Source organism: Streptomyces polyasparticus (genome assembly GCF_014493765.1).
In the GTDB taxonomy this organism is placed as follows: Bacteria; Actinomycetota; Actinomycetes; order Streptomycetales; family Streptomycetaceae; genus Streptomyces; species Streptomyces polyasparticus.
Map to the genome: position 1 here is coordinate 568,730 of NZ_JACTVJ010000006.1, position 114,619 is coordinate 683,348.

Below are 114,619 nucleotides of genomic sequence, written 5' to 3' on the forward strand. Positions count from 1 at the left end.
GCTCGCCGAGCAGCACGAGCGGGACGTCGTCGGTGCGGGCGCGCAGATCGTCGGCCTCCAGCTCGAGAGGGCTGAGGATGAGGCCGTCGATCACGCGGGCGCGGAAGCCCTGACTGACCAGGATCTCCTGTTCGCGGTCGCCGCGGGTGTGGTCGAGCAGGACCGTGTAGTCGTGCTCGGCGGCCGCGTCGATCACGGCGCCGGCCAGCTCGGCGAAGTAGGGGTTGCCCAGCTCGGGCACCGCGAGCGCGATGATGCCGGTACGGCCTTTGCGCAGGTGGCGTGCGGTCAGATTGGGCCGGTAACCCAGTTCGTCGATGGCGCGCTGCACTCGTTCGCGCATCGCCGGCGTGACGTGCTGGTAGTTGTTCACGACGTTCGAGACGGTCTTGATCGAGACGCCGGCGCGTTCCGCGACGTCCTTGAGGCTCACCCTCACGTGATTCCCCTCCGGGGCGGGCGCCCCTGGCCACTGCCTGCGCCGATGCGCTGCTTGTCCTTGCATCGATGTACAGGCGCGTGTACTGGCCCTTTGTCATGACCCTGGACAGCAGGTCGGTGCCGTGCTGTCATGCCAACTGCCGTTCCTTCCAACGTTGTACAGACTCATCCGACGACCCGCCACCCTTCCTCACGATCCACTCGAGATGGAGGTTCCCGTGCGCGTGAGAAGACGACTGTCCTTACTCCTCGCGGTCCTGCTCGGCCTCGCCGGCCTGACCGCACTGCCCGCGGCGCAGGCCGCGCAGGACCCCGCCGAGCCGCCCGGTCTCAAGGGCGAGTACTACACCCAATCCGCCCCAGGGGCCTTCGACTTCGCGGAGCTCAAGGCCACCGGGTTCGATCCGGACCTCGACGTCGACAACCTCGAACCGCGCCTCGCCGCCGCGACCGGCCGCTCCGACGACGTGAGCGTGCGCTGGACCGGCAAGCTCGTTCCCGAGCGCACCGGAGCCCACACCTTCTCCATGATCGGGGACAACGGCTTCCGGCTCTGGGTCGACGGCAGGCTCACGATCGACCACTGGGTCGACGACTGGGACAGGGAGCAGACCTCCCAGCCCGTCGAGCTGACCGCCGGTACCGCGTACGACCTCAAGGTCGAGTACTTCGAGCACTACGGCGGCTCGAATCTGCACCTCAACTGGATCCAGCCCGGCCAGGCCAAGGAGCCCGTCCCGCAGTCGGCCTTCCGCCTCCCCGACGGCTTCGACTACGACGGTGCGTACGGCGGATCCGTGCTCGCCTCGGGACGCACCCTGCGCCTGGACTTCCTGCAGGAACTCGCCGCCCCGCCGGCGGAGTTCACCGAGCACCTCGACGCAATGATCGGCGGCGCGCCATGGCCGCTCGGCCGGGCGACCCTGGACCCCGAGGACCCGCGCAAGCTGCTGATCGCCCTCGACGAGCCCGTCGTCGGCCAGGGCGGCCAGGTCGACGTCCGCTACGACGGCGAAGGCGGCCTCGCCGCCGCGGACGGCAAGGCCGTCGGCGCCTTCTGGAGCGGCGGCTCCAACGACTCCACGTACCAACTGACCACGAAGTGGGGCGAGGAGGTGCGCCCCTCCAACGCCTGGCGCGAGTACCCGCGCCCGCAGCTCAAGCGCGCCGACTGGCAGAACCTCAACGGGACCTGGGAGTTCGCCGGCGCCACGGCCGGTGAGCAGCCGCCGTTCGGCAAGCGTCTCGCCGAGCGCATTCTCGTCCCGTACCCCGTGGAGTCGAAGCTCTCGGGCGTCGAACGGCACGAGGACCGCATGTGGTACCGCCGCACGTTCACCGTGCCGCAGGACTGGTCCACCGGTGGCCGGCGGATCAAGCTGAACTTCGACGCGGTCGACTGGCAGTCCGTGGTCTACGTCAACGGCAAGAAGGTCACCGAACACAAGGGCGGGTACGACCGGTTCGCCGCCGACATCACCGACGCGCTCGAGCCCGGCCGCACCCAGGAACTGATCGTCGGCGTCTACGACCCGACGGACGCCGCCGGCGCCGAGAACCCGCCGCTCGGCAAGCAGCGCCTCGACCCGTCCGGCATCTGGTACACCTCCTCGTCCGGCATCTGGCAGACGGTCTGGCTGGAGCCGGTGGCGGCTGACCACGCACAGGGGCTCAAGCTGATCCCCGACGTGGCCGGCGAGCGGCTCGCGGTCGACATCCAGGGCGTACGCGACGGAGTCCCGGTCACCGCCGTCGCGTACGACGGGAAGCGCGAGGTCGGACGGGCGGGCGGCACATCGGGCAGCACGCTCCGTGTGCCCGTACCCGACCCGCACCTGTGGTCCCCGGACGACCCGCACCTGTACGACCTCAAGGTCACGGTCGGCCGTGACCGGGTCGCCGGCTACTTCGGCATGCGCTCGATCGAGGTCGCATCGGTCGGCGGAACACCCCGGATGCTGCTCAACGGCAAGCCGGTGTTCTCCATGGCCACCCTCGACCAGGGCTTCTGGCCGGACGGTCTGCACACCGCGCCGAGCGACGAGGCACTCGCGTACGACCTGAAGAAGCACAAGGACCTCGGCTTCAACTCGGTGCGCAAGCACATCAAGGTCGAACCGGACCGCTGGTTCCATCACGCCGACAAAATGGGGCTGTTGGTCTGGCAGGACATGCCGTCGATGACGGCGGGCCGTACACCGGACGCCGCGTCGCGGGCGCAGTACGAGCACGAGATGAAGAAGATGATCGACCAGCATGTCTCCAGCCCGTCGGTGATCATGTGGGTCACCTTCAACGAGGGCTGGGGCCAGTACGACCAGGCACGCATCGCCGACCAGGCCAAGGCCTGGGACCCGAGCCGGCTCGTGAACAACATGAGCGGACTCAACTGCTGCGGTGCGGTGGACGGCGGCAACGGCGACATCGCCGACGCCCACGGCTACCCGAGCCCGCTGCTGCCGGCGCCGGACGGCAAACGGGCCCTGGTCAGCGGCGAGTACGGCGGCCTCGGCCTGGCCGTTCCCGGTCATGCGTGGCCCGTCCGCCACACCTATGTGGGCGTGGACCGGGCGAAGTACACGGACGAGTACCTGGGGCTGCTCGACAAGGTCAGGGCGCTGGCCTGCCAGGGCGGCAACGGGGCCGTCTACACCCAGATCACCGATGTCGAGGGCGAGTTGAACGGCCTGCTCACCTACGACCGCAGAGTGTTGAAGGGGGACGAGCAGCGGATCAAGGCGGCGCACGAGAGCCTGATCAGGGATGCGTCCTCACCAGGAGGTGCCCAGTGCACCTGACGTGAGCCACGGCCCGCCTCCGCGATGAACGCGGGGGCGGGCCATGGCGGGGTTGCTGTGGGGCGTGTGAGCGAGGGTTCGAGAATTGATGTGTTCGTAACGGTCCGTATTCCGAACGTACTTGACCGTAGTCGTCAACAAGCTGTTGACTGCAGGCTTCCCATAGTCGACGCGAGAGCTGGGCATGGCTACCCTCACCGATCCGCTCGCACCCCTCGACCTGGCCTTCTGGAACATCGAATCCCCCGAACACCCCATGCATCTGGGCGCCTTGGGTGTCTTCACCTGCGATTCCGCCTCGGCCGCCCAGCACGCGGCCGACCTGCTCATGGCCCGAGCGCCCCAGGTCCCCGGTCTGCGCATGCGGATCAGGGACGTCTGGTTCGGGGCCGGGGGAGCGGTGCGGGAGCCCGTGCCCGACTTCGACCCCGCCGGACATGTCCGGCTGGCCCCGGAGACGGATGACTTCCATGCGGCGGCCGGGGCGCTCATGGAACGTCCCCTCGACCGGTCGCTGCCGCCGTGGGAGGCGCATGTCCTGCCCGCTGCCGACGGCGGCTCGTTCGCCGTGCTCTTCAAGTTCCACCACGCACTCGCCGACGGGCTGCGCGCGCTGACCCTGGCCGCCGGAGTGATGGACCCGCAGCCCGTGGCGCCGCGCCCGCCGCGGCCCGCGCCGACGGACGAGGGCGGCCGCGGTCTGCTCGGCACGCTCGCCGCGCTGCCGGGCGCGGTCCCGCGTACGCTGCGCCGCCAGGCCGGGGCACTTGGGCAGGCTCTCGACATCGGCGCCTCGGTGGCGCGCGCGACCTGGGACGTACGGTCCACGCAGGCCCTGACCTCCCAGGCCACCGGCACACGGCGGACGGCCGGTGCGGTGCTCGATCTCGACGACATCCACCGCATCCGCAAGAAGGCCGGCGGCACCGTCAACGACGTGCTGATCGCCGTCGTTGCCGGAGCGCTGCGCGAGTGGCTGTCCGCACGCGGCGAACCGGCCGACGAGGTGCGGCCGCGAGCCCTCATACCCGTGTCGCGCCGCCGCCCCCGCGCACACCAGCCGCAGGGCAACCGGCTCTCCGGCTACCTCATCCGCCTGCCCGTCGACGAGGCCGACCCGCTCACCCGCCTCGGCACCGTCCGCGGCGACATGGACCGCAGCAAGGACGACGGGGCGCACCGCGGCGCGGGCGCCGTGGCCCTGCTCGCGGACCACGTCCCGCCTCTCGCGCACCGGCTCGGCGGTCCGCTCGTGGCCCAGTCGGCCCGGCTGCTCTTCGACATCCTCGTCACCAGCGTCCCGCTGCCCAGCCTCGGCCTGCGCCTGGCTGGCTGCCCGCTCGCCGAGGTCTACCCCTTCGCCCCGCTCGCCCAGGGCCAGTCCCTCGCGATCGCCGTCTCGACGTACCGGGGACGGGTCCACTACGGCCTGGTGGCGGACGCCGAGGCCGTACCCGACCTCGACGGTCTGGGCCGCGCGCTGATGGCGGAGGCCGCGGTGCTGAGCGCGGCGGCCGGGGTCTGAGGACGGGTGGCCGGGGAGACCGGGGTCTGAGGACGGGTGGCCGGGGAGGCCAGGGCCTGAGGACGGGCGGCCGAGGTGCCAGGTCCGTGGGCCTCGGCGCCCGAAGGCCTCAACTCGCCGTGGCCATCAGGTGCTCGAACACCGCCTGATGGCCCTCCGCGGTCGGGTGCAGACCGTCCGCGAGCAGGTCGGGGCGCCCCTGCAACGGCTCCCACAGGTCCACGAAATCCACGTGCCGCGCCGAGCACCAGGCGCGCAGCGCCGCACGCAGCGCGAGCGCCTTCGCCTCGGTGAAGCTCAGCCCGTCATAGGCACGGGCGCGCTCCTCCTCCAGCCACGTGGGGCCGAGAACGACCAGACGCGCGCCGCACTCCAGAGCCGTGGCGGCAAGGGAGCCGAGGCTCTGCCCGAGGCCGTCGAGCCACGCCCCGTCGTCCCCGCCGTGCGCCGTGTCATTGATGCCCGCCGCCACCACGAGCGTGTCCGGCAGGCGGGCCCCGAGCAGCGCGGGAGTCTGCTCGCTCACCTCGCGCAGGGTGCTGCCGGGGACGGCCAGGTTGAACACCCGGTGCTCCACCTCGTCCGCCGCGATATGCGTGGCCGCGAGCCGGCCGGCCCAGCCGCCGCCCGCGTCGCAGCGGCCGTACGCGATGCTGTCGCCGACGATCACGATGCGCTCCGCCGGGCGCAGCGGCCGCGCGTCCAGATAGGCCCAGGCGCTCTCGCCGGAGGTGAGCAGGACCCGGCGCCGCGCGTAGTCGTCCACCTCGTAGTCGTCCGCAGCCGTGAGATCGCGGTCGGTCAGGGCGAGCACCGCACCCTCGACCTCGCACCCGATCCGGCGCCCCAGTGCCAGATGCACCTCGAGCCCGCTGGCGGCGATCACCTCCGGGTCGGTGATCCGCAGCGGCCGCGTGGTGTGCCCGGCCAGCGCCGCCGGGGCGTGCGGCACGGTCCTGCCGAAGAGCGCCGCCTGAACCCTCCCGTCCCGCAGCGTGCCGAAAGAGAACAGGGAATGGGGTGGTGCCTCGGTCACGGGGAGCCGCGCCGCCTTTCTGTGCAGTTCGATCATGGTGACCTTATGCAGCGTTCCCGGACCTGCTCCGAGCGGGTGGCCGGGTCGCCCTGGGTGACCCGGCGGGTGCGCTGAGTCGGCGGTGGCCCGCGCGGTTTGGAGAGCGCCGCCTCCACTCCGTAAAATCCCCCTTTTGGAATCTTCATGGCGCCGGTGCGCCCCCACCCGTACGAGGAAGCAGCGGCGATGACCGTGACCAGTGACACCCCGGAAAGCCAGGACTTCGGGCCCGGCATCGATCCGGAGCGGCTCGCCATCTGTCTCGCCGTGCTCGACGAGCTCGACAAGATCGAGGTCGACCACCCCGACGCGATCGCGGTCCGCCGCGCCACCGCCGGGATCTACCGCACCGTGAAGCAGCGCCGCCGCCAGGAGCGCCGCGCCGCGAAGACCGAGCACGACCGCCAGGTCACGCACGCCACGGCCACCGGCTCCGCCGAGCGCATCGACGACGAGACCCAGGGCCTGCTGCCCAGCTCGTCCGTGGCCGGCGAGATCGCCGGGATACTCCAGCGGCCGCGTTCCTGCTACGTCTGCAAGGCGCGTTACGTCGAGGTCGACGCGTTCTACCACCAGTTGTGCCAGAAGTGCGCGGCCGAGAACCGGGCCAAGCGCGACGCCCGCACCGATCTGACCGGCAAGCGTGCACTGCTCACCGGCGGCCGCGCGAAGATCGGCATGTACATCGCGCTGCGGCTGCTGCGCGACGGTGCGCACACCACGATCACCACGCGCTTCCCCAAGGACGCCATCCGCCGCTTCAAGGCGATGGACGACTCCGCGGACTGGATCCACCGCCTCGAGGTCATCGGCATCGACCTGCGCGACCCGGCGCAGGCCGTGTCGCTCGCCGACCAGGTCGCCGAGCAGGGCCCGCTCGACATCCTCATCAACAACGCCACGCAGACCGTGCGCCGGCTGCCCTCCGCGTACGCCGCACTCGTCGACGGCGAGAGCGCGCCGCTGCCCGCGGGCGAGCTGCCCCCGTACCACGTGATCGGCGCCTTCAACTCCGGTGCGGTGGACGGCATCCAGGCCCTGCCCGCCGGTATCTCCGGCATGGACGCACAGCAGGTCGCCGACCTCGCGCTCGTGGGCGGCCACGCCAGCATCGAGAAGCACCGCGACGGCTCCGCCATCGACGCCGGCGGCCTGCTGCCCGATGTCGTGGACACCAACACCTGGGTGCAGTCCATCGAGCAGATCTCCCCGGTGGAGCTGCTCGAGACCCAGCTGTGCAACTACACCGCGCCGTTCATCCTGATCAGCAAGCTCCGCGCCTCGATGGCCGAGGCCGCGGGCAAGGCCAGGTCCGGCCGTGCGTACGTGGTCAACGTGTCGGCGATGGAAGGGGTGTTCAACCGCGGCTACAAGGGCGCGGGCCACCCCAACACCAACGCCGCCAAGGCCGCGATGAACATGGTGACGCGCACCAGCGCCCAGGAGATGTTCCAGACCGACGGCATCCTGATGACCTCCGTCGACACCGGCTGGATCACCGACGAGCGCCCGCACTACGACAAGCTCCGCCTCGCCGAGGAGGGCTTCCACGCTCCCCTCGACCTGGTCGACGGCGCGGCCCGGGTGTACGACCCGGTGGTGCGCGGCGAGGCCGGCGAGGACGTGTACGGGGTCTTCCTGAAGGACTACGCGCCCGGCAAGTGGTAAGCGCCCGCGCCTCGCAAGGAGGCACCCGGGTCTGAATCCTGGCCGAAAGGCCGAGGCCCGCCGCGGGGAAGCCGAGGGAGGCTGGGGCTCTGCTTGCCGGAGCTCCAGAGAGGGAACAGCGTGTCGTTCCCATCCCGGCTGCGCCTCGTGGACTTCGCCCGGCTTCGTCTCGCGCACTTCCCCCGGCTTCGCCTGGCAGGCGCGGCGATGCCGGTGCTCGCGTTCCTGCTCGGGATGTGGGGCAGCACGGGCCCGTCCCCCTGGACCGACGAGATCGTCACCATGGACGTGGCCCGGCGGTCCTGGCCCGAGCTGTTCGGACTGCTCGGCCGGGTCGACGCCGTACACGGTCTGCACTATGCCCTGATGCACATGGTGGGGCAGGTGACTTCGGTGACGGCGTTCACCATGCGCGTCCCCTCGGCGGCCGCGGTCGCCGTCGCCGTGGCGGGGACGGTGTGGCTCGGCCGGTCGCTCGGCGGACCCCGTTCGGGTGTCTGCGCCGGGCTCGCTCTCGCCGTGGCGCCGACGGCCTCCCGGTACGCGCAGGAAGGCCGCTCGTTCGCCTTCGTCATGGCGGCGGCCGTGCTGGCCACCGGAGCCCTGGTCAAGGTACTGAACGAACAAGACGTCCGCCGGCGAAGCCTGTTGGCGTATGCGTCGGCCGTCGCGGTGCTCGGCTGGCTGAACGTACTCGGTCTGCTGCTGCTCGCCGCGCACGCGCTCACCGTGGCGTGGCTCCGTCCCGGGCGGCGCACGGCACTTCGTGTGGCGGGCGCCCAGGTGGCAGGTCTCGTGACCGTCGCACCGCTGCTGATCATCGGGGCGACCCAGCACTCCGCCGTGGGCGAGGCACCGCCTGTCTCCGCGGGAACTCCCCTGGGATTTCTCTCCTGGCTCCTGAGCCCCGGCCAGGACACGCTCCTGCCATGGATGAAGCTCGTGCTCCTGGGTTCGGTCCTGACCGCCTTGACGGCACTGGCCGTTCGCCGGCGCACCGCTCCGCCCCTGCTGCACGCCGTCGCCCTGCCGTGGCTGGTCGTGCCCCCGCTGTGCCTGGCCCTGGCCGCCGTGCTGCAGCCGGTGTTCGCGTACCGCTATCTGCTGTTCTGTCTGCCGGCGCTGGTGCTGCTGCTGGCCGGCGGTCTGTTCGCGCTGCACTGGACGGCCCGCACCGCGCTGGTCCTGGCGATGGCCGTGCCCCTGGCCTTCGCCCACCGGGCGATCCGTCTGGAACCGAGCCGCGCCTGGGACACCGCGGCCGCCGTCAGGATCCTGCACGATCACGGTGCTCCGGGCGACGCCGTCGTCTTCACGGGTGCGCGGTGCGGGCTGATCTCCACCGCGTACGAGGAGGCCTTCGCCGGGCTGCCCGACGCGGGCCGCGCCCGCACCGCGGCCGAGACGGACGCGCTGGACGACGAACCCGTGCCCCCGGCTGTGCTCGCCAGGCGTCTGGAGCGAGCGTCCCGGGTCTGGCATGTGGCGTGCACTCATGTGTCGGAGGCCGCCCGTCCGGCGGCCGAGCGGGCAGATGCGCAGACGGAACAGGAGATACGGGCCGCAGGACTCAAGCCGTCCCGGCACTTCAGGACCAGGGGCATCGAGCTCACCCTCGAGACCCGCTGAACACCGCGGCCGCCCTAAGCGGTGGGCCCGTCGGCCGCCCGCAGCTGCTCGTGCACGGCATACCCGGCGCTCGACCCGGCGGCCGCCCGTACCCGCGTACCGCCGTCCACGAGCAGATCCGCGCCCGTCACCCAGCGCGCGCCGTCCGACACCAGCCAAAGGACCGCGTCCGCGATGTCCTCGGGCTCGCCGATCCTGCCGAGCGGCAGCCCGTCGGCGATGCGCTGCTCGGCGCCTTCCCACACGAAGCGCGCCATCTCGGTGCGCACCAGGCCGGGGGAGACCGCGTTCACCCTGACCCGCGGGGCGAGTTCACCGGCGAGCTGCCGCGTCAGATGCAGCAGCGCGGCTTTGCTGGTGCCGTACGCGCCGACGTTCGGCCCGACGCCGTGGGTGCCCTCCGTGCAGATGTTCACCACCGCGCCGCCGTGCTCGCGCATCCAGGCACGCCACGCCAACTGCACCAGGCGCAGCGGTGCTTCGACGTTGGTGGCGAACGCCGTGGTCCAGCGGTCGGGATCGGCTTCCATCAGGGGGCCGTACGGCTGGTTGGTCGCGGCATTGTTGACGAGGATGTCCAGCCGTCCGCACTCCTCGGTCAACTGCCGGACACAGGCGGCGAGATGGGCTGGATCGGCCACGTCGCCCGCGCAGCCGAACGCCCGCACGCCCGCCTTCTCCAGCTCGCCGACCGCCTGCCGTACGCCTTCGGGATCGCGCCCCGTGATGCCCACGGCCGCGCCCGCCGCACCGAGCCGGTGGGCGACGGCGAGCCCGATGCCCCGGGTTCCGCCGGTCACCAGGGCCGCCCTGCCGTCGAGTCGAGGCTCCGCTGCTCCAGATGTCATCCGCGTACGGTGACATGGCGGACCACGGAACGGGAGACCCGTCACGCATCCGCTGCCTACCGCACCGCCGAGGCCACCAGCTCCAGCACCGGCCTCCAGTCCTCCATCACCCCGGCGTCCAGGCCCACCACCTTCCCCGCGTCATCGGCCTGCCGCAGCGTGATCGCGTCCTGCGCATGGGGACCGTCCGCGAACGTCATGGCCTCCTCGTACGCCATCACCCCGCCTTGCGCGGCCAGCGTCCGCGCGCTCTGCGGGGACAGGGCCCGCCCCGGTTCGGTCGCGGCGAGGTAGCGCTTGGCGGGTACGTGCAGACGGACGAGCGCGGCGACCCGGTGGCCGAGCAGTGCGTGCACCGCGTCGGCGGCAACGTCGGCGTGTGCCGCGTCCTCACCCGGCCGCAGCAGATGGCCGAGGTCGTGCACGAGACCCGCCACCTGCAACTCCTTGTCGGCGGGATGCGAGCGGCGGAGCAGCGCGGCGGTCTGCAGCGCGTGGTCGTGCAGATCGACGGGATCACCGCTGCGGTCCGGGGTGTCCCAGGCGTCGCGGCAGGCGTGCAGCAGGTCCATCAGTTCGTCGACGGTGTGCACCTTCGTCCCCGACAACAGAGGACCGTGCGACTCCATGAGCGGCTCCTTCCGATGGAGAAGGCGAGGCGGTGATGGCACCAAGTGCCACGTAGGAGAAGGACAACAGGCCCGCCTGACCGCGAGGCCAACACCGCCTGAACCGCGTGCAGCGAGCGGCCCGCTTTGTCTCCTCCGTGTTTCCGTCTTGTCTCCGTGCAGGTCGGATTACCCACCCCTACAGTGGTTTTGGGCCGTTTTTCCGGGGGATGCGCAGAGATTTTGCCTCCCCATAGAGCGGGGGTCCGCTCATATGGGTACTCTGGTCCGGAACGGGCCACACCAACGGGTTCCACCAACACCCTTGGCCCGTCCTGGGACAAGCCGGTCACCACGGCTGCGTCCCGCATGAGCAACCGGCGCCACCGCGACCGAACAGTCCAGAGCGATGCCCCCACCGGGCGGCCGCGGCGTCCCCGGAGCGGGCGTCGACGGTGCGACCGGGGGTTACCCGACACATAAGGAGTGCGCGGTGACACCAGACAAGTCAAAGAGTGAGCAAAGGTCTCCCAAGGACCGGCGCGACCGGGCCGGCCGCCGGCAGGGGGACCAGCTGGGCAGCCTGGAGGTGTGGGCGCGGTCGGCGCCGATCCGCCTCGCGGGCTACGAGGACGACCTCGCCGAGCCGCACATCCTGCCGAGCGTGGACTGACCAAGGCCTGCACAGGTCGGACCCCGACCTGTAACTGGTCACAGGACCGACGGCACGTCTCGGGCGCGCACACATGAATCGTGTGCGCGCCCGGACCGCATCACGAGCGCGAGCAGTGCGGGCCGCGTCGCGCACTTCCGGATGCGTCCACAAGTTCCGCGCACCGACAGCCGGTTCGGCCCTGGCGCGGGCCGCGTGCGCGAGCAGCCGCTCCTCGAAGCCGCCCACGAACGGGTGGCGCAGACACACCGCACTCATCCCGTGCCGCCGCGCCATCGTCGCCGCGGTCAGCTCGTCCGTCTGCTGGGCGAGCCCGTAGGGATCGGCACCAGTTGTCCTTCGTACGGGCGAGCACCTGGCACTCACCTCCGGCACGCAGTGCCTTCCTTGAGCAGCGTCGGCAGCATCTCGAGTAGCGTCGGCAGCGCCTCGCCCCATCTGTGCACGGCCGACGGGGCGTTCGCCATCTGGCAGGAGCGCGGTCCGGAGACAGGCCTTCAGGCGCTGGGCGCGTGCCGCACCCACGGACGCAGGGACTCCAGCGTCTCGGCCAGATCGAGGAGGTGGTCCTCCCGGCCCGGGGCCGCCACCAGCTGCACCGCGCAGGGCACGCCCGAGGACAGCACCCCGAACGGGACCGACAGTGCGGGCCAGCCCGTCAGGTTCCACACCGGGGTGAAGGGCGAATAGCGGGTGTTGGCGGTGAGATTGCGCAGCCAGCCCCGCTCGTGCCAGGCCGCCGCGGCGGGACCGCGGCGGGCGAGGGCCGGGGTGAGCAGGATGTCGTGGCGCTCGAAGAACGGCTCGAGCAGCGCACGCAGCCGGGTCCGGCCCTCACCGCGCTCCACGCGGGCCAGCGTCCGGCCGCCGACCGCCGCATGGATGCGGGTACGGCGGGCGAGCCGCGTACGGTCCAGGCTTCGCGCGTCCACATGCGTGCCGGCGGTCCAGTGCGCGAGCGCGGAGGCGCCCAGCCAGAGCGGATACGGGGGATCCGCGTCCTCGACGCGATGACCCGCCTCGACGAGGAGCTTGCCCGCCTCCTGGGTCGCGGTCCGCCAGGCCTTGGTGACCGGTACACCGGCCAGCGGGCTGCGGGTGGAGAGCGCGATCCTGAGCGGGTCGGCGGCGGGGGAGGGCTGGGGCGAGGTGCCGGACGTGGCTCTCGAAGCGGTGGGTGCCGACGTGCCCGACAGGACCGCGAGCATCAGCCGGGCGTCGGCGACCGTCGTCGCCAGCGGACCGTTCTCGGAGAGCCCGAACCAGCCGCCGCCCAGATCGCGCGGCACCACCCCGTCGCCGGGCTTGAAGCCGAGCACCCCGCAGTTCGCGGCCGGAATCCGCAGCGAGCCCATTCCGTCGTTGCCGATCGCGAGCGGCACCATGCCGGCCGCCACCGCGGCCGCGCTGCCGCCGGAGGAGCCGCCGGCCGTACGGGAGGTGTCCCAGGGGTTGCGGGCCGTGCCGTGCACACCGTCCGTCGTGCCGAAGACGCACAGCTCGGGGACGTTGGTCACGCCGACCACCACCGCACCCGCGGCCCGCAGCCGTGCCACCGTCGGATGGTCCTCGGTGGCGGGCGCGTCCGGTGTGGCCGCCGACCCGTTGCGCGTGGACTCGCCGCGTACCGGCAGATTGTCCTTCACCGCCACCGGCACACCGGCGAGCGGGAGTTCGGCTAGATCGGGATGCCCGGCGAGCGCCTCCGCCTCCGCGAGCGCCGCGCGGGCGCGCACCGTGCGGAAGGCGCCCACGCGGGCGTCGAGCAGTTCGATCCGTGCGAGATGCTCCGCCACGACCTCGCGCGGTGTCACGGCCTTCGCCCGCACCGCCGCTGTGATCTGTACGGCGCTCCGCCCTGCCCAGCTGGTCACGGTCGCTCCTCGCCCTGCGCGTACGGCGTCCGCGCCGCCCGCTCCTCGATGATCTCCGCCCTCACAGGAGCACTGTGCCGCGTCCGGCCCCGCACGTCGAGCCTGCCCGGCCTGTACGTCGAGTTCGCCCGGCCCCGCACGTAGCGGTACATCCGACCACCCGGGTCAACTCCCGTGCCTGCGAAGCCCATTGACAGGTCTCCGCCACGCCTCAATCATCAGACCTCCGATGAATGTCCGGCACGAACCATCCCGCACAAGGACACCTCGTCCCCACGACAGGGAGTGCTGCACATGAACGCCTACCCGAGACGCCAGGTCATCGCCACCGCGACCGCCCTGGCCGCAGGAGCCGCGGTCACCGCGGCCGGACCGCTCGCGGCCGGCGCCACGGCCGCGCCGTACGAGCCCGGACCCGAGGCGCAAGACGACTGGGCCACCGTCCCGCCCGCTGTCACCGTGGCCCTTGCCGCCCACTTCGACAACGACGGCATCGACACCGCCGAAGCGCGCGGCGGAGACTTCGACGGCTCCGGCTACACGTTCCCCGGGGAGGAACTGCCCGCAGGGCGTATCGAGTTGGACGGCATTCCGTTCGACTTCCCGTCCGCCGCGGCCGGCGCCGCGAACAACATCGTCGCGCGCGGCGCCCGGATCGAGCTGCCCAAGGGCCGCTACCTCTCGGCCCACTTCCTCGCCGCCTGCAGCTATGGCGCCACGTCCGGCAAGGTCACCGTCCACTACGCCGACGGCGGCACCGGACAGGGGACCGTCGGCGCGCCCGACTGGTACGCGGGCGGCGGACTCCTCGCCGCCCCGTACCGCTACACGCCGGATGGCACCAAGGACGCCCACCGCGTGGTGATCGACGCGACCGAGGTCGCGCTGGATCCGGCCCGCGAAGCCGTCGCCCTCACGCTGCCCGACATCGGACCCGCCGAGCCGAACAGGTCCGCGCTGCACCTCTTCGCGCTGACCCTCCAACCCGCCGCCGAGGGAAGGGCGTTGCTGCTGCGCGGCGCCAAGTCCACGGTGTCGCTCCTGGAGGAGAGCGGGGCGCAGAGTGTCGAGGCGACGGTGGTGAACGCCGGCACCGTCGCGCTCCTCGCCCGCGACGGGCTCGCCGTCGGCGTCGACGTCGCCGGCGCCCGTACGGTCGACCCCGCAGGCATCCGACGTCTCGACCTCGGCGAGCAGGCCCGGGTACGGATCGGCATCCGCAACCGTCCGGGCACCGCGGCGGGCACACAGCAGGACGGCACGGTCTTCGCGGCCAGTGGCGGACGCCGCGTCGCCGCGGCCGGGCGGCGCCTGACGCTCGGCGTCCCCGACTACGAGCCGACGGCCGCCTCCCTGGGCACGCACCAGGCGCCCTACTGGTTCCACCGCGTGAAGTTCGGGATCTTCATCCACTGGGGCGTGTACTCGGTGCCCGCCTGGGCGCCGGTCGGCGAGCAGTACGCCGAGTGGTACTGGAACCACATGCAGCTCCCCGACAACCCGACGTACGCGCACCACAGGGCCGTCTACGGCGAGGACTTCGCGTACGACGACTTCATCCCGATGTTCCGTGCGGAGAAGTACGACCCGCGCGCCTGGGTGGAGCTGTTCCGCGACGCGGGTGCCCAGTACCACGTGCTGACCTCCAAGCACCACGAGGGCTTCGCCCTGTGGGACACCCGGCTCGCGGACCGCAACTCCGTGCGGATGGGCCCGAAGAGGGATCTCGTCAAGGAGCTCTTCGACGCCTCGAAGCAGTACACGCCCGAGCTGCACCGCGGCCTGTACTTCTCCATGCCCGAGTGGTTCAACCCCGACAACCCCTGGCGCGGGCATTCCCCGCGCAATCCGTACACCCTGGAGCCCGTCCCGTACACGGGCTACACCTCCGGCAAGGACTACGTCCTCGGGTATCAGGCGCCGCAGATGCTCGAGCTGATCCACGGCTACGAGCCGCAGGTCCTGTGGTGCGACATCGGCGGGGCCAACGACAGCCACCACGTGCTCGCCGAGTACTTCAACCACGCGAAGAACCGGGACAAGCCCCTGGAGGTCGCGGTCAACAACCGCTCCGGTATCCCCTTCCACGACTTCACCACGCCCGAGTACACGACGTACGAGAACACGGTGGTGGCGAAGTGGGAGTCGAGCCGCGGGCTTGATCCGTTCAGCTACGGGTACAACGCGGCCACGCCCGACGAGCGTTACATGACGACCGAGGAGATCGTGCACAGCCTCGTCGACATCGTGTCCAAGAACGGCAACTTCCTGCTCGACATCGGACCGCGCGCCGACGGGACCATCCCCGAGATCATGGAGCGCCGGCTGCGCGAGACAGGGGACTGGCTCAAGGTCAACGGCGAGGCGGTCTACGACACCACGTACTGGTCGAGGATGGCGCAGCTCGGCGAGGATCTGCGGTTCACGGTCCGGCAGAACCGCGCGTTCTACATCCACTCGCTCGCCGCGCCGGGAGCACAGCTGACCGTCGAGGCGGCCGTACCGATCCGGCAGGGCGACCGCGTGACCATGCTCGGGTACGACCGGCCTCTGACCTGGCGGACGCGGGGCGGCGCGCTGGTCATCGACGTGCCGGAGGCCGCCCGCAGGGCCGGGAAGCACGCCTGGGTGTTCAAGGTCGGGTGGGAGGCCTGAGCCGTACGCCGGGTCGGGGCGCTGAGCGGAGCGCACCGGACGAGGGTGATCCGATCTCTGAGTTGAAGAGGCGCCAGATCTTGGCCGCTGTGGGGTCTTGTGCAGCCATAGACCTCCGATGAATACTCGTCCTGTCTCAGAGGTCCGATGAGTGGGGTCCGTGCCGGCCCCGTCGAACGGACCTCTGAGGCCATGGACGACCCCTGACCAAGAGAGAGAGCCGTGACGTCAACCTCCGCTCGTATCACGGCAGTCGAGACCTTCGACATCCGCTTCCCGACCTCCGCCGAGCTCGACGGCTCCGACGCCATGAACCCCGACCCCGACTACTCCGCCGCGTATGTCGTGCTGCGCACCGACTCCGGCGACGGTCTCGAAGGGCACGGGTTCGCGTTCACGATCGGGCGCGGCAACGACGTGCAGGTCGCCGCCATCGACGCGCTGCGGCCCCATGTCGTCGGACGCGCCGTCGAGGAACTCTGCGCCGATCCCGGCTCGTTGAACCGCGACTTGATCGGGGACAGTCAGCTGCGCTGGCTCGGTCCGGAGAAGGGCGTCATGCATATGGCGATCGGCGCGGTCGTCAACGCGGTCTGGGATCTCGCCGCCAAGCGGGCGGGCCTGCCGCTGTGGCAGCTGCTCTCGCGCGCCGAACCGGCCTGGCTGGTCGCGCAGATCGACTTCCGCTACATCGCCGATGTGCTCGCCCCCGACGAGGCGCTCGCCCTTCTGGAGCGGGGCCGTGTGGACGCCGAACAGCGCGCGGCGCGGCTGCGGGTGCGCGGCTACCCGGCGTACACCACCTCGCCCGGCTGGCTCGGCTACTCCGACGAGAAGCTGACCCGGCTCGCGCGCGAGGCGGTCGCCGAGGGATTCACCCAGATCAAGCTGAAGGTCGGCGCCGACCTGGCGGACGACCTGCGCCGGATGCGGACCGCGCGGGAGGCCGTGGGCGACGACTTCCGCATCGCGGTGGACGCCAACCAGCGCTGGAACGTGGACGAGGCGATCACCTGGACCCGCGCCCTCGCGGCGTACGGGCCGTACTGGATCGAGGAGCCCACCAGCCCCGACGACGTGCTCGGCCATGCGGAGATCCGCCGCTCCGTGGCGCCCGTGAAGGTCGCGACCGGCGAACACGTCCAGAACCGCATCGTCTTCAAACAGCTCCTGCAGGTCGGCGCGATCGACGTCCTGCAGCTGGACGCGGCCCGCGTCGGCGGCGTCAACGAGAACCTGGCGATCCTGCTGCTCGCCGCCAAGTTCGGCGTCCCCGTCTGCCCGCACGCCGGCGGCGTCGGACTGTGCGAACTCGTCCAGCATCTGGCGATGTTCGACTACGTGGCGCTCAGCGGCACCACCGAGGACCGGATGATCGAGTACGTCGACCATCTCCACGAACACTTCGAGCACCCCGTCGTGATCCGCGACGGCCGCTACACGGCCCCGTCCGCCCCCGGATTCTCCGCGGCCATGCACCCCGCGTCCCTGGAGCGCTACCGCTATCCGAACGGCACGTACTGGGCCGGTGCCCTTCCCACGCCGGACGCCGACGACCATGATCTCCTGCAGCGGAAGGGAGCAGTGGCATGACCGACCTTGACGGACTCAAAGCCCTTGTCACCGGCGGGGCTTCGGGCATCGGCCGGGCGACGGCGGAACTCCTCGCGGAACGCGGAGCGCAGGTCACCGTCCTCGACCTCGCCCCGGAGGCGGTGGGCAAACCGCTGCTCGCGCGGCGCGCGGATGTCACGGACGACGCGTCCGTACGGTCGGCCGTGGCCGCGGCCGCCGAGGAGATGGGCGGCCTCGACATCCTGGTGAACAACGCCGGGACCGGCGCCCAGGGCACCGTCGAGGACAACGACGACGCGGCCTGGCACCACGTACTCGACGTCAATCTGCTCGGCATGGTGCGCACCACCCGCGCCGCGCTGCCGCATCTGCGCGCCTCGCGGCATGCCGCGATCGTCAACACCTGCTCGATAGCCGCGACCGCGGGCCTGCCGCAGCGTGCGCTCTACAGCGCCTCCAAGGGAGCGGTGCTCTCCCTCACGCTCGCCATGGCAGCGGACCACGTACGCGAAGGGATCCGAGTGAACTGCGTCAACCCCGGCACCGTGGACACCCCTTGGGTCGGCCGTCTCCTGGACGCCGCCGACGATCCGGCCGCCGAACGCGCCGCGCTCGCGGCCCGCCAGCCCACGGGCCGGCTCGTGAGCGCCGAGGAAGTCGCCGCGGCCATCGCCTACTTGGCGAGCCCGGCCGCCGGCGCGACCACCGGGACGGCGCTCGCGGTCGACGGCGGTATGCAGGGCCTCAGGCTCCGGCCGGTGACCGCATGATCGCCACAGCGCGCCTCGCCGCCACCGACGTCCTCGTCTCCCGGCTTTCCTTCGGCGCCGCACCGATCGCCGGACTCTTCGAGCCGGTCACCGACGAGCAGGCGTACGAGGCGGTCACGGCCGCCTGGGACGCGGGCATCCGCACCTTCGACACCGCACCGCACTACGGGCTCGGCGTCTCCGAGCGCCGCCTCGGCGAAGTCCTCCGCGAGCGGCCCCGGCACAGCTTCACCGTGTCCACCAAGGTCGGCAGGCTCCTCGAACCGTACGACGGCGGCGGCGACGATCTCGCGGCCGGCGGCTTCGCCGTGCCCGCCACGCACCGCAGGGTCTGGGACTTCACCGCCGACGGGGTCCGGCGCAGCATCGAGGGCAGCCTGGAGCGGCTCGGCCTCGACCGCGTCGACATCGTCTATCTGCACGACCCGGACGACCACGAGGAGTGGGCGTTCCGCGAGGGCTATCCGGCGCTCGAACAGCTGCGCTCGGAAGGCGTCGTCGGCGCGATCGGCGCCGGGATGAACCAGGCCGAGATGCTCACCCGGTTCATCACCGACACCGACACGGACGTGGTCCTGGCCGCGGGCCGCTACACCCTGCTCGACCAGATCTCGCTCAAGGCGCTCCTTCCCGAGGCGCAGGCCCGCGGCAAGAGCGTGGTCGCCGCGGCGGTCTACAACTCCGGCATCCTCGCCGAACCGCGCGACGGGGCCACATACAACTACACGACCGCACCCGACGACCTCCTGACCCGGGCCCGGCGCATCAAGGAGCTCGCCCTGCAGCACGGCACGACGCTGCGCGCCGCCGCGCTGACGTTCCCGCTGGCGCATCCGGCGGTCGCGGGTGTCCTGGTGGGGATGCGCTCCGCCGATCAAGTGCGCGATACGGCAACGCAGTTCGCCACCCCGGTGCCCGAGGCGTTCTGGGCCGCGCTCAAGGCGGAGGGGTTGCTCGCGGAGGACGTGCCGGTGCCCGTGGGGAAGGTCCCGTGAGCGTCGTCGACGCTCACCACCACGTCTGGGACCTCGCCGTACGCGACCAGGACTGGATCACGGGTCCCGAACTCGCCCCGATCCGCAGCGACTTCATCCTCGCCGACCTGGAGCCGGAGGCGCGGGCCGCCGGCGTCTCGGCCACCGTCCTGGTGCAGACGGTCACCGTGGCGGAGGAGACGCCGGAGTTCCTGGCCCTCGCCGCGAGCAGCGACCTGGTCGCGGGCGTCGTCGGCTGGACCGACCTCACCGCCCCCGGCGTCGCGGACGAGCTCGCGCGGCTGCGTGAACTCCCGGGCGGCGCGCACCTGGTGGGCATCCGGCACCAGGTGCAGGGCGAGCCCGACCCCGACTGGCTGCTGCGCCCGGACGTCCGCAGAGGCCTCGCCGCCGTCGCCGCCGCGGGGCTCGCGTACGACCTCGTCGTGCAGGCGCACCAGCTGCCGGCCTGCGTGAAGGCGGCCGTCGGACTGCCGGAGCTGACCTTCGTCCTCGACCACCTGGGCAAACCGCCGATCGCGCGCGGCGAGGTGGAGCCATGGGCCGGTGACCTGTGCGCCCTCGCGGCCCTGCCGAACACGGTCGCCAAGCTCTCGGGGCTCGTCACCGAGGCGGACTGGGCACGGTGGACGGTGCGCGATCTGCGCCCGTTCGCGGAGACGGCCCTGGAAGCCTTCGGGCCCTCCCGGCTGATGTTCGGCTCGGACTGGCCGGTGTGCCGCCTTGCGGCCTCGTACGGGGAAGTCCTGGACAGCGCAAGGGAGTTGACTGCCACCCTGGGTGCGGGGGAGCGGGACGAGGTCTTCTCGGGCACGGCCAGGCGGATCTACGGGCTCTCGGCGGGCTGAGGTCACCTTCTTCTCTCGGCGATCCGAGACCGCCTTGCCTCAGCGGTCCGAGATCACCTTGTCTCAACGGTCCGAGATCACCTTGTCTCAGCGGTTCGAAGCCACCTTGTCGAGACGGGCGGGCGGCAGGAACTCACGGACATACGTCCGCTGCCACCACGCCCCGGTCGCCCGCAGCTCCCGCCAGGTCGTATAGCGGTAGCGGTAGACCCGCGCCCGGATGAAACGCGGTGGCGCTTCGGGGAAGGGGTTGTGGCGCAGCAGCCGCAGCGTGTCCCGGTCGCCGTCGAGCAGGCGCTCCACGAAGGGCCCGAACCAGCTGCGGGCGTACGCGGGGGAGAGCGCGGCGAACCACATCATCCAGTCGAGCCGCAGGTGGTACGGGGCGAACTGGCGTGGCAGCCGGGTGAGTTCACCGGGCTTGCCGTGGAATCCGTACTCCTTCCAGCCGCTCCCGTCGGGCAGCGGCACCGCCTCGTCCGTGCCCTCGATCGAGATCTCCTGGCGGACCCGCCCGACGGAGCCGAACGCGCCGTAGGCGTTGACCAGATGGAGCGGGTCGAAGGAGTAGTTCATCACCTGGCGGCGGGAGAACAGATTGCGCGCCGGACGGTAGCTGAGCGCCAGGACGAGCGCCGTGACGGCCAGGACGAGGATCTCGTACCAGAACGGTGGCCCGGCCAGTGCGGGCGGTGCGCCCGTCACCGGGGTGAAGTCGACGGCGGAGAGTGCCAGGGCGATCGTCAGCCAGTTCAGCCAGGCGAAGTTGCCGGAGAGCACCAGCCACAGCTGGGTGACCGCCATCGCGAGCGCCGCGTACGAGGCGACCGGCTGCGGAGTGAACAGGAGGAAGGGGAGCGCGAGTTGGGTGACATGGTTCGCGGCCACCTCGGTCTTGTGCACGGGCCCCGGCAGATGGTGGAAGAACCAGCTCAGCGGACCCGGCATCGGCTGCGTCTCGTGGTGGTAGTGCAGACAGGTCAGCTTCCGCCAGCACTCGTCCCCGCGCATCTTGATGAGACCGGCGCCGAACTCCACGCGGAACAGCACCCAGCGAAGGAGGAAAAGGACCAGGACCGGCGGGGCCAGATCGTGCGGGCCGAGGAAGACGGCGAGGAAGCCGACCTCCAGGAGCAGGGACTCCCAGCCGAATCCGTACCAGGTCTGCCCCACATTGACGATCGAGAGATACAGCAGCCAGGGCAGCGCCCACAGGGCCATCCCCGCCCACAGCGGCAGTTCGGCATCCAGGCCGGCGAGCAGCGCGAGCGAACACAGAACCCCGGTCCAGGCCACGACCGCGAACAGACGGTCCGAATACCGCAGCTGGAACAGGCTCGGCGCCCGCCGGAACGGCACCCGGGCCACGAACCGGGGGACCGGCAGCATCCCGCGTTCACCGATCAGGGCCCGGAACTGCAGGGCCGCGCCGAGGAACGCCAGGAGATACACGGCGGCGAGCACCCGCTGGAAGACGAGGCGGGCGAGCCAGTAGTCGGACGCCGTGAACCACTCCACTTCTTCATTGTGACCCCGGTCCGCGCACGCGGTTGCGGCCCTTAATTCGCGATTCACACAATGAGGGACGTACGGCCAGAAAACAGGCGGGAGAACGGCGTGCACTCACCGACCAGGCGCTATGTCACAGCACTCGCGATATCCGGAGCTCTGCTGGTGGCGGGCTGTTCCAGCAGCGGCGAGAACGACGCGGGCGATACGGGCAGTGACAAGGAACTGTTCCTCCAGCCCGTCGCCGCCGCAGGGCCGGATCCCTTCACGGACTCCACGTCGAAGGTCACCGAGACCCCGCCCCCTGTCACCCGTACGCCGCAACCCTCCCCGACGCAGTCCGCCTCACCCTCGCAGGCGGGCATCCGCACCATTCAGGGCTCGACCCCCGGTCTGTACGGCGGTACGCACTCCCTGAGCAGCTGCGATGTCGAGCAGCAGGTCCGATTCCTCACCGCCGAGCAGGCCAAGGCCCGGGCCTTCGCGCAGGTCGAGGGCATTCAGCAGGGCGAGATCGCGAGCTGGCTGCGCGGGCTCACCCCCGTACAGCTGCGGGCCGACACCCGGGTCACCAACCACGGCTACAGCGCCGGCGCGCCCACCAGCTTCCAGTCCGTGCTCCAGGCCGGCACCGCGGTGCTCGTCGACAACCGGGGGCTGCCCCGGGTGCGCTGCGCGTGCGGCAACCCGCTGACGCCGCCCGCCGAACTGCACAAGGACGCCACCCACCACGGTCAGCCGTGGCAGGGCTACCACCCGGCGAACGTGATCGTGGTGAAGCCGTCCACGACCGTGATCAACAACATCACGATCGTCAACATCACCAACAACACCTGGATCGAGCGACCGATCGGCGACGACGGCGACAAGGACAAGATCGTCCCGCCGCCCACCCCGACGCCCGACCCCACCGGCCCGGATATCGACCCGACCGGCCCCGACGACCCGTCCACGTCGCCGGATGACCAGACGACCGAGCCGGACGACCAGACCACAGACCCGGACGATCCGACCTCCGAGCCGCCCACGGACGAGCCGACGAGCACCGATCCCGACGGGTCCGACAGCGCCACACCCGACGGCGACGAGACCGGCGACTCGCCGAGCCCCACCGACTGCCCCACGGTCTCGCCGACGCCCACCGCCCCCGGTGCGCCCACGCCCACCATCCCCGCGGGCTGCCCGATCCCGCTGCCCGTACCCGTACCGGACACGGACACGACGGCGCCCGACGGCGGCGGCGACGTGACCACGCCGGACGGCGGTCAGGATCAGCAGCAGGAGCCGACGGACCGTACGGACATCCCGAGCCTTCCGCAGGAGGAGACCGTCCCGGAGCAGACCGGTCCCGACACGGTCCCGGAGGTCCCCGACGTCGAACCCGGCCCCGACACCCCGTTCATCCCGGACCCGACCGAACCGGAGTCCTTCAGCGGCTGAGGGCCGCCTCCCCTGGAATTCGTCCTTCCGGCCGGACAGCCCGGCCGGAAGGACGAAGCATGTACGGGCGGCCGCGTGGTGTCCTCGAACCTCCTGCCCGTACGCCGTTTCCAGGGGGAAGCTCCGTGCTGCACGTCCTCTACCTCGTCGGAGTCGCCTCCTTCGCCGCGAGCGGTGTCCTCGCCGCGCACCGCGCCAACATGGACCCCTTCGGCGGCATCGTCCTGGCCTTCGCCGCCTCCATCTCCGGCGGCACCCTGCGCGACCTGATCCTCGACCGGCATCCCCTCTACTGGACGCACGACTGGGTGCTGCTCACCGTGATCAGCTGCACCGCCGTGGCCACGATGCTGTACCTGCGCCGCTGGGAGCTGCCGCACCGCTCCCTGATGACCGTGGACGCCGTCGGCCTCGCCGTGGTGACCGTGATCGGCGCGCGGGCCGCGATCGACGCCGGGGTCACCCCCTTCGCGGTGATCATCCTGGCCGTGCTCACGGGTGTCACCGGTGAGGTCGTCCGCGATGTGCTGTGCGGAGAGTTCCCGCCGCTGCTCCTTCGTGAGGAGGTGTACGCCACCGCCGCCCTGGCCGGAGCCGTGGGGTACCTGCTCCTGCACTGGGCGGGCGCCTCGGACACGCTCGGCACCGTGGTGGCCGCCGGGCTGGTCTTCGCCCTGCGGATGGCGGCCGTCCACCGCGAGCTGCACCTGCCGCGCCTCGCGGACTCGGCCACGCGGGCGGCGGAGCGCCGCACCCGCTGCGAACCGTCCGCCGCCGGGCGCGCCGACCGCACGCGCTGAGAACCGCCACCGACCGCACCCGCTGAGAACCACTCGCCGCCCAGCGCACCACTCCGGGCAAACCATGGCAAAGTGGACGCATGTCCGACCCGGACCGATGGCCCGCGCCGCCCGAATCGATTCTCGCGCTGAACCGCACGGGCAGCTTCGACTGGGATCTCGACAGCGGCGAGATGTACATGGATCCCGCGGCCCATGACGTCTTCGACGTGACCGCCGACGAGTACGCAGGGCGTCCCGAATCCCTCGGGGCCCGTGTGCCGCCGCACGAGGGCCACCGTCTGGACGCCCTGGTCTCCGAAGCCCTCAAGAACGGCAGCCGGACCTACGGCGCCTACTTCCGGCTGCGCCGCCGCGACGGCTCGCTGCGCTGGACGCACACCCAGGGCTACATCTGCCGCGACGAGCAGGGCCGGCCGCGCCGCATCCTCGGCATCATCCGGGACGCCACCCAGGAGCTGCTCGAGACGCGGATGCGCATGGAGCGCGACGCCGAGACCCGTCGCCAGACCAGCATCGTCGAGGGCACCACGGCGGCCCTGGCGCACGCCCGCACCGTCCAGGACGTGATCGACGTCCTGGACGAGACCCAGGGCCTCGCGCACCTGGGCGCCGCGAGCCTGGTCATGGGCCTGGTCGAAGCGGGCCGCATCCACCTCGTGGCCGAGGGCCCGCCGGGCGCCTTCGTCCCCGGCACACGCTTCACCCGCATCGACGAGTCGTATCCGATGAGCGAGGTCGTCCGCACGCTCGCGCCGCGGTTCATCGAGACCCGCGAGGAGTTCGCGGACTCCTACCCGATCCTGTGGCCGCACATCAGCCACCTCAACATCACCGCGGCCGCGTATCTGCCCCTGATCGCGCAGGCCCGTCCGATCGGTGCGCTCGGGCTGCTCTACCAGGACAAGACCGGCTTCACCGCCGACGAGCGCAATCTCCTCATCGCGCTCGGCAGCAGCATCGCGCAGTCGCTGCAGCGCGCCATGTTCTACGAGCAGGAGAAGGACCTGGCCGCGGGGCTGCAGCAGGCGATGCTGCCGCGCAGCATCCCCGCCGTCGACGGCGCGGAGATCGCCGTGCGCTACCGGTCGGCCAAGCTCGGCCGTGACATCGGCGGCGACTGGTACGACGTGATCCCGCTGCCCGGCGGGAAGGTCGGCGCGGTCATCGGCGACGTACAGGGGCACGACACCCATGCGGCCGCCGTCATGGGGCAGTTGCGGATCGTGCTGCGCGCGTACGCGGCGGAGGGGCACACACCCGCCACGGTCATGGCCCGGGCCTCGGTCTTCCTGCACGAACTCGACACGGACCGGTTCGCCACCTGCCTCTACGCACAGGCGGACCTCACCACCGGAGTCGTGCAGCTGGTACGGGCCGGTCATATCGACCCCCTCGTACGCGCCAAGGACGGCACCTGCCGGCGTGCGCCCGTGGCCGGAGGTCTGCCCCTCGGGCTCTCCGCCGAGTTCGGCCGGCTTGAATACCCGGTCACGACCCTCGAACTCGACCCGGGCCAGACGATGCTCCTGTGCACCGACGGCCTTGTCGAGGAGCCGGGCCACGACCTCGACGAGGGAGTGCAGTCCCTGACGGCGCTGGTCGCCTCGGGACCCCCCGACCTCGGCGCGCTGGCCGAGCTGCTCGTCGAGGACGCCGACCGGCGCGGCGGTGACGACGACGCGGCTCTGCTGCTGCTCCGCCGCCGCGGCTCCGACGCCCCGAAGTCCGGCGGCCGGCTGCAGCAGCATGTGGCGCCCAACGATCCCGTGGGGCTGCGCGAGGCCCGCCACATGGTCCGTGCGGCCGTACGGGCCTGGGGCGCCCGCGACCGCTCCGACGAAATCGAGCTGGTCGCCGACGAGTTGGTGACCAACGCCCTGATGCACACCGAAGGCGCCGCGATCATCACGCTGCGCGTCCTGTCCGGCGCCGAACGCCGGCTGCGCGTCGAGGTCGAGGACACCTCCAGTGCCCTGCCCCGCCGCCGCGAGGCCGGCGAGGAAGGGGTCTCGGGCCGCGGTCTCCTCCTGGTCGACCGGCTGGCCGACGTCTGGGGCGTGGAGTCCCGGGGCAGCGGCAAAGCGATCTGGTGCGAGTTCGTGGTCCCGCACCGCGACTGAACAGGCCTTGGGCCCACGCCTACACTCGCCGGGTGCACAGGACCGACCTTCTCCACCCCGACGGCAACTGGCGCGGACTGGCCCTCGACGTACGCGACCGTCCGCGGCCGGAGCTGCGGCTGCACACGGCCGGCGGGGACCGCCTCCTGCTCGAACTGGCCGGTGACGCCCTGCTGTTCGGTGTCGTCGAGCGCGACCTGGGCGGAGTGTCCTTCTGGCGCACGGACACCTGGCGGCCGTCCCTTCCGCCCTGGAGAGCGGATACGGCACGCCTGTACGCGGGCGACCCGGCCCGCTGGGCCCACGCATTCGCCGAGCACCTGGCCGTCTCGGACACGACCCCGCTGCACGACGGCCGGTGGATCCTCACCCCGTACACGGAGCTGCTGCGGCAGTGGAACCGGCATGGCGCACCGGCCGGAGAGTTCTGGGGCGAACGCATCGTCGAGGGCCACCCGGACGGCTACCTCGACTGGTACTTCCACAACGGTGCCTGGACGGTCCTGCCGCTGCGCGCTCTCCCGGAAGCCGACGACGCCCGCGTCAAGGCGTACCGCAAGCAGGTGCGGGACGGCACGCTGCCGCCCGTGCTGCTGTGGTGGGTCAGCGGGCTCGACTGCCATCTGATCCTCGACGGGCACGCGCGCCTGGCCGCGGCCGTGGCCGAGAACGCCGAACCGCCGCTGCTCGTGCTGCACCGGGCGCTCCCAGGGGCCGAGTTGGCGGTGGCCGAGGAAGCCGCGGCCGCCGATTACACGAGGGAAATGGAGCGTTGGCGTGCCCTGCGCGCGGCGCACGGCGAACAGGTGCCGGACGGGACCGAAGCGGCCGGTCCGGCGCTGGCCCGCGCGCTCGACGAGGCGGCCACCGGACACCGTCCGACCTGGGCGTGGCCCTTGCCCGGTGGCCGGGCGGAGTGGGAGCGGCGGGCGCGGGCGGCTGCGCCGGGCTGGGCCGAGGAGAGCTGACCCGACTGCCAAAGGTTCGACCTCTGCACGGCGTAATCAAGCCGACCGCACCTGTTTCCCGTCCCGTTCCCCCGGGCCTCTAGCGCCCTGATGTGAGCACAGCAATGCTGACGCGCGACATCTGCCCCATGGGCAACTCGCCGTCATGCAGGAGTAGTTGTGGGTGCTGGCATAGCCGGGCGCTGGGTGGCGCTCATGGCGACCGTGGCTGCCATGACGGCGGGGGCGATCGCCCCCGCCGTCGCCGATTCCGGGCCGGATCCGAGGCCCGCGAACAGCGCGGAGATACGGCGGCCCGTCGCGCCGCCACCCGCGAGCGGACCGGGTGCGGGGGTGCGCTCGGTCGTCGACGGGGACGGGATCGAGACCGCGCGCAGTGCCCGGCCCCTCGCGCCGGGTGTCGCGCTCACCTCGTACGACCGTCTCGAATCGGACAAGTGGCTGCGCGTCGACGCCCTGAGCGTGGACCTCGGCAAAGGGGTGCGCGCGGACTATCTGCACTCCGGCAAGGTGTCCGAGCGCAGGACCGTCTCCGAACTCGCGGCCGCGCACGATCCGGGCAAGGGCAGACGGACGGTCGCCGCGATCAACGCGGACTTCTTCGACATCAACGAGACCGGCGCCCCGCAAGGCGCCGGGATCAAGGACGGCAAGCTCGTCCAGTCACCCGCGCCCGGCGCGCACCGCGCCGTGGGCATCGGGCCCGAGGACGCCGGACGGGTCCTGGAGCTCTACTTCGAGGGGACGCTGACCGTCCCGAAGGGCGCGCACGCCCTCGCCGCGTACAACGCCGCCAATGTTCCGGCGGGCGGGATCGGCGCGTACACCGAGGCCTGGGGTACGGCCGACCGTGCGCTCACCGTCGACAAGGCGACACCCGTGGCCGAAGCCCTCGTCGAGGACGGCAAGGTCGTGTCGGTCGCCGACCGCGTCGGCAGCGGACCGATCGCCGCCGGTGCCACCGTGCTCGTCGGGCGCGAGGCCGGGGCCGAGGTCCTGAAGGGGCTCGAGCCCGGAGACGCCGTGGGCATCGCGTACCGGCCGAGGACGAACGCCGGTGACGTGCCGCGTACGGCCGTCGGCGGACGGGAGCTGCTCGTCGTCGACGGTGTCGCGCAGAACCACGAGGGCCAGGGCAACAACACCGCCGCCCCGCGCACCGCCGTCGGCTTCTCCGCGGACGGCCGCACGATGCACATCCTCACCGTCGACGGCCGTCAGACGGACAGCGGCGGGGTCACCCTCACCGAACTCGGCGTGATGATGAAGCAGGCCGGTGCGCACAGCGCGCTCAACCTCGACGGCGGCGGCTCCTCCACGCTCCTCGCCCGCGAGCCCGGCAGCGACGCGCTCCAGGTGGAGAACAGCCCCTCCGACGGCAGCGAACGCACCGTGCCCAACGGCCTCGCGCTCACCGCCCCCGACGGCTCCGGCCGCCTCAAGGGCTACTGGGTCGAGACCCGCACCCCCGCACTCGCGGCACCGACCGCCGACCCCGTACGCGGCGGTCACCCCGAGCGCGTCTTCCCCGGACTCACCCGTGCGCTCACCGCCGCCGGATACGACGAGACCTACGGTCCGGCCGAGGGCAGGCCGCATTGGCGGGCCGAGCGCGGCGACATCGGCCGGATCTCGGACGACGGTCTCTTCACCGCGCGCCGCAGCGGCACCACCGAGGTCCGCGCGAGCAGCGGACCGGCGTACGGCAGCACCGAGTTGACGGTGGTCGACGATCTCGCCCGTATCGCACCCACCACCCGACGCGTCGGCCTCGCGGACGCCGCGGCCACCGGCACCTTCGGCATCCTCGGCCAGGACGCGCACGGCACGAGCGCGCCGATCGAGCCCCGTGACGTCCGGCTCGCATACGACCGCGCCCTGTTCGACATACGCGACGACGGCCGCGGAGCCTTCACCGTCAAGGCCCTGAGCGACAAGGGCGCCGGCCAGGTCAAGGCCACCGTCCAGGGCAAGGAGACCCTGCTCGTCATCAGCGTCGGCCTGGACGAGCAGTCCGTGGCCGCCCTCGACGACGCCGCGAACTGGACCTTCAGCCACGCCCGCGCCGCAGGCCGGATCGAGCCGACCCCGGAGGGCCGCAGCGGCACCGGACTCGACCTCACATACGACTTCTCGCTCTCCACCGCCACCCGCGCCGCCTACGTGAACCCGCCCCAGCGCATCCCGGTCGCCGGCACCCCGCAGTCCTTCAAGCTGTGGATCAAGGGCGACGGCAAGGGTGCCTGGCCCAGCCTGCACCTCAAGGACGCCGCCGGATCCGATCTCGTCCTGCGCGGCCCGTATGTGACCTGGACCGGGTGGCAGCAGATCACCTTCACCGTGCCGCAGTCCGCGCCCATGCCGCTCTCCGTCTTCCGCTTCTATCTGGCCGAGACCGCCGCGACCAAGCAGTACACCGGTGAGGTGGTCATCGACGAGCTCACCGCGCAGGTCCCGCCGAGCGTGGACGTACCCCAACAGCCCGTCGTCACCGATGACTTGATCGACTCGGCCGCCGTGGCCGAGGGCAGGGACTGGCAGTTCGCGGTGATGTCCGACGCCCAGTTCGTGGCGCGCGAACCGGACAGTGCGATCGTGCAGCAGGCCCGCCGCACCCTGCGCGAGATCAAGGCGGCGAGGCCCGACTTCCTCGTCATCAACGGCGATCTCGTCGACGAGGGCGCCCCCGCCGATCTCGCCTTCGCCCGCAGGATCCTCACCGAGGAGCTCGGCGACGCCGTGCCCTGGTACTACGTGCCCGGCAACCACGAGGTGATGGGCGGGAAGATCGACAACTTCACCGCCGAATTCGGCCCCGCACAGCGGGTGTTCGACCACAAGGGCACGCGGTTCGTCACCCTCGACACCTCCAGCCTGTCCCTGCGCGGCGGCGGCTTCGCCCAGATCAAGGCGCTGCGCGCCGCACTCGACGCGGCAGCGAAGGATCCGGCGGTCTCCTCGGTCGCGGTGATCCAGCACGTACCGCCGCGCGACCCGACCCCGCAGAAGGGCAGCCGGCTCGGCGACCGCAAGGAGGCCGCCCTGCTCGAACAGTGGCTCGCGGACTTCCGCCGTACGTCGGGCAAGGGCGCCGCGTTCGTCGGGAGCCACGTCGGGGTGTTCGACGCCGCGCACATCGACGCGGTGCCGTATCTGATCAACGGCAACAGCGGCAAGAACCCGGCGGGCCCGGCGGACCGGGGCGGCTTCACCGGCTGGTCCCTGCTGGGCGTCGACCGGATCTCGCCCGGCGAACAGGCCGCGGCGCGGCAGCGGCCCTGGAAGGGCGGCCCCGACTGGGTCTCCGTGCAGACCCGCGCCCACACCGACGCCCTCGCGCTCGGCGCACCGTCGACCCTGCGGCCCGGTGACAGCGGCGACGTGGCCGCGACCGTCACCCAGGGCACCCGTCAGGTCCCGGTCGCGTTCCCCGTGAGCGCGGACTGGACAGGCTCACCGAACCTGTACATCGGTGACCCGGACGACGCCCGGCAGCGGCACGTGGCCGCATACGACCCGGACACGGGACGGCTCACCGCCCTGCGGACGGGGAGCGTGACGCTCGCCGTCACGGTGAACGGTGCGACCCAGCGGGCCGACGTGCTGATCGCGAGCGCAGCGGACCAGCGGATGGCCGCGGCCGACGGGGCCTGACGACGGCCGATTCGGAACAGCAGGCCCTGACGCACCGGTGGCCCCGGTCCGACGTACGGACCGGGGCCACCGCAGGTGAAAGCGGCGTACGGAAGATCAGAGAACGCCGGAGTCGGCGACGGTGATCGAGGCGCGGGTACGGCCGCTGCCCGAGCCGAGGGACTCGATCTTCTTGACGAGCGCCATCGAGTCGTCGTCGGCGACCTCGCCGAAGACCACGTGCTTGCCGTCCAGCCACGGGGTGAGCACCGTGGTGACGAAGAACTGCGAACCGTTGGTGTTCGGGCCGCGGTTGGCCATCGAGAGCAGACCCGGACGGTCGTGCTTCAGCGTGAAGTTCTCGTCGGGGAACTCCTCGCCGTAGATGCTCTTGCCACCGGTGCCGTTGCCGTTGGTGAAGTCACCGCCCTGGAGCATGAACTCGGGGATGACGCGGTGGAACGGGGAGCCCTTGTAGCCGAAGCCCTTCTCGCCGGTGCACAGCGCGCGGAAGTTCTCCGCCGTCTTCGGAACGACGTCATCGAAGAGGTTGAACGTGATCCGCCCGGCGGGGGCGTCGTCGATGCTGATGTCGAAGTAGACCTTGGTTGTCATGCGACCCATCCTGACATCCCGCCGGGGGCGATATGGCCACACCCCCACGATCGTGTCCCCGCGCTTCCCCTCTGACCTGGGCAAACGAGTTCGCGGCCGGGCCTCGGCCTGCGGTACCGTCGGCGGTCGAGGAGGCACGGATGCAGCAGAGTACGACGGCGCGGATACGGCCGGGACACGAGGGTGACCTCGAAGAGCTCACCCGGATCTACAACCACTACATCGTCGGGACGCCGATCACCTTCGACGTCGACCCGGTCACCGCGGAGCAGCGCCGCGACTGGCTGCTCGCCCACCCGGAGCAGGGACCGCACCGGCTGCTCGTCGCCGAGCAGGACGGCCTCGTCGTCGGATACGCCACCAGCAGCGCCTTCCGTCCGAAGCTCGCGTACATCACCTCGGTGGAGACCAGCGTCTACCTCGCACCCGAGTACGGCGGCCGCGGCCTCGGCAGCCGGCTCTACGCCGCCCTGTTCGAGGCGCTCGCCGACGAGGACGTGCACCGCGCGTACGCGGGCATCACCGTCCCCAACGAGGCCTCTTTCAAGCTGCACGAACGGTTCGGCTTCAAGGCCACCGGCGTGCACCACGAAGTGGGGCGCAAGTTCGGGCGGTACTGGGACGTGGCGTGGTTCGAGAAGGAGATGCGCTGAGCCGCAGTCTGCCGGCCGACAAGAAGCACGGTGGGCCGCCGAGGCGCACTCTCCCCCCAGAGGTGACACCACCACTCCCGCTGCCGCCGTCCCCCGACGCGGCAGCCGCAGGCGCTGCGGCGGCGGCCCCCGTGCTCGCCACCACAGTGGCCGACGGACCCTGTACAGACCTTGCAAGGATCTAGAATCCCCTGCGGGTAACGCCCCGCGCAGGGGTGAAACACGGGGGAAGCAGGGTCTGGGCGATGGAGTTCCTACTGCTCGGCGGCATCGAGGCAGTGGCCGACGGCAGGCAGCTCGACCTGGGTCCCGCACGCCAGCGGTCCGTGCTCGCCGCGCTGGTCCTCGACGTGGACCGCGCCGTGCCGGTGGACCAGCTCGTCGAGCGGGTCTGGGCGGACGCCCCGCCGCAGCGCGCCAAGGACACCCTCTACAGCTATCTGTCGCGGTTGCGCCGGCTGCTGCCCTGTGCCATCGACCGGCTCCCCGGCGGCTATGCGCTCACCGCCGACGCCCGGACGAGCGACGTGCACCGCTTCCGGCAGCTGCTCGCCACCGCGCGCGCCGAGACCGACGACTCCGCCGCGCTGGCCACGTACGAGGAAGCCCTCGGCCTGTGGCGCGGCGAACCCTTCGCGGGCGCCGACACCCCGTGGTTCAACGCCGCGCGGGAAGCGCTCGGCAGGGAGCGGCTCGCCGCCGAGCTCGACTGCACCGACATACGGCTGCGGCGCGGCGAACACGCCGAACTGCTCCCCGAGTTGTCGGTGCGCTGCACCGCCCATCCGCTGGACGAGCGGGTGGCCGCGCAGTACATGCTGGCGCTGTTCCGCTGCGGCCGGCAGGCCGACGCCCTCGCCCACCACCGGCGGGTGCGGCGGCTGCTGCGCGAGGAGCTCGGCATCGACCCCGGACCCCGGCTGCGGGAGCTGTACGAGGCGATCCTCGCGGGGGACACGGCGCTCGCGGTGACCGCGCGGCAGCCGCGGACGCCACCGCGGGCGGCCGAGGCGGAGTGGTCCGTGCAGAGTCAACTGCCGCTCGCGGTACCGGGGTTCGTCGGCCGCGCCGCGCTCGTGCGGCGCATCGAGGAACTCCTCGCGGCCCCGGCCGCACAGCCGGTGGTCCTCTCGGGCTCGCCCGGCGTGGGCAAGACGGCCCTGGCCGTCCACCTCGGCCACCGGCTGCGTCCCTCGTTCCCCGACGGCCAGTGGTACGTACGCCTCCTGGGCACCGGCGAGCGGCCGCGCGATCCCTCCGAGGTCCTCGCCGCGCTGCTGCGCGCCAGCGGACAGGACCCCGCCGTCATCCCCGAATCGGCCGAGGACCGCGCCGCGGCCTTCCGCAGCAGGACCGCGGACCGACGCATCCTGATGGTGCTGGACGATGCCGCGGACGCCGAGCAGATCCGGCCGCTGCTGCCCGGCACCGCCGGTGTGGCCGTGCTGATCACCAGCCGATTCGACCTGCGCGGACTGATCGCCAGCCATGCGGCACACCCCGTACCCCTCGACGTACTCGAACCGGCCGAGGCCCATCACCTGCTGGCCGGCGCACTCGGCGAACAGCGCGTCCAGGGCGAGCCCGCGGCGGCCGAGCTGCTCGCCGACCTGTGCGCGCGGCTGCCGCTCGCGCTGCGGATCGCCGCCGCCAACCTGGCGGCGCGGCCGGGCCGTTCCCTCTCGGCGTACGCGGCCGAGCTTGCCGACGACGGACGGCTCGGCAAGCTGTCCATCGCCGGCGACCGCCAGGCCGCCGTCCGCACCGCCTTCGACCACTCGTACGCCACTTTGACCCCCGAGGCGGCCCGGCTCTTCGGGCTGCTCGGTCTGCATCCCGGCGCGGACTTCAGCGCCGAGGCGGCCGCCGCGCTGCTCGGGCCCGGTACGGACAACCCGCCGTGCGAAGAAGCCGAGGAACTGCTCGACCAGCTGGCCACCGCAGGCCTCGTCCAGCGCACGGCCGCCGACCGTTTCCAGTTCCACGATCTGCTGCGGCTCTACGCGGCCGAGCGCGGGGCGGCCGAACCGGACCGTGCGGCGGCCTGGCAGCGGCTGTGCGACTGGTATCTGGCCACCGCCGACGCGGCCACGGCCTTCGACTACGCGGCGATGCTGCAGTTGCCGCGGCAGCGGGCCGCGGCCGGCCGGTTCGCCGACCGGCACGCCGCATCGGCCTGGCTGGACGAGGAACGCGCCAACCTGGTCGCCGTCACCACCCGCGCGGCACGGACCGGACCCGGCGCCACCGCCTGGCTGCTCGCCGACCAGCTCCGGATGTACTTCTACTACCGCCAGCACCACGCCGACTGGCGCACGGCCGCAACGGCCGGTCTGCAAGCGGCGGCCCACGCGGGGGAGGTGCTCGCGGAGGCGGCGATGCGGCTCAGTCTCGGATCGCTGGCCCAGGACGCCGGGGAGTTCGACGCCGCACTCGACCACTTCCACCACGCACGCCGCGGCTACCGTGACGGCGCCTACGCCCCCGGCGAGGCCGCGGTCCTCGCCAACCTCGGCATCCAGTACGGGCTGCGCGGCGACGTGGCCCAGGGGATAGACCATCTGCACCGGTGCATCGACCTGTACCGCGCCCTCGGAGTGCCCACGCGGCTGGGCCCCGTCCTCGACATCGCGGGCCAGGGCCATACGTATCTGGGAGATCTGGAACAGTCCGTCGCCTTGACCACCGAGGCCGTCACGACCGCCCTCGACCACGACCAGGCCGTGGCCGCCATCGGCCCGCTCACCGGCCGCGCCGCGGCACTGCACGGACTGGGCCGGTACGACCAGGCGCTCGCCGACGCCACGGAGGCCGCGCGCCTGTGCCGGGAGCACCACAAGGAGCACAACGAGGCCGCCACCCACGAGATCCTGGCCCGTATCCTTCGCGACCGCGGCGAGCCCGACGAGGCGCGCGCCCATGCCGTGCAGGCGCTGGAGAAGTCCCGCGCGTTCGGCTACACGGCCAAGCAGATCGACAGCCTGGGCACGCTGGCCGCCCTCGACCTGATCGACGGGTACACGGCGCGGGCGAGGCGGCAGATGGAAGAGGCGCTGACACTCTCGCGCCGCCAGAAGTACCGCCACCAGGAGGCCGAGGCGCATATCGGTCTCGCCCGGGTCCGGCTCGCCGAGGGCGACCCCGCTTTCGCGGCCGACCACGCCGAACTCGCCCTGGCCACGGCCGAGGAGCTGCGGATGCGGCCGGCCGAATGCCGCGCCCGCCTCGTCCTCGCGGACCTCGCCCGGCTCGCAGGCGACCGGGCGGCCGCCGCTCACCATCTCGCCCACGCGGATCATCTGCGGGCCCGTACCGGTTACTGCGCACCTCCCTGGGAGGAGGCGGCCCGCGGGAAGGCGGCTCAGCGAGGGGTGGGCATCCGGTAGGAAGGCGGCTCAGCGAGGGGTGGGCATCCCGTAGGAAGGCGTCTTCTCTCAGGAGAGCGTCTTGTAGAAGAACGTGGACGGCATGAGCCGGCCCTGCGGATCCGCGGCATAGTCCGGGACCGTGCCCATCTCGGTCCACCCCGTCGCCCGGTACAGCCGCTCGGCCGGACTTCCCGTCTCCGTGTCCAGGACGAGCAGGGACATCCCCGCCCCGGCCGCGTACTCCTCGACCGTGCGGAGCAGCGTGCGCGCGACCCCACGGCCACGGGCCTGCGGGCCGACCATCAGCTTCACGACCTCGCCACGATGCCGGCCGTTGTCCTTGAACCCCGGCGCACAGCCGACCGTCCCGAGGACCTGGCCGTCCTCGGAGCGGGCCACCCACACGAGCAGCCTGCCGTCCGCGACATCGGCGGCGAGCCCACGCCACCACCGCGCGGCCTCCGCGCTCCCGAACCCGGCGAGAAAGCCGAGCGAGGCACCACCCGCGACGGTCGCCGCGAGCAGCTCGCCGAGCTCGCCGGCACACGCCTCGAGCCCGGCGGCGGACAGGCGCTCCACCGATGTCCCGGAGCTGATCCTTCGCTCCGCTGCAGTCCTGGCCACTGTCGTCATGGCGTGAGTTCCTTTCCTCGGGGCGGCGCGAGCGGCAGCTGCGGCGGCGCGGACGCCGTGCTCATACGGCGGTTCAGTACGGAGACCAGCAGGCCGAGCGTGACGATCGCCGTGCACGCCAGCGACGCGTGCCAGAACGCCCGGCGCATCCCGGCCGGACCAGCGCCCGGCGCCGAGGCGTGCAGATAGAGGCCGGAGACGGCGCTGATGCAGACCGCGGCCGCCATTCGCTGCGACATCTGCAGCAGACCGCCGGCCACTCCCGCCGCCTCCGCGGGCGCGTGCCGCAGGACCTGCGCCTGGGTCGGCGCGACGGTGAACCCGGTCGCGGCGCCCGAGCAGAGCTGGCACACCGCGAGCACCCAGGGCAGCGGCCCTGCCGGGACGTACAGCGTCGCAAGGCCCCCGGACAGGAGGGCGAGCGCCGACAGGGCGAGCCCGGAGGTGATCACGCGGTGCTCGCCGAACCTGCGCACCACACGCCAGGCGAACGTCGAGGTGGCGCCCATGCCGAGCGCCTGCGGCAGCATGACCAGGGCCGCCGTCATCGCGGAGAGGCCGAGCTCTCCCTGCAGGAACACCGCGAGCACCATCCCGCCGGCGAGCGAGGCGCCGAACTGGGCCATCGCCACCGTCGTACCGAGTGCGTACGGCGCGGAGCGGGTGAGTGCGGGATGCACCAGGGGGCGGCGGCCCGAGCGGGCCCGCCCGCGCTGCTGGAGCACCAGCGCGGCGGCGAGTGCGGCCGCACCGGCTCCGTAGGCGAGATAGCCGGTGGACCGGATGAACGGGAGCATGATCAGGACGGTCAGTCCCGCGAACAGCGCCACACCCCCCAGATCAAGTCCAGCCTGCGCGTTGACCGGTCGCGGGCGCGGCAGGAAGCGGGCGCCCGCCGCGAGCGTGGCCAGCGCGAACGGCACGTTGAGCAGCACCGCGAACCGCCAGCCCGGCTCCGCGCCCGCCGCCGCGATCAGCGCACCGCCCACGGGCGGCCCGAGCGCCGTCGCCAGGCCCGCCGTCACCGCGTACATGCCGAGGGCCCGCGCGCGGGCCGCGCCCGTGAAGACGTCCTGGATGGTGCCGATCACCTGGGCGTTGACCAGGCCGGCCCCGAGCCCCTGGATGAGCCGGGCCGCGACCACCAGCCAGGCGTCCTGGGCGCAGCTGGACAGCAGCCCGCCGACGGCGAACAGCGCCATCCCGGCGAGGAAGAACGGCTTGCGTCCGTGGACGTCGCCGAGCCGCCCGCCGGGCACCAGGGCCACGCCGAACGCGAGCGAGTACCCGGCCACGATCCATTGCAGCTGGGAGGCGTCGGCGGACAGGGCGTCGCGGAGCGCGGGCACCGCGATGTTGAGCACGGACTGGTCGAGCAGCGAGGTGAACCCGGCCGCCAGACAGACGGCGAGGATGCGGCGCTCGCGCGCCGGGAAACGCTCGGGCTTCGCTATGCCGCTCACGGCAGCACCACGGCGATCACATAGCGCACGGACTCCTCGGACGTGCAGCGGAAGCGCGTCGGACCCCACAGCCGGAACCGCAGACAGTCCCCGGTGGCCATCGCGTACGCCTCGTTCTGCACGGTCACTTCCAGGGAGCCGTCGAGCACCCAGATGTGCTGTTCCAGACCCGGCACCGGCGGGCCGTCGTAGGAGATGTCCGCGCCCGGGCGCAGCGTCCCCTCGACCAGCTCACCGCGCAGACCCGCGTGCGGCGGCGAGACCGAGCGGCGCACGAATCCCGACTCGGTGTCGTTCCACACGGGCTGCTGCCCGGCCCGCACCAGCTGCGCCTGTTCGCCCTCGACCTCGGTGAGCAGCCGGGACATCGTGCGCTCGTACGCGGCGCACAGCCGGTTGAGCAGCGAGGTCGTCGGGCTGATCTCCCCGCGCTCCAGACGGGACAGCGTGGACCGGCTGACCCCGGAGCGGGTGGCCAACTCGTCCAGGGACCAGCCGCGTTCGGTCCGCAGCGCGGCAAGGCGTTGGGCGAGCCGTGCGTCGATGTCGTCTCCCATATCCGGGATCGTATCCCGGATATGGGAGACGGTGGCAAGGTCCTTGGCCGGACGCGGTTGTCAGTGCCGCGTGCCAACCTGGACGTATGCCTGAACTGCCTGAGGTGGAGGCCCTCAAGGGCTTCCTCACCGAGCATCTCGCCGACGCCCGTATCGCCCGCGTCCTGCCCGTGGCGATCAGCGTGCTCAAGACGTACGACCCACCGCTGAGCGCGCTCGAAGGCCGCCCGTTCACCGGGGTCGGGCGCCACGGCAAGTTCCTCGACCTGGATCTCGACGGGCTGCATCTCGTCACCCATCTCGCCCGCGCGGGCTGGCTGCAGTGGAAGGACCGGCTGCCCGACGGCCCGCCGAAGCCGGGCAAGGGACCCCTCGCGCTGCGCGTCGCGCTCGACGACGGACGGGGTTTCGACCTCACCGAGGCCGGCACACAGAAGCGGCTCGCCGTGTATGTGGTCCGCGACCCGCAGGAGGTCCCGGGCATCGCCCGCCTCGGACCCGACCCGCTCGCCGACGGCTTCGACGAAGCCGCCTTCGCCGTGCTGCTCAAGGGCGAGCGGCGGCGCATCAAGGGCGCCCTGCGCGACCAGAGCCTGATCGCGGGGATCGGCAACGCCTACAGCGACGAGATTCTGCACGTGGCCCGCATGTCCCCGTACAAGATCGCGGAGAAGCTGACCGACGACGAGGTGCACACGCTGTACGAGGCGATGCGCTCCACGCTCACCGAGGCGGTGACGCGCTCGCAGGGTGTGGCCGCCGGGCGGCTCAAGTCCGAGAAGAAGAGCGGTCTGCGCGTGCACGGCCGCACCGGCGAGGCCTGCCCCGTCTGCGGGGACACCATCCGCGAGGTGTCCTTCCACGACTCCTCGCTCCAGTACTGCCCCACCTGCCAGACCGGCGGCAAACCGCTCGCCGACCGCAGGATGTCCCGCCTGCTCAAGTAGCCCCTGGAGACGAGGGGCTCTCATCCGGCGGGAAGCGAGAGCAGGCGCACCCCGTCCAGGGTCCGTACCTCGAACCGCCGGATCTGGTCCGCCCGCATCCCCGTGCCGCCCTCGGCGAGCAGCGGCCGCTCATGCCCGTCACGCCCGGGGAAGCCGTAACCGCCCGGGGGCACCGACCAGGTGAGCACCGTCTGCTCCGTGCCGCCGGGCCCCACGGCGACCAGTTCGCAGCGGAGCGGCCCGTCGAGGCCGTCCATCCGCAGCGCCACCCCCGTACCCCAAGGCTGCTCGTCCAAAGTCACGCTCGCGGTGATCGTCCCCGCGCGCCCGTCGAGGACCGGCGGCCCGTCGTCCCGCAACAGCATCACCCCCGCGGGGACCGCGAAGAGCACGGCCGCGACAGCGGCCACCAGACGCAGCCGGACCGTACGGCGCCTGCGCCGTACCAGGCCGAGCAGCCGGTCGAGCAGTGGCGCGGGCGGCGCCTGCAGATAGGGGAGGGCATCGGGCTCGGTGAGCGGCTCGAGGAGCGTCACCACCCGGGAGAACTCCGCGAGTTCCAGGGCGCAATGCGGGCAGGAGTCCAGATGCTCCTCGACGTGCAGACTGTCCGCAGGTTCCAGGACGCCCAGCGCATAGGCGGCGACGTCCTGATGCTGCGCGCTCATGGGCGTACCTCTTCGTGCGGGATTACGGGGGTATCGCACCGTGGGGGACACGGCGGGAAGTGTGTCCCCCTGCAATACGGGGCGTCGGGTGTGGATGCTCAACACCCCAGCGAATTGTGGGAACCGAGCTCCCCGGCGCCGGCCTGGCCGTGTCCACCGGGCACGCAGACGCATACACTCCGCCGCATGCTGCGTGTACTGGCCGTCGACGACGAGAAACCCGCGCTCGAAGAGCTGCTCTTCCTGCTGCGCGCCGACTCCCGCGTGCGCAGCGCCGAGGGTGCCACCGATGCCACCGAGGCGCTGCGGCGCATCAACCGGGCCCTGGACGCGGGCCCGGACGGCGACGACGCCATCGACGTCGTCTTCCTCGACATCCACATGGCCGGGCTCACCGGGCTCGACGTGGCCCGGCTGCTCGCCGGTTTCGCCCGGCCGCCGCTGATCGTGTTCGTCACCGCCCATGAGGGCTTCGCCGTACAGGCCTTCGACCTCAAGGCCGTGGACTACGTGCTCAAGCCGGTACGCCGTGAACGCCTCGCCGAGGCCGTACGCCGCGTCAGCGACCTCATGGGCCAGGCCGCCGCCCCCGCCCCGCTGCCGGCCACACCCGTCGCCGTCGACTCGGCCCCCGACCAGATCCCGGTCGAACTGGGCGGAGTCACCCGCTTCGTCCCGATCCACTCCATCGCGTACGTCGAGGCCCACGGCGATTACGCGCGCCTGCACACCGACGAGGGCAGCCACTTGGTGCGGATCCCGCTGTCCACGCTGGAGGAGCGCTGGGCGGCGCGCGGTTTCGTACGGATACACCGGCGCCATCTCGTCGCGCTCGGCCGGATCGACGAACTGCGCCTCGACGCCGGCGCAACCACCGTGCGCGTGGGCGGCGCGGAACTCGCGGTGAGCCGCCGGCACGCCCGTGAGCTGCGCGATCTGCTGATGCGGCACGCGCGGCGCTGAGCCGCGAGGGCGTTCGAAAGGCGACCGTCCACCGAGGCAGCGGACCGCTCACCGCAGCCAAGCCGCCGTCCGCCGACGCGCGGCTGGCCCTGCCGCACGACCGCCGCCTAGCCTGACCTCGGTCAACGGGGAGGGAAGTCCGCAATGCCCGGTCCATCCGAAGTCGAGGCGCTGCTCACGGAGTTGCGGGCGCTGCCCGCGCCGCCGACGAGCCAGACCGAGGCGACGCGCTATCTCGCGGGACTCAGGAGCGCCGCGGCCCGCTGGGCCGAGATCCTCGACGAGGCCCATGAGGCCACCGCCCCGTTCACCGGTCCGCGCGCCGAGGCCGCGCTGCATCTGGCCTTCCGGCGGGCCGAGGAGTCCTACGTGGAGCTGGAAGTGGCCCTGCAGGATTGCGCCGCCGAACTCCATCCGCGGCCCTGACGCACGCTCGCCGAATTCCATCCGCGGCCCCTGGCGCGCGCTCGCCGGGCCTCATTCAGTGCGCCGACGCCCGTCCGCCGGGCCCTACCCCAGGTCATCAGGCCTGCGTAGACTCCCGTTCACCCCATCCAGGACCGCGGACGAGAGAGCGCACCGCCCATGCCAGCAGCCCCCGATGGCCCCCGCAGGGAGACCGTGACCGGTGTGCCGCGCCAGGCGCGGCGACCGCTCGGGCACACCGCCGCGCGCTCGGAGATCGACGAGCAGACGACCGTCGGCACGACCTATGTACGGTCCCTGATGCGCAGCCAGTTGAGAGCCGGGCTGACCGCACTCGGCGTACTGATCCTCTTCGTGGGCACCCTGCCGCTGCTCTTCATGCTCCCCGAGTCCGTGACGGGCTCCGAGGTCTCCCCGACCCTGTGGGTCTGGCTGTCCCTGGGCGTCGGCGTGTATCCGGTGATGCTCCTGATAGCCCGCTGGTACGTCCGCAGGGCCGAGCGCAACGAGCGGGACTTCACGGGACTCGTCGAAGGGCGCTGAGCCCGTGAACCACCGAAGGACGCCGAGCCCTTGAACCACCGAAGGACACCGAGCCCGTGAACCAGACCTACGCGGTGACCGCCGTGACGGTCGTGGTGCTCGCCACGGTCCTCATCGGCGCCCTGGGCCTGCGGATCTCCCGTACGACCTCGGACTTCTACGTCGCGTCCCGCACCGTCCAGCCCGGCCTCAACGCGGCGGCCATCAGCGGCGAGTACCTCTCCGCCGCCTCCTTCCTCGGCGTCGCGGGCCTGGTGCTCCTGCAGGGCCCGGACATGCTCTGGTACCCGGTCGGCTACACCGCCGGCTATCTCGTGCTGCTCATCCTGGTCGCGGCCCCGCTGCGCCGCTCCGGTGCGTACACGCTCTCCGACTTCGCCGAGGCCCGCCTCGAATCCCATACGGTGCGCCGCTTCGCGAGCCTCTTCGTCGTGGGCATCGGCTGGCTCTATCTGCTGCCCCAACTCCAGGGCGCCGGGCTCACCCTGGAGATCCTCACCGGCTCGCCCGACTGGGTCGGCAGCCTGGTCGTGGCCCTGGTCGTCACGGGCGCGGTCGCGGCCGGCGGCATGCGCTCGATCACCTTCGTACAGGCCTTCCAGTACTGGCTGAAGCTCACCGCGCTGCTCGTCCCCGCGCTGTTTCTGGTGGTCGCCTGGTTCGGCGACAACACCCCGCGCGCCACGTTCGACGCCCCGGCCGTCTTCCGCGAGCACACGTCGGTGCGCATCGACGACACCGTACGCATCGAGCTCGACGCCCCGATCAAGCTCACCGTCGACGGAACGATCGACGACACCGCGTACGAGAAGCAGCGCGTCGCGCTCGGCGAAGGCACCCACCGCGTCGAGGCCGGCACCCGGCTGGGCTTTCCGGCGGGCACACCCGTGCCGGAGACCAAGGAACACACCGGGACCGGCACCTCCAACTGGTCACGGCCGCTCGCCGGCGACCGTGACGAGTACCGGCTCTACGCCACGTACGGACTGATCCTCGCCACGTTCCTCGGCACCATGGGCCTGCCCCATGTCGCCGTCCGCTTCTACACCAGCCCCAACGGACGCGCGGCCCGCCGCACCACGCTCGTCGTGCTCGGCCTGGTCGGCGCCTTCTATCTCCTTCCGCCCGTCTACGGCGCGCTCGGCCGGATCTACGCCCCCGAACTCTCGCTCACCGGCGACGCCGACGCGGCCGTGCTCGTGCTGCCCGAGCGGCTCATCGGGGGAGTGGGCGGCGATCTGCTCGGCGCGCTGCTCGCGGGCGGCGCGTTCGCGGCGTTCCTGTCCACCGCGTCCGGTCTGACGCTCGCGGTGGCCGGGGTGCTGCACCAGGACGTGCTCCCCGCGCGCGGGGTCGGGCACTTCAGGATCGCGGCCGTGCTCGCGATGGCCGCCCCCTTCGGGGTCTCGCTGATCGCGACCAATGTGCCGGTCGCCGACGCGGTCGGGCTGGCCTTCGCCGTATCGGCCTCGTCGTTCTGTCCGCTCCTCGTGCTCGGCATCTGGTGGCGCAGGCTCACCCCGCCGGGCGCCGTGGCCGGTCTGGTCATCGGGGGAGGGGCGGCGCTCACCGCCGTGCTCGCGACCCGCACCGGACTGCCCTCGGCGGGCTGGGCGCACACGCTGCTCGCCTGGCCCGCGGTGTGGTCGGTGCCGCTCGGCTTCCTCACGATGATCGCCGTATCGCTGCTCACACCGTCCCGTATCCCCACGGGCACGGCGGCGATCCTGGCCCGGCTGCATCTGCCGGAGGACTTCTCCGAACGGCGCCGCGGCGAACAGCCGCTGCGTGAACTGCGGGCCCACGACAAGCGTGCAGTGCAGTACGACAAGCGCGCAGTGCGGGACGGCGGGCGGCGCACGGACGCGCGCGGCGAGCGCCGTGCGCGTCCGCACGGCGAACAGCAGGAGGCGGGCGAGCGATGACCGGTATCGGGATTGCGGCCCTGGTCGTGGCGGGCGTGGTCGTGCTCGCGGCCGGGATCCTGCTCGGCCGCTTCACGGCCCGCCGCGGCGAGGTCGATCTCGACCTCGGCACCCCGGTCGAGCGCGCCACCTTCCACACCCTGCACACCGCCTCGCTCGCCGCGCCCCCGCTGCGCGCCGGCCTCACCGAGGACACCGCCCGCAAGGCCGCCAAACGGCTGCGCTCGCTGCTTGGCACCGAAGCCCTGTGCCTGACCGACCGCGAACGCGTCCTCGCCTGGGACGGGCCCGGGCTCGGCCACCACAACGAACCCGTGATGCGCCGGGTCGGCCAACTCCTCGACTCCGGGCGCAGCTTGAGCGTGCACACCGAGTGCGAGCTGCCCGAATGCCCGCTGCGCTGGGCCGTCGTCGCCCCGCTCACCGGCGAGGACGGCATACTCGGCGCGCTGGTCGCCTACGGCTCACGCGAGTCCGCCGTCCTGGTGCGGGCCGCCACCGAAGTGGCCCGCTGGGTCTCCGTACAGCTGGAACTCGCCGAACTCGACCGCTCCCGTACCCGCCTCATAGAGGCCGAGATCCGCGCCCTGCGCGCCCAGATCTCCCCGCACTTCATCTTCAACTCGCTGGCCGCGATCGCGTCCTTCGTCCGTACCGACCCCGAGCGGGCCCGCGAACTCCTCCTGGAATTCGCCGACTTCACCCGCTACTCCTTCCGCAGGCACGGCGACTTCACCACCCTCGCCGACGAACTGCGCTCCATCGAGCAGTACCTCGCACTCGCCGGAGCCCGCTTCGGCGACCGACTCCAGGTGACCCTCCAGGTCGCGCCCGAGGTGCTGCCGGTCGCGCTGCCTTTCCTGTGTCTGCAGCCGCTGGTCGAGAACGCCGTCAAGCACGGCCTGGAGGACTCGCGGGACAAGTGCCGTATCTCCATCTCCGCGCAGGACGAGGGCGCCGAGGCCCTGGTCGTCATCGAGGACGACGGCGTCGGCATGGATCCGGCGCTCCTGCGCCGGATCCTCGCGGGCGAGCAACTGCCGCAGGGTGCCGGCTCCAACGGCCTCGGCCTGTCCAACGTCGACGACCGGCTGCGGCAGGTGTACGGGGACGACCACGGCCTCGTCATCGAGACGGGGCAGGGCGCGGGCATGAAGATCACCGTACGGGTGCCCAAGTACCGGGCAGGGGTGCACTCGAGCCGGTGACGGGGCGCGGCCGTCGGAACGCAGCGGCGGCCGTCAGAACAGATGGATCGCCAAATGCCCGAGCGGCAGCCCCAGTTCCCAGGCCGGCGTCCACACCTGCTCGTCCTCGTCGACCTCGATGCCCACCCGCTGCCACTGCAGCGAGGAGTCCAGATCGGCCGCGAGCAGCTCGGTGCGCTGCAGCCACTCCCAGGTCTCCGTCGCCAGCGCGAGATCCGGCCCGCCGCCCTCGGCGGTGCGGCGCTCCATCCGCTCGTGCACCCACTCCTGCCAGGGATGGCCGTACGCGGTCAGCGAGAGCCACTCGTCGAGCTGCGACACCACGCGGATACCGGCGAGCTCGTCGGCCTGGTCGGACAGATAGATGGTGAGCGCGAGCGTCTGCCGGCCGGCCCGGAACTCGAGGGTGCTCGACGGGACGAGGTCTCCGGTGCGCAGCAGCTCGTCGGCGATGTACTCCGCGTACAGCCATGCCATCGGCACGGCCAGCTCGCCGGTACCCCTGCCGTTACTCCTGTCGGGCAGCAACCGATCCACCTACTCCCTTTCTCTGCCCCCTCGGGGCTCCTCCGAGCCCCGAGGGGTCAGCCTTCACCGTCGGGCGCGCACGTGGGTCCGGCTTTACTCAACTGGACACAGTGGTTTCGAAATCGACCCCTCCGCGGCAGACGGAAGGGGCGTCACGTGCGCTGTGGTGCGGGCGGTGCACAAGGGGCTTGGCGCACCTGGTCCTCGCCTCACACTAAGGGCGGTGGGGGACCGGAGTTCGCCATGATCTGGAGGTTCAGGGGGTGAGGCTGCTCACGCCCGGGGCGTCAGTGCAGGGGCCCCGCGCCGTATCCGGGCAGCACGGTCCTGAGCCGCCGAAGGGCGTAGTGCGAACGGGACTTGACGGTTCCCGCCGGGATGCCCAGCGCCTGTGCGGCCTCTGTCACCGAGTGCCCGCGGTAGTAGAGCTGTACGAGTACGTCACGGTGTTCGCGGCGCAGCGTCGTGAGCGCCTCGCGGACATCGAGCGCGATCACCGACCGCTCCTCGTGCCCGTCGCCTATCACATGCACGGGCGCGTGCTCCATGCCCTCCGCGCCGACCTCGGTGGGCCGTGCGTTGCGGGCCCTGCGCGCATCGATCGCGAGCCGCCGGCCGACCGTGAACAGCCACGGCCGCATCGAGTCGTGATCGCTGCGCAGCGCCTCGGGGTGCTGCCATGCGCGCACCAAGGTCTCCTGGACCAGGTCCTCCGCGCGCTGCCGGTCGCCGTAGGTCAGGCCGAGCAGAAAGCCGAACAGGGCGCGTCCATGGGCTTCCTGCAGTTCGGCCAGTTCCTGCTCGGGGGTGCGGGTGGGGTGCTCCATGGCGGTGGTCACCGTTGACTCCTCCGGTTGGTCGCCGCGTCGCCGTGAACGTAACCGCGGGGCCGGAGCGTGCGGAGCGCCCGTGCGGCGCCAGTCGAGCGGGCGGCCGAGCCGTGCGCCGAACGGTTCCGGCGCAGGTCGAGCGGTGCGACGAACGGTGCGACGAACGGCCATGCGAACGGCGGGGTGAATTCCCGCGTGCCCCGGCCCGGCGGTCCGGAGAAATCGAAGATCCCGGAATTGGGTGATTAGCTTCCGTTTCCGCCAAGTCGTTCCGTATTCGTGATGAACGCGGCAAAGCTCCTTGACTTCCCGTCAGCCCCCGGATGGATTCGATTGCGGAGATTGCGCTCGCGCTCCGCCGGTTCATTCACCACTCATGGAAAGTCACGGTCGATGACTGAACGCACTGGTTCATTCCGTGCACACACCGCACGTGCGGCACTCGCCGCGCTGCTGACGGCCGCCGTCGTGGGTTGCAGCGCCGGGCAGCCCGACCCCGCACCAGGGCCCGAGTCCTCGAAGAAGCCACCCGCCCCGTCCGCCGCCGGCGGCCCCGCCCCCGCGCCCGCCAAGGGGTTCACCCTCGTGGCGTCCGGCGACGTCCTGCCGCACGCGTCGATCATCCGCCAGGCCAACGCCGACGCGGGCGGCGACGGCTACGACTTCCGCCCGATGCTGCTCGGTGTGAAGCCGGTGATCTCCAAGGCGGATCTGGCCATCTGCCACATGGAGACCGTGTACGGAGCGAACGGCGACTACACCGGCTACCCGGCCTTCAAGTCCCCGCCCCAGGTCGCCGCCGCGCTCGCCGCGACCGGCTACGACTCCTGCTCCACCGCCTCGAACCACACGCTCGACGCGGGCGCCGCGGGCATCCGCCGTACCCTCGACGCGCTGGACAAGGCCGGCGTGCGGCACGCCGGTTCGGCCCGCAGCGCGGCCGAGGCCAAGCGGCCCACGATCCTGCGGGCCGGCGGCGCCAAGGTCGCCCATCTCGCGTACAGCTACGGCACCAACGGCTATCCGCTCCCCAAGGGACAGCCCTGGGCGCTCAACCTGATCAATGAGAAGAAGATCATCGCGGACGCGCGTGCGGCCCGCAGGGCGGGCGCCGACGTGGTCGTGGTGAGCCCGCACTGGGGCACCGAATGGCAGGACGCACCCGACGCGCGCCAACTCCGCCTCGCCAAGCGCCTCACGGCCTCGAAGACCGGCGGCCGCCCCGACATCGACCTCATCATCGGTACGCACGCCCATGTGCCGCAGCCGTACGAGAAGGTCAACGGCACCTGGGTGATCTACGGGATGGGCGACCAGATCGCCGGCGAGATGATCAACTACTCCGGCTCCTCCGACCCGCGCGGCAACCAGGGCACGATCGGCCGCTTCACCTTCGTACCGCCGCAGCAGGCCGGCGGCCGGTGGCAGGTGTCCCGGGCGGAGTTCATCCCGCAGTGGTTCGACACGGGCGACGGCCGCGTGGTGAACCTCAACGCCGCGATCAAGCGCGGCGCCGACTACACCGACCTGCGGGACCGTATCCGGCGGATCACGCTCAGCCGGGGTGGGGTCAAGGATGGGCTGATGATGGGCAGTTGAGAGCAGGTCGCAGAGGGACCACGGGCCGCAGCCGTGCCTCATGGCTGCGGCCCGTGGTCTTGCACGTTGTCACTCGGCGCGCGGCACCGAGGACTTGGCCGGCCTGAGAGGATGAAGGCAAAACGGGGAGGCAGACATGCGTGGGCGACCTGTCCTTGGAGCAGCCGTCGCGCTGCTCGCAGCAGCGGGCTGCGGCTCCAGCAGCTCCGGCGACGCTGGGGGTGCCCCTCGAGCCGGTGATCCACCCCCAGACGCTGCGCAAGCGGTGGAACGCTACGTCGAAGCTCTGAATGATCGAGACATCAACGCGCTGCTGGATGTCGGCGCCGCCCCTGACGAACGGTGGTTCAGGCAGCAGGCCGACGAGCTCATCGAGGCCAACGGTGGCAAGGGGTTCACGATCACCAAAGCGCCCATCGAGTACGAGCAGATGGGGGACTACATGGGAAAGGCGGCTCTGACGGCGTCGGCCAAGGAAGGGCAGCCCCTCCGGCAGTCGGTGGACCTGCTGCACGAGAACAACCGTTGGCACGTGGTGCTGTTCACGTGGCCCGAGGGGGACAAGGCCACTTCGGCGACCTAGGGCTACGGCACCACGGTGACGGGCCAGCGGCCCGCCTTCACGAGACGTACCGCCACGGACCCGACGATCCGGTGTCCTGCCTGCTCGGACGCGCCCACGATCACGGCGTCCGCCTTGAGCTCGTCGGCGGCGGTGACCAGGCCGTTGTACGGGTCGCCGCGGAACGTGTGGAACTCCCAGCGCACCGAGAAGATGTCCTTCACCCGCTCGGTCGCGTCCTTGATCTCCGCGATGAGCCCCTCGGCGATCTCGTCGGTCACCTCGCCGACCGGGGCGCCGAGCGCGGCTCCCGCCGCCATCACGGGCTGTACGTAGACCACGGCGAGCAGCGCGTTCTGCCGTCGTGCGAGGCCTCCCGCGTAGGCGGCCGCGCGCAGCGAGGTGTCGGAGCCGTCGACCCCGACCATGATCACCTTGGGGCCGTCCGTACCGCGTTCGAACTGGGTCGTCTGCTCTTCGCTCACGCTGTGAGGCTAGCCGAGCACGCGCCGGGTGCGACCCTGCGGGCCCCGCTTTGAGGGCGGCAGTGACGTGACGGCCCTGCTCAGAGGGCGGATGTGACCCGGTGGGCCCTGCTCGACGGGCGGGCGGGCGTGGCTGTTCTTAGAGTCGGTCCATGAGCGCCAGCGTGGAAGCCGCGATACCCAAGGGCCAGACGCACGATGCGGACCGGCTCGGACCAGGCACCTCCCGGTTCCTGAGCAAGGTCCCCGATGTCTTCGCGACCTTCTTCGGGCTGCTCGGCCTCTACTGCGGTGTCCTCGCGGTCATCGCCCCCCTGCGCCGCCTCGCCCGCCCGGTCACCCGGGCCCTCGACCTCGCCACGGTGCCGGTCAGCGCCAACCTCGCGTACGCCCTGTTCCTGACGCTGCTCGCCGCCGCCTGCGCCTCGCGCAAGACCATCGCCTGGCGCCTGGTCGTCGCGTACCTGGGACTGCTCCTGATCGCGGACGGCATCCTCATCGCGCAGGGGGAGTGGAAAGAGGTACTCCCCTCGGCAATCGTCTGCGGGATCGCGCTGGTGGTCCTGGTCCTCGCCCACCGGGAGTTCTACGGCCAGACGCGGCGCGGACAGTTCCTGCGCGCGGTCGGGGTGCTCATCGGCGGCCTCGCGCTCGCGATCCTGGCCGGCTGGGGCCTGGTCGAGCTGTTCCCCGGCACCCTGGACCGCGGCCACCGCCTTCCGTGGGCGGCCAACCGCGTGCTCGGCGGTCTGGTCTCCAGCGGCAATTTCAACGGCACACCGCCGCGGCCCCTCTACTTCTTCCTCGGCCTGTTCGGCGCCCTGGCGCTCCTGAACGCCGCGTTCACGCTGTTCCGCTCCCAGCGTCTCGAAGCCGCCCTGCACGGCGACGAGGAAGCGCGCATCAGGGCGCTGCTCGGTGCGTACGGCGAGAACGACTCGCTGGGCTACTTCGCCACCCGCCGCGACAAGGCCGTGGTCTTCGCCCCGAACGGCAAGGCCGCCGTCACCTACCGCGTCGAAGCCGGGGTCTGTCTGGCCAGTGGCGACCCCGTGGGCGACCCGGGCGCGTGGGACCAGGCGATCGAGGCCTGGCTGGAGATCGCCCGGCGCTATGCCTGGGCGCCCGCCGTCATGGGCGCGTCCGAGGAAGGCGCGAAGGCCTTCGCACGCCACGGGATGGGCGCGCTGCAGCTCGGCGACGAGGCGATTCTGTACGTGCAGAAGTTCGACCTCGACGGCCGCGACATGCGGGTCACGCGTCAGGCCGTCAACCGCGTCAAGCGCACCGGCGCCACCTGCCGTATCCGGCGCCACTCCATGCTCACCGACGCGGAGATGAAGCAGATCATCAACCGCGCCGACGCCTGGCGCGACACCGAGACCGAACGCGGCTTCTCCATGGCCCTGGACCGCCTCGGCGATCAGCAGGACGGCGACTGCCTCCTGGTGCAGTGCATGGACGCCGACGGAAAGCTGCTCGCCCTGCTGTCCTTCGTCCCGTGGGGCAAGGACGGCATATCGCTCGACCTGATGCGCCGCGACCGCAGCGCGCCCAACGGCGTCATGGAGTTCATGGTCGCCGAACTCTGCGCCAGTGTCGGCAAGCTGGGCGTGCGCCGTATCTCCCTGAACTTCGCGGTCTTCCGCTCGGTCTTCGAGGAGGGCGCCCGGATCGGCGCGGGTCCCGTCCTGCGCCTGTGGCGCAAGCTGCTGCTGTTCTTCTCCAAGTGGTTCCAGCTCGAAGCGCTCTACCGGTCCAACGCAAAGTACGACCCCGAGTGGTACCCGCGCTTCATCTGCTACGGCGACGCGGGCTCGCTCGCCCGGGTCTCCCTGGCCTCCGGTATCGCCGAGGGCTTCGTCGCCGTACCGAGCCTGGGCGCGCTGTGGGGCAAGGGGCACACACCCGCCAAGTTCGCGCAGCCGACGACCACCGCGGGCCTGCCGCCGATCGAGGAACTCGGCCTGGGCACCGCCGGCTCGGGCACGTCCGATCCGCTCGCCGGCATGCCCGAACAGGTCCGCATCCGCCACCGCAAGCTCGAACGGCTCCAGGACGAGGGCATCGACCCGTACCCCGTCGGCATCGCCCAGCGCACCCACACGCTGGCCGAGCTGCGCAGCACCCACGCAGGCCTCGCGCCCGGCGCACGTACGGGAGAGCAGGTCACGGTTGCCGGCCGCGTCATGCTGATCCGTGACTTCGGCGGTGTCGCCTTCGCGGATCTGCGGGACTGGTCGGGCGACCTCCAGCTGGTGTTCACCAAGGAACACCAGGCGGCTCTCGACTCCTTCACCCGGGCCACGGACATCGGCGACCACCTGACCGCCACCGGCGAGATCGGTGTCACCGACAAGGGCGAGCTCTCCGTCTTCGTCACGAGCTGGCAGCTCACCGGCAAGTGCCTGCGCCCGCTGCCGGACAAGCGCCGGGGTCTCGCCGACCCCGAGGCGAAGGTCCGCCGCCGCTATGTGGACCTGGTCGCCAACCCGGAGGCCCGCGATGTCGTACGGGCCCGCTCGACCGCCGTGCAGGCGCTGCGCCAGGGCCTGCTGGAGCGGGGCTACCTCGAGGTCGAGACCCCGATGCTGCAGCAGATCCACGGCGGCGCCAACGCCCGCCCGTTCACGACGCACATCAACGCCTACGACCTGGACCTGTACCTCCGTATCGCCCCCGAGCTGTACCTCAAGCGGCTGTGCGTGGGCGGTCTGGAGAAGGTCTTCGAGATGGGCCGCACCTTCCGCAACGAAGGCGTCTCCTACAAGCACAACCCCGAGTTCACGATGCTGGAGGCCTACCAGGCCTTCGCCGACTACGACGTGATGCTCAACCTCACGCGCGAGCTGATCCAGGGCGCCGCGACCGCCGCCTTCGGCTCGCCCGTCGCCCGCAAGGCCGACGAGAGCGGCAAGCTCGTCGAGCACGACATCTCCGGGCTCTGGCCGGTCAAGACCGTATACGGGGCGATCTCCGAGGCGCTCGGCGAAGAGGTCACCGCCGACACCGAACCGCCCGCGCTGCACCGGCTCTGCGACAAGAGCGGAGTTCCGTACACGGCCGAGATGGGCCGCGGCGACGTGGTTCTTGAGATGTACGAGCGCCTGGTCGAGGAGAAGACCAAGCTGCCCACCTTCTACAAGGACTTCCCGACCGATGTCTCCCCGCTGACCCGCCAGCATCGCACCGACCCGCGGCTCGCCGAACGCTGGGACCTGGTCGCCTTCGGCACCGAACTCGGCACCGCCTACTCGGAGTTGACCGACCCGGTCGAGCAGCGCCGGCGTCTGACCGCGCAGTCGCTGCTCGCGGCCGGCGGCGACCCCGAGGCGATGGAGCTGGACGAGGACTTCCTCGACGCCCTCGAATACGCGATGCCGCCCACCGGCGGTCTGGGCATCGGCGTGGACCGGCTCGTCATGTTCCTCACGGGCCTGACGATCCGCGAGACGCTGCCGTTCCCCCTTGTACGCCGCCGCTGACCGGCCCGCCACTTCTGACGGTTCCAACAGGTGCTTTCCCGCAGGCCCCCGTGTTGATGTACGGCGCGGGGGCCCGGCCGTGCGACGCATTAGTCATGAAAAAGGAAGAACTGCTTCCGGGGCGCCGGGCGCTGCTGCGCGGCGCCGCCGGACTCTCTCTCGTTCCCCTCGCCTCGACCGCGGGCTGCTTCGGCACCCCGCAGTCCGCACCGGCCGCCCCCGCGGGCGGCGCCCCCGCCCTCAGCCGTCCGCAGAAGCCCGCCACGTACCGGCTCAGGCCCATCGCGGGCTACGGCCCCGCCCGTTCGCTGCCGGCCGCGGCCCCCGTCCGCTCCAAGCCGATCCTGCGCCTGGCCAGCCGCAACCGCACGATGGTCCTCACCTTCGACGACGGCCCCGACCCGCGCTTCACCCCGCACATCCTGCGCACCCTGCGCCGGCACCACGTGCGCGCGATGTTCTTCGTCTGCGGCGAGATGGCCGAGCAGTCGCCCGACCTGCTGCGCGAGATGGTCGACGACGGGCATCTCATCGGCAACCACACCTGGACCCACCCGCAGCTGCTGAGGCTGCGGCGCTCCGGGGTGCAGCGCGAGATCGAGTCCACCAGCGAGGTCGTGCGGCGGACGGTGGGCGAGGCCCCCTTGTGGTTCCGTGCGCCGTACGGGGCGTGGAACCGGCACGCCTTTGAGATCGGCGCGAGCCTCGGCATGGAGCCTCTCGCGTGGACCACGGACTCCCTCGACTGGACGGAGCCCGGCACCCGCAAGGTGGTCGACAACGTGCTGCGCGGGGCCGGTTCAGGGGTGGTGATCCTCAACCACGATGCGGGCGGCAACCGTTGGCAGAGCGTGGAGGCGCTGCGGATCTATCTGCCGCGGCTGCTCGACGACGGATACAGGTTCGGACTTCCGCAGCGCAGGATTACCTGATACGCGACGACGCACTGTCGTCGTCTGCGCGAATGACCGGCAATACGGCGAAAGGCCCGCCCAGTTGGGCGGGCCTTTCGCTATGCCGGCTGCCAGGGAATCAGGTGTCCTCAGCGGGTCTCGACGAGGCGGGCGAAGACCACCACATTCCCGTCGTAGCCGTCCTTCTTGGTGAATCCGCCACCGCAGGTGATGACACGCAGTTCGGGGGCACCCGTCGAGTTGTACACCTTCCCGCCGGGGAAGTTGGCCTTCGAGAACACTTCGACGCCGTACACCTGGAATACGGCCGTCTTGCCGTCCCTGCGGCTCACTTCCACATGGTTTCCCTTTTTGAGGGAGCCGAGCCCGTAGAACACCGCGGGTCCCTGATTGTTGTCGACATGGCCGACGATCACGGAGGTGCCGTTCTCGCCGGGCGAGACGGCGCCGGTGAACCAGCCCGCCAGATTGGGGTCCTCGGGCGGCGGTGCGTCCACCCAGCCCTCCGCGTCCAGGCCCACCGGCTGGATCGGCGCGTTCACCTGGATCTGGTCGATCCTGATCCGCTCGGCGATCGAGAACGGCAGTGCCTGTACGCCAACCACCCGGGGTTCCCCCGCCGTCACCGCCTCGGCGGCCGAAGCCGGCTGCGGAGGCCCCACGGCGAATTCGCCGGACCCGTTACGGATCAGTGCGAGGCCGGTGAGCAGAACAAGCGCTATGACACCCCACGGGGCGCGCTTCTTCTGCGGCTCCTCCTCCTGAGCACCGTGTGCCGAATCCATTCACAGTCCCCTCTCGACGCGGCAGTTGTCCCACGCCGTTCGCGCATGCAGGAAACGCTAAGTGGATTGGGCGCGGGCGGCGATCGGTCGGATGCGAACGGGTGGTGGAACGCGGCCGCCTGCGCCATCCGAGTCGACTTGCCGAGAACATTTCTGACGGTCTGTGACCTGCGGTGATATCCGGCTCGGGGAAAAGCGCTCGGCGTGTCGCTCACCGGTACGGACCAGCCCCGAAATGCGGGTGAGCGCAGGGCGTTCGAGGGTCTGATCTGAAAGGCGCTTCTCGCCGATTGACCGGGGGAACATTCCCCGGGGCGTCTTTCGCGGAGGTCCACATGCGTACTACTCGTGCCCTGGCGGCCCTGGGCGCCGCCGGTGCTCTCCTCGTCGTCACCGCACCGTCGGCCGGCGCCTGGGACGCGTCCACCATCAGCGTGGACCCGACCGTCGCGGGTCGCGGCACCCACGTGGCGGTGAACGTCGTCGCCCCCGAGTGCAGCGGCGGAGGCACCGTGTACTCGAGCGCGTTCGAGCACGGCAGCGCGCCGCTCAGCGGGACCAGCAACGGCGGCCACGCCAACCCGAAGATCAGCCACACCGCTTCGTTCGGCCGCCACGACGTCACCGTCCACTGCAGGGGTTCCCAGGTCACCAAGGCCCAGGCCCTCACGGTGATCGGTCCCGCTCACGGCGGCACCGGCGGCTCCGTCAACGCCGGCGCCACCTCCACCGACATCGCCATCGGCACCGGCCTGGTGGCGGCCGCGGTGGCCGGCGGCGGGATGTTCTGGCTGCGGCGCCGGGGCGAGTCCAAGGCCTGACGGTTTCCCTGCAGACGCACTTCGCCCCCGGATCCGAACGGATCCGGGGGCGAAGTGCTGTGCACTGCTCAGGAGTCGGGGGCTCAGGAGTGTTCGCCGTCGGCCGGCCGGCGGCGCGCGAAGTGCAGCGCCGAGCCCAGGGCGCCGGCGATGAGCACGGCACCGAAGGCGATCTCGCCGAAGTCGAGGTCGGCGAGGCTGCCGCCGATACCTGCCTTCACACCGTGGTGGATCGGCGGGTTGGTGGGCTGATGGGTCCAGCCGCCGCTGCCCGAGGCGATGGTCAGGTTCGTGGTCCCGGTCTCGCCCTTGCAGCTGAACGTCACGGTGTACATCGCGCCGGGCTTGGCGTCCCAGTCCACGGTGGCGGTGGCGCTCTGTCCGGGGGAGATCCGCACGGTGTCGAACACGCCCGAGGAGGCCGTGGCCGTGTCCGAGCAGCCGTCGACCTTCAGCGTCACCTGGCCGCCCGCCGCGATGGTCGAGGGCGTGACGCTGAATCCGTACGAGGTGATGTTGTTGTCGCCCATGACCGCGGACTTCGCCTCGGTCTTCACCTCGGCCTGTGCGGGCGGCATGCCGATCGTGAGGGCGCAGACGGTCGCGGGAGCGAGCAGAGCGAGCGCTGGGAAGCTGCGTATCGCACGCATGATGAGTCCTCCGGGTCCCCGAGGAGCAGCCGCGGACCTTACCGCTGTTGCCGGAAATGCACCTCGATGCCCGAAACGCTAAGGAGGCGCCCGTACGGCCGCGATCGCTGTCGTACGAATGGGGCATACGCATGGGCCGTTGGTGGGACCCGGGCCGTGGCGCTGCCCGGTCGGGCAGCCGTGGTGTGCTGTCGCGCGGGGAACTGACGCCGGATCAGGGGATGAGCCGGGTCTGCTTCGCCAGCCACGGGATGTTCTTCTCCAGGCCGGGGCGCCAGACCTGCCAGGTGTGGCCGCCGGGCAGCTCCATCAGCTGCACCTGCATCCCGGCCTTGCGCGCCGCGTCGTAGACCACCTTGGCCTGGGGGCCGAACGTGGCGTCGCCCGTGCCCGCGACGAAGACGCCGGCGGTGTCGGGGAACTTCTGCCGGGCCATCACGTCCATCGGGTTGACCTTGCGGAAGGCCGCCTCGTCGCCGCCGAAGATGGTGTTGACCGTCTGCTGGTGGCTGCCGATCGAGGGTTCGTCCTCGCCGGAGATGTCGATGAAGGCGCCGTAGCGCCGCGGGGCGTTCACGGCGATCTGCAGCGAGCAGGTGCCGCCGTTGGAGAGGCCGGAAATGGCCCACTGCTTGCGGTCCTTCGCGGCCTGCAGGTGCGTGGCGACCCAGTCGGGGACGTCCTCGGAGAGATACGTCTGCACCTTGCCGAGCTTGCCGTCCACGCACAGCGGGTTGTTGAACGGCGAGCCCAGCGGGTCCGCGACGACCACGATCGGCGCGAGCCCCCCGTGCTGCGCCGCGAACTCGTCCATCATCATCGGCAGCTGCCCCGACGTGACCCAGTTCTCCGGCGCTCCGGGCTGGCCCGGCATCAGCACGAGCACGGGCAGCAGGGGGCGCGGCGATGCGTGGTAGGCGGGCGGCAGATAGACATACGCGGTCTGCGCCTTGAATCCGGACTTCACGCCCGGAATCGGGGTCTGCGACAGGGTGCCCTTCGCGGGCAGGTCCTTCGGCGGCTTCCACACGTCAGCGACCGTCTTGCCCTCGGGCACCTCGAGGACGGGCTGCGTGGTGCCGGTGGCGTCCTTGAGGCTGACCGTGTCCTGCGGGCCGAGCAGCGTGCGTACGGTCGGGTAGTTGTCGAAGTAGATGTTGACCTGGTTCATCGCGTACAGGGACACGAAGAGCGCGGCGAACAGGGCTGCGGGCCGGCTCCGCCAGCGCAGGAAGCGCATCTTGAAGGCGGCAAGCAGCAGGCCGAGCAGCAGGATGCCGATCCAGAAGAGGACCTCGAAGGGCAGCTCGTCGGGGAAGGGCTGCCACCAGTCGTTGACGATGACCTTGACCAGGTACGTCAGGAGCGCGGCGGCCACCAGGGCCGCCGGCAGCCAGCGGGTCCACCAGCGGCGGTCGCGGGTGATGAGCAGGAAGGCGAGCGAGAGCAGGCCGAGCACCCGCAGCACGACCGGGAGCGGACCGTCGACCAGGGACCAGTCGAGCGGCCCCGCCATCACCACGCGTGCGCTCCGGGTCCGCGCCACTCGACCAGATGGGGGTCGTCGAGGGACATGTCGGCATCGCTGAGCCCCGCGCGGCGCAGGAACTCCACGAGGTCCGCGTCGTCGTACGCGGTGCCCAGGGCGACCCCGCGTACCTCGACACGGCGTCCCGGGTGCCCCGCACGGGGCGGGTGGACCACGATCGGCGCTTGCCAGGGCATGCCCTCAGGGTGCGTCAGGCGATGCAATTCGGCCATTTAGCTGCCTCCGGGTTTCCCGGGGTGCGTGGTGCCCGCGGATCGACTGCGGAAACCACAGGTCAGCGGGATGGGGGAGCCGTACGGGAAAAGAAATCTTGAAGTGGGTTGAACGCACCGGCCGTCCGCTTGCGTACCTAGGGCCATGTGCGGCGCATCCGGGCGCCGCAGCACATCAGCGGACCATGGGAGTTCAGGATGAAGACCTGGCGGAGCGCCTCGATCGCGGCGGCAGCAGCGGCCCTGTTGGCGCTGACGACGGCGTGCGGTCAGGAGAAGGGTTCCGACGAGCCGAACGGGCAGTCCGTGGGAAACGCGGCACCGGCCGACGGCGGGTACGGAGACGGATACGGCGGGGGCGAAGATGCTGGGGCGGAGGCTGCCGCGGCGAAGCCCGCAGGTCAGCTCGCTGTCTGGGACAGCAAGGAGCTCGGCGAGGTCGTCACCGACAGCGCGGGATTCACGCTCTACCGCTTCGACGAGGACACGGCGAAACCACCCAAGTCGAATTGTGAGGGGGACTGCGCGACCGCCTGGCCCGTGGTCGCCGCCGAAGGCGCCAAGGCCGCGCCGGGCGTGGACGAGGCCCTGATCGGCTCGGTCGAGCGGGCCGACGGCACTGAGCAGCTGACCATCGCGGGCTGGCCGATGTACCGCTACGCCAAGGACAAGCAGCCCGGCGACGCCAAGGGCCAGGGCGTGGGCGGCACATGGTTCGCCGCGGCGCCCGACGGCAAGAAGGCGTCCCCCGCCGCCGAGGACGCGGGCGGCGAGCAGGCCGACCCCGCGGGTCTGTCCACCCGTAAGGACCCGAAGCTCGGCGAGATCGTCGTCGACAAGAACGGAATGACCGTCTACCGCTTCAAGAAGGACTCCGCTTGGCCGATGAAGTCGGCTTGCACCGGTGACTGCCTCGAGAACTGGCCCGTCGTCGAGCCCGTGGACAAGAACGACACCGAAGGCATCCTCAAGAAGGGATTCGTGACCTTCGACAGGCCTGACGGCCTCCAGCAGCAGACCATCGACTGCTGGCCGCTGTACACCTACGCCGGCGACCAGGCGCCCGGTGACACCAACGGGCAGGGTGTGGGCGGCACTTGGTACGCCGTCTCGCCCCAGGGCAAGCTCGTCGGCGCACCCAAGTAGCGGCGCTCCCGCCGCGTGCGGCGGCACGGGCCGGTTCCTCCACACCCCTGCGGTGGAGGAACCGGCCCGTATTGTTTGCCCGAAGTCCGATGGCCGGAAGTGCAAAATTCCAAAAGGACTTGCGTCACACCCGGAGAAGTCCGTTGTGGAAGTGGGGAGTCGCGTTCCACCGCACCGAACTACCCCAAAAGTGACGAGAATTCGGCTGCACGTGCAGCTGCAGATGCACATGCCGGAGGCAGTGACCGAGAACGGACGAGCAATTTCCGGTTCGACTCGACCCGCCTCCTGCCGATCAGTAGCCTCGCCTCGAACACCGGCTCGGTCACCCGCCCGAGAGATGCCGAACGCAGATACCGAACACAGATGCCGAACAGGGAGAATCTGATGGAGCGACCCGCCTGGGCCCCGCGGGGCATCGATATCTCGGTGCCGAGCGTTTCGCGTATCTATGACTACTACCTAGGTGGTTCGCACAACTTCGAGTCGGATCGCGAAGCGGCCCGCAAGGCCATGGAGTTCATGCCGGGGCTGCCGAAGATCATGCAGGCGAATCGTGCCTTCATGAGACGGGCCGTGGGATACGCCGTCGACCAGGGCATCACCCAGTTCCTCGATATCGGCTCGGGCATCCCGACGTTCGGCAACGTCCACGAGGTCGCCCAGGGCCTGCACCCGGGCGCCCGCGTCGCGTACGTGGACCACGACCCGGTGGCCGTCGCGCACAGCGAGGCCGTGCTCGAGGGCAACCCCGACACCGAGGTGCTCGCCGCCGACCTGAGAAAGCCGCGGGAGATCCTGGACAGCCCGCAGCTGTCCGGGCTGCTCGACCTCGACCGCCCCGTGGCCCTGCTGCTGGTGGCGGTCCTGCATTTCGTGGAGGACTCCGACGACCCCTACGAGGCGGTCGCCACGCTGCGGGACGCGCTCGCGCCCGGCAGCCTGCTGATCCTCACGCACGCCTCGTACGACGGGATACCGCTCCCGCAGGAGCAGGCCGGCGGCACGGTCGGGGTCTACAAGGACATCCGCAATCCGCTGATCATGCGCTCGGGCGACGAGATCGGACGGTTCTTCGAGGGCTACGAGATGGTCGAACCCGGGCTCGTCTCCATGCCGCTGTGGCGCCCGGACACCCCGCCGGAGCAGGAGGACCCGTACGCCTTCTCGGGGTACGCGGGTGTGGGGCTGCTGACGTGAACGAAGCGGAGGGCCGCGGCGAGCCGGCCGCGGCGGACGGGCCGGACTCGCGGCTGCGGCGGTTCGTCACGATATGGAGCCGGGCCGTCTTCCCGGTGACGGCGACATCCCGCACCCGGGTCGAGTTCGAGAAGCAACTCCTGCCGCTGGCGGAGCAGTTGTGCGAGGCGTTGACCGCCCGCACCTTCGACGCGGCGGCCGGCCGCCGCGTCGGTGCCGGGCTGATCGAGGCGCACTGCACCGATCCCGAGGCACTCATCCGGACCCTGGACGTCGTCGACGCCTACCTCGTCCTGTACTGCGGCACCGAGGACGAGACGGAGCGCGAGGCACAGCGGGCGCGGTCGTCGCGTCTGCAGCACGCGATGGCCGGCGGGTTCGCCGAGGCGCTGCGCGAGCGGACCCTCGGCGAACAGGAGGCGATCTCCCGTGCCGCGCTGATGGCCCGGCAGGCGGTGGCGGAGGCGCTGCACACCAGCGAGGCCCGCTTCCGCGCCGTCTTCGAAGGTGCCGCCGTGGGCATCGGGATCGCTGATCTGGACGGCACCATCCTCCAGGTCAACGACACCCTGAAGACGATGTTCGGCGCGGGCGGCATGGACGTGGCCATGCGCGGCCGCAAGGTCTCCGACTGGACGCACCCCGACGATGCGCCTCAGGTGTGGCGCCTGTACGAGGAGTTGGTGCAGGGACGGCGCGAGCACTACCGGGTGGAGAAGCCGTACTACCGCGCGGACGGCACCGTGCTGTGGACGAACCTCACGGTCTCGCTCCTCCGCGACGCCGAGGGACGGCCGCAGTACCAACTGGCCCTGATGGAGGACACCACCGAGCGCCGACTGCTCAACCTGCGGCTGCGCTACGAAGCGACGCATGACGCCCTGACGGGTCTGCCCAACCGCACGCTGTTCTTCGAGCGCCTGGAGAAGGCGCTCGCCGCGGGTGAGGGACGCCGCTTCGGTCTCTGCTACCTCGACCTCGACGGCTTCAAGGCCATCAACGACAGCATGGGCCACGCGGCCGGCGACCGGCTCCTGGTGGAGATCGCCGACCGGCTGCAGTCCTGCGCCACCCGGCCCGGCGAGATGGTGGCCCGGCTCGGCGGCGACGAGTTCGTGGCGCTGACGACCGGACCCGACACCGAGCGCGAGGTCGACGAGCTGGCCTCGCGGATCCTCAGCATGCTGGCCATTCCCGTACGGATCGAAGGCCGTGAGCTGACCGTGCGCGGCTCGATCGGCATCGTCGAGGGACCGGCGGGGGAGCGCAGCCCGGCGGAGGTGCTGCGGAGCGCGGACATCACGATGTACCGGGCGAAGTCGGCCGGCGGCAACCGCTATGAGCTCGCCGACCCGGAGGCCGACGCCCGGACCATCACCCGGTACGGCCTGACCACCGCACTGCCCGCGGCGCTCGCCCGCGAGGAGTTCTTCATCGAGTACCAGCCCCTGGTGAACCTGGCGGACGGCAGTGTGCGCGGGGCCGAGGCCCTGGTGCGCTGGTCGCATCCGCAGCACGGGGTGCTCAGCCCGGACCGTTTCATCCCGCTCGCCGAGCACACCGGGCTGATCGTGCCGCTCGGGCGCTGGGTGCTCGACCAGGCGGTGCGCCAGGCCCGCGAGTGGCAGGAGCGGCACGCGGACGCCGGGCCGCTGCGGATCAACGTCAATCTCTCCCCGCACCAGCTGCACTACCCCGGCCTGGTGGCCGACACCGTGGAGATCCTCGAGCGGGCCGGCCTCGCGCCCGGCTCGCTGTGCCTGGAGGTCACGGAGTCGGCGCTGATCGGCGCGGACGACGATCTGCTCAAGCCGCTGCGCCGTCTCGCCGAGATGGGCGTCGACATCGCCCTGGACGACTTCGGTACGGGGTACTCGAACCTGGCCAATCTGCGGCGTCTGCCCGTCAGCATCCTGAAGCTGGACCGCTCGTTCACGCAGGGCATGCAGCGCTTCCCGGTCGACCCGGTGGATCTGCGGATCGTCGAGGGCATCGTGGGCCTCGCCCACAGCCTGGACCTGTCGGTGACCGTGGAGGGCGTGGAGACCGGCGCCCAGGCGGAGCAGCTGCGGATGCTGGGCTGCGACACGGCCCAGGGCTGGTACTACGCACGGCCGGGCCCGCCGGACCAGCTGCACGAGCTGGCGATGGTGGATGCGGTGGGGTGAGCGGGGGCACTGTGCCACGGTGCTCCGGCATCGATGTCGCTTCGCCGCGGGCGCCTTAGCATCGGCCGCATGATCGACTCATCCCGTACGAGAGCGGCCGTGCTCCTCACCGGCACCGTCGGCGTCGGCAAGACCTCGGTCGCGGACGCGGTCGGTGACCGGCTCGCCGAGGCCGGTGTCCCGCACGGCGTCGTGGACCTGGACCGGCTGTGCCAGGTCTGGCCCGCGCCCGAGGGCGATCCGTTCAACTCGCGGGCGCTGCTGCGGAATCTTCGGGCCGTGGCCGTCACGTATCTGGACGGCGGGGCGCGGCGCCTCGTCCTCGCCGGGGTCGCCGAGGATCAGGGTGAGGTGCGGGAGCTGACGGAGGCGGTCGGCGTACCGCTCACCGTATGCCGGCTCGAAGTCGAACTCGCTGTGGTGCACGACCGGTTGCGTGCCCGGCACGCGGGTGACCCGGCTGGTCTGCGCTGGCATCTGGACCGCTCCGGCGAGCTCGCCGGAATCCTGGATGCGGCGCAGGTGGCGGACTGCTCCGTGGACGCCACGCACCGGCCCGTGGCGGAGGTGGCGGAGGCGGTGCTGCGGGCGGTCGGGTGGGCGTGACGCTCTTCGCGAGCGACACCGGGCGCGGCCGACGCGGTCGCCGCGCCCGGTGGGTGACAGATCCGCCCCACTATGCGCTCACCACCCCCAGCGCCAGCGTCGCCGCCGCCAGGGCCAGGAACGGGTACTGCAGGCCGAAGGTGTAGTCCTTCGCGCGTACGTGGGTGGCGATCGCCAGTGCGTAGAAGACGACCAGGCCCACCGCGGCGGCGATCCCGATGGCCGGGATCCAGAAGCCGACGATCAGGCCGATGACGGCCGCAGCCTTGGGCAGGCCGAGCCAGGGCAGGATCCGGCGCGGTACGCCCACCCGGTCCATCCCCTCGGCGATCCGCTCCCAGCGGGCGAAGTCGGCGCCGGCGGAGAAGAGGTTGTAGGCGATCGTGACGGTGGCGAAGACGGCGTAGGCCACATCCATGACGGGCTCCTTCGGAGTGCGCAGGGTTTCCTTTCCCCCTGCGACGAGCCGGCCCTCCGCGCTGTGACATCAGCGGGCGATGGCGCTCCGCTCCCATGCCCCTCCGTGCAAGCGGGGCTCAACTCAAGTGCCCTGTCAGCATCCGCTGCAGTTCCCGCGCCGCCCGTGGCGGCGCCACGTCGCTGCGGTGGGCCAGGGCGACCGTCCGGTGCAGGCCCGGGCGGGTCAGCGGAGTGACCCGCAGGCCGAGGCCCGCCCGCATCGCCACCATCCGCGGGACCACGGCGACCCCGAGCCCCGCCCGTACGAACCCGAGCACCGCGTCCATCTCCCCGCCCTCGACCGCGAAGTCCGGCTCGAACCCGGCCGCGCGGCAGGCCGCCACCGTCAGCTCCCGCAGGTCGTAGCCGTGCCGGAACATCACGAGCGGTTCGTCCTGCAGATCCGCGATCCGTACCGAACGCCCCGCACGGCCGGGCGCGGGCGCGTCCGGGGCGGAGACGACCACCAGGTCCTCGCGCAGCAGCTCCACCGTGGTCAGAGCGGGGGAGGGCGTGGGAAGGGGCAGCACCACGAGCGCCAAGTCGAGTGCGCCGCGGGCCAGTTCGCGGACGAGGTCGTGCGAGCCGCCTTCCTCGACGATCAGCTGGACCCCGGGGTACTCGTCGCGGAACGCCCGCAGGATGTCCGGCAGCAGGCCCGTGCACAGACTCGGGGTGGCACCGAGTCTGACCCGGCCCCGCCGCAGCTGCGCCAGCTCCTGGACCTCCAGGCGTGCGGTGTCCGCGTCCGCGAGGATGCGGCGCGCGAGGGGGAGCAGCGCCTCGCCCGCGTCCGTGAGCGCGATATTGCCGCGCGCCCGGCTGAACAGCTCCGCACCCAGCTCCCGCTCCAGCGCCTTGATCTGCTGGGAGAGCGAGGGCTGCGCCACATGGAGCGTCTCCGCCGCCCGCGTGAAGTGCAGGGTCTCCGCGACCGCGACGAAGTACTGGAGCTGTTGGAACTGCATAACCGGCAGCGTACCCGCACGATAGGCATCGGCTATGGAAATGAGCTGGATCATGTCTTGGACCGATGAGGTCCTTGGCCCCTACCGTCATCTCCATGGCTCTGGCAACGCGGCCCGTCAAGGGCACCGCCCCGGGTAAACGACCCTCCCCGGCACGCTCTCTGTGGGATTCGACCATCGGCAAGAAGACCGTGATGGCCGTGAGCGGGCTCATCATGCTCGGCTATCTGGTCGCCCACATGCTCGGCAATCTGAAGATCTTCTTCGGCTCGGACGAGTTCAACGGGTACGCGCACTGGCTGCGCACCATCGGCGAGCCCCTGATGCACTACGAGTGGACGCTGTGGGTGATCCGCGTCGTGCTCGTCGCGGCCGTCGTGCTGCACGCCGTCTCCGCGTACCAGCTGAGCCGGCGCGACATCAAGGCGCGCCCGACCAAGTACGTGCACCGGCGCAAGCGCGCGAGCTACGCCACCCGCACCATGCGCTGGGGCGGGATCATCCTCGCCCTGTTCATCGTGTGGCACATCCTCGACCTGACCACCGGCACCGTCCACGCGGACGGCTTCGAGCACGGCCGCCCGTACCAGAACGTGATCGACACCTTCTCGACCTGGTACGGCAACGTCATCTACATCGTCGCCGTGACCGCCGTCGGCCTGCACGTACGGCACGGGTTCTGGAGCGCCGCGCAGACCCTCGGCGTGGGCAACGCCCGCCGGGAACGCCTGCTCAAGACGGGCGCCAACACCCTTGCCCTGGTGCTGACTCTGGGCTTCGTCTCCGTCCCCGTCGCCGTCATGACCGGAGTGGTGAGCTGACATGAACAACTTCGCGGAGTACGCGACCGGCGAACCGGTCGTCGACACCAAGGCGCCCGAAGGCCCGGTGGCCGAGCGCTGGGACAAGCGGCGCTTCGAGGCCAAGCTGGTCAACCCGGCCAACCGCCGCAAGCACACCGTGATCGTCGTCGGCACCGGTCTGGCCGGCGGCTCGGCGGGCGCGACCCTGGCCGAACAGGGCTACCACGTCGTCCAGTTCTGCTTCCAGGACTCCCCGCGCCGCGCCCACTCGATCGCCGCGCAGGGCGGCATCAACGCGGCGAAGAACTACCGCAACGACGGCGACTCGATCCACCGGCTCTTCTACGACACCGTCAAGGGCGGCGACTTCCGCGCCCGCGAGTCCAACGTCCACCGCCTCGCGCAGATCTCCGTCGAGATCATCGACCAGTGCGTGGCGCAGGGCGTGCCCTTCGCCCGCGAATACGGCGGCCTGCTCGACACCCGCTCCTTCGGCGGCGTCCAGGTCTCCCGCACCTTCTACGCCCGCGGCCAGACGGGACAGCAGCTGCTGCTCGGCGCCTACCAGGCGCTGTCGCGCCAAATCGCCGCGGGGAACGTCGAGTTGCATGCCCGTACGGAGATGCTCGACCTGATCGTGGTCGACGGCCGGGCCCGCGGCATCGTCGCCCGCGACCTGATCACCGGGAAGATCGACACGTATTTCGCGGACGCGGTGGTGCTCGCCTCCGGCGGCTACGGCAACGTCTTCTACCTCTCCACCAACGCCATGAACTCCAACGCGACCGCGATCTGGCGGGCCCACCGCCGCGGCGCGTACTTCGCCAACCCCTGCTTCACGCAGATCCATCCGACCTGCATCCCGCGCACCGGCGACCACCAGTCCAAGCTCACGCTGATGAGCGAGTCGCTGCGCAACGACGGCCGGATCTGGGTGCCCAAGGCCAAGGGCGACACCCGCCCCGCGAACGAGATCCCCGAGGACGAGCGCGACTACTACCTGGAGCGCATCTACCCGTCCTTCGGCAACCTCGTGCCCCGCGACATCGCCTCGCGCGCCGCGAAGAACGTGTGCGACGAGGGCAGGGGAGTGGGCCCCGGCGGCCAGGGCGTGTACCTGGACTTCGCCGATGCCATCCGGCGGATGGGCCGCGCCAAGGTCGAGGAGAAGTACGGCAACCTCTTCGACATGTACGAGCGGATCACCGCGGAGAACCCGTACGAGGTCCCCATGCGGATCTATCCCGCCGTGCACTACACGATGGGCGGCCTGTGGGTGGACTACGACCTGCAGACCACGATCCCGGGCCTGTTCGCGATCGGCGAGGCCAACTTCTCCGACCACGGCGCCAACCGCCTCGGTGCCTCCGCTCTGATGCAGGGTCTGGCCGACGGCTACTTCGTGCTGCCGTCCACCATCAACGACTACCTCGCGCGCACCTCGTTCACCGAGGCGGTGGGCCCCGAACACCCCGTGGTCCAGGAGGTCCTGGCCGAGACGGAGGACCGCCTCAACCTCCTCCTCTCCGTCGACGGCGACCGCACACCGGACTCCTTCCACCGCGAACTCGGCGAGCTGATGTGGGAGTTCTGCGGCATGGCACGTACGGAGACGGGCCTGCGCAAGGCCCTGGAGCGCATCCCGCAGATCCGCGAGGAGTTCTGGCGGCGCATCAAGGTCCCGGGCACCGGCGAGGAGTTCAACCAGTCCCTGGAGAAGGCCAACCGCATCGTCGACTACCTCGAACTCGCCGAGCTGATGTGCCTGGACGCCCTGCACCGCAGCGAGTCCTGCGGCGGCCACTTCCGCGAGGAGTCGCAGACCGCGGACGGCGAGGCCGAGCGCAAGGACGAGGAGTTCTCGTACGCGGCCGCCTGGGAGTTCACCGACACGGGCGCTTCCCCCGTACTCCACAAGGAAGAGCTGACCTTCGAATACGTACACCCCACTCAGCGGAGCTACGCATGAAGCTCACCCTGCGCGTCTGGCGGCAGAAGAACGCCGGCGCCGACGGCGCGATGTCCACGTACGAGGTGGACGGCATCTCCCAGGACATGTCGTTCCTGGAAATGCTGGACACCCTCAACGAGGAGCTCATCCTCAAGGGCGAGGACCCGGTCGCCTTCGACCATGACTGCCGCGAGGGCATCTGCGGCGCCTGCTCCCTGGTGATCAACGGCGATGCGCACGGGCCTGAGCGCACCACGACCTGCCAGCTGCACATGCGGTCCTTCGAGGACGGCGACACGATCGACGTCGAGCCGTGGCGGGCCTCCGCGTTCCCCGTGGTCAAGGACCTGGTCGTGGACCGTTCGGCCTTCGACCGGATCATCCAGGCGGGCGGCTACATCACCGCGCCGACGGGCGCCGCCCCCGAGGCGCATGCCACGCCCGTGCCCAAGCCGGACGCGGACTTCGCTTTCGAGCATGCCGAGTGCATCGGCTGCGGCGCCTGCGTGGCGGCCTGTCCCAACGGGTCGGCGATGCTGTTCACGTCGGCCAAGGTCAACCACCTCAACGTGCTGCCGCAGGGCGCGCCCGAGCGCGAGACCCGCGTGCTCGACATGGTCGGGCAGATGGACGCCGAGGGCTTCGGCGGCTGCACCCTTACCGGCGAGTGCGCGACGGCCTGCCCGAAGGGCATCCCGCTGCCGTCGATCGCGGCGATGAACAAGGAGTGGCTGCGGGCGAACCGCAAGGCCGCGAAGCGCTGAGCTGCTGCGGCCGGTCAGCCCCCGACCGCCCGCAGCGAGCCGGGCCGGCGGCCGTCGAGCAGGTCGAGTGCGCGGGCGGTGGCCTCGTCCGCCGGCAGATGCACCAGCATCCGCTGGCCGTCGGCCTCGGGGAGCTCGAGGACCTCGTACGAGAGCCTCAGCTCGCCGGCCTCGGGATGCCGCAGCGTCTCGGTGCCGCTGCGCCGGGCGAGCCGCGTCGGGGTGGCGAGGCGGTCGGTGAACGCCTTGCCGACGGTGATCGTCAGCTCCTGGGCCAGCTCCATCGTCACCGGGTCCTGCCGGGTCAGCGCGAACCGCATGAACTCGACCTGCTCGTCGGCGGCCCGCTCCCAGTCGGGATAGGCCTCCTTGGCGCGCGGGTCGCTGAGGATGTAGCGGGGCAGGCTCGGCACCTCGGCGTCCAGGAGGCCGAGCGGGCCGACCAGCCGCTCGTAGCCGTCCGTGTACGCGGCGATCTCGCCCAGATAGTTCACGACCACGGCCGGTGTGGGTTCGAGCCGGTTCAGGAGCGCCCGTACGGTGGGCCGCACATCACGCTGCGGCAGCGGCCGTACGGCACACAGGAAGTGGTCCTCGTCGCCCTTGAGGAGCTGCCGCAGATGCAGCCGGTCGTCCAGCGGCATCCGCAGCGCGTCGCACAGCGCACCGAGCACCTGGGGTGAGGGGTGGTTGTCGCGGCCCTGCTCCAGTCGGGCCAGATACTCCACGCTGATGCCGGCGAGCAGCGCCAGCTCACTGCGGCGCAGTCCCGGCGTCCGCCTGCGGGGGCCTTCGGGCAGGCCGACCTCGGCCGGGGTGACGGCCTCGCGGCGGGTGCGCAGGAACGCGCCGAGTTTGTTGTCGCTCACCCGGTCGATGCTATGAGGCGGCGCGCCGCGGAGGGTGGCCCTGTCACTACCAGCCTCAGCTCGGCCTTCCTGACTCCCTTGCCCCGGGCCAGGGTTGAGCCATGACGACTTCACCGACCACCACACTCCCTCTGACCGCCGGCACCTGGGCCTTCGACCCGTTCCACTCGGCGGTCGGTTTCACCATTCGCCACCTCGGTATCTCCAAGGTGCGCGGCCGTTTCGACCAGCTCGACGCCTCACTGGTCGTCGGCGAGACCCTCGCCGAGTCCTCGGTGACCGCGACGGTGGCCCTGGAATCCATCAACACCGGCAACGCCGACCGTGATGCCCATGTCCGCGCATCGGATCTGCTCGATGTCGCCAGCCGCCCCACGATGAGCTTCCGCTCGACGAAGCTCGCGGGTGAGGGCGAGGACTGGACGATGGAAGGCGATCTGACCATCGGCGACGTCACCCGGCCGATCACCTTTGCCGTGGAGTTCGGCGGAGTCGTGGACGTGCCGATGGACGGCAGCAAGCACGCGGGCTTCGAGGCGACCGGCGAGATCCGGCGCAGCGAATTCGGCCTGACCTTCGCGCCGGGCCTGCTCGGCGAGGTCGTGAAGATCCACCTGGATGTGCAGTTCGTCGCGCCCAAGTAGGCGCTGGACAGGGCGGGACGGGGCCGGCGGTGATGCCGGTCCCGCCCCGCCCCCGTCGTTGTCGGTGGTGGTGACTACGCTGCGCGGCATGATCTTCAGACGACAGCAGAAGGGGCGGCTGCTCGAAGCTGTAGCGGACTTCGAGACCGCCGTACGCGCACAGGACGCCGACCGTGCGGAGCAGGCGTTCGGCGCCCTGCACGAGCACTTCGGGGAAGCCGGGGAACCGGAGGTCCAGGCCGCCGGGGCCCGTCTGGCCGGCCTGCTCATGGACGTGCCGCCGGGGCCGCGCGGCACGGTCGCCGTGATCGTGGGCGCGTGTGTGGAACGCGGCGCCGATGCCGTGCCCTGCGCACCCGCCGTCTTCGAGGGGCTGCTCGACGCCGTGCGCGGGGCGGGGGAGTTCTGCGAGCGCTGGGCGGCCACCGGCGGCGGCGAGCTGCCCGACCCGGAGAGCTCCGCCGTGGACGACGCCCTGCTCGAACGTGTCGGCCCGCACGCGGCCATGGCCTGGTGGACGCTGCAGCAGTGGGAGATGGCCGCGGTGGCCATGCTCAACCACCCGGCCGTCCGCACCTCGCTCGACCCGGCCCTGCGCAGCGAGGTGCTCGCCCTGCTGCGCCCCGTCGAGGAGGCGTCAGGGCATGACTTCAAGTGCCTCACGTACGCACTGATGGTCCTCGACGAAGAACCGCTCGTCGCCCTGGACCATGCGAGCGGCAGGGGCTATGCGCTGCGCATGAGCGGCATCGGCGACAACTTCCAGCTGCACACACTGCTCGCCCACTTGCTCGCGGGCGGTGGCCATGTGGACGCGTATGTCCCCTCGGCGCAGGAGGCGGCCGTGTGCCGGGACGCGCCCGGGCAGGTGCCGACCACCGGCTCGTTCAACCTGGTCGCCGCGGACGGCAGTTGGATCTGGAACGAGGGCGCGCCGGTGGACATACCCGTCGTCGACGGTGCGCGGCTCCTTGTGCTCGACCCGCCGCCGTATCAGCGCGGCTGGCCGGCCGGACGGTTCTTCCCCGGCATGAAGGGCGATCTCGTCCTGGAGCGTGTCCTCACCGATGAGGAGACGGCCCGCTGGTTCGCTCATGTGGCGCCGGCGAAGTCGCCCGGGGCGGCCGTCTGATCGCCGGGACCCAGCGGCCGGTGCATCAACTCCCCAGCCGGGCCGCCAGATACGAGGCGGTCCGGCTGCCGGCCGTACGGGCGACCTCGGCGGGCGGGCCCGCCGCCACGATGCGGCCGCCGTCGGCGCCGCCGCCCGGACCCAGGTCGATCACCCAGTCCGCGCCCGCGACCACGTCCATGTCGTGCTCGACGACGATGACGGTGTGGCCGGCGTCGACCAGACCGTGCAACTGGCGCATCAGCACCTCGACATCGGCCGGATGCAGCCCGGTGGTCGGCTCGTCGAGCAGATACAGAGTGTGTCCGCGCCGCGTGCGCTGCAGTTCCGTGGCGAGCTTGATCCGCTGGGCCTCGCCGCCCGACAGCTCCGTCGCGGGCTGCCCGAGCCGCAGATGTCCGAGGCCCACGTCCAGGAGCGTCTGCAAGGAGCGGGCGGCGGCGGGGATCCCGGCGAGGAACTCCGCGGCCGCCTCCACGGACAGGTCGAGCACCTCGGCGATGGAACGGCCCCGGTAAGCGACCTGCAGTGTCTCGGAGTTGTAGCGGGCGCCGTGGCAGTCCGGGCAGGGGGAGTACGTGCTGGGCAGGAAGAGCAGCTCCACCGAGACGAAGCCCTCCCCCTGGCAGGTCTCGCACCGGCCCCCGGCCACGTTGAACGAGAACCGCCCGGCCTTGTAACCGCGTGCCCGCGCCTCGTCGGATTCCGCGAAGACCTTCCGTACGACGTCGAAGAGCCCGGTGTACGTGGCGAGATTGGAGCGCGGGGTACGGCCGATGGGCCGCTGGTCGACCTGGACGACGCGGTCGACCGCACCGTCGAGGCGGCCGGGGCCCGGCTCGCCCGCCAGCAGTGGCGCGAGGGCCTGGCCGACCAGGGTGGTCTTGCCCGATCCCGAGACGCCGGTGACGGCTGTGAACACCCCGAGTGGGAACTCGGCGTCGACCCCGCGCAGATTGTGCAGCTCGACGCCTGTGAGCTTCAACCAGCCGTCAGGTGTACGGAGTTCACGTACCGGAGCGCTGTCGCGGGCGAACAGATGGCGGGCCGTGGCCGACTCGGCGACATCCGCGAGCTCCGCGACCGGGCCGCTGTGCAGCACCCGGCCGCCGTGCTCGCCGGCTCCGGGTCCCACATCGACCAGCCAGTCCGCCTCGCGGACGACCTCCAGGTGGTGTTCGACGACGAAGACCGAGTTTCCCGCGGCCTTGAGGCGGCGCAGTACCGCGAGCAGTGCCTCGGTGTCGGCCGGATGCAGACCGGCGGACGGCTCGTCGAGTACGTAGACCACGCCGAACAGGCCCGACCGCAACTGCGTGGCAAGGCGCAGGCGTTGGAGCTCGCCGGCGGACAGGGTGGGCGTCGGGCGGTCGAGGGCCAGATAGCCGAGGCCGAGTTCGGTGACGACCGCGATCCGGGCGAGCAGATCGGCGGTGAGCACCTGGACGGTCTCGTCGCCGTGGGCTTCGGCGAGCAGGGCGGCCAGGCGGTCGAGGGGGAGCGCGGCCAGTTCGGCGATGGTGCGGCCCGCAAAGGTGACGGCGAGTGCCTCGGGTCGCAGCCGGCTGCCGCCGCAGGTCGCGCACGGGGTGCTCTCGAGGAAGCGCTCGGCCTTGCTCCGCAGGGTCTGGCTCTTCGACTCCGCGAAGGTCTTCAGGACGTAGTGCCGAGCGCTCATGTACGTGCCCTGGTAAGGGCGTTGGATCCGCTCGGCGTCGCGCACCGGATGCACGGTGGCGACCGGCTGCTCCTCCGTGAACAGGATCCAGTCGCGGTCCGCCTGCTTCAGCTCCCGCCAGGGCCGGTCCACGTCGTAGCCGAGGGCGTCCAGGATGTCCCGCAGGTTCTTGCCCTGCCACGCGCCGGGCCAGGCGGCGATCGCGCCCTCGCGGATCGAGAGGGAGGGATCGGGGACGAGCAGGTCCTCGGTGGTGCGGTGGACGCGGCCCAGGCCGTGGCAGGCGGGGCAGGCGCCGACGGCGGTGTTCGCAGAGAAGGCGTCCGAGTCGAGGCGCTCGGCGCCGGCCGGGTAGTCGCCCGCGCGGGAGAAGAGCATGCGCAGCGAGTTGGACAGGGTGGTGACCGTGCCGACGCTGGAACGCGAGGTCGGCGTCGTACGGCGCTGCTGGAGCGAGACCGCCGGGGGCAGGCCGGTGATCTCGCCGACCTTCGGGGCGCCGATCTGGTGGATCAGCCGGCGGGCGTACGGGGCGACCGATTCGAAGTAGCGGCGCTGGGCCTCGGCGTAGACGGTGCCGAAGGCGAGGGAGGACTTGCCGGATCCGGAGACGCCGGTGAACACGACGAGGCGGTCGCGGGGGATGTCGACGTCCACGGATCGGAGGTTGTGCTCGCGGGCTCCGCGGATGCGGATTTCTTGGTCGTGCATGTGGGGGTGCTCCGGGGTGGGGTTGGCCCCATTGTCCCAGGTCGGGGCTTGTTGGGCGCGGGTGGGTGGGGGTGCGGGTCGGTGCGCCTGCGGCGGGCTCTTCTCCCCGCCCCGCCCCTTCCCGAAACCGGGGCTGCGCCCCGGACCCCGGCATCCGAACTTCGTTCGGATCTGCTCAAACGCCGCAGGGGCTGGATGGTCTGCTCAAACGCCGCAGGGGCTCAAAGGTTCGCCAGCCGTGCGAACGACGCCAGCAGCTCGTCGCGGTCGTACGTCGAGGTCGTGACCATCACCTCGTCCGCGCCCGTCGCCGTGATCACCTCCGCCAGTGCGGCTGCCACCTCGGTCTCCGTGCCGTACAGCTTGCCCTGGAGTCCCGACTCGAAGAGTTCGCGCTCCTTGGGGGTCATGTCGCGGGCCAGGGTCTCCTCGACGGGCTCCAAGGCCGGGAAGACGCCGTGTGTACGGGAGTACGCCATCGACCACGCCTCGGGGATCAGGAGCCGGCGCGCCGCCTCGGCCGTCTCGCCGATCGCGACCTCGCCCGCGATCATCACGTACGGCTCGTCCGCCCAGACGGAGGGCTTGAATCCGTCGCGGTAGCGGCCGATCGCCGCCACCATCCGCGCGCGGCCGCGCAGATCGCCGATCACCAGCGGCAGCCCGGCGTCCGCCGCGATGTCCGCGCCCTCGCCCATCGCCAGGACGAACGGCGGTATCCGCCGCCCCTCCGCGGGATACGCGTGCACCTGGGGGTGGGCCGTCTGCGTGCCGGTGAGATAGCCGAGCAGCACCTCCAGCTGGCCGGCAAAGTCCTCCGCGTCGTCCTTGTCGTGCCCGAGCGCCTTGCGCACCCCGCCCGTGAAGCCGACGCTGCGACCGAGCCCCATGTCGATCCGGCCGGGATACAGCGCGTCGAGCACCCCGAACTGCTCGGCCACGACCAGGGGTTGGTGGTTCGGCAGCATCACGCCACCCGTGCCCACCCGGATCGTGGAGGTGGCCGCCGCGATACCCGCGGCGAGCACGGTCGGCGCCGAACCCGCGACACCGGGCACGCTGTGGTGCTCGGCCACCCAGAAGCGGTGGAACCTGCCGAGCGCCTCCACCTGCTGCGCGAACCGCACCGTGTCCCGCAGTGAGCGCGCGGGATCCTGCCCGGTGCGCGTACGGGAGCGGTCGAGTACGGAGAGACGGGTCCGTGCGAGGGCTGAGGCGGCTGCGTCGGCGGAAGTCACGTCCCGTACAACGCTCGCGAACGCTCAGGATTCCCTGGTTAGGGTGGGTGCCATGGATGCCGTACGCCGCCCGGTCGCCGTGTTCGACCTGGACAACACCCTCGCCGACACCGCACACCGGCAGCGCTTCCTGGAGCGCAAGCCGCGCGACTGGACCGGATTCTTCGCCGCGGCACCCGAGGACCTGCCGCTCGCGCGCGGCATCGAGCTGGTCCTGCAGAGCGCCGAGGAGTGCGAGATCCAGTACCTCACCGGCCGCCCCGAGCGCTGCCGCGCCGACACCGTGGCGTGGCTCGCGCGGCACGGGCTGCCCGAGGGCCGGATGCACATGCGGCGCGACAGCGACCGCAGGCCCGCCCGCATCACCAAGCTCGAGGTGCTGCGCAGGCTGGCCCGCGGCCGTGAGGTGCGGATGCTCGTGGACGACGACGAGCTGGTGTGCGACGCCGCCGAACGCGCCGGCTTCAAGGTCGTACGGGCCCGCTGGGCCGACTCCTCGCAGGCCCTGAAGGAGGCGCAGGAGACCGAAGGCCGCACCTGAGGGTGAGGGGGCGGCGACGCCGAAGCACGTGAGCGGGCGGTGGCACCGAAGCCGCTGGCCGTTACTCGGTGTCCTCCAGGCGGAAGCCCACCTTCAGACCCACCTGGAAGTGGGCCACCTCACCGTTCTCGATATGGCCGCGCACCTGCGTCACCTCGAACCAGTCAAGACCCCGCAGCGTCTGCGCGGCACGGGCGATCCCGTTGTGTACGGCCTGGTCGATTCCTTCCGTGGAGGTGCCGACGATCTCCGTGACCCGGTACGTGTGGTCCGACATGGCGGTCGCACTCCTTTGGGGTGGTCGATTCGGTCACTCCACGGTGCCTGATACGAAGGTGCCGCGCGAGATGGAGGGGAAGGCTCCGTGAGCACCATGTGTCACGGAGTGAGATGGGACCCCCAGGCCTCTTGACCGACGCATTGGTACATACCAAACTCCAGGGCCACACCCGTCCAAGCGTCACCGCGCTTTCCCCCACGTCGGGCCATCCTCTCTGTCCCTGCGCTGAAGGTGAGCCGCGTGAAGCACCGCACCGTCGCTCTGCCCCTTTCCCTCTTGACGCTGGCTGCGCTGACAGGCTGCGGAAGCTTGTCCATGGGCGGGTCACAGGAGCGTGACAAGGTCACGGTGTGGCTGATGCAGAACAGCGCATCGAAGGGCTTCCTCGCGAAGTTCGAGAAGGAGTACGAGGCCGAGAACGGCGATGTGGACCTCGACATCCGTATCCAGGAGTGGACAGGCATCGGCGAGAAGGTCAACGAGGCCTTGGCGAGCGACGACGCGAGCGCTCCCGATGTGATCGAGATCGGCAACACCCAGGTGGCGCAGTACGTCGACCAGGGCGGAGTGCTCGACCTGTCCCTGGAGTCGATGCGGGACCTCGGCATGGAGGACTGGCTGCCGGGTCTCGCCGAGCCCGGCTCCGTCGACGGCTCCCAGTTCGGCATCCCGTGGTACGCGGCCAACCGTGTCGTGCTCTACAACAAGGACCTGTTCGCCGCCGCGGGCATCAAGAATCCGCCGAAGGACCGTGAGGAGTGGATCGCCCAGACGGAGGAGCTCAACTCCGGCTCGCAGCAGGGCATTTACCTCGCCGGCCAGGACTGGTACACCCTCGCCGGATTCATCTGGGAGGAGGGCGGCGAACTCGCCGTCGACAAGGACGGCACCTGGACCGGCACGCTGGAGAGCCCTCAGGCCCTCGCGGGAATGGACTTCTACGCGCGGTTGCAGGCGCTGGGCAAGGGCCCGAAGGACGCCGACGAACAGACGCCGCCGCAGACCGACGTGTTCGCGAAAGGGAAGGTCGCCCAGATCATCACCGTGCCGGGTGCCGCGAAGCTGATCGAGGAGGCCAACCCCGAACTCGCCGGAAAGATCGGCTACTTCCCCGTACCGGGCAAGCAGGCGGGCCGGCCGGGTGCGGTCTTCACCGGCGGCTCCGACCTCGTCATCCCCGAGCGCACCGACCAGGAGTGGGCGGCGATGAACGTGGTCAAGGCGCTTGCGGGCGAGCGCTGGCAGAAGGAACTGGCCACGACCATGGACTACGTCCCCAACAAGACCACGCTGGCCTCGGTGGTCGACGGGAAGCCGGGCGTGGCCGCGATGGCCGAAGGTGCGGTCCGTGGCCGCGCCACGCCCAACTCCCCGCGCTGGGCGGCCGTCGAGGCCGACAACCCGATCAAGCGCTACATGACGGACGTCCTGACGGGTGCGGACCCGGAGGAGACCGCGCGCGAGGCCTCGCGGCAGATCACGAAGCTCCTCGACACGCACGAATAGCAGGTGGAGAAGGGGCAGAGGCCGGGCGGGCGGGGGCAGACGAGGCCGGGGACAGGCCAGCGGGGGACAGGCCAGGCGGGGCCAGACCAGGCGGGCAGCGGAAGAATTCCGTTGCCCGCGCCGCCCCCTCGCCCGCAGGATGCGTGGTGACGCACTACCGCACCACCACGGGGGATTCACCGATGAGCGCACGCCTGCGCCAGCTCGCCAGGGCGACCGAGACCATCGTCGCAGCGGGGAGCTACACCTCGCCCGCCGGCCGCACTGTCGATCTCAAGGCGGACATCGAGGCCGCACGCGCCGGTACGGAGCTGCACGGCCCCGGCCCGGTTGCCTGCGCCCCCGACGCCGCGTACACCACGGAGTTCGAGGTCACCGGGGAGAGCAGCACCCAGGCGGCCCGCCGCCTCGCGAGCGGGACCGGCCGGCCCGTCGCCGTGCTCAACTTCGCCTCCGCCCGCAATCCCGGCGGCGGCTTCCTGAACGGGGCCCAGGCCCAGGAGGAGGCGCTCTGCCGCGCCTCCGCCCTGTACACGTGTCTGCGGGAGGCGCCCGAGTTCTACGCGTACCACCGCGAGCACCGCGACGCCTTCTACACGGACCGGGTCGTCCACGCGCCGGCGGTGCCGGTGTTCCGCGACGACAGCGGCAAGCTGCTCGAAGAGCCGTACCGCGTGGGCTTTCTGACCTCGCCCGCCCCGAACGCGGGAGTCATCCGCCGCAGCCGCCCGGACGAGGCGCACCGCATCGGGGCGGCGCTCGCCGCGCGCGCCGAACGCGTCCTGGAGACCGCCGTCGCCCACGGCTACCGGCATCTGGTCCTCGGTGCCTGGGGCTGCGGTGTGTTCCAGAACGATCCGGCCCAAGTGGCCGGTGCCTTCCGGGAGTTGCTCACCGGTGGCGGACGCTTCGCCGGGCACTTCGAGCGGGTGGTGTTCGGCGTGCTCGACCGGCAGGGCAGCACCCGCGCCGCGTTCGAGCACGCCTTCCCGAAGCCGTAGCGCTCAGCTCACCGGGACCGCCCGGTTCAGCTCCACCCGTACCGCTCGCGCAGCTTGAGCGCCACCAGCTGGAACCGTCCCCGGTCCAGCGCACACGCCTCACGGCGCATCCCACGCTCGTGGATCCGCAGGACCCGGTCCAGGTCCACCCAGGACTCGCGGCCCGAGCTGTCCCAGGGCCCGCTGCCGAGCGCGACCCACTCTCGGTCGTGGTCATGGCGCTTGCTGGACAGCTGGATGCCGAGCAGGGTGCCGGCGGCCTCGCGGGCCACGATGAGGACAGGACGGTCCTTGCCCCGGCCGTCGTTCTCCTCGTACGGCACCCAGGTCCACACGATCTCGCCGGGATCGGGATCACCGTCGTGCGCGGGCGCGTACTCCATGTGGACGGCGCCCACCTCGTGCGGCTCGGCCTCCGCCGTCGCATGCGGTCCGCCGCGGCCCGGTACGCAGTCCTGCGTGGCCGCCTGCTGTTCCGTCATTCCTGCTCCACCCTCCATACGCTCCGGTGGGGTCACGTTAGGGCCTGTCCGGAGCAGCCCGCAGCGCGGGGAGCGCACAGGGACCACAGGCTCGGCTCATGTCAGCCCGTATCGCACTCGCCGCCGCAGCCCTCGCCCTGACCCTCGCCGCCGCACCTCCGCCCGCACCGGGGCAGCCGTCCGGCAACGACCAGGAGGTGGCCCCCGCGCCGCGTACGGTCTCCGGCTGGCTGCCGTACTGGGAGCAGGAGGCCGCGTACCGCACCGCGCTGCGCCACCGGGACCAGCTGCACACCGTCAGCCCGTTCTGGTACGAGGCGAAGGACGACGGCCGCGTCGCGCCGCACATGGGCGCGGGCGACAAGCGGGTGATCGACGGGCTGCACAAGGCCGGGATCAAGGTGGTGCCCACGGTGCACGAACGCCTCGGGCCCGGCCGGCTCGCCGCCCTCGTCACCGACCCGAAGCGCCGCGCCCGGCATCTCGACGCCCTGATGACGACGGTACGCAGCCGCGCGTACGACGGTCTCGACATCGACTACGAGACCCATGCGACCAGCCCGGACGACCGGTACGAAGAAGTCCGCGCCCGGTACGCCGAGTTCATCACCGAGCTGTGCCGCCGCCTGCACGCCGAGCGCAAGCAGTGCATCACCACCGTGTCGCCGCAGGCGCGCGGCAACGGCCGGATCTGGGACTACCGGCGGCTCGGCGCTGTCAGCGACCGGCTGCGGATCATGGCGTACAACCTGCACTGGGCGGGCGGAAAGCCCGGGCCCGTCTCCTCGCCCGACTGGTACGAGGACATCCTGAAGCACGCCACGCGGCTCGTGCCCAGGGAGAAGATCGAGATGGCGCTGCCCGCGTTCGGCTGGGACTGGGCCGCCAGCGGCAAGCCGACCCGCGCCCGCGGTGTCACCTGGCAGTCCGCGGAGGAGCTGCGCCGCAAGGTCGGGGCCCGCTACCGGTTCGATCCGGTGTCGAAGACGCCCCACTTCTCGTACACGGAGAAGAAGCAGCGGCGCGAGGTCTGGTACCAGGACGCGCGCGGCACCGAGGCCCATCTGCCGGTGCTGCGCAAGCACGGGGTCCGCAACACGGCGCTGTGGGCGCTGAACTTCGAGGACCCCGCACTGTGGCGGACGCTGGCCCGGGGGTGAGACCGGGCCGACGTCCTTGCGGGCCGGGTCAGTCCGCCTTGTGGGGTGCGTCCTCGTCCAGCGGCACGGGTTCCGTCCTCATGGCCTCCACCGGTACGGATTCCGTCCTGGCCGGCCCGCTCCCGTTGACCAGCGCGTCGAGCCGGCCTTCCCCGTTCACCTGCCCGCTGCCGTTCATCGCCGCCATCAGCTGGCGTGCGAGACCGAGCCCGGTTCCGCCCATGGTGAGGGCCTTCGCGAACAGATCGCTCATGCCGTCGGCCCCGTTGAGCACCACCATGTTGTCCACCGACTCGAAGGCGCCGGCGCCCGCGCGGACGATCTCCGGCCAGTTCTCGGCCAGTTGCTGGGCGATCACCGCCTCCTGGTTCCGCGCGAGCGCCTCCGCCCGCGCCTTGATGGCATCCGCCTCGGCCAGACCCTTGGCCCGTACCGCCGCGGCCGCCGCCAGACCCCGCGCCTCGGCCGCGGCGGCGTCCGCCTGACCGGTCACCCGGGTCGCCGCCGCGTCGGCGGCGCCGGCCAGTTCGGTCTCCTTGGCCTGTGCCTCGGCGGCCGAGACGCGGGCGTCGCGTTCGGCCTCGGCGAGGGTGCGGGTCTCGTACGCCTTGGCGTCCGCGGGCTTGCGGACATCGGCCTGCAGCTGCTGCTCCCTGCGCCGCGCCTCCAGCTCCGCGACCCGCGTCTCCTGCACCACGACCTCCTGCCGCGAGGCCGCCTCGGCGAGCGGGCCGGCCTGCGCCGACTCGGCGCTCGCCCGGTCCCGTTCGGCCTTGTAGCCGGCCTGCAGGATCTCGCTGTCCCTGGTGGCCTCCGCCATCCGCGCCTGTGCCTGCTGCTCGGCCTCGGTGGCCCGCCGGTTGGCCTCCGCCTGGGCGATCCGCGCATCGCGCTGGACGGCCGCGGCGTGCGGCATCGCCAGGTTCTGGATGTATCCGGTCGGGTCCTCGATCTCGTGGATCTGCAGCGAGTCCACGATGAGACCCAGCTTCTCCATCTCCGTACCGCACGCGGCCCGGGTCTGCCCCGTCAGCTTGTCCCGGTCACGGATCATGTCCTCGACCGTCAACCCGCCCACGATGGACCGGAGATGACCCGCGAAGACGTTGTGCACGCGCTCGGCCATCAGACGCTGCTGGTCGAGGAAGCGGCGGGCCGCGTTGGCGATCGACACGAAGTCGTCGCCGACCTTGAAGATCACCACACCACGGACCTTGAGCGGAATGCCCTGGTGGGTGACGCAGTCCACGGACAGCTCGGTCTCGTTGAGATCCAGCGAGAGCCGCCGTACGGCCTGTACCCCGGGCATGACGAGCGTGCCGCGCCCGGTCACGATCCGGAACCCCATGCCCTCGCCGAGTCCTTCGGTGCGGTGCTTGGAACCGGAGATGACCAGCGCCTCATTGGGTTCGGCGACCCGCCACATGGCCTTGAACAGGATCACGACGACGACCAGAGCGCCGACCGCGAGCCCCACTACGATGCCGATCCCCATCGGCAACCCCCCTTGTCAACGGCGCCGACCGGCGCCGTGTGGGGAGTGTCCTGCCCGGCCCGGCAGCGGTGAAGACACCGGGGAGGTGTTGTTGCGGTCCTGACGAAATCGGCCGCCGGTACGTCAAGTTCCGTATGCCGCCTGGACATAGACGGTCCGCGGTGGCTGGTACTCGACGATCATCACCACCGTGCCGGTGTCGATCCGGTCCTTCGCCGAGGCGGGATACGCGAGGAAATGCTCCGCGCCGCCCCGGATCCGCACGATCACCTCGCCGACGAGCCCGGGCCCGACCGTGCCGGTCACCCGTCCTGTCAGGCCCACCATCGACGTCTCGTCCACGCGTTCACTGTACGGCTCAACTGACCCTCCGCAGGCGGCGGTTCAGACACTCACGGCCGCGTCGGGCCACTGCTCGTACCACTTGAGCTCGCTCTCCAGCTGCGCCGCCAGCGAGATCAGGAGCGGCTCGCTGCCCTCCGGTCCGAGAAGCTGTGCCCCCAGCGGCAGACCGGCCTCGGTGAATCCGGCGGGCACGTTCACGCCGGGCCAGCCGAGCACGTTCCAGGTCCATGCGTAGGGGCAGGCCGCGATCATCGCCTGGTCCGTGCGCAGCCCGCCCATCCGGGAGATGGTGTCGACCCGCGGCGGGGGAGTGGCGGTGGTGGGCGCCAGGATCACGTCGTACGAGGAGAACAGCGCCCCGACCCGCCGGTGCAGCCGCGCCTCCGCCTTGCGCGCGGCCCGCAGCGGCGCCCCGCCGAGCAGCCGGCCGAGGCGGGCGGCTTCGCGCGTGCGCGGATCGAGCAGCGAGGGGTCCGGCACACGCTCCACCCACTCGGCGATCCCCGCGGTGGCGCGCGGCACGAAGGTGAGCCCGATCCGTCCGTACGAGGGGTCGGCGGACTTGACGGTGTGGCCGAGCGCGGCGAGCTTCTCGGCGAGAGCGGTGACGGCGCCGCGCATCTCGGGGTGCAGCCGCTTGGGCGTGGCCGTGAACGGCATCTTGAAGGAGAGCGCGATCCGCAGCCGCCCCGGCTCGCGCCCGGCGGCCTCGGCCGCGCGGATCGCGGGCGGCCGGTGCAGATCGCCCTCGTGGCTGCCGCTCGCGCAGTCGAGAAGGAGCGCCGCGTCCGCGACCGTGCGGGCGAGCGTCCCGTTGACCGTGATGCCCTGGAAGGCCTCGGCGTCCGGCCAGGACGAGATCCGGCCGCGCTGCGGCTTGATCCCGACGAGATGCGTCCAGGCGGCCGGGATCCGTACCGAACCCGCGCCGTCCGACCCGAGCGCGGCCGGCACAAGACCGGCGGCGACGGCGGCCGACGAGCCGCCGGACGAACCGCCCGGTGTGTGGCCGGTGTTCCAGGGGTTGCGGGTGTTGCCGAAAGCCGGACCCTCGGCGTGCGGCCACTGCCCCAGTTCGGAGGTATTCGTCTTCCCGACGATCACGGCACCGGCCGCCCGCAGCCGCCGTACGGCCTCCGCGTCCCGCTCCTTGACGGGAAAGTCCCCGGCGCAGCCGAACGCCGTCGGCTCCCCGGCGACGTCCATGTCGTCCTTCACCGCGACCGGTACGCCGAGCAGCGGCAGCCGCTCACCGGACGCGAGGCGCCGGTCGGCCTCGCGGGCCTCGGTGAGCGCGGCCTCGGCCCGTATCCGGCGAAACGCGTTGAGCGAGGACTGGGTCGCCTCGATCCGGGCGAGACTCTCCTCGACGAGGGCGACGGAGGACTGCTCACCGGCGGCCAGCGCCCGGGCGGTCTCGGCGAGGCCTGCGGTACGGGCGGGTGTCATGGGCCACCTCGGGGGTCGGCTGCACGGGCAGGACCGCACGTTACCGGCCGGTAAGGGTGTGCGGTAAGGGGTGGCACAAGTCCGTCTGGAAGGATGCGGCACGTCATGGTGCAGATTCCGAAACAGGCGGGACAGCCGCCCATCGAGAGCGAGGAAGCGCAGGGGCCCCGGCCGGTACCGACCAGCGCCGATGTGGCCCGGCTCGCCGGTGTGTCCCGTGCGACGGTCTCGTACGTCCTGAACAACACCTCTTCCGTCCGCATCAGCGAACCCACCCGGCACCGCGTGCGCGCCGCCGCCGAGGAGCTCGGCTATGTGCCGCACGCCGCCGCGCGCAGTCTGCGCGCCGGGCATTCGCGGATGGTCCTGATGCCCGCCTCGCACGTCCCGGTCGGCCCGCTGTTCAGCCACTTCCTCAACGAGCTGCACTGGGCACTGCGCCGTCTCGACTACACCGTCGTCCAGTACGGCAGCGTCGGCATGGGCGGCGACGAGGCCGCCCGGGCGTGGGCGGAGCTGCGGCCGGTGGCCGTGTTCGTGCCCGGCATGCTCGCGCCGGGGCAGGTCGAGGTGCTCAAGCGGGCCGGTGCGAAGGCCGTGGTCACGCTGGGGCCCGAGCGGGTCGCGGGCGCGCATGCGCTGCTCATGGACCACCGCGAGGTCGGACGCTGCGCGGGTGCGCATCTGGTGGAGCGCGGCCGGCGGCGGATCGGGGTCGTGGTGCCCGCGGAGACGGGCCTGCAGGTGTTCTCCGAGCCGCGTCTCCAAGGCGTCCGTGAGGCGGCCGCCGCGGCGGGCGCCGAGGTCGTGCCGCTGCCCCTCGCCTATACGGAGGAGTCGGCGGCCGAACTGGCGGGGCGCTGGCGGGCGTTGGGCCTGGACGGCGTGTTCGCGTACAACGACGAGTACGCGATGCTCCTGATGCGGGCGCTGCAGGACGCGGGCGTCGAGGTGCCCGGCGAGACGGCCGTGATCGGCGCCGACGACCTGCTGCTCGGCAGGCTCGTCCGCCCCCGGCTCAGCACCGTCCATCTGAAGATGCCGTCGGGGCAGGTACTCGCCGAGCTGCTCGACCGGGTTGTGCGCGCGCCGGGCGCCGGGCCCGAGGTGCACGATCTGCTTGCGGCTTCGATGGTGGTGCGGGAGTCCAGCTGAGCCGGTGCCGTGACCTGCTCACGCGGGCGCGGCGGTCGACCCCCGTACCTGCAGCTGGACGGGGACAGCTTCCGGATCCATCGGGGCGGACCCCTGCATCTGCCGGAGCAGCGCCTCGCCCGCGAGCCGGGCGAGGCGCCCGCGCGGCACGCCCACCGTGGTCAGCGCGGGCGAGGAGTAGCGCGCCATCTCGATGTCGTCGAAACCGGTCACGGAGACGTCCTCGGGCACCCGCACCCCGAGGTCCTTGAACCGGGCGAGCGCGCCGAGCGCCACGAAGTCGTTGTACGCGACCACCGCGCGCGTGCCGCCTTCGAGAGCCGAGGGCGCCGCCTCGTATCCGGCCTCCATGGTCGCGCCGCACGGGACGGCGCGGAACGTGAGCCCGAAGTCCTCCGCGGCGGCGAGCGCACGCAGCCGTTCGGCGTTGGCCCAGGAGGCCTCCGGGCCGGCGAGATAGACCACCTCGCGGTGGCCGAGCTGCGCGAGGTGCCCGCAGACCGCGAGCATGCCGCGGAAGAAGTCCGCGGTGATGGTGTGCAGTTCGAGGCCGAGCAGCACCCGGTTGGCGACCACCATCGGGTGGCCGCGCCGGACGAGATCGGCCAGGTCCGAGCGCGGCATCCGCGGTGAGCACAGCAAGATGCCGTCCGAGTGCCGGATCAGATCGTCCGCGAGCTCCCGCTCCTCGTACGGGTCCTCGCCCGAGTCCATCACCAGGACCCGGCGCCCGCTGCCGCGCGCCACGTCGGACAGCGCCTTGAGCATGTCGTGGAAGTACGGGTTGGCGAGATCGGGCACCAGGACGCCGATCGTGCCCGAACGCCCCCGCGCGAGGCCCTGCGCCGCCGCGTTCGGCCGGTAGCCGAGCTCGACGATGACCTGCCGTACGCGCTCCGCGAGCGCCGCGTCCACCGAGTCCACGCCGTTGACCACGCGCGAGACCGTCGAGATCGAGGCGCCCGCCGCGCGCGCCACGTCGCCGATGGTCGTCCGGCGCTGCCGATTGGACGTCGCCACCCCTGTCACCCCCACCGTGCCCCGCCCTGTCGGAGCGGGAAGGTCATTGCGCGCAAAGTAGCAGGTGGGTGGAGTGGGGTCAGCGGGAGGAGAGGGACGGGTTCCCGTTGTGCGGCAGTGCGTTGACAGGGGCCCGGCCGAGATCGAGACTCATAGCGCTCTCGGCTGAAGGGGAGGCGGCGATGACCAGCGACGCGGCACGCCCGGACGGCCGTCGGGGGTGTCCTGCCTGATGCGCACCCGTGTCGGCATCATCGGCGGCGGTCCCGCGGGGCTGCTGCTTGCCCGGCTCCTTCACCTCGAAGGCATCGACTGCGTGGTCCTGGAGGCCCGCACCCGTGCGTACGCGGAACAGCGCCAGCGCGCCGGCATGCTCGAACAGGGCACGGTCGAGGCCCTGCGCGCCTGCGGCGCCGGCGCCCGGCTCGACGCAGAAGGCCTGGTGCACCACGGCATCGAGCTGCGCTTCGACCGCACCCGCCACCACATCGACTTCCCGTCCCTGGCCGGCCGCACGGTCACGATCTATGCGCAGACGGAGATCGTGAAGGATCTGATCGCGCTCCAACTGGCCGACGGGCCACCGCTGTTGTTCGAGGCCGAGGCGTACGAGATCGAGAAGCCGGACAGCGGCTCGCCGCGCATCCTGTTCCGCCACGAGGGACGCGAGCAGACTCTGGAGTGCGACTGGGTGGTCGGCGCGGACGGCTTCCACGGCATCTCCCGGCCCGCGATCCCCGCGCAGCGCACCTACGGCCGCGACTACCCGTACTCCTGGCTCGGGATCCTGGCCGATGTGCCGCCCTCCTGCGAGGAGTTGATCTACGCGCGCGGGCAGGACGGCTTCGCCCTGCACAGCATGCGCTCGCCCGCCGTGTCACGGCTCTACCTCCAGGTACCGAACGGCACGGATCCGGCCGACTGGCCCGACGAGCTGATCTGGGACACGCTCGACGCCCGCTTCGCCACCGACGACGGCTGGCAGCTCGCCCGCGGGCCGATCACTGCCAAGTCCGTGACACCGATGCGCAGTTACCTCACCGAGCCCATGCGGTACGGAAGGCTGCTGCTCGCCGGGGACTCGGCGCACATCGTGCCGCCGACCGGGGCCAAGGGTCTCAATCTGGCCATCTCCGACGTACGGCTCCTCGGGCGTGCCTTCGCGCATCTGGAGCGGACCGGGAGCGAGCAACTCCTCGATTCCTATTCACAGTTGTGCCTCGAACGTGTGTGGCAAGTCACCCGATTCTCGTTCGACATGACTACGATGTTGCACGCTCAACCAGGTGGGGGCGCCTTCGAGGAGCGGCTGCAGCATGCCCGGCTGCGCCGCATCGCGGAATCCCCCCATGCGGCCGCCGAACTGGCCGCGCTCTACACGGGACTTCCCCTGGGGAGCTGACGGTCCACGCTGCGGACCGCGGCTCCTCACCTCGACCGACTGTCGATGCCACGTCGACTGATTGGAGCCATGGCATGCCCCTGCTCGACCCCAAGACCTGGCAGTCCCGGCCGCTCGGCGGCGGCGAGCACGCCGTGACCGAGCCCGCCACCGGCGAGGAACTCGCCAGGGTGATGCTGGCTTCCCCCGAGGACGTGGCGACCGCGACGGCCGCCGCGCGCGCCGCCCAGGCCGCATGGGCGGCCACCCCGCACTTCGTGCGCGCCGCCGTGCTGCGCAAGGCCGGCGACCTGTTCTCCGAGCATGCCGAAGAGCTCAGCGAGTGGCTGGTGCGCGAGTCCGGCTCCATACCCGGCAAGGCCGGCTTCGAACTGCACGTCGCGGCCCAGGAGTGCTACGAAGCGGCGGCGCTCGCCTCCCGGCCCACCGGCGAGGTGCTGCCCACCGAGGCCCCGCGCCTGTCGTACACGCGGTGCGTCCCCGTCGGCGTCACCGGCGTGATCGCCCCGTTCAACGCCCCGCTGATCCTGTCGATACGTTCCGTCGCCCCGGCGCTCGCGCTCGGCAACGCGGTGGTGCTCAAGCCCGATCCCCGTACGGCCGTCTGCGGCGGTCTCTTCCTGTCCGCGGTCTTCGCGGAGGCCGGCCTGCCCGAGCACCTCCTGCATGTGCTGCCGGGCGGCCCCGAGGTCGGCCGGTCGCTGGTCGCCGACCCGCTGGTCCCGGTCATCTCCTTCACCGGCTCCACCGCGGCGGGCCGCGCCGTGGGCGAGGCCGCGGGCCGCCACCTCAAGCGCGCCCACCTGGAACTCGGCGGCAACTCCGCCCTGATCGTCCTGGAGGACGCCGACCTGGACGCGGTGATCTCCACCGCGGCCTGGGGCTCGTTCTTCCACCAGGGCCAGATCTGCATGACCACCGGCCGCCACCTCGTGCACGCCTCGGTCTACGAGGAGTACGTGGAGCGCCTGGCCGCCAAGGCCGACTCGCTCGCCGTCGGCGACCCACACCGCGCCCAGGTCCACCTCGGCCCGCTGATCGACTCCGGCCAGCTCGCCAAGGTGCACGGCCTGGTCACCGCGAGCACCAAGAGCGGTGCGCGGCTCGCGGCGGGCGGCGCCCACGAGGAGCTGTTCTACCGGCCGACCGTCCTCGCCGACGTCGACGAGACCTCGCCCGCGTACGCCCAGGAGGTCTTCGGCCCGGTCGCGCCCATACGGTCCTTCGGCACGCTCGACGAGGCAGCGGCGCTGGCCGCGGACAGCGAATACGGGCTCTCGCTCGGCATCGTCACCCGCGACACCGCCCGCGGCCTGGCCCTCGCGGACCGGATCCCGACCGGCATCGTGCACATCAACGACCAGACCGTGAACGACGAGGCCGTCGCCCCCTTCGGCGGCATCGCGGCCTCCGGCACGGGCGCGCGCTTCGGCGGCGCGGCCAACATCGAGGCGTTCACGGACGTCCGCTGGACGACCGTGCGCGGGGACGTGGCGGGCTACCCGTTCTAGGCCACCTGAAAGCGACGGCTACCCGTTCCGGGCCACGCGAAAGGGGGCGTCGTATCCGCGGATACGACGCCCCCTTTCCACGTAGGGCCGGAAACCTGGCCTATTCCGGCTGACCGTTCTGGCCGGCCTGTTCCGCCTGCTTGGCCTGCTCGACGGCGACCTGCTTGCGGACCTCGTCCATGTCCACCTTGCGGGCCTGCCCGATCACGTCCTCGAGCGCCGACTCCGGCAGCGCTCCGGGCTGGGCGAAGATCGCGACCTTGTCGCGGATGATCGCGAGCGTGGGGATCGACTGGATGCCGAAGGCGGCGGCCAGCTCGGGCTGCGCCTCCGTGTCGACCTTGCCGAAGACCAGGTCGTCGTGGCGCTCCGAGGCACCCTCGTAGACCGGCCCGAACTGCCGGCACGGGCCGCACCACTCGGCCCAGAAGTCGATGAGGACGAACTCGTTCTCGGTGACGATCTCGTCGAAGTTTTCCTTGGTGAGTTCAAGGGTGCTCACGGTGTTCCTACCATTTCGCCGACGGCTGCTGGCTGCCCCGCACAACTGCGGGAGTCTCCGGTCTATTCCGGGACGGATGTCGCTGACGAATCCGTGCCGGGTCGACTGCCCCTGTGGCCACGGACTACACCTGCCACCAGACTGGCGTTCATGGGACAGGCACATGTGGAGACGACCGAATACGACGTGGTGGTCATCGGCGCGGGACCGGTGGGCGAGAACGTCGCCGATCGCGTACGGGCCGCGGGCCTGAGCTGCGCGGTGGTGGAGAGCGAACTGATCGGCGGCGAGTGCTCGTACTGGGCGTGCATGCCCAGCAAGGCGCTCCTGCGCCCGGTGATCGCCCGTTCCGACGCCCGTAAGGTGCCGGGGCTGAGCGCCGCGGTGCAGGGCCCGCTGGACACGGCCGCGGTGCTCGCCAACCGGGACGCGTTCACCAGCCACTGGAAGGACGACGGCCAGGTGGACTGGCTGGAAGGCATCGGCGTCCGGATCTACCGGGGCCACGGCCGCCTCGACGGCGCCCGCCGGGTCAAGGTCAAGGGCCCCGAGGGCGAGCGCCATGTGCTCGCCGCCCGGCACGCCGTCGCCGTCTGCACGGGGACGCGCGCCGCCCTGCCGGACCTGCCGGGCCTGGCCGGCGCCCGCGCCTGGACCAGCCGCGAGGCGACCAGCGCGGCCGCGGCGCCCGGGCGGCTGATCGTGGTCGGCGGGGGAGTGGTGGCCACCGAGATGGCCACCGCATGGCAGGCGCTCGGCTCCCAGGTCACTCTGCTCGTACGGGGAGCAGGGCTGCTGCCGCGTATGGAGCCGTTCTGCGGGGAACTGGTCGCCGACGCGCTGCGCGAGGCCGGCGCGGACGTGCGCACCGAGACCTCCGTGACCTCGGTATCCCGCGCGGGAGAGACCGTCACCGTGACCCTCTCGGACGGTTCCACCGTCGAGGCCGACGAGATCCTGATCGCCACGGGGCGCGCGCCGCGCACCGACGACATCGGCCTGGAGTCGGTGGGGCTCACCCCGGGCGAGTACCTGGAGGTGGACGACAGCTGCCGCGTCGCCGGCAGCGACTGGCTCTACGCGGTCGGCGACGCCAACGGTCGCGCGCTCCTCACCCACCAGGGCAAGTACCAGGCGCGGATCGCCGGCGCGGCGATCGCGGCCCGCGCCCAGGGCGTACCGCTCCTGGAGACGGACCGCTGGGGTGCGCACGCGGCCACGGCCGACCACGACGCGGTGACCCAGGTGGTCTTCACCGACCCGGAGGTCGCCTCCGTCGGCCCCACCCTCGCCGAGGCGGAGCGCGCCGGGCGCCGGGTGCGCGCCGTCGACTACGAGATGGGCTCGGTCGCGGGCGCGTCCCTGTATGCCGACGGCTACCGGGGCCGCGCCCGCATGCTGGTCGACCTCGACCGCGAGGTGGTCATCGGCGTCACGTTCGCGGGCCCGGGCGCGGGCGAACTGATCCAGGCCGGCGCGATCGCGGTGGCGGGCGAGGTCCCGGTCGACCGCCTGTGGCACGCGGTCCCGGCGTATCCGACGATCAGCGAGGTGTGGCTGCGGCTCCTTGAGACGTATCGCGGCTGAGGCCTCTGTGTGCGCGGCCGGCCGCCGGGGGAAACCCTCCGGCGGCCGGCCGTGTCCTGCACCCGGTTCCGTACCTCAGAGCGCTTCGCGCTTCTGCAGCCACGTCGTGGCGATCCAGCCGGGGACGATCGGGAGCCAGAACGTCAGGAGGCGGAAGAGGATCACGGCGGAGAACGCCGTCGAGCCGCTGATGCCCGTCGCCGCCGTGAGACCGCCCGCAAGGAGCGCCTCCACCGCGCCGAGGCCGCCGGGCGTCGGCACGAAGGAACCGGCCGTCTTGCCGATCAGGAAGACGACGGCGACCGTGGCGAACTGCACCTGCTTCTCGTCCTCGAACGCGAGCACCGAAGCCCACAGCGCCGCACTGCCGGCGATCGGCAGCAGGAACGCGCCGCCGATGCCGAACGACAACCGCACCGGATCACGGGCCAGTTCGAGCATCCGCGGGCCGACATCGCTGAAGTACGGCTTCACGCGGTCCAGCGCGAACTTCCGCAGGCGCGGCACCGTCGCGACGAGCACCGCGATCAGCGCCACCGCGAGCAGCACCGTCACGATCACCGACGAGGGCGGCAGCTGCGAGCCCGTGGACGAACCCGACAGCGAACCGAAGAGCATCACCAGGAGCAGGAACGCGCCGAACATCGCGATCTGCGAGGCCGCCATGCATGTCACGGCCAGGCCGGAGGCCACCCCGGCCTTCTGCAGGAAGCGGGTGTTCACGGCGAGCCCGCCGACCGCTGCCGGCGTGACGAGCGTGACGAACGAGGCCGCGAGCTGGGCCAGCAACAGCCGCCAGTAGAGCAGCCGTTGGGGCACGAACCCGGCCAGGTTCATCGCGGCCGCCACATAGGTCACGGCGGCACCGGCGAGCGCGAGGAGCGCCCACGGCCAGTCGATCCCCTTGAACAGATCACCGATCGGCTGCTTGGCGAACTGCCCGATCAGGAAGTACACGGCGACACAGCCGCCGAGCGCCGACAGGATCGTGCGCGGCTGCAGCCGTTCGTACACCACGGCCTTCGCCGGCGGAGTCTCCGGCTGGGTCGCGAGGATCTCCTTGCCCACCTGCTCCAGGACACCCTTGTTCCGGCGCAGGCGTGAACGGGTCGTCAGGCTCAGGCCCGCGGGCCGCAGCAGCGGCAGTACGGCACCGAGCGTGTCGTCGCCCAGCACAGTGCGCGCCGTGCGCACGGCACGCTCGGGGTCGGTCAACAGGCCGAGTGTGACGAGGAGTTCCGCATCGTCGAGCCGGTGCTGCAGCGCGGCGGTGGCGACACCGCCCGCTTCGAGCCGGGTCAGCCACACCTTGCCGTCCTCGCCGACGAGAAACGCGTCGGCGGACATCCGGCGGTGGCTGATCTGATGCCGATGCAGATTCTCCGCGACCTGCCAGACCTCGGTGAGCAGCTCGTCGGTGACCTCCTCGGGTGCGAGGCGGTCGAGGGTGCGGCCCGGCACCTCGTCGTACGCGAGCAGCACCGCGTCGGCGCCGAGCTTGCGTACGGCGGCCAGGCGCGGGGTGCGGATGCCGCTGTGCTGCACGGCGAGCGCGAGCAGGGTGCGCTGCTCGACCAGATGCTGCAGGGACACCAGGCCCTGGCTCTGCGCGGGCCGGCGCAGCCGCAGCCGCTGGTACAGCCGGTACGCCAGACCGGCGGTGATCCGGTCGCGGTCGAGGACGGTCACCGTGAACCGTTCGTCGGTGTCGGTGAAGGCCTCGTAACGCCGTGTGCCGTCCCGCGCGTTGGCGATCCGCCTGCTGGTCACCGGCGGCAGATCCGTCTCGGCGAGCGCCGCCGCGACCTCCGCGTCGGTCGGCGAGGGATCGGTCGTGCCGCGCAGCCAGCGCACCGCGAACGCGACGAGGCGGCCGAGCAGGAACGTCAGGAGTATGCCGGGCAGCGTCGCGGTGTTCCCGACGAGCGCGGCGAGCGCGGTGACGACGAGACCGCCCCAGGCGGCGTTGCGCAGCATGTAGCGGTCGGCGAAGCCGACGACCGTGATGAACGCGACGACGGTGGCGATGTAGAGGTGCAGCGGGGAGGTGTTCCCGCCCGTGCCGTGCGTCTGCGCGAGGGCGCGCTGCAGGACACCGGGCGCGGGCCCGAGGACGTAGATGTTGAGACCGAGCGCCGCGAGATACGCGATGAGCGCGGCGAGCACGCCGTTGGTGACGAGCCGGGCCTCGCCTCTGACCAGCCGCTCGACGGCGACGAACGCGGGCACCGCGGCCATCACCACACCGGCGGCGAAGACGATCGGGGCGAGCAGCAGATCCGGCACGGCCCGCTGGAGGATCGCGAGCCCGGTCACAAGGAGGATCCCGGCCACCGCGAGGATCAGCCGGACCCGGTCCACCGGGCGCCGGGTCGGGCCCCGGCGTGCCGAGACGACCCCGCCGCTCTTCGCGTTGCCGCTCAGCGTCACCAGTGTCAGCCGTCCGCCCGTTGAACTGTGCTCTTCCGAGGATGAACTGCTTTCCCGAGGTCGCGGACCCGGGCTCTCCCGAGGGTCTCCGACCCGATGATCCTGGCATGCGCCGGCCCGGCGGGACCTGTGGTCTTAGCCCGCACGGGGTACGGCCCCGGCCGTACCCCGTGTGGGGACGCTCCAGTGACCCGGCGCGTGTTTCAGTCCAGGCTCGCGCCCAGCGCCTCGGCGAGCCGGAGGTGCCCGGCGGCCTCCGCGTCGCGGCCCTGCCGCTCCAGGGTGCGGCCGAGCATCAGGCGGGCGTAGTGCTCCACCGGGTCGAGCTCGATGACGGCACGCAATTCGGCCTCGGCGCGCGTGAGTTGCGCGGAGTGGTAGTACGAGCGGGCGAGCAGCAGCCGGGGAGCGACCTGCTCCGGAACCTCCTCGACCAGCGAGCCGAGCACCCGGGCCGCGGCCGCGTAGTCCTTGGCCTCGAAGAACAGACCGGCGCGCTCCCAGCGCTCGGTGGGGCTTCCCTGGGTGTAGTACGTGTGCGTCACGGGGTGACCTCCTTCGGGCGGGTCAACCGCGGTCGTTAGTTGAATATTCCACCAGTTGTACGGGGAGTGCCTGGCGAGGGCGTCGGCGGCCGGCCGCCGCCCGCTGGACTAGCCTGAACCGCACGATGAACCGTTTGACCACGTCATGGGGCGCTTACGACCTCACACGCCATCCCGTCGATCCCAGGGACCAGCTCCGCGCCTGGGACGCCTCGGACGAGTACCTGCTCGAGCACCTGGACGGGCTTACGGAGAGCGAGGGCCTCGACGGCCGCAAGGTCGTCGTGCTCGGCGACCGCTGGGGTGCGCTCACCACCGCGCTCGCCGCGTACGGCCCCGTCCAGATCACCGACTCGTGGCTCACACACCGGGCCACCGAGGAGAACCTGGCCCGGGCCGACGCCGCTGCGGGCGCGCTGCTCACCACGCAGGACACGCCCCCGGACCGTATCGACGTGCTGCTCGTCCGCGTGCCCAAGAGCCTTGCGCTCCTGGAGGACCAGCTGCACCGCCTCGCCCCCGCGCTGCACGCGGACTCGCTCGTGATCGGCACGGGCATGGTGAAGGAGATCCACACCTCGACGCTCGAGCTCTTCGAGCGGATCGTCGGCCCGACGAAGACCTCCCTCGCGAAGAAGAAGGCCCGCCTCATCTTCGCGACGCCCGACCCCGGGCTGTCCCGTGCGGCCGACCCCTGGCCGTACCGCTATGAACTGCCCACCGGAATCGGCCCGATGTCCGGCCGGACCGTCACCAACCACGCGGGCGTCTTCTGCGCCGACCGCCTCGACATCGGCACCCGCTTCTTCCTCGGCCACCTCCCGGCCGGTACGGACGCTGCGCGGATCGTGGACCTCGGCTGCGGCAACGGCGTCGTCGGTACATCGGCCGCGCTGGCGAACCCCGGGGCCGAGGTCGTGTTCACCGACGAGTCGTACCAGGCGGTCGCCTCCGCCGAAGCCACGTACCGGGAGAACGCCGCGGGCAAGGCGGAGTTCCTGGTCGGTGACGGTCTTGCCGCGCTGGAAGCCGGGAGCGTCGACCTGGTGCTCAACAACCCGCCGTTCCACAGCCATCAGGCCGTAACCGACTCCACCGCCCGGCGGATGTTCGCGGACGCGCGGCGGGCGCTGCGGCCGGGCGGCGAGCTGTGGGTGGTGGGCAACCGGCACCTCGGGCACCATGTCACGCTGCGGCGGATCTTCGGGAACTGCCGGACGGTGGCGGGGAACCCGAAGTTCGTGGTCCTGCGGGCGACGAAGCGTTGACGCAGGGTCTTGTGTCGGACGGGGACAGCTGACGCAGGGTCTTGTGGCGGACGGGGACCGAGGGGCGTGGGCTTTGAGGCGGAGGTCCGGCAGGCGGGCGGATCCCGCAGGCCGGCGGTCTGCGCCGGTTCGGCCAACCCCCGCCCCCTGAGCGACTTTCCCGCAGCCAGCGACTACCTTGTCCGGCATGAGCAATCTTGACCGTGAGGCAGCCCTGTCCGTGTGCGGCGGACGCGGATTCGTCGTGGCCGAGCCCGTACGCGAGCTCCTCACCCCGCGCAAGGTGCAACTGGGGGAGTCCACCGAAGTACGGCGGCTTCTGCCCAACTTGGGGCGCCGGATGGTCGGCGCGTGGTGCTTCGTGGACCACTACGGGCCCGACGACATCGCCGACGAGCCCGGCATGCAGGTCCCTCCGCACCCCCACATGGGCCTGCAGACCGTCAGTTGGCTGCACGACGGCGAGGTACTGCACCGCGACTCCACGGGGTCGCTCGCCACGATCCGGCCGCGTGAACTGGGCCTGCAGACCACGGGATCGGCGATCAGCCACTCCGAGGAGACCCCGAAGTCCCACTCGCGCTTCCTGCACGGCGCCCAGCTGTGGACCGCGCTCCCGGAGGGGGCCCGCCACGTGGACGCCCACTTCGAACACCACACGGACCTGCCGCGGCTCACCTCCGCCGGCCTGACCGCCACGGTCATCCTCGGCACGCTCGACACGGCGACCTCGCCCGGCGCCACGTACTCACCGATCGTCGGCGCGGACCTCTCCCTGGCGCGCGGCACCGAAACGTCACTGCCCCTGGAGTCGGACTTCGAGTACGCGGTCCTCTCCATGTCCGGCGAGGTCCACGTGGACGGCGTCCCGGTCCTGCCGGGCTCGATGCTCTACCTCGGCTGCGGCCGCACCCAACTCCCGCTGCGCGCCGAGTCGGACGCGTCGATCATGCTCCTGGGCGGCGAGCCGTTCGAGGAGGAGATCATCATGTGGTGGAACTTCATCGGGCGCACCCAGGCCGAGATCGAGCAGGCACGTGCGGACTGGATGACCGGGACGCGCTTCGGTGAGGTGAAGGGGTACGACGGGGATCCGATTCCTGCTCCGGAACTGCCGTCGGTGCCGCTGAAAGCGCGGGGGCGCGTGCGCTGATCTGGGCTGATGTCCGACCGGCACCAATGGCAGCATCGCGAGTCAAGCTGTCAGGCGTGGAGATTCCCAAGGGCACGGTCCTCTATGGTCTTCGGTGCTATTTCGCCTCCAGCTGCCTGAGCCACGGCATCCGGATCACGGACGTGGCCGAATGGATGGGCCACCGCAGCGCGGAGATCACCTTCCGGACGTACCGAAACCTGATGCAGGGATCGAGGAGCAGGGCCGCAAGCGTCCTCAACCTCGACCTCGCCGCGTGACGCCGTTTCCTCGGATGACGCCACAATGTTGCGAGGGGACAGGCAGGCCAGCCCCGGCGCGATCCGGGCACGCATGGTGAGCGGGACATGTCGAAGGCGCTCCGCGGACATCGTCGGCGGCCGGCCTCTTCAGGAGGGATGGGTGGGAGCGCGGAGCTCGATCGTGAAGCCGCCCTGCCGGGTGGGTTCGGCGGTGAGGGTGCCGTCGAGGAGTTCGGCGCGTTCGCGCAGGCCGATGAGGCCGTGGTGGGCGCTGGGCAGGGGAACGGATGGACGCGTGGGGGCGGTGTTGGTGATGGTGACGCCGAAGTGCTGCGTGTCGTGCCACAGCCGGACCTCGGCCCGGGCGCCGGGCGCGTGCTTGCGCACGTTGGTGAGGGCTTCTTGGACCGTGCGGTAGATGGTGCGCTGGGCGGTAGTGCTGATACCGGGCGGGAGTTCACCGGCCAGGGTGGTCTCGATGCCACTGTTCGCGATCAACTGCTGAAGTTCGGCGAGGGTTGGCTGGGGCGTCAGTTCAGTCGCTCTGCCACCTGACGCGCGCAGCAGGGTGACCATGTGGCGCAGCTCGTCGAGGGTGTTCACGCTCAGGGTGCGGATGGCGCGGGCGCCGTCGCGGGTTTGAGGGTCTTTGGCGGCGACCTGCAGGGCTCCGGCCTGCACGGCGATGAGGCTGACCTGGTGGGAGACGACGTCGTGCATCTCGCGGGCCAGTTGGGCGCGTTCGCGGGCGAGGACGGTCTGGGCGTACAGGGCGCTTTCGTGTTCGCGGGCTTCTTCGACCTCGACGAGCTGGCGGGCCACGTCCTGTCTGGCCTGCACGAGCTGACCGAACAGTACCGGGGCGAAGGCCGTGGCCAGGGTGTAGACGAACTGGATGAGCGTCCAGGTGCGGTCCTCGCCGGAGAGCGTGTCGGACATGGGCCAGACGAGGGTGCTGGCCGCTGCGTTCAGGAGCGCGCAGCCGGCAAGCAGCAGACGGTTGCGGGTGTGTGCGGCCACCGTGTAAAGGGCGACCATTGGCGCGACCGCCACGTCCATGAACACGAGCATGGGCAGGGTCAGCAGAAATGCGGCCAAGGGAAGGCGCCGACGCAGGAACAGCCCCGCGCAGCCGAGGGCGGCGCTTGCCCACATGAAAGGGGACGCCTCGCCATAGAGATTGATCCAGGCATCGAGCAGGGAGAGTGCGACGAGGCTCGCGTCGACGCCCCAGAGCGGCACCCGCCGCCACAATGCCTGGCCGGTGCCCGTCATCCTGTGTCCCGTGCGGTGTCGTCACGGTTCTCGCTGAGCAGCCCGGCCCGCTCGGCGAGCAGTGCCGCCTGGACGCGGCTGGAGACACGCAGCTTGGTCAGGATCGAGCTGACGTGGTCCTTGACGGTGCCCGCGCTCAGGTGGATGCGGGTGCCGATGTCGGCGTTGGAGAGCCCTTGGGCGATCAGGACGAGGACCTCGCGTTCCCGCTCGCTGAGCAGACCAACACGTGCCACTTCCGCGTCCTGGGGAGCGCCCGCCCCTGGATGGCTGCGCAGCAGGGCCCGAGAGGCTTTCGGAGACATGACCACGCCGCCCGCGGCCAGAGTGCGCACGAGCTGGGCGAGTTGTTCGGGCTCGGTGTCCTTGAGCAGGAAGCCGCCGGCTCCCGAGCGCAGTGCGGTCAGGATGTACTCGTCGGTGTCGAAGGTGGTGAGCATGGCCACCTGCGGTGGTGCGGGAAGGTCCTGGATCTGGCGCAGAACGGTGAGGCCGTCCACGTCCGGCATGCGGATGTCGAGGAGCACGACGTCCGGCTGCTCGCGCCGGATGACATCGGCGGCCTGTGCGCCTTCTGCGGTCGCCACTACCTCGATGCCGTCCGCGGCGTTCAGGATCAGCTGAAAGCCGGAACGCACCAGCGCTTCGTCGTCCACCACCACTACCCGGATCACCGGCGTTCCGCCTCACATTCGTCTGTTCTGTCCAGCATCTTGGCGATCCTTGTGTTTCGGATCGGTGCGTCCGCTTCTCGTACGGTGATCGCTTGCGTCGACAGTACGTCGAGGACGGTGTGCGACAGCGCGACGGGATGGAGATCCCCGCCAACCGGCAGGCTGGTTCCAGCCGTTCGGGGGGACCGCCCGGTCCACCGGCAGGCGGGGTGCGGAGGGTGGGGGCCTCGCTCAGGCGGCGAGTCCGGGGAAGACCGCCACGACGCGCTCCATGAGGCTGGTGTACAGATCGGGGTGGAGTACGGCCAGGACCAGGGCGGCCGCGAAGAAGAGGATTAGTCCGGTCTCCCGGCGCCGCGGCCGGTCGGCTCGTTTGTCGTTCATGCGTCCAGACTGGCCGGGCTTCGGATCCCCGTGTACCTGGCAGTCGTCCGGTCCCTACCCCCCAGGCAGCTGGTCACGGACCCCCCGAGTGGCCGGGCTTGGTGACGGGGTCCGCGAGCAACCGTGCGATGGGCAGGGAGCCGATGCCGTGTAGCACGACACTGCCGAGCACGGTGAGGGTCATCGCATCCAGCGCGGTGTCCGCGTAAGGCCCCTCGGGGAGGGCGTTGAAGGCGAGCAGGCCGAATACGATCGACGTGGTGCCGCGGGGTCCGAGTGCTCCCACCAGGAGCCGCCGGCGCCAGGTGAATTTCGAGCCGAGGAACCGGCGGCGAGCGCCCATGCGGCGGCCACGGCAGTGATCACGATCAGGACGAGGGTCATGGCGGTTCCGGTCGGGGCAGTGACATCGCGAGGGGCGTAGCCGACCTTAGGGCCGGCCGCCGTGTACGGCGGCCCCACAGGCCCCGACTCCAGCCGTTCGGAGGGCAGGTTCCCGCCGGTCGGCGGGGGCGTTGCCGACGCCTGTCGGATGGTTCGCCGCCTGGCGGCTTTGAAGGATCGTCCTTATGACACAGATACAGCCGCCACAGGGGGCAACGGCTCAGCAGGAACCTGCGCCGCCGCACCCCCGAACCTCGCCGGAGTCCGCCGGCCAGGCACCGCAGAGCCCTTCGACGGCACGTCTGGTCGGGGTGGATCTGGCCCGTGCGCTGGCGGTGTTCGGCATGTTCATCGTGCACATCGGGCCGTCGCTGTCGGACACGAGCGGCGTCGGCAGCGGGGTGCGCTTCCTCGCCGAGGGGCACTCGTCGGTGCTGTTCGCGACCCTCGCCGGGTTCTCGCTGATGCTGATCGCCGGCCGCCGTGAGCCGAAGACGGGCCTGGCCGGCCGGCAGGCGAGGGCGCGGATCGCGATCCGCGCGGTGATCCTGCTGGCGCTGGGCACCGCGCTGGCGATGGAGTTCGGGGGAGTGATCATCCTCGGCTTCTACGGCGTCTACTTCCTCGTCGCCCTCCCCTTGGTGCGACTGAGCGCGAGGACGCTGGCAATCATCGCGGCCGGGCTCGCCCTCGTCACGCCGCAGCTGTTGTTCGCCCTGCCCACGGTGTTGAGCGAGTCGGTACAGGAGAGCATCAACGCGCACGACCCGCTGAAGAAGCTGAGTGACGTGGGTGTGCTCGATCTGCTGTTCAACGGCTTCTACCCGACGATCACGTGGATGTCGTTCGTGGTCGCCGGCATGGCGCTGGCCCGCCTCGACCTGTCGGCCCCTGCGGTCCAGCGGCGCCTGGCCGCCCTCGGCGCCGTCCTCGTCGTAGGCGCCTACGGCCTGTCCCTGCTCCTTGCGGGCAAGGACGCGTTGAAGAGCATGGCGGAGGGCGGGTCGTCGTCCAGCGGCTCTGCGGAGTCGTTCAAGGACAGCGGGTCCGGCGGCGAGATGTTCGACCTGCCGATGTCGCAACTGCTGGCCGCCGGGCCGCACAGCGGTACCACGTTCGACATCGTCGGCAGTGTCGGAGTCGCGATCCTCGTGGTCGTGGGCCTGACGGTACTCATCGACCGCCTGCCGCTCCTGCGCCGCCTGGCGAAGCCGGTCGTCGCGGTGGGCACCATGTCCCTGACGGCGTACGTCGGCCACTTCGTCCTACAGCCCTTGCTGCCCCCGGTCCCCGGCGCCGACACCCCGGGGTCCTGGCTGCCCGTGCTCACGTTCATCCTGGGCACGATCGTCTTCGCCGCCATCTGGTCCCGCTTCTTCCGCCGTGGACCGCTGGAGTACCTGCTCAACGTCGCCACGAAGCCCGCCAAGTACGTCCGCTGAGGTCCGAACCATCCGTCCGGGGGGAGTGCTCCGGCCTACCGGTGGGTGGATGGGCGAGGCTCGGCGGATGGAGTCCGCGGTCCTGGCACGGTGTGATCGATCCGGGGCCCGCCCGAACGGCAGGCCCCGTCCCGTATCCGTAACCGTTCGAGGATCCCCGACCATGCCCCGCTTGTCTCCGCGCCTGCACCGATCCGCCCGCGACCTGCGTCACTGGGCGGCGCGTCCCCACGTCCTGTTCGGTGGGGTGTACGGGGCGGTCCTCGCCAGTTCGATGGTGGCCGCCCTGAGCGGTCAGGGGCCGGCCGAGCCGGCCGACCGGCTCAACGACGCGCAGTGGCTCATCATCACGGCCATCGCGTCCGCCATGGCGCACGGCTACGCGCATCTGATCGCCCGACGCGGTGACGAGACGGTGCACGGAGTGCGCGCAGTGGTGCGGCTGCTGCTCTCGGAGTGGCCGTTGATCCTGGCCACCTCCCCGACGCTGCTCCTGCTGCTCGGTGGGGCGTGGGGCTGGTGGCCTGCGGATGTGGAGTACGTGGCCTTCGCGGTGAACGTCGTCCTGCTGTTCGCCTGGGGCCTCCTCGCCGCCCGCGCGGGCGGCCGGACCTGGGGTTCCGCCATGAAGGTCGGCATGGTGGACGCGCTGCTCGGCCTCGTGGTCGTGGTGGCGAACGTGTTCATCAAGTAGATACGGTTGGGCGGGGTGCGCATGTCGCGCATCCCGCCCAGTGTCATTTCGCCGAGAGCCGGCCGCTCATCCACTCCAAGGTGGGGGCTATCTCCCGTTTCCACGTGGTGAAGTTGTGGCCGCCGCTGTCGAGAATGATCGACGAGACGCGGGCCGGCGGCTTCACCTTCTTGATGAACTCTCGCGTGGCCTTGAGGTTCCCCTCACCCTTCTTCGAACTGGTCACCAGGAACGAGGAGTTACGGGCGGGAAGGTGGTCCAGACTCCACAACAGGTTGGCGCGTTTGCGTAGTTTCTGGTCGCCGTGGAACAGGTTGCCCGTGGTGAGGTCTTCCGCGGCCTTGTAGTACGGGGAGAGTCCCGCGCTCGCGGCGAACCGGTCCGGGTGGTGCAGGCCGAGTTTCAGGGCGCAGTAGCCGCCGGTCGAGTTGCCGATGACGCCCCAGTTGCGGGCGTGTTCGCCGACGCGGTAGGCGCCTGATATCGCCTTGGGCAGGTCGTCGGCGAGGAAGGTCTCGGTCTGCGGGCCTTTGGGTATGTCCACGCATTCGGTGTCCCGCGGCGGCGCGACGGTCGGGCGCAGCATCACCAGGATCATGGGCTGCGACTCTCCCTGAGCCGCCAGACGGTGGGCCGTGGTCGGGTATTTCAGGCCCTTGATGAGGGATTTGGCGTTGCCGGGGTAGCCGGTGAGTACGACCGACGCGGGAAACGTCCGCTTCTCGTTGCCGGCCTGGAAGTACTCCGGTGGGAGGTATACGTACGCGGGGCTGTTGATCCGGGATTTGTCGCCGCGTACGACGACCCTTTGTATCTGCCCGCCGACGGAGGGCTGCTTGCTGCCGGGGACGGCCACCCTCTGCTTGCCCACCACGGTGAGTGATCGGGCGCCGGCGGCGCCGGCCGAGTGGTCCACGACGACGCCTTCCGTCTGCTCCTGGCCGAAGAGGTCGGCCCACGACCCGTAGAACAAGAAGGTCTTGTTCGCCACGAGGCCGACCGAGGCGAAGAGCATCACCTGGGTCATGAACAGCAGCCCGATACGGCCGATGACCGCGCGCCAGCCGCGCCGTGCGAGCCGCGGCCAGAACACGATCGTGAGGACGAAGAGCGCCACCGCCGACAGGACGGCGAGCGCCAGGACTTTGTTACTGGTGAGACCCATGGGCGGGCACTTTCTCGGGTGGTTCCAGGCGGATACGGGTGGAGTGGATGCAGGGGAGGTCAGGAGCAGGCGCGTGAACGTCGGCGGAAGAGGGCGGGCAGGCCCGGCGTGGTGACGAAGCCTTCGGCTCGGCCACTGGCCACCGCGATGCGCGGCAGTTCGCTGCTCTTGTGGAAGAGGATGAAGCGGGGTTCCCAGATCGGCCGGTACTTGGCGTTGGCCCGGTACAGCGATTCGATCTGCCACCAGCGCGAGCAGAACCCGAGGGTGGCGCGCCACAGCCGCAGCACGGGGCCGGCGCCGAGGCGGTCGCCGCGCTCGAAGACCGAACGGAACATCGCGAAGTTGAGCGAGACGCGGGCGAGGCCCACCTCGTCGGCCTGCCGCAGGAGTTCGATCACCATGAACTCCATCAGGCCGTTGTCACTGTCGCGATCACGGCGCATCAGATCGAGCGAGAGCCCCTTGGTGCCCCACGGGACGAAGCTGAGCAGCGCGCGCAGATCGCCGTGTGTGTCATGGCATTCGACCATCACGCAGCGCCCGTCGTCCGGCGCGCCGAGCCTGCCGAGCGCCATGGAGAATCCGCGTTCGGTCGCCCCGTCGCGCCAGCGGTCGGCATCGGCCACGAGACGGGCCATCTCCGGCTCGGGGATGTCCTCATGCCGCCGTACGCGCACGCTGTAGCCGGCGCGCCGGACCCGGTTGTGCGCCTGCCGGACCCCGCGCATCGCACGTCCTTCCAGGGTGAAGTCCGCGACCTCGACGATCGCTTCGTCGCCCAGCTCAAGAGCGCTCAGACCGTGTCGCCCGTAGATCACCCCTGCTTCCTCGGACGCCCCCATCACGGCCGGGACCCAGGCGTGTTCGCGTGCCTCGGCCAGCCAGGCGTCGATCGCGCCCGGCCATGCCTCGGGGTCGCCGATCGGGTCGCCGGAGGCCAGGGAGACACCGCCGACCACGCGGTAGGTCACGGCCGCCTTCCCGCTGGGGGAGAAGATGGCGGCCTTGTCGCGGCGCAGCGCGAAATAGCCCAGGGAGTCGCGCTCGCCATGCCGGTCCAGGAGGGTACGCAGCCGGGTTTCGTCGTCCTCGCTCAGCATCACCCGGCCGCGGGGGCTGCGGAACGCCACGTACAGGACGCTCAGGAACAGCAGCGCCGCCGTCACGTTCAACGTCCCGTCGACCCAGCCGGGCACCTGGACGAGACGGGCGGCCCGTTCGGTCGGGTCGAGCGTGACGAAGCGGGCCAGGACGTAGCCGAGGCGGTCGGACAGGACCGCTCCCGTACCGCTCCCGGTCGCCTGCACCAGCCCGATACCGAGCGCGCCGCTGAGCACCAGACCGCCGGCCAGGGCCGCGAGCGCGGTGCGGGGATTGGACCGGTCGCCCTTCGACGTGAACTCCTTGCGCCCGACGAGCAGCGCCATGAGGAACAGGGCGGTGAGCGCGGCCGAGGCCCAATTGACCCAGTGGCCGCGGAAGTCCAGTTCCTGGTCCGGCACGAGCAGGAAGAGGGCCATGCCCGCCAGGGTCAGCGCGGCGAGCACCACGTTGAAGATCCACGCCGCCCGCTTGCGCCGGCGCATGGCGATGGCCAGCCACAGCGCCAGGACGGCGGACACCAGGCCGGCGGTGAGCAGGTACGGGGTGAAGTGCTCGCCCTCGTTGTACTCGTGCACCCGGTCGCGCAGGGGCACGGAGAGCACCGCGAGCACATTGAGCAGGGCCATGGCGCGCAGGTACCAGACGCTCGCCGTGGCGGCCGCTCGACGGGCCCGTGGAGGGCCCGCCGACGCCGGGCGGGCCGGGGCTGCGGTGGGCGGGGTGGTGTGGGCGGTCACGTCAACGGCCTTCGTGAGGGACGGGTCGGGGCGGCGGCTCAACGGTCGAGGAGGCGGAAGAGGGTCTCCCACCGGTCGACGATCAGGTCGGTGGCGTATCGCTGGATGTTCTGGCGCGCGCTGTCCCCCATGAGGTCGCGCAGGTCGCTGTCGCCCATCAACGTTGCTAGGTGTCGGGCGAGTTGGCGGGTGTCGCCAGGGGGTGCGAGGAAGCCGTCCGCGCCGTCCGTGATGATCTCGCGCACGCCGGGAGCCACGTCGAAGGCGACACAGGGCACGCCGGTGGCCATGGCCTCCATGAGTGCGAGCGGGAAGCCCTCTCCCCGTGAACTCAGGGCGAACACGCAGCTCTCGCGCAGCGCTGCCGGCACGTCGTCGGTGCGGCCCCGCCACTGCACGGACGCCTCGATGCCGAGCTGTGCGCACTGGCGCCGCAGGGCTTGTTCCTCCTCGCCCGCCCCGTAAATGGCGAGGGTCCAGTCGGGGTGGTCCGGTGCGAGCAGGGCCCAGGCTTCCAGGAGCAGGTCGACGCCCTTCTCCTCGTGCAGCCGGCCGATGCTCACCACCGTCTTCGCGCGGCGTGGGGAGGGGGTGTCGGGGAAGAACGGCAAGGGATTGGGCATGGCGCCCACATGGTCAAGTCCCTTGCGGATCCACAGGTCGGCATCCTCGCGGGTGAGCGTGAGCATCCGGTCGACGTCCTTGTAGTACCGCTGAACTCGCCCGTATCGCGAGGACCTTCGGCAGGTCTCGTACGACTCATGGCTCATGCCGATCACGGTCAGACCCGTGGTGTCGGCGAGGGCCACCCACTCCATCGCCCAGACCTGGGTGACGATCACGATCGCGCCGGGGCGGGCCGCCCGGAACAGGTCGGTGAGCTTCTCCGCCTGTTTGCGCATACCGGCCGCGTGGGCGGCGCGTCGGCGCCGGTCGACCGGGTCCACGCGGCGCCGGACGCCTCCGCCGGACGGCGGCGCGGGCGGGTGGACGTCGTAGAGGGTGGTGGTGCGGTACGGCAGATCGTCGCCGAGGTCGTGGCGGCGGCCGGCCGGGGCGGGGGTGATGCCGAGGACGTGCACCTGGTGGCCCCGGTTGCTGAACAGCCGTGCCATCTGGTGGGACCAGCTGGTGATCCCGCCCAGTTCGTCGACGCTGTTGGAGACGAAGAAGATGTCCCGGCTCGCAGCAGCGGAGTCGGCGAGGGCGGTGGCGTGGAGGGTCTGTTGCGTCATCGGTGTTTCCCATCGGCGAAGAGCTGGTCGACGATCCGCCGGGCGGCGTCGCCGCGGTCGTATTCGCCGAAGCGTGCGAGGAACTGCTTGCGCGCCGGTGCGTAGTCGTCCGCCCAGGCGTGCAGGGACTTGACGGCCGCGAGGAACTCCTCCTCGGTGGTGACCATCGGCCCCGGCGTGCAGGAGGCCAGGTCGAAGTAGGTGCCGCGGCCGTCGTGTGCGTAGGCGTCGTAGTCGTACGCGAAGAAGAGCATCGGCCGCTCGAGGAGGGCGTAGTCGAACATCACGGAGGAGTAGTCCGTGATCAGCGCGTCGGCGAGCTCCAGGAGCGGCGCGGTGTCGTGGAGCGCGGACACGTCGATGACCCGGCCGGTCACCGAAGGCGGCAGCACGACGTGGTTGAGGTAGTGCGCGCGGATCAGGAGGACGTACCGGTCGCCGAACTCCTCGGCGAAGCGCTCCACGTCGAAGGGCAGCTCGAAGCGGTGTCCGCCGCCCGTACGGAAGGTGGGCGCGTAGAGGAGCACCTCCTTGTCGTCCGGGATCTCCAACTCGGCGGCGAGCGGGCCGCGTTCGCGTCGGCCGGTGGCGCTCTCGGTCTGCCGGGTGCGGACCAGGGAGTCGTTGCGCGGATACCCGGTCCGCAACAGGCGTGCCTCATCCTGGTGCAATGCCTTGGCGAGGGTACGCACGTCATGCTCGGTGCGGACCACGAAATGGTCGAAGCGCCCCAACGCGTCCTGCTGCAACCGCTGTTGATCCCGCGTCATCGACTTCAGCTCGGGCAGGTCGAAACCCATCCGCTTGAGCGCCGAGCCGTGCCAGGTCTGCACGTACGTGGTCTGCGGACGCTTGCGGAGTCCGAGCGGGAAGCTCTGGTTGTCCACCCAGAACTCGGCCTGGGCCAGGGCCCTGAGGTAGGGCAGCGACCAGCGTCGTACGAGGGTGGCGTCCTGCGGAAACCCCTGCGGGCTTCCCTGGTAGGACCAGATGGCTTTGAAGTCCAGCCCTTGGCGGCGCATCTCCTCGTAGAGGGCTCGGGGGCTGTCGCTGTACTGCTTGCCGAGGTGGCTTTCGAAGACGACGGTGCGTCTGCGCACGGGCAGTCGGCAGAAGACCTCGTGGTAGATGCGGAGCTTCGAGTCGCCGGAGCCGAGCTTCTTGCGCAGGGCCCGGGCCTTTCGGTAGCCGGCCTTGCCCAGCGTGCCCGGGGCTCCGCGCACCGTACGCTCGATCAGCCCGGAGGCGCGTACGGCGGGCGAGCCAAGGGACACCAGGCGGAAGGCGAGGTGTCCTTTCGCGCTGACGTGCGGCTCGACGCGGTCGCCGGTCAGTCGGGTCAGCCGAGGCCGCACCGGCACGTCCTGGCCGTCCAGAGCCGTGTCCCCGGCCGTGATCCGCGAGACGGTGCCCTCGCCGTCCGCCTCCAGGCGCATCCGTATGTCCCATACGGCGTCGACGATCCCCAGGGGACGCAGCCGCCGCCCGAGATCCGCCTCCGTCTCCCAGCTGATCGAGTGGCCGTCGTGGCGCAGGGCCCGCACGGGGAAGGTGAACGACTGCAAGCTCTTGCGGCGGGCCGTGAGGACGAGCTCGCCGCGCAGTGCGGCGTCGGCCGGGATCGAATGGAGCGGGTTGGTGATGCGGCCGGACAGCGTGACCGTGGTGCCCGTCGCGGCGTACCCGGTCAGTTCGTTGCGCAGGAACATCTGCTCAATCGGCTTCTGGTGATGGCCGAGATCCGTCACGTCCAGGACGCTTCGGCCCAGTGGATCCTCCAGGTGACCTGCGGCGTCGGTCCAGTAGACGCGTCCGTCGCGCTGCGCGAGCGGGGAGGAGATCTTGTCCCGGTTGATGAGGGTGTCCACGGCCGGGATCAGCTGCTCCCGGTCGCCTCGGCGCAGCAGGTAGGCGCAGATCGCCACAGAGGGGTGGACCGCCTCGTAGGCAGCGGCGTCGATGCCCGCGAGGTACTCCTGGGAGAGTGCGGCGAACTCGCTGCGGTAGCTGTCGTCGCGCAGCGGGAGGTCGCGCAGGTGCAGGACGAGATCGTGCTTGAGGAACTTGGCGTCCTTGGCGAGCTTGAGATCGTGCAGTCCTCGCTCCTCGAGGAGCGCGTCGATGCGGCGGTGGATCTCCAGACGGTGCGTGTAGTTGGTGATCTCGTGGCGGCTGTTGGTGACCGACTTGGCCGCCGCTTTCTGGCGGACGTTCCAGAAGTAGACCTGGTTGGGAATGAGTGTGATGCGCCGCGCGGCCAGGTACGCCTCGGCGATGAACTGCAGGTCCTCGTAGAACATCCCCTTGGGGAAACGGAGTGCGTGCGCGAGGAGGAACTCGCGGCGGTAGCACTTGTTCGTGGACAGCGTGTCCCAGACGAACAGATCAGGCAGCTCGGTCACCGACTCCACGGTGCGGGTGCGCGAATACAGCCAGGGGTACCACTCGTTCGTGCTCCGGTGACGGCTGTCGAGGTGCCGGCGTACGCACAGCCCGGAGACGATGTCGCTGCCCGTCTCCTCGGCGGCTTCGAGCAGGTTGCGGCAGGCGTTGCGCTCCAGGACGTCGTCGCTGTCGAGGAACATGACGTGGCGGCCGAGGGCGTGGTGGATGCCGTGGTTGCGGGGCTCGCCGCCCGCGCCGCTGTTCTCGGGCAGTTGGAAGGCACGTATCCGGTGGGGATGGGCCGCGGCCAGTCGCTGTGCCACCGCGTACGAGGGATCGGTGCTGCAGTCGTCGACGATCACCACCTCGACGCTGCACAGCGTCTGGTCGAGGACCGACTGGACGGCGGCGGGCAGCCGTTCGGCGTCGTTGTGCACGATGACCACGACGGAGATGTCCGGTTGAGGATTCACGTGTGTTTCCTGTGTCGTTCTTTGGCGGGGTCTACAGCGCGGGGTGCGGCGAGTCCTGCCGGGCGCCGCCGAGCTCGGCGGCCGGGCGTGGGCGTGTGCTGATGTGCGTGCGCAGGGCGAGGTTGTTGTCGGCCGTGAGTTGGGCCTGGACCGTCAGGGATCCGTGGGGCAGTGCGAGATGGGCCGCGGGGAACTGATCGATGCCCTTGCGATCCGGAAGGTCGCCGAAGAGGCGGGCGGGGCGCAGGGAGCGGCCCGGGTCGTGCGGGGTCAGGTGGATGTCCCACACGGCGCTGTGTCCCGGATGGAGGCCGGCCAGTTGGTGCAGCGCGATGTCCGCCGTGAACGTGTGGCCGGCCTCGATGCGGCACGGTGTGTGGAACCGCACGCTGTCCGTGCCGCGCATGCGAGCGGCGAGCCGGTAGCCGCGGCCTGCGGTGTCGGCTCCGTGCAGGGTGCCGGTGACGGTCAGGACTTCGGATGTTGCGGTGACCGTGTCGAGTTCGGCGTGTTCCGGCCGGTTCCAGGTGCGCAGGGCGAGGTGGCCGTCGGCGGTGACGTACGGGATGGTGCTCGCCCAGCCGGCCCCGGACGGGTGCGGCAGGGACAGGCCGACCAGGCGGCTGGTCTCCACCGAACCCGCGTGGACGCGACGGCTTCTCCCGTCGACGCTCTGTTGGATGTGGACGTCCCAGTGCCCCTCGGGCAGCGGCCGGCCGTCGCGGTACAGGATGAGGCGCGCTTGCGGGTCGGCTTCCGGTCCGGATCCGATACGGAAGCGCAAGGAGACGGGCTCGGCGGCTGTACCCTCGCGCGGTCTCAGCACCAAGGTCCAAGTGCCCGCGGCGAGTTCATGGGTCGGAATGCGCAGGGTGAGCGCGCCGTCCTGGGATGCACGGCAGTCGACGGCGACGGGCGGCAGCTCCTTGCCGAGCAGCGCCGCCACATGCAGGCGCTCGGCGAGCCGACCCGCGCGCATGCGCAGCGGTGGGGCGGGAGGACGGGCGGGGCTCGGCGTGACCGAGGCGTCGGATTCCGGGGCCAACGCCCCGAAGAGCGCCTCGTATTGACGCGCGATGTGATCGGGCAGGTAGTGGCGCGCGGTGCGCCGTGCCATCTCGCCCTGCGGAACCGCTCGGCGTCATTCGCGATGAGGCGGCACAGCGCGTCGGCGAGATGGTCCTCGACCGGTCCCTCGGCCGGGACGAGCAGGCCGTCCCTGCCATGACTGATGATCTCGCGAGGCCCGTAGTCGCAGTCGGTCGCCACGACCGGGACACCCAGCCGCATGGCCTCGACGATCGGCATCCCGAACGCCTCGGTTGAGCTGGACACGACGGTGATGGCGCCCTTGGCCCACTCGGTGTCGATGGGGGAGTGCGGGCCCATGAGGAACACGTTTGCGTGCAGGCCGAGTTCGTCGATACGGCGGCGCAGGGCGGCCCGCTCCCGGCCGCGGCCGTAGATGCGCAGGGTCCAGTCGGGGTGGCGGGCGACCACCTTGGCGAAGGCGCCGATGAGGCGGTCGAAGTGCTTGGCGGGGACGAGGCTGCCGGCGGCGACCACGATCCGCGAGGTGCCGGTGGCGGCCTCGACCACGGGCGCGGGGCAGCAGTTGGCGATATGGGTGATCAGGACCTGCCGGACGGGCAGGGCCTTGTCGTAGGCGAGGGCGTCGCCCTCGGAGAGGGTCACGAAGGCGTCGAGCCGGTCGATGGCCGCATCCTGGTCGCGGCGCACCTGTTCGCTGTGGGAGGCGCGGGTGAGGTGTTCCTGTCCGATGCGCAGGTAGGCGTCCGTGCGGCCGTGTTCGGCCAGCATGCACACCAGATACGGACGGGTGGCGATCACGACGTCGCTGTCCGTGCGGCGCAGGAAGTCCGCGAGCCGCTGCTCACCCAGGGCGCTCGGAGGAGTCCTGCTCGCGTAGAGAACGTCGAGCGGACAGACGGCTCCGAGGGTCTGAACCTCGGGCTCGTCACGGACGTCATGGCGTGCGGATGGCCGCAAGTCCACCAACGGACGCACGCGCACCCGCTCATCGACGGGCACGCGCATGCGCTCCGCCGTGCGGTAGTAGGACACGATCTGTACGTCGTGGCGCTCGGCGAGGGCGGTGGCGAGGTTGGCCGTCGCGCGGATCGTGCCATCGATCCCGTACGCGTCGAACAGCAGGAAAGTGATCTTCATCGGGTGCCTCGTGGTCGCCGTGGGCTTCGGAGCCGTATGTCAACCACCGTGACGAAGGTGCAGATCGGGTGGTATCCGGCAGAGGGCCGGTGCGACCCCGCCGGGTGGCGGCCGTGCCCCCGCCGGACGGCGGGGCAGCCTGCTCGGGGGCTTGATTCCAGCCGGTCGGCGGGGGTTTGTCGGCCACCCGTCGGATACCGGCGGCCGGCGGCGGCGACGAAGGCTCGTGGTGTGCGAACCGGGCAGTCTCGAGTGCCGGTCAACTCCTGGGAGTCTTCATGTCCATCACCCTCACCAAGGGCCAGAGGATCAGCCTGACCAAGTCCGACACGACCCTCCTGACGCACGTGCGTATGGGCCTCGGCTGGCAGGCGGCGCCGCGCACGGGACTGCTCGGGAAGCTCCTCGGCCCCCAGGCGATCGACCTCGATGCCTCAGCGGTGCTCTACGCCGGCGGTGACGTCGTGGAGGTCGTCTACTTCCAGAACCTGGCCGGCATCTTCGGCGCGGTGGTGCACTCGGGCGACAACCGCTTCGGCGGCGAGGGTCCGGGAGACGCGGAGGCCATCTCCGTCGACTTCACGCGGCTGCCGGCGGAGGTGGACCAGATCGTCTTCACCGTGAACTCCTTCACCGGGGCGACCTTCGACGAGGTCGAGAACGCCTACTGCCGGCTGGTCGACGAGACCACAGGTGGCGAGCTCGCCCGCTACACCTTGTCCGGCGGCGGCTCCCACACCGCCCAGATCATGGCCAAGGTCTGCCGCATGGAGGCGGGCTGGGAACTGGCCGCCATCGGCGAACCCGCCCTCGGGGCAACCTTCCAGGACCTCCTGCCCGCCATCGAACGCCACTTGTGACGAGGCGCCGGGCCGCCGACCGGCGGGGTGGACCCCGGCCGGTCGGCGGGGGTGCGACCGAAGGCTGCCGGATGGTCCGCCACCGGGCCGCGCCGACAAGTTGGCTGTATGACACAGATACGGTCGTCCCAGGAGACACCCGCTCCTCAGGAGAACTCACCCCCAAAACCCCGTACTTCGGCCAAGTCGGCCGGGCAGCCCTCCGGCACGGCCTCGATGGGACGTCTGGTCGGGGTGGACCTGGCCCGTGCGCTGGCGGTGTTCGGCATGTACATCGTGCACATCGGTCCGATGCTGGAGTCCACGAGCGGGGTCGGCACCTGGGTCCGGTTCCTGGCCGACGGCCATTCGTCGGTCCTTTTCGCCACCCTCGCCGGGTTCTCGCTGATGCTGATCGCCGGCCGCCGTGAGCCGAAGACCGGCCTCGCCGGCCGCCAGGCCAAGGCCCGGATCGCGATCCGCGCCGTGATCCTGCTCGCGCTGGGCAGCGTGCTGGCGCTCGAGTACGGCGACGTCATCATCCTCGGCTTCTACGGGGTCTACTTCCTCCTCGCCCTGCCCCTGCTGCGCATGTCCGCCAAGACACTGGCGATCGTCGCCTTCGGGCTCGCGCTGGTCACGCCGCAGCTGGCGTACGTCCTGAAGATGTGGCTGAGCGGGTCCGTACTGGAAAGCATCAATGCCCATGACCCGCTGGAGAAGTTCAACGAGGTCGGCATCGTCGATCTGCTGCTCACCGGCCTCTATCCGACGATCACGTGGATGCCGTTCCTGATCGCGGGCATGGCGCTGGCCCGTCTCGACCTGTCCGCCGCCTTCGTCCAGCGGCGCCTGGCCGCGCTCGGTGCCGCGCTCACCGTCGGCGCGTACGGTCTGTCCCTGCTGCTCGCGGGCAAGGAGATGGCGTTCGGGCAATTCGGCGGGTCATCCGGCGGCTCCGGGTCGATGTCCGGCGGCTCCGGGTCGTGGTCCGGTGGCTCCGGACCGGGGTCGGGCGGCAGCGGGGGCAGCGAGCAGCTCGTGTCGTCGGCTTCCGACCTGCTGGGTGCGGGTGCGCACACCGGCACCACGTTCGACATCCTCGGCAGCCTGGGCGTCGCGATCCTCGTGATCGTGGGCGCGACGGTGCTGATGGACCGCCTGCCGATCCTGCACCGACTGGCGAAGCCGGTGATCGCCGTGGGCACGATGTCCCTGACCGCCTACGTGGGCCACTTCCTCGCGCAGACCGCGTGGCCCGCTTCCGGCGCCGGCACCACCAAGTCCTGGCTGCCCGTGCTGACGTACATCGCGGTGGCGATCGTGTTCGCCGCGATCTGGTCCCGCTTCTTCCGCCGCGGCCCCCTGGAGTATCTGCTCAACGCAGCCACCAAGCCCGCCAAGTACATCCGCTGACGTCCCGGCCGGGGCTCGGCTCGCGAGCCCCGGCCCGACGTGAACCGCAACGAAGCCCGCAAGGCGTTTCTCCTTGCGGGCTTCGGCCTGCCCAGGGGGCAGCACGCATGCGGGCAGGCTCAGCGGTGGCGCTGGATGGCCCGGAGGAGGTCGGGGAACGTGGTGCAGGTCGCCGGCTCGCCGATCGCGGTCATCGTCCACGCCTCGGCCGTGCGGGTCAGCTGCGCCATGATCAGCGCCGTGTGGGGGCCCGTGACCGGGAAGGTGTACCGGGCCAGTTCAACTCCCGCGCTCTCGTCGACGAGACGGCAGTGGGCGTGCCGCACGGTCTCGAAGGTGCTGCCGTCGAAGGAGCTGACGGCGAACACGATGCGGTCCGCGTGCGGAGGCAGCCGGGACAGGCGGGCGAAGAACGACTCGGTGTCTCCCGCGTCCGCAGCGTCCTCCGCCATGAGAGCCGTGCTGTGCTCGACGGACTCGTCCGGGTTGATGGGGTTGTCGGCGAACAGGACGTCGAGGAACTGTCCGTGGTTGTACAGCGCGGCGAAGGTGCCGAGGTGGCCACGGTGGTGGAGTCCGAGCGCGCCGAGCAGTCCGGATCGCGGGGCGGGCTGCCAACCGATGCCCACGCGGATCAGGTTGAGCGGGCGGCCGTCCGGCCTGATCAGCGGGACCTGCTGGCCCTTGGCCATGAGCACGGGCATGGGGACTCCACGGTGAGCGAAGGACTGGGCGGGCAGCGCGCTGCCTGGTGACGCAGGCGCTGTCCTCAGCCTCACGGGTCGCGTGAAGCGCGCGTATCCGGCTGCTGTCCGGGGCGGCCCCGCCAGTCGGCCCGGCTGCCCCCGCCATGTGGCGGGTCCAGCCGGGCCGATGACGTGCCGTACGGGCACGGGCTCGCCCGCGGTGGCGTGCCTGTACGGGCGCAGGCTCGCCCGCGGTGGTGTGCCCTTAGGGGCACGGGCTCGCCACCGGTGGCCGGCCAGCACGGGCACTGCTCACCCGCGGTGGCGTACCGCGGGTATCAGGAGCTGCGTCGCCGCGAGCTGCGCGTACAGCTCGTCCTTGCCCACCAGCTCCTCATGGGTGCCGATCGCGCGGACCTCGCCCGCGTCCATGACGACGATCCGGTCGGCGTCCGTGACCGTGGACAGGCGGTGGGCCACCACGAGGACGGTCGTCTCGCGTGCCGTCTCGGCGATGACATCCCGCAGCGACAGCTCGTTGACGGCGTCGAGCTGCGAGGTCGCCTCGTCCAGGAGCAGCAGCCGCGGCCTGCGCAGCAGCGCGCGGGCGATGGCGATCCGCTGGCGCTCGCCGCCGGACAGCTTCGAGCCGCGGTGCCCGACCAAGGTGTCGAGCCCCTGCGGCAGCCGCTCGACGAGGGTGTCGAGCCTGGTCCGCTCGATGACCTCGCGGATCTCGTGCTCGCCGGCGCAGGGCGCGGCGAAGACGAGGTTCTCGCGCAACGTGCCGGCGAGCACCGGCGCGTCCTGCTCCACGTATCCGATGACGGACCGCAGCTCGTGCAGGGGCCACTCGGTGACGTCCTTGCCGTCGACGAGCACGCGGCCGCCGGTCGCTTCGTGGAACCGCTCGACGAGCGCGAACAGTGTCGACTTGCCCGCGCCCGAGGGTCCGACGAACGCCGTCAGCCCGCCGCCCGGCACCTCGAAGTCCACCTTCCGGTGGATGTCCGGCAGACCGGGCCCGTATCGGAACGACACGCCCTCGAACCGGACCGAGGCAGGACGTGGCGCCTCCTGCGCTGCCTGCTGCCGCACCGGGCCGGCCGGAAGCGGCGCGGGCTCGGTGGCCAGGCGGTCCACTTCCTTGATCCGGGCGATCGCCGCCGCGCCCTCCTGGTACTCGGTCGCGGCCTCGACCAGCCGGTACACCGGCTCCGTCAGGAAGAAGAGGTACAGCAGGAACGCGATGAGCGTGGAGAGGGTCATCTCCCCGGACGCCACCCGCGCCCCGCCGACGGCAAGGACCGCGAGGAAGGCCAGCTCGACCGCGAGATTGTCCGCCGTGCCGAGGGCGGCCTCCCACTTCGCACCGCGCACACCATGGCGCCACGCCTTGTGCGCCGACGCCTGGACACGCGCGTACTCCCGCTCCTCCGCGCCGGACGCCTTCACCGTACGGAAGGCGCCGAAGACCCGCTCCAGGCCCGTGGACATCTCGCCGACCGCAGCCTGAGAGCGCTCGGCGGCCTGGCCGATCTTCGGCATCAGGAGCGCGGCACCCGCACCGACGACCACGATCACGCCGAGCGTGACGCCCAGGAGGACGAGGTCGAGGAACGCCATCACCACTACGGCCGCGACGAGCGTCACGGCGCCGGTCGCGGCGTCGACCACCGCCTTGGTGGTGACCGCCCGCAGCAGTGTGGTGTCGGAGGTCACCCGCGACATCAGATCGCCCGGCTCCATCCGGTCCACCGCAGGGACGCGCAGCCGCAGCAGCCGACCGATGAGGCTCCTGCGCGCGGCGAGCACGACCGACTCCGCCGTACGCTCCAGCACGTAGGCACCGAATGCCTCAGCCACCATGCTCAGTAGCACGAGCACGGTCATGGCGATCAGGATCGTGGCGATCGTCCCACCGGACGAGAGCCGGTCGACCAGCGCCTTCGTGGCCAGCGGCTGCAACAGACCCCCGGCGGACCCGGCCAGCGCAAGGACCAGCCCAAGCGCGACGGCCCACCGATGCGGACGGACGTAGCCGTACAGGGCGCGGAGAGTCTCGCGGGCACGCGGGGACTCGGCACCCGTCGCCTCACGGGCGGATGCGGTGTTCACAGGATTCCTTTCGTACGGGTGCGTCGCGTCGTACGGGTGCGTCGCGCGCACCACGTCATCGCAGACACGGGGCGCACGACGGTTCCTCACCGTTCGCTCGCCACCGACTCCGTGCCGGGGGAAGGCCCCCTCACGTCACACGGGTGTCATGCCAACAGACTGCGTGCGCAGACCTTCAGCCGGCCATCCGCCGACCGTCGGGTTCGCCCCCGCCAAGTGGCCGGTGTTGCCTGTGCGCGGTGAAGGGGGGTCGGCGAGGCATTGCCGGAGGTCGTTCCGCCCTCTGATGCCGACCATCTGCGCGGCCGGTGTGGACGGGAGCCTCAGCGTTCGTCGGTCAGATCGGGTGCTTGAGATCCTTGTGCGGCACGAGTGAACGCGCCGCATGCTGACTTTGCTGACCCCGGAAAGTCGATAGCGGCTTTGACCAGTGAAAACGTGCCCGACCGGGAAGCGGTGGAACTTGATCGGGCGTACGCAGGCCGAGATCGAGCAGGCGCGTGCGGACTGGATGACGGGGACGCGCTTCGGTACTGCGGTGACTGCGCAGACACGGCATGCCGCCCTTGGAGGCCGGCAGCCAGGCGGGCGGCCCGCCCACAACCTGTTCGTGGCTCAGGCAGGGCCGCTCGCGACGGGGGCCGGTTCGGAGGCGGCTTGCGCACAGTGGGGCTTGGGCGACCGCTCGTCGGTGAAGGCGAACACCCTTTCCAGGCCGGAGTAGTTGAGTGGCCGGTGCACCGCGGGCGGGCCTTGTGCGAAGCGCGATCGCAGCAGGCCCTTGCGGTCCACATGGCCTTCGATGCGCAGCGGGAGGCGCAGCCCGCCCGCGTCCAGGAACGCGACATCGCTTACGTCGACGATGACGTCCTGGCGTGGATCGGCGCTGGATCCGTTGGGTCAGCGTCATGTCCGCGTAGAGGTCCAGCTCGCTCCGCAGCTGGATCACGACGACAGCGTCCGTACTGTAATGATCCATGCGAAAAGTGGCTTCGTGCCTAGCGCGGTCGTTCTCCCCGCGATCTCACCCCACGTGGCAATCCTGCTGTGGCATCGCCCACGACGCTGGTCGTGTGAACATGCCGGCTGCCCGCCCCAACTCGGACCCCGTACGACTGGACGGAAGGCAGCTGACCACCAGTGTGCGGGCTGGCGCCCTT

General features: G+C 71.1%; 96 protein-coding genes (1 of these 96 only partly in view). 52 read left to right on the forward strand and 44 right to left on the reverse strand.

Annotated features, from left to right (window positions below; all coding sequences use genetic code 11):
- Window positions 1-439: the 5' end (the start) of a LacI family DNA-binding transcriptional regulator gene (locus H9Y04_RS14485; RefSeq protein ID WP_187814218.1), read on the reverse strand. 587 nt of this gene lie to the left of the window's left edge; the window shows 439 of its 1,026 coding nt (coding positions 1-439); the start codon lies at window positions 437-439; the stop codon falls past the left edge of the window.
- A 208-nt stretch (window positions 440-647) separates the two neighbouring features.
- On the opposite strand from H9Y04_RS14485, the gene H9Y04_RS14490 reads away from it, so the two are divergent.
- Together H9Y04_RS14490 and H9Y04_RS14495 are read left to right on the forward strand one after the other, a co-directional pair.
- Window positions 648-3,239, forward strand: coding sequence for a PA14 domain-containing protein (locus H9Y04_RS14490; RefSeq protein ID WP_187814219.1), 2,592 nt, complete (start codon window positions 648-650; stop codon window positions 3,237-3,239).
- Window positions 3,240-3,423: 184 nt separating this feature from the next.
- A complete protein-coding gene (locus H9Y04_RS14495) occupies window positions 3,424-4,764 on the forward strand; it encodes a wax ester/triacylglycerol synthase family O-acyltransferase (RefSeq protein WP_187814220.1) in 1,341 nt (446 codons plus the stop codon).
- Between the two features lie 109 nt (window positions 4,765-4,873).
- Here H9Y04_RS14495 and H9Y04_RS14500 read toward each other — a convergent pair whose 3' ends face one another.
- Entirely contained in the window at window positions 4,874-5,836 is a 963-nt protein-coding gene (locus H9Y04_RS14500; RefSeq protein WP_214661193.1) for a GDSL-type esterase/lipase family protein, read from the reverse strand.
- Between the two features lie 189 nt (window positions 5,837-6,025).
- Here H9Y04_RS14500 and H9Y04_RS14505 point away from each other — a divergent pair, with 189 nt between their 5' ends.
- Together H9Y04_RS14505 and H9Y04_RS14510 are read left to right on the forward strand one after the other, a co-directional pair.
- Entirely contained in the window at window positions 6,026-7,507 is a 1,482-nt protein-coding gene (locus H9Y04_RS14505) for an SDR family NAD(P)-dependent oxidoreductase (protein WP_187814221.1), read from the forward strand.
- A gap of 120 nt (window positions 7,508-7,627) precedes the next feature.
- Window positions 7,628-9,136, forward strand: a complete 1,509-nt coding sequence (locus tag H9Y04_RS14510; RefSeq protein WP_187814222.1) for a glycosyltransferase family 39 protein — start codon at window positions 7,628-7,630, stop codon at window positions 9,134-9,136.
- 14 nt (window positions 9,137-9,150) lie between these two features.
- Here H9Y04_RS14510 and H9Y04_RS14515 read toward each other — a convergent pair whose 3' ends face one another.
- A complete protein-coding gene (locus H9Y04_RS14515; protein ID WP_187814223.1) occupies window positions 9,151-9,984 on the reverse strand; it encodes an SDR family oxidoreductase in 834 nt (277 codons plus the stop codon).
- 56 nt (window positions 9,985-10,040) lie between these two features.
- Window positions 10,041-10,613 carry an inositol oxygenase family protein gene (locus H9Y04_RS14520; RefSeq protein WP_187814224.1) on the reverse strand — a complete coding sequence of 191 codons (573 nt, stop codon included), beginning with the start codon at window positions 10,611-10,613 and terminating at the stop codon, window positions 10,041-10,043.
- Window positions 10,614-11,085: 472 nt separating this feature from the next.
- On the opposite strand from H9Y04_RS14520, the gene H9Y04_RS14525 reads away from it, so the two are divergent.
- Window positions 11,086-11,265, forward strand: coding sequence for a hypothetical protein (locus H9Y04_RS14525; protein ID WP_187814225.1), 180 nt, complete (start codon window positions 11,086-11,088; stop codon window positions 11,263-11,265).
- Window positions 11,266-11,762: 497 nt separating this feature from the next.
- Here the strand turns inward: H9Y04_RS14525 and H9Y04_RS14530 are convergent, their stop codons facing one another.
- Window positions 11,763-13,139, reverse strand: a complete 1,377-nt coding sequence (locus H9Y04_RS14530) for an amidase (RefSeq protein WP_187814226.1) — start codon at window positions 13,137-13,139, stop codon at window positions 11,763-11,765.
- Between the two features lie 294 nt (window positions 13,140-13,433).
- Here H9Y04_RS14530 and H9Y04_RS14535 point away from each other — a divergent pair, with 294 nt between their 5' ends.
- The 5 genes from H9Y04_RS14535 to H9Y04_RS14555 all read left to right on the forward strand — a co-directional run bounded on the left by H9Y04_RS14535 (window position 13,434) and on the right by H9Y04_RS14555 (window position 19,982).
- Window positions 13,434-15,794 (forward strand): alpha-L-fucosidase, encoded by a 2,361-nt coding sequence (locus H9Y04_RS14535; RefSeq protein ID WP_187814227.1) that lies wholly within the window; start codon window positions 13,434-13,436, stop codon window positions 15,792-15,794.
- Window positions 15,795-16,016: 222 nt separating this feature from the next.
- On the forward strand, window positions 16,017-17,387 hold the full coding sequence (locus H9Y04_RS14540) for an L-fuconate dehydratase (protein ID WP_187814228.1): 1,371 nt from the start codon (window positions 16,017-16,019) through the stop codon (window positions 17,385-17,387).
- Complete coding sequence (locus H9Y04_RS14545; RefSeq protein WP_187814229.1) at window positions 17,384-18,139, forward strand: SDR family NAD(P)-dependent oxidoreductase; 756 nt, start codon at window positions 17,384-17,386, stop codon at window positions 18,137-18,139. The genes H9Y04_RS14540 and H9Y04_RS14545 overlap by 4 nt, the downstream gene beginning before the upstream one ends.
- Window positions 18,136-19,134, forward strand: coding sequence for an aldo/keto reductase (locus H9Y04_RS14550; protein ID WP_187814230.1), 999 nt, complete (start codon window positions 18,136-18,138; stop codon window positions 19,132-19,134). The genes H9Y04_RS14545 and H9Y04_RS14550 overlap by 4 nt, the downstream gene beginning before the upstream one ends.
- Window positions 19,131-19,982 carry an amidohydrolase family protein gene (locus H9Y04_RS14555; protein ID WP_187814231.1) on the forward strand — a complete coding sequence of 284 codons (852 nt, stop codon included), beginning with the start codon at window positions 19,131-19,133 and terminating at the stop codon, window positions 19,980-19,982. Before H9Y04_RS14550 ends, H9Y04_RS14555 begins: the two co-directional genes overlap by 4 nt.
- An 87-nt stretch (window positions 19,983-20,069) precedes the next feature.
- Here the strand turns inward: H9Y04_RS14555 and H9Y04_RS14560 are convergent, their stop codons facing one another.
- Complete coding sequence (locus H9Y04_RS14560; protein ID WP_187814232.1) at window positions 20,070-21,500, reverse strand: lipase maturation factor family protein; 1,431 nt, start codon at window positions 21,498-21,500, stop codon at window positions 20,070-20,072.
- A 99-nt stretch (window positions 21,501-21,599) separates the two neighbouring features.
- On the opposite strand from H9Y04_RS14560, the gene H9Y04_RS14565 reads away from it, so the two are divergent.
- From H9Y04_RS14565 to H9Y04_RS14585, 5 genes are all read left to right on the forward strand, one after another.
- Window positions 21,600-22,931 (forward strand): DUF6777 domain-containing protein, encoded by a 1,332-nt coding sequence (locus H9Y04_RS14565; protein ID WP_187814233.1) that lies wholly within the window; start codon window positions 21,600-21,602, stop codon window positions 22,929-22,931.
- A gap of 125 nt (window positions 22,932-23,056) precedes the next feature.
- Window positions 23,057-23,731, forward strand: a complete 675-nt coding sequence (locus H9Y04_RS14570) for a trimeric intracellular cation channel family protein (RefSeq protein WP_308800978.1) — start codon at window positions 23,057-23,059, stop codon at window positions 23,729-23,731.
- An 80-nt stretch (window positions 23,732-23,811) separates the two neighbouring features.
- The gene (locus H9Y04_RS14575) at window positions 23,812-25,854 is read left to right on the forward strand and encodes a SpoIIE family protein phosphatase (protein ID WP_187814235.1); all 2,043 of its coding nucleotides are present in this window, start codon (window positions 23,812-23,814) and stop codon (window positions 25,852-25,854) included.
- Window positions 25,855-25,886: 32 nt separating this feature from the next.
- Window positions 25,887-26,822 carry a hypothetical protein gene (locus H9Y04_RS14580; protein WP_187814236.1) on the forward strand — a complete coding sequence of 312 codons (936 nt, stop codon included), beginning with the start codon at window positions 25,887-25,889 and terminating at the stop codon, window positions 26,820-26,822.
- 195 nt (window positions 26,823-27,017) lie between these two features.
- A complete protein-coding gene (locus tag H9Y04_RS14585) occupies window positions 27,018-30,476 on the forward strand; it encodes a phosphodiester glycosidase family protein (protein ID WP_187814455.1) in 3,459 nt (1,152 codons plus the stop codon).
- Between the two features lie 96 nt (window positions 30,477-30,572).
- On the opposite strand, the gene H9Y04_RS14590 is transcribed toward H9Y04_RS14585, so the two are convergent.
- Window positions 30,573-31,070, reverse strand: coding sequence for a peptidylprolyl isomerase (locus tag H9Y04_RS14590; protein WP_187814237.1), 498 nt, complete (start codon window positions 31,068-31,070; stop codon window positions 30,573-30,575).
- 140 nt (window positions 31,071-31,210) lie between these two features.
- Between H9Y04_RS14590 and H9Y04_RS14595 the strand changes: the two genes are divergently transcribed.
- Together H9Y04_RS14595 and H9Y04_RS14600 are read left to right on the forward strand one after the other, a co-directional pair.
- Entirely contained in the window at window positions 31,211-31,723 is a 513-nt protein-coding gene (locus tag H9Y04_RS14595) for a GNAT family N-acetyltransferase (RefSeq protein WP_187814238.1), read from the forward strand.
- A gap of 245 nt (window positions 31,724-31,968) precedes the next feature.
- Window positions 31,969-35,109, forward strand: a complete 3,141-nt coding sequence (locus tag H9Y04_RS14600) for an AfsR/SARP family transcriptional regulator (protein ID WP_187814239.1) — start codon at window positions 31,969-31,971, stop codon at window positions 35,107-35,109.
- A 48-nt stretch (window positions 35,110-35,157) separates the two neighbouring features.
- On the opposite strand, the gene H9Y04_RS14605 is transcribed toward H9Y04_RS14600, so the two are convergent.
- From H9Y04_RS14605 to H9Y04_RS14615, 3 genes are read right to left on the reverse strand one after another with little or no spacing between them, the layout of a single operon-like run.
- Entirely contained in the window at window positions 35,158-35,724 is a 567-nt protein-coding gene (locus H9Y04_RS14605; protein ID WP_187814240.1) for a GNAT family N-acetyltransferase, read from the reverse strand.
- Window positions 35,721-37,187 carry an MFS transporter gene (locus H9Y04_RS14610; RefSeq protein ID WP_308800979.1) on the reverse strand — a complete coding sequence of 489 codons (1,467 nt, stop codon included), beginning with the start codon at window positions 37,185-37,187 and terminating at the stop codon, window positions 35,721-35,723. The genes H9Y04_RS14605 and H9Y04_RS14610 overlap by 4 nt, the downstream gene beginning before the upstream one ends.
- Window positions 37,184-37,744, reverse strand: coding sequence for a helix-turn-helix domain-containing protein (locus tag H9Y04_RS14615; protein WP_187814241.1), 561 nt, complete (start codon window positions 37,742-37,744; stop codon window positions 37,184-37,186). The genes H9Y04_RS14610 and H9Y04_RS14615 overlap by 4 nt, the downstream gene beginning before the upstream one ends.
- 86 nt (window positions 37,745-37,830) lie before the next feature.
- On the opposite strand from H9Y04_RS14615, the gene H9Y04_RS14620 reads away from it, so the two are divergent.
- Complete coding sequence (locus H9Y04_RS14620) at window positions 37,831-38,691, forward strand: Fpg/Nei family DNA glycosylase (protein WP_187814242.1); 861 nt, start codon at window positions 37,831-37,833, stop codon at window positions 38,689-38,691.
- Between the two features lie 20 nt (window positions 38,692-38,711).
- Here the strand turns inward: H9Y04_RS14620 and H9Y04_RS14625 are convergent, their stop codons facing one another.
- Window positions 38,712-39,359, reverse strand: a complete 648-nt coding sequence (locus tag H9Y04_RS14625) for an anti-sigma factor family protein (protein WP_187814243.1) — start codon at window positions 39,357-39,359, stop codon at window positions 38,712-38,714.
- 186 nt (window positions 39,360-39,545) lie between these two features.
- Between H9Y04_RS14625 and H9Y04_RS14630 the strand changes: the two genes are divergently transcribed.
- The 5 genes from H9Y04_RS14630 to H9Y04_RS14650 all read left to right on the forward strand — a co-directional run bounded on the left by H9Y04_RS14630 (window position 39,546) and on the right by H9Y04_RS14650 (window position 44,424).
- Window positions 39,546-40,322, forward strand: a complete 777-nt coding sequence (locus H9Y04_RS14630) for a LytR/AlgR family response regulator transcription factor (RefSeq protein ID WP_187814244.1) — start codon at window positions 39,546-39,548, stop codon at window positions 40,320-40,322.
- 144 nt (window positions 40,323-40,466) lie between these two features.
- Window positions 40,467-40,748, forward strand: a complete 282-nt coding sequence (locus H9Y04_RS14635; RefSeq protein ID WP_187814245.1) for a hypothetical protein — start codon at window positions 40,467-40,469, stop codon at window positions 40,746-40,748.
- Window positions 40,749-40,907: 159 nt separating this feature from the next.
- A complete protein-coding gene (locus tag H9Y04_RS14640; RefSeq protein ID WP_187814246.1) occupies window positions 40,908-41,291 on the forward strand; it encodes a DUF485 domain-containing protein in 384 nt (127 codons plus the stop codon).
- Between the two features lie 56 nt (window positions 41,292-41,347).
- A complete protein-coding gene (locus H9Y04_RS14645; protein WP_187814247.1) occupies window positions 41,348-43,216 on the forward strand; it encodes a sodium/solute symporter in 1,869 nt (622 codons plus the stop codon).
- Window positions 43,213-44,424: a histidine kinase gene (locus H9Y04_RS14650; protein ID WP_187814248.1), complete on the forward strand. Its 1,212-nt coding sequence runs from the start codon at window positions 43,213-43,215 to the stop codon at window positions 44,422-44,424. The genes H9Y04_RS14645 and H9Y04_RS14650 overlap by 4 nt, the downstream gene beginning before the upstream one ends.
- A 33-nt stretch (window positions 44,425-44,457) precedes the next feature.
- Here H9Y04_RS14650 and H9Y04_RS14655 read toward each other — a convergent pair whose 3' ends face one another.
- Together H9Y04_RS14655 and H9Y04_RS14660 are read right to left on the reverse strand one after the other, a co-directional pair.
- Complete coding sequence (locus H9Y04_RS14655; protein WP_187814457.1) at window positions 44,458-44,901, reverse strand: hypothetical protein; 444 nt, start codon at window positions 44,899-44,901, stop codon at window positions 44,458-44,460.
- A 338-nt stretch (window positions 44,902-45,239) separates the two neighbouring features.
- A complete protein-coding gene (locus H9Y04_RS14660; protein ID WP_187814458.1) occupies window positions 45,240-45,779 on the reverse strand; it encodes a sigma-70 family RNA polymerase sigma factor in 540 nt (179 codons plus the stop codon).
- 396 nt (window positions 45,780-46,175) lie between these two features.
- On the opposite strand from H9Y04_RS14660, the gene H9Y04_RS14665 reads away from it, so the two are divergent.
- Together H9Y04_RS14665 and H9Y04_RS14670 are read left to right on the forward strand one after the other, a co-directional pair.
- On the forward strand, window positions 46,176-47,381 hold the full coding sequence (locus tag H9Y04_RS14665) for a CapA family protein (RefSeq protein ID WP_187814249.1): 1,206 nt from the start codon (window positions 46,176-46,178) through the stop codon (window positions 47,379-47,381).
- A gap of 265 nt (window positions 47,382-47,646) precedes the next feature.
- On the forward strand, window positions 47,647-47,964 hold the full coding sequence (locus tag H9Y04_RS14670; RefSeq protein ID WP_187814250.1) for a hypothetical protein: 318 nt from the start codon (window positions 47,647-47,649) through the stop codon (window positions 47,962-47,964).
- Between the two features lie 2 nt (window positions 47,965-47,966).
- On the opposite strand, the gene H9Y04_RS14675 is transcribed toward H9Y04_RS14670, so the two are convergent.
- Window positions 47,967-48,371, reverse strand: a complete 405-nt coding sequence (locus tag H9Y04_RS14675) for a universal stress protein (protein ID WP_214661268.1) — start codon at window positions 48,369-48,371, stop codon at window positions 47,967-47,969.
- A gap of 209 nt (window positions 48,372-48,580) precedes the next feature.
- Here H9Y04_RS14675 and lysX point away from each other — a divergent pair, with 209 nt between their 5' ends.
- Both lysX and H9Y04_RS14685 read left to right on the forward strand, forming a co-directional pair.
- Window positions 48,581-51,913 (forward strand): bifunctional lysylphosphatidylglycerol synthetase/lysine--tRNA ligase LysX, encoded by a 3,333-nt coding sequence (lysX, locus tag H9Y04_RS14680; protein WP_187814252.1) that lies wholly within the window; start codon window positions 48,581-48,583, stop codon window positions 51,911-51,913.
- A 95-nt stretch (window positions 51,914-52,008) separates the two neighbouring features.
- A complete protein-coding gene (locus H9Y04_RS14685) occupies window positions 52,009-52,845 on the forward strand; it encodes a polysaccharide deacetylase family protein (protein WP_187814253.1) in 837 nt (278 codons plus the stop codon).
- A gap of 110 nt (window positions 52,846-52,955) precedes the next feature.
- On the opposite strand, the gene H9Y04_RS14690 is transcribed toward H9Y04_RS14685, so the two are convergent.
- On the reverse strand, window positions 52,956-53,612 hold the full coding sequence (locus tag H9Y04_RS14690; protein WP_187814254.1) for a class F sortase: 657 nt from the start codon (window positions 53,610-53,612) through the stop codon (window positions 52,956-52,958).
- Window positions 53,613-53,947: 335 nt separating this feature from the next.
- Between H9Y04_RS14690 and H9Y04_RS14695 the strand changes: the two genes are divergently transcribed.
- Entirely contained in the window at window positions 53,948-54,433 is a 486-nt protein-coding gene (locus tag H9Y04_RS14695; RefSeq protein ID WP_187814255.1) for a hypothetical protein, read from the forward strand.
- Between the two features lie 83 nt (window positions 54,434-54,516).
- Here H9Y04_RS14695 and H9Y04_RS14700 read toward each other — a convergent pair whose 3' ends face one another.
- From H9Y04_RS14700 to H9Y04_RS14710, 3 genes are all read right to left on the reverse strand, one after another.
- Window positions 54,517-55,083 (reverse strand): hypothetical protein, encoded by a 567-nt coding sequence (locus tag H9Y04_RS14700; RefSeq protein ID WP_187814256.1) that lies wholly within the window; start codon window positions 55,081-55,083, stop codon window positions 54,517-54,519.
- Between the two features lie 214 nt (window positions 55,084-55,297).
- Window positions 55,298-56,599 carry an alpha/beta hydrolase gene (locus tag H9Y04_RS14705; RefSeq protein ID WP_187814459.1) on the reverse strand — a complete coding sequence of 434 codons (1,302 nt, stop codon included), beginning with the start codon at window positions 56,597-56,599 and terminating at the stop codon, window positions 55,298-55,300.
- On the reverse strand, window positions 56,599-56,808 hold the full coding sequence (locus tag H9Y04_RS14710; protein WP_165329804.1) for a hypothetical protein: 210 nt from the start codon (window positions 56,806-56,808) through the stop codon (window positions 56,599-56,601). Before H9Y04_RS14710 ends, H9Y04_RS14705 begins: the two co-directional genes overlap by 1 nt.
- Window positions 56,809-57,042: 234 nt before the next feature.
- Between H9Y04_RS14710 and H9Y04_RS14715 the strand changes: the two genes are divergently transcribed.
- From H9Y04_RS14715 to H9Y04_RS14730, 4 genes are all read left to right on the forward strand, one after another.
- A complete protein-coding gene (locus H9Y04_RS14715; protein WP_187814257.1) occupies window positions 57,043-57,990 on the forward strand; it encodes an SCO0930 family lipoprotein in 948 nt (315 codons plus the stop codon).
- Window positions 57,991-58,377: 387 nt separating this feature from the next.
- Window positions 58,378-59,190, forward strand: coding sequence for an SAM-dependent methyltransferase (locus H9Y04_RS14720; protein ID WP_187814258.1), 813 nt, complete (start codon window positions 58,378-58,380; stop codon window positions 59,188-59,190).
- The gene (locus H9Y04_RS14725) at window positions 59,187-61,358 is read left to right on the forward strand and encodes a putative bifunctional diguanylate cyclase/phosphodiesterase (RefSeq protein WP_187814259.1); all 2,172 of its coding nucleotides are present in this window, start codon (window positions 59,187-59,189) and stop codon (window positions 61,356-61,358) included. Before H9Y04_RS14720 ends, H9Y04_RS14725 begins: the two co-directional genes overlap by 4 nt.
- 69 nt (window positions 61,359-61,427) lie before the next feature.
- On the forward strand, window positions 61,428-61,964 hold the full coding sequence (locus tag H9Y04_RS14730) for a DEAD/DEAH box helicase family protein (RefSeq protein ID WP_187814260.1): 537 nt from the start codon (window positions 61,428-61,430) through the stop codon (window positions 61,962-61,964).
- Window positions 61,965-62,034: 70 nt separating this feature from the next.
- On the opposite strand, the gene H9Y04_RS14735 is transcribed toward H9Y04_RS14730, so the two are convergent.
- Window positions 62,035-62,382 (reverse strand): DoxX family protein, encoded by a 348-nt coding sequence (locus tag H9Y04_RS14735; RefSeq protein ID WP_187814261.1) that lies wholly within the window; start codon window positions 62,380-62,382, stop codon window positions 62,035-62,037.
- A 118-nt stretch (window positions 62,383-62,500) separates the two neighbouring features.
- On the reverse strand, window positions 62,501-63,391 hold the full coding sequence (locus H9Y04_RS14740; protein ID WP_187814262.1) for a LysR family transcriptional regulator: 891 nt from the start codon (window positions 63,389-63,391) through the stop codon (window positions 62,501-62,503).
- Window positions 63,392-63,486: 95 nt separating this feature from the next.
- Between H9Y04_RS14740 and H9Y04_RS14745 the strand changes: the two genes are divergently transcribed.
- From H9Y04_RS14745 to H9Y04_RS14755, 3 genes are read left to right on the forward strand one after another with little or no spacing between them, the layout of a single operon-like run.
- Entirely contained in the window at window positions 63,487-64,212 is a 726-nt protein-coding gene (locus H9Y04_RS14745) for a succinate dehydrogenase (protein WP_187814263.1), read from the forward strand.
- Window position 64,213: 1 nt separating this feature from the next.
- A complete protein-coding gene (locus H9Y04_RS14750; RefSeq protein ID WP_187814264.1) occupies window positions 64,214-66,163 on the forward strand; it encodes a fumarate reductase/succinate dehydrogenase flavoprotein subunit in 1,950 nt (649 codons plus the stop codon).
- On the forward strand, window positions 66,160-66,909 hold the full coding sequence (locus H9Y04_RS14755) for a succinate dehydrogenase/fumarate reductase iron-sulfur subunit (RefSeq protein ID WP_187814265.1): 750 nt from the start codon (window positions 66,160-66,162) through the stop codon (window positions 66,907-66,909). Before H9Y04_RS14750 ends, H9Y04_RS14755 begins: the two co-directional genes overlap by 4 nt.
- Window positions 66,910-66,923: 14 nt before the next feature.
- Here the strand turns inward: H9Y04_RS14755 and H9Y04_RS14760 are convergent, their stop codons facing one another.
- On the reverse strand, window positions 66,924-67,778 hold the full coding sequence (locus H9Y04_RS14760) for a helix-turn-helix domain-containing protein (protein WP_187814266.1): 855 nt from the start codon (window positions 67,776-67,778) through the stop codon (window positions 66,924-66,926).
- A gap of 101 nt (window positions 67,779-67,879) precedes the next feature.
- Between H9Y04_RS14760 and H9Y04_RS14765 the strand changes: the two genes are divergently transcribed.
- Together H9Y04_RS14765 and H9Y04_RS14770 are read left to right on the forward strand one after the other, a co-directional pair.
- On the forward strand, window positions 67,880-68,422 hold the full coding sequence (locus H9Y04_RS14765; protein ID WP_187814267.1) for a YceI family protein: 543 nt from the start codon (window positions 67,880-67,882) through the stop codon (window positions 68,420-68,422).
- Window positions 68,423-68,510: 88 nt separating this feature from the next.
- On the forward strand, window positions 68,511-69,554 hold the full coding sequence (locus H9Y04_RS14770; RefSeq protein WP_187814268.1) for a hypothetical protein: 1,044 nt from the start codon (window positions 68,511-68,513) through the stop codon (window positions 69,552-69,554).
- Window positions 69,555-69,579: 25 nt separating this feature from the next.
- On the opposite strand, the gene H9Y04_RS14775 is transcribed toward H9Y04_RS14770, so the two are convergent.
- Window positions 69,580-71,943: an excinuclease ABC subunit UvrA gene (locus H9Y04_RS14775; protein WP_187814269.1), complete on the reverse strand. Its 2,364-nt coding sequence runs from the start codon at window positions 71,941-71,943 to the stop codon at window positions 69,580-69,582.
- A gap of 221 nt (window positions 71,944-72,164) precedes the next feature.
- Window positions 72,165-73,181 (reverse strand): LLM class flavin-dependent oxidoreductase, encoded by a 1,017-nt coding sequence (locus H9Y04_RS14780; protein ID WP_187814270.1) that lies wholly within the window; start codon window positions 73,179-73,181, stop codon window positions 72,165-72,167.
- Between the two features lie 52 nt (window positions 73,182-73,233).
- On the opposite strand from H9Y04_RS14780, the gene H9Y04_RS14785 reads away from it, so the two are divergent.
- The gene (locus H9Y04_RS14785) at window positions 73,234-73,722 is read left to right on the forward strand and encodes a phosphatase domain-containing protein (RefSeq protein WP_187814271.1); all 489 of its coding nucleotides are present in this window, start codon (window positions 73,234-73,236) and stop codon (window positions 73,720-73,722) included.
- A 61-nt stretch (window positions 73,723-73,783) separates the two neighbouring features.
- On the opposite strand, the gene H9Y04_RS14790 is transcribed toward H9Y04_RS14785, so the two are convergent.
- The gene (locus tag H9Y04_RS14790) at window positions 73,784-73,999 is read right to left on the reverse strand and encodes a dodecin (RefSeq protein WP_187814272.1); all 216 of its coding nucleotides are present in this window, start codon (window positions 73,997-73,999) and stop codon (window positions 73,784-73,786) included.
- A 243-nt stretch (window positions 74,000-74,242) separates the two neighbouring features.
- Here H9Y04_RS14790 and H9Y04_RS14795 point away from each other — a divergent pair, with 243 nt between their 5' ends.
- Together H9Y04_RS14795 and H9Y04_RS14800 are read left to right on the forward strand one after the other, a co-directional pair.
- Window positions 74,243-75,508, forward strand: coding sequence for an extracellular solute-binding protein (locus tag H9Y04_RS14795; RefSeq protein WP_187814273.1), 1,266 nt, complete (start codon window positions 74,243-74,245; stop codon window positions 75,506-75,508).
- Window positions 75,509-75,690: 182 nt separating this feature from the next.
- A complete protein-coding gene (locus H9Y04_RS14800; protein WP_187814274.1) occupies window positions 75,691-76,509 on the forward strand; it encodes a TIGR02452 family protein in 819 nt (272 codons plus the stop codon).
- 26 nt (window positions 76,510-76,535) lie between these two features.
- Here H9Y04_RS14800 and H9Y04_RS14805 read toward each other — a convergent pair whose 3' ends face one another.
- Window positions 76,536-76,991, reverse strand: coding sequence for a type II toxin-antitoxin system PemK/MazF family toxin (locus H9Y04_RS14805; protein WP_187814275.1), 456 nt, complete (start codon window positions 76,989-76,991; stop codon window positions 76,536-76,538).
- Window positions 76,992-77,089: 98 nt separating this feature from the next.
- On the opposite strand from H9Y04_RS14805, the gene H9Y04_RS14810 reads away from it, so the two are divergent.
- Window positions 77,090-78,151 (forward strand): glycosyl hydrolase family 18 protein, encoded by a 1,062-nt coding sequence (locus H9Y04_RS14810; RefSeq protein ID WP_187814276.1) that lies wholly within the window; start codon window positions 77,090-77,092, stop codon window positions 78,149-78,151.
- Window positions 78,152-78,179: 28 nt separating this feature from the next.
- On the opposite strand, the gene H9Y04_RS14815 is transcribed toward H9Y04_RS14810, so the two are convergent.
- The 3 genes from H9Y04_RS14815 to H9Y04_RS14825 form a co-directional block, all read right to left on the reverse strand.
- On the reverse strand, window positions 78,180-79,646 hold the full coding sequence (locus H9Y04_RS14815; protein ID WP_187814277.1) for a flotillin family protein: 1,467 nt from the start codon (window positions 79,644-79,646) through the stop codon (window positions 78,180-78,182).
- A gap of 123 nt (window positions 79,647-79,769) precedes the next feature.
- Window positions 79,770-79,973 (reverse strand): NfeD C-terminal domain-containing protein, encoded by a 204-nt coding sequence (locus H9Y04_RS14820; RefSeq protein WP_187814460.1) that lies wholly within the window; start codon window positions 79,971-79,973, stop codon window positions 79,770-79,772.
- A 57-nt stretch (window positions 79,974-80,030) separates the two neighbouring features.
- On the reverse strand, window positions 80,031-81,440 hold the full coding sequence (locus H9Y04_RS14825) for an amidase (RefSeq protein ID WP_187814278.1): 1,410 nt from the start codon (window positions 81,438-81,440) through the stop codon (window positions 80,031-80,033).
- A 105-nt stretch (window positions 81,441-81,545) separates the two neighbouring features.
- On the opposite strand from H9Y04_RS14825, the gene H9Y04_RS14830 reads away from it, so the two are divergent.
- Window positions 81,546-82,595: a LacI family DNA-binding transcriptional regulator gene (locus H9Y04_RS14830; RefSeq protein WP_236070802.1), complete on the forward strand. Its 1,050-nt coding sequence runs from the start codon at window positions 81,546-81,548 to the stop codon at window positions 82,593-82,595.
- A gap of 18 nt (window positions 82,596-82,613) precedes the next feature.
- Here the strand turns inward: H9Y04_RS14830 and H9Y04_RS14835 are convergent, their stop codons facing one another.
- A complete protein-coding gene (locus H9Y04_RS14835; RefSeq protein WP_308800980.1) occupies window positions 82,614-83,615 on the reverse strand; it encodes a LacI family DNA-binding transcriptional regulator in 1,002 nt (333 codons plus the stop codon).
- 232 nt (window positions 83,616-83,847) lie between these two features.
- Here H9Y04_RS14835 and H9Y04_RS14840 point away from each other — a divergent pair, with 232 nt between their 5' ends.
- Both H9Y04_RS14840 and H9Y04_RS14845 read left to right on the forward strand, forming a co-directional pair.
- Entirely contained in the window at window positions 83,848-85,017 is a 1,170-nt protein-coding gene (locus H9Y04_RS14840) for a 4-hydroxybenzoate 3-monooxygenase (RefSeq protein ID WP_187814281.1), read from the forward strand.
- Between the two features lie 74 nt (window positions 85,018-85,091).
- The gene (locus H9Y04_RS14845; RefSeq protein ID WP_187814282.1) at window positions 85,092-86,528 is read left to right on the forward strand and encodes a benzaldehyde dehydrogenase; all 1,437 of its coding nucleotides are present in this window, start codon (window positions 85,092-85,094) and stop codon (window positions 86,526-86,528) included.
- A 100-nt stretch (window positions 86,529-86,628) separates the two neighbouring features.
- Here H9Y04_RS14845 and H9Y04_RS14850 read toward each other — a convergent pair whose 3' ends face one another.
- Window positions 86,629-87,030, reverse strand: a complete 402-nt coding sequence (locus H9Y04_RS14850) for a thioredoxin family protein (RefSeq protein ID WP_308800981.1) — start codon at window positions 87,028-87,030, stop codon at window positions 86,629-86,631.
- A 150-nt stretch (window positions 87,031-87,180) separates the two neighbouring features.
- Between H9Y04_RS14850 and H9Y04_RS14855 the strand changes: the two genes are divergently transcribed.
- Window positions 87,181-88,617 (forward strand): dihydrolipoyl dehydrogenase family protein, encoded by a 1,437-nt coding sequence (locus H9Y04_RS14855; RefSeq protein WP_187814284.1) that lies wholly within the window; start codon window positions 87,181-87,183, stop codon window positions 88,615-88,617.
- A 75-nt stretch (window positions 88,618-88,692) separates the two neighbouring features.
- Here the strand turns inward: H9Y04_RS14855 and H9Y04_RS14860 are convergent, their stop codons facing one another.
- A complete protein-coding gene (locus tag H9Y04_RS14860) occupies window positions 88,693-91,047 on the reverse strand; it encodes a lysylphosphatidylglycerol synthase transmembrane domain-containing protein (protein ID WP_187814285.1) in 2,355 nt (784 codons plus the stop codon).
- 203 nt (window positions 91,048-91,250) lie between these two features.
- Window positions 91,251-91,592 (reverse strand): tetratricopeptide repeat protein, encoded by a 342-nt coding sequence (locus H9Y04_RS14865; protein ID WP_187814286.1) that lies wholly within the window; start codon window positions 91,590-91,592, stop codon window positions 91,251-91,253.
- Between the two features lie 125 nt (window positions 91,593-91,717).
- On the opposite strand from H9Y04_RS14865, the gene H9Y04_RS14870 reads away from it, so the two are divergent.
- The 3 genes from H9Y04_RS14870 to H9Y04_RS14880 all read left to right on the forward strand — a co-directional run bounded on the left by H9Y04_RS14870 (window position 91,718) and on the right by H9Y04_RS14880 (window position 94,273).
- On the forward strand, window positions 91,718-92,860 hold the full coding sequence (locus tag H9Y04_RS14870) for a methyltransferase (RefSeq protein ID WP_187814287.1): 1,143 nt from the start codon (window positions 91,718-91,720) through the stop codon (window positions 92,858-92,860).
- Between the two features lie 187 nt (window positions 92,861-93,047).
- The gene (locus tag H9Y04_RS14875) at window positions 93,048-94,013 is read left to right on the forward strand and encodes a pirin family protein (RefSeq protein ID WP_187814288.1); all 966 of its coding nucleotides are present in this window, start codon (window positions 93,048-93,050) and stop codon (window positions 94,011-94,013) included.
- 56 nt (window positions 94,014-94,069) lie between these two features.
- A complete protein-coding gene (locus H9Y04_RS14880) occupies window positions 94,070-94,273 on the forward strand; it encodes a site-specific integrase (protein ID WP_187814289.1) in 204 nt (67 codons plus the stop codon).
- 129 nt (window positions 94,274-94,402) lie between these two features.
- Here the strand turns inward: H9Y04_RS14880 and H9Y04_RS14885 are convergent, their stop codons facing one another.
- The 4 genes from H9Y04_RS14885 to H9Y04_RS14900 all read right to left on the reverse strand — a co-directional run bounded on the left by H9Y04_RS14885 (window position 94,403) and on the right by H9Y04_RS14900 (window position 96,931).
- A complete protein-coding gene (locus tag H9Y04_RS14885; RefSeq protein WP_187814290.1) occupies window positions 94,403-95,530 on the reverse strand; it encodes a sensor histidine kinase in 1,128 nt (375 codons plus the stop codon).
- A complete protein-coding gene (locus H9Y04_RS14890; protein WP_187814291.1) occupies window positions 95,527-96,204 on the reverse strand; it encodes a response regulator in 678 nt (225 codons plus the stop codon). Before H9Y04_RS14890 ends, H9Y04_RS14885 begins: the two co-directional genes overlap by 4 nt.
- A gap of 231 nt (window positions 96,205-96,435) precedes the next feature.
- The gene (locus H9Y04_RS14895; protein WP_187814292.1) at window positions 96,436-96,588 is read right to left on the reverse strand and encodes a hypothetical protein; all 153 of its coding nucleotides are present in this window, start codon (window positions 96,586-96,588) and stop codon (window positions 96,436-96,438) included.
- Between the two features lie 73 nt (window positions 96,589-96,661).
- Window positions 96,662-96,931, reverse strand: coding sequence for a hypothetical protein (locus H9Y04_RS14900; protein ID WP_214661196.1), 270 nt, complete (start codon window positions 96,929-96,931; stop codon window positions 96,662-96,664).
- Between the two features lie 226 nt (window positions 96,932-97,157).
- Here H9Y04_RS14900 and H9Y04_RS14905 point away from each other — a divergent pair, with 226 nt between their 5' ends.
- Both H9Y04_RS14905 and H9Y04_RS14910 read left to right on the forward strand, forming a co-directional pair.
- On the forward strand, window positions 97,158-98,414 hold the full coding sequence (locus tag H9Y04_RS14905) for a DUF418 domain-containing protein (RefSeq protein ID WP_187814293.1): 1,257 nt from the start codon (window positions 97,158-97,160) through the stop codon (window positions 98,412-98,414).
- 163 nt (window positions 98,415-98,577) lie between these two features.
- The gene (locus H9Y04_RS14910) at window positions 98,578-99,108 is read left to right on the forward strand and encodes a hypothetical protein (RefSeq protein WP_187814294.1); all 531 of its coding nucleotides are present in this window, start codon (window positions 98,578-98,580) and stop codon (window positions 99,106-99,108) included.
- Between the two features lie 43 nt (window positions 99,109-99,151).
- Here H9Y04_RS14910 and H9Y04_RS14915 read toward each other — a convergent pair whose 3' ends face one another.
- Genes H9Y04_RS14915 through H9Y04_RS14940 form a run of 6 tightly spaced genes read right to left on the reverse strand, consistent with a single transcriptional unit; the run spans window position 99,152 to window position 108,400 of the window.
- Window positions 99,152-100,273 (reverse strand): alpha/beta hydrolase, encoded by a 1,122-nt coding sequence (locus H9Y04_RS14915; protein WP_187814295.1) that lies wholly within the window; start codon window positions 100,271-100,273, stop codon window positions 99,152-99,154.
- A 59-nt stretch (window positions 100,274-100,332) separates the two neighbouring features.
- Window positions 100,333-102,117, reverse strand: coding sequence for a phosphatidylglycerol lysyltransferase domain-containing protein (locus H9Y04_RS14920; RefSeq protein ID WP_308800983.1), 1,785 nt, complete (start codon window positions 102,115-102,117; stop codon window positions 100,333-100,335).
- Window positions 102,118-102,155: 38 nt separating this feature from the next.
- Complete coding sequence (locus tag H9Y04_RS14925) at window positions 102,156-103,352, reverse strand: glycosyltransferase (RefSeq protein WP_187814296.1); 1,197 nt, start codon at window positions 103,350-103,352, stop codon at window positions 102,156-102,158.
- Window positions 103,349-106,210: a bifunctional glycosyltransferase/CDP-glycerol:glycerophosphate glycerophosphotransferase gene (locus tag H9Y04_RS14930; protein WP_187814297.1), complete on the reverse strand. Its 2,862-nt coding sequence runs from the start codon at window positions 106,208-106,210 to the stop codon at window positions 103,349-103,351. The genes H9Y04_RS14925 and H9Y04_RS14930 overlap by 4 nt, the downstream gene beginning before the upstream one ends.
- Window positions 106,211-106,241: 31 nt before the next feature.
- Entirely contained in the window at window positions 106,242-107,039 is a 798-nt protein-coding gene (locus H9Y04_RS14935) for a hypothetical protein (protein WP_187814298.1), read from the reverse strand.
- On the reverse strand, window positions 107,030-108,400 hold the full coding sequence (locus H9Y04_RS14940) for a glycosyltransferase (RefSeq protein WP_187814299.1): 1,371 nt from the start codon (window positions 108,398-108,400) through the stop codon (window positions 107,030-107,032). Before H9Y04_RS14940 ends, H9Y04_RS14935 begins: the two co-directional genes overlap by 10 nt.
- 278 nt (window positions 108,401-108,678) lie before the next feature.
- On the opposite strand from H9Y04_RS14940, the gene H9Y04_RS14945 reads away from it, so the two are divergent.
- On the forward strand, window positions 108,679-109,260 hold the full coding sequence (locus tag H9Y04_RS14945) for a TerD family protein (RefSeq protein ID WP_187814300.1): 582 nt from the start codon (window positions 108,679-108,681) through the stop codon (window positions 109,258-109,260).
- Window positions 109,261-109,368: 108 nt separating this feature from the next.
- Window positions 109,369-110,655, forward strand: a complete 1,287-nt coding sequence (locus H9Y04_RS14950; protein WP_187814301.1) for a DUF418 domain-containing protein — start codon at window positions 109,369-109,371, stop codon at window positions 110,653-110,655.
- A gap of 119 nt (window positions 110,656-110,774) precedes the next feature.
- On the opposite strand, the gene H9Y04_RS14955 is transcribed toward H9Y04_RS14950, so the two are convergent.
- Window positions 110,775-111,359, reverse strand: a complete 585-nt coding sequence (locus H9Y04_RS14955; protein WP_187814302.1) for a TerD family protein — start codon at window positions 111,357-111,359, stop codon at window positions 110,775-110,777.
- A gap of 294 nt (window positions 111,360-111,653) precedes the next feature.
- Window positions 111,654-113,459: an ABC transporter ATP-binding protein gene (locus H9Y04_RS14960; protein ID WP_187814303.1), complete on the reverse strand. Its 1,806-nt coding sequence runs from the start codon at window positions 113,457-113,459 to the stop codon at window positions 111,654-111,656.
- Window positions 113,460-114,619: the final 1,160 nt, after the last annotated feature.

What these genes read in the sequence shown, in the direction of transcription:
- H9Y04_RS14730 (WP_187814260.1), top strand. Translation starts at nt 61,428, where the DNA reads ATGATCGACTCATCCCGTACGAGAGCGGCCGTGCTCCTCACCGGCACC.
- H9Y04_RS14750 (WP_187814264.1), top strand. Translation starts at nt 64,214, where the DNA reads ATGAACAACTTCGCGGAGTACGCGACCGGCGAACCGGTCGTCGACACC.
- H9Y04_RS14830 (WP_236070802.1), top strand. Translation starts at nt 81,546, where the DNA reads ATGGTGCAGATTCCGAAACAGGCGGGACAGCCGCCCATCGAGAGCGAG.
- H9Y04_RS14945 (WP_187814300.1), top strand. Translation starts at nt 108,679, where the DNA reads ATGTCCATCACCCTCACCAAGGGCCAGAGGATCAGCCTGACCAAGTCC.
- H9Y04_RS14910 (WP_187814294.1), top strand. Translation starts at nt 98,578, where the DNA reads ATGCCCCGCTTGTCTCCGCGCCTGCACCGATCCGCCCGCGACCTGCGT.
- H9Y04_RS14710 (WP_165329804.1), bottom strand. Translation starts at nt 56,808, where the DNA reads ATGCCCTGGCAAGCGCCGATCGTGGTCCACCCGCCCCGTGCGGGGCAC.
- H9Y04_RS14550 (WP_187814230.1), top strand. Translation starts at nt 18,136, where the DNA reads ATGATCGCCACAGCGCGCCTCGCCGCCACCGACGTCCTCGTCTCCCGG.
- H9Y04_RS14845 (WP_187814282.1), top strand. Translation starts at nt 85,092, where the DNA reads ATGCCCCTGCTCGACCCCAAGACCTGGCAGTCCCGGCCGCTCGGCGGC.
- H9Y04_RS14765 (WP_187814267.1), top strand. Translation starts at nt 67,880, where the DNA reads ATGACGACTTCACCGACCACCACACTCCCTCTGACCGCCGGCACCTGG.
- H9Y04_RS14545 (WP_187814229.1), top strand. Translation starts at nt 17,384, where the DNA reads ATGACCGACCTTGACGGACTCAAAGCCCTTGTCACCGGCGGGGCTTCG.
- H9Y04_RS14620 (WP_187814242.1), top strand. Translation starts at nt 37,831, where the DNA reads ATGCCTGAACTGCCTGAGGTGGAGGCCCTCAAGGGCTTCCTCACCGAG.
- H9Y04_RS14790 (WP_187814272.1), bottom strand. Translation starts at nt 73,999, where the DNA reads ATGTCGGACCACACGTACCGGGTCACGGAGATCGTCGGCACCTCCACG.
- H9Y04_RS14630 (WP_187814244.1), top strand. Translation starts at nt 39,546, where the DNA reads ATGCTGCGTGTACTGGCCGTCGACGACGAGAAACCCGCGCTCGAAGAG.
- H9Y04_RS14825 (WP_187814278.1), bottom strand. Translation starts at nt 81,440, where the DNA reads ATGACACCCGCCCGTACCGCAGGCCTCGCCGAGACCGCCCGGGCGCTG.
- H9Y04_RS14515 (WP_187814223.1), bottom strand. Translation starts at nt 9,984, where the DNA reads ATGACATCTGGAGCAGCGGAGCCTCGACTCGACGGCAGGGCGGCCCTG.
- H9Y04_RS14820 (WP_187814460.1), bottom strand. Translation starts at nt 79,973, where the DNA reads ATGGTGGGCCTGACAGGACGGGTGACCGGCACGGTCGGGCCCGGGCTC.
- H9Y04_RS14635 (WP_187814245.1), top strand. Translation starts at nt 40,467, where the DNA reads ATGCCCGGTCCATCCGAAGTCGAGGCGCTGCTCACGGAGTTGCGGGCG.
- H9Y04_RS14815 (WP_187814277.1), bottom strand. Translation starts at nt 79,646, where the DNA reads ATGGGGATCGGCATCGTAGTGGGGCTCGCGGTCGGCGCTCTGGTCGTC.
- H9Y04_RS14950 (WP_187814301.1), top strand. Translation starts at nt 109,369, where the DNA reads ATGACACAGATACGGTCGTCCCAGGAGACACCCGCTCCTCAGGAGAAC.
- H9Y04_RS14770 (WP_187814268.1), top strand. Translation starts at nt 68,511, where the DNA reads ATGATCTTCAGACGACAGCAGAAGGGGCGGCTGCTCGAAGCTGTAGCG.
- H9Y04_RS14640 (WP_187814246.1), top strand. Translation starts at nt 40,908, where the DNA reads ATGCCAGCAGCCCCCGATGGCCCCCGCAGGGAGACCGTGACCGGTGTG.
- H9Y04_RS14615 (WP_187814241.1), bottom strand. Translation starts at nt 37,744, where the DNA reads ATGGGAGACGACATCGACGCACGGCTCGCCCAACGCCTTGCCGCGCTG.
- H9Y04_RS14745 (WP_187814263.1), top strand. Translation starts at nt 63,487, where the DNA reads ATGGCTCTGGCAACGCGGCCCGTCAAGGGCACCGCCCCGGGTAAACGA.
- H9Y04_RS14585 (WP_187814455.1), top strand. Translation starts at nt 27,018, where the DNA reads ATGGCGACCGTGGCTGCCATGACGGCGGGGGCGATCGCCCCCGCCGTC.
- H9Y04_RS14650 (WP_187814248.1), top strand. Translation starts at nt 43,213, where the DNA reads ATGACCGGTATCGGGATTGCGGCCCTGGTCGTGGCGGGCGTGGTCGTG.
- H9Y04_RS14800 (WP_187814274.1), top strand. Translation starts at nt 75,691, where the DNA reads ATGAGCGCACGCCTGCGCCAGCTCGCCAGGGCGACCGAGACCATCGTC.
- H9Y04_RS14875 (WP_187814288.1), top strand. Translation starts at nt 93,048, where the DNA reads ATGAGCAATCTTGACCGTGAGGCAGCCCTGTCCGTGTGCGGCGGACGC.
- H9Y04_RS14870 (WP_187814287.1), top strand. Translation starts at nt 91,718, where the DNA reads ATGAACCGTTTGACCACGTCATGGGGCGCTTACGACCTCACACGCCAT.
- H9Y04_RS14705 (WP_187814459.1), bottom strand. Translation starts at nt 56,599, where the DNA reads ATGGCGGGGCCGCTCGACTGGTCCCTGGTCGACGGTCCGCTCCCGGTC.
- H9Y04_RS14660 (WP_187814458.1), bottom strand. Translation starts at nt 45,779, where the DNA reads ATGGAGCACCCCACCCGCACCCCCGAGCAGGAACTGGCCGAACTGCAG.
- H9Y04_RS14665 (WP_187814249.1), top strand. Translation starts at nt 46,176, where the DNA reads ATGACTGAACGCACTGGTTCATTCCGTGCACACACCGCACGTGCGGCA.
- H9Y04_RS14675 (WP_214661268.1), bottom strand. Translation starts at nt 48,371, where the DNA reads ATGGTCGGGGTCGACGGCTCCGACACCTCGCTGCGCGCGGCCGCCTAC.
- H9Y04_RS14915 (WP_187814295.1), bottom strand. Translation starts at nt 100,273, where the DNA reads ATGGGTCTCACCAGTAACAAAGTCCTGGCGCTCGCCGTCCTGTCGGCG.
- H9Y04_RS14520 (WP_187814224.1), bottom strand. Translation starts at nt 10,613, where the DNA reads ATGGAGTCGCACGGTCCTCTGTTGTCGGGGACGAAGGTGCACACCGTC.
- lysX (WP_187814252.1), top strand. Translation starts at nt 48,581, where the DNA reads ATGAGCGCCAGCGTGGAAGCCGCGATACCCAAGGGCCAGACGCACGAT.
- H9Y04_RS14505 (WP_187814221.1), top strand. Translation starts at nt 6,026, where the DNA reads ATGACCGTGACCAGTGACACCCCGGAAAGCCAGGACTTCGGGCCCGGC.
- H9Y04_RS14885 (WP_187814290.1), bottom strand. Translation starts at nt 95,530, where the DNA reads ATGACGGGCACCGGCCAGGCATTGTGGCGGCGGGTGCCGCTCTGGGGC.
- H9Y04_RS14655 (WP_187814457.1), bottom strand. Translation starts at nt 44,901, where the DNA reads ATGGCATGGCTGTACGCGGAGTACATCGCCGACGAGCTGCTGCGCACC.
- H9Y04_RS14490 (WP_187814219.1), top strand. Translation starts at nt 648, where the DNA reads ATGGAGGTTCCCGTGCGCGTGAGAAGACGACTGTCCTTACTCCTCGCG.
- H9Y04_RS14840 (WP_187814281.1), top strand. Translation starts at nt 83,848, where the DNA reads ATGCGCACCCGTGTCGGCATCATCGGCGGCGGTCCCGCGGGGCTGCTG.
- H9Y04_RS14720 (WP_187814258.1), top strand. Translation starts at nt 58,378, where the DNA reads ATGGAGCGACCCGCCTGGGCCCCGCGGGGCATCGATATCTCGGTGCCG.
- H9Y04_RS14805 (WP_187814275.1), bottom strand. Translation starts at nt 76,991, where the DNA reads ATGACGGAACAGCAGGCGGCCACGCAGGACTGCGTACCGGGCCGCGGC.
- H9Y04_RS14755 (WP_187814265.1), top strand. Translation starts at nt 66,160, where the DNA reads ATGAAGCTCACCCTGCGCGTCTGGCGGCAGAAGAACGCCGGCGCCGAC.
- H9Y04_RS14940 (WP_187814299.1), bottom strand. Translation starts at nt 108,400, where the DNA reads ATGAAGATCACTTTCCTGCTGTTCGACGCGTACGGGATCGATGGCACG.
- H9Y04_RS14500 (WP_214661193.1), bottom strand. Translation starts at nt 5,836, where the DNA reads ATGATCGAACTGCACAGAAAGGCGGCGCGGCTCCCCGTGACCGAGGCA.
- H9Y04_RS14785 (WP_187814271.1), top strand. Translation starts at nt 73,234, where the DNA reads ATGGATGCCGTACGCCGCCCGGTCGCCGTGTTCGACCTGGACAACACC.
- H9Y04_RS14735 (WP_187814261.1), bottom strand. Translation starts at nt 62,382, where the DNA reads ATGGATGTGGCCTACGCCGTCTTCGCCACCGTCACGATCGCCTACAAC.
- H9Y04_RS14810 (WP_187814276.1), top strand. Translation starts at nt 77,090, where the DNA reads ATGTCAGCCCGTATCGCACTCGCCGCCGCAGCCCTCGCCCTGACCCTC.
- H9Y04_RS14495 (WP_187814220.1), top strand. Translation starts at nt 3,424, where the DNA reads ATGGCTACCCTCACCGATCCGCTCGCACCCCTCGACCTGGCCTTCTGG.
- H9Y04_RS14535 (WP_187814227.1), top strand. Translation starts at nt 13,434, where the DNA reads ATGAACGCCTACCCGAGACGCCAGGTCATCGCCACCGCGACCGCCCTG.
- H9Y04_RS14905 (WP_187814293.1), top strand. Translation starts at nt 97,158, where the DNA reads ATGACACAGATACAGCCGCCACAGGGGGCAACGGCTCAGCAGGAACCT.
- H9Y04_RS14900 (WP_214661196.1), bottom strand. Translation starts at nt 96,931, where the DNA reads ATGGGCGCTCGCCGCCGGTTCCTCGGCTCGAAATTCACCTGGCGCCGG.
- H9Y04_RS14685 (WP_187814253.1), top strand. Translation starts at nt 52,009, where the DNA reads ATGAAAAAGGAAGAACTGCTTCCGGGGCGCCGGGCGCTGCTGCGCGGC.
- H9Y04_RS14740 (WP_187814262.1), bottom strand. Translation starts at nt 63,391, where the DNA reads ATGCAGTTCCAACAGCTCCAGTACTTCGTCGCGGTCGCGGAGACCCTG.
- H9Y04_RS14575 (WP_187814235.1), top strand. Translation starts at nt 23,812, where the DNA reads ATGTCCGACCCGGACCGATGGCCCGCGCCGCCCGAATCGATTCTCGCG.
- H9Y04_RS14625 (WP_187814243.1), bottom strand. Translation starts at nt 39,359, where the DNA reads ATGAGCGCGCAGCATCAGGACGTCGCCGCCTATGCGCTGGGCGTCCTG.
- H9Y04_RS14855 (WP_187814284.1), top strand. Translation starts at nt 87,181, where the DNA reads ATGGGACAGGCACATGTGGAGACGACCGAATACGACGTGGTGGTCATC.
- H9Y04_RS14775 (WP_187814269.1), bottom strand. Translation starts at nt 71,943, where the DNA reads ATGCACGACCAAGAAATCCGCATCCGCGGAGCCCGCGAGCACAACCTC.
- H9Y04_RS14925 (WP_187814296.1), bottom strand. Translation starts at nt 103,352, where the DNA reads ATGACGCAACAGACCCTCCACGCCACCGCCCTCGCCGACTCCGCTGCT.
- H9Y04_RS14595 (WP_187814238.1), top strand. Translation starts at nt 31,211, where the DNA reads ATGCAGCAGAGTACGACGGCGCGGATACGGCCGGGACACGAGGGTGAC.
- H9Y04_RS14715 (WP_187814257.1), top strand. Translation starts at nt 57,043, where the DNA reads ATGAAGACCTGGCGGAGCGCCTCGATCGCGGCGGCAGCAGCGGCCCTG.
- H9Y04_RS14955 (WP_187814302.1), bottom strand. Translation starts at nt 111,359, where the DNA reads ATGCCCGTGCTCATGGCCAAGGGCCAGCAGGTCCCGCTGATCAGGCCG.
- H9Y04_RS14600 (WP_187814239.1), top strand. Translation starts at nt 31,969, where the DNA reads ATGGAGTTCCTACTGCTCGGCGGCATCGAGGCAGTGGCCGACGGCAGG.
- H9Y04_RS14695 (WP_187814255.1), top strand. Translation starts at nt 53,948, where the DNA reads ATGCGTACTACTCGTGCCCTGGCGGCCCTGGGCGCCGCCGGTGCTCTC.
- H9Y04_RS14895 (WP_187814292.1), bottom strand. Translation starts at nt 96,588, where the DNA reads ATGAACGACAAACGAGCCGACCGGCCGCGGCGCCGGGAGACCGGACTA.
- H9Y04_RS14690 (WP_187814254.1), bottom strand. Translation starts at nt 53,612, where the DNA reads ATGGATTCGGCACACGGTGCTCAGGAGGAGGAGCCGCAGAAGAAGCGC.
- H9Y04_RS14605 (WP_187814240.1), bottom strand. Translation starts at nt 35,724, where the DNA reads ATGACGACAGTGGCCAGGACTGCAGCGGAGCGAAGGATCAGCTCCGGG.
- H9Y04_RS14590 (WP_187814237.1), bottom strand. Translation starts at nt 31,070, where the DNA reads ATGACAACCAAGGTCTACTTCGACATCAGCATCGACGACGCCCCCGCC.
- H9Y04_RS14700 (WP_187814256.1), bottom strand. Translation starts at nt 55,083, where the DNA reads ATGCGTGCGATACGCAGCTTCCCAGCGCTCGCTCTGCTCGCTCCCGCG.